Source organism: Mesorhizobium sp. WSM4307, from assembly GCF_007003945.1.
Classification (GTDB): Bacteria; Pseudomonadota; Alphaproteobacteria; order Rhizobiales; family Rhizobiaceae; genus Mesorhizobium.
This window is the reverse complement of record NZ_VFTB01000003.1, coordinates 1-112405: the sequence shown is the minus strand read 5'-3', so window position 1 is coordinate 112405 and position 112405 is coordinate 1. Positions and strand designations below refer to the sequence as shown.

General features: G+C 63.4%; 109 protein-coding genes, 1 tRNA gene and 3 pseudogenes (1 of these 113 cut by a window edge). 68 read left to right on the top strand and 45 right to left on the bottom strand.

The window, feature by feature from the left end:
* Positions 1-392, bottom strand: the 5' portion of a protein-coding gene (locus FJV83_RS07555; protein WP_095773535.1) for an alpha/beta hydrolase. Its footprint begins 466 nt before the window's first position; 392 of the gene's 858 nt are visible here — the first part of the coding sequence; its start codon is at positions 390-392; the stop codon falls past the left edge of the window.
* Positions 393-541: 149 nt separating this feature from the next.
* On the opposite strand from FJV83_RS07555, the gene FJV83_RS07550 reads away from it, so the two are divergent.
* The 8 genes from FJV83_RS07550 to FJV83_RS07510 all read left to right on the top strand — a co-directional run bounded on the left by FJV83_RS07550 (position 542) and on the right by FJV83_RS07510 (position 7439).
* Positions 542-970: a MarR family transcriptional regulator gene (locus FJV83_RS07550; RefSeq protein ID WP_095789063.1), complete on the top strand. Its 429-nt coding sequence runs from the start codon at positions 542-544 to the stop codon at positions 968-970.
* A 310-nt stretch (positions 971-1280) separates the two neighbouring features.
* Entirely contained in the window at positions 1281-2195 is a 915-nt protein-coding gene (locus FJV83_RS07545) for a hypothetical protein (RefSeq protein ID WP_142886056.1), read from the top strand.
* A gap of 317 nt (positions 2196-2512) precedes the next feature.
* Positions 2513-3154 carry a 50S ribosomal protein L25/general stress protein Ctc gene (locus FJV83_RS07540; protein WP_095773532.1) on the top strand — a complete coding sequence of 214 codons (642 nt, stop codon included), beginning with the start codon at positions 2513-2515 and terminating at the stop codon, positions 3152-3154.
* Between the two features lie 23 nt (positions 3155-3177).
* Complete coding sequence (pth, locus tag FJV83_RS07535; protein ID WP_095789061.1) at positions 3178-3900, top strand: aminoacyl-tRNA hydrolase; 723 nt, start codon at positions 3178-3180, stop codon at positions 3898-3900.
* A 97-nt stretch (positions 3901-3997) separates the two neighbouring features.
* The gene (gene ychF, locus FJV83_RS07530; protein WP_095789060.1) at positions 3998-5101 is read left to right on the top strand and encodes a redox-regulated ATPase YchF; all 1104 of its coding nucleotides are present in this window, start codon (positions 3998-4000) and stop codon (positions 5099-5101) included.
* 311 nt (positions 5102-5412) lie between these two features.
* Positions 5413-6387 (top strand): magnesium/cobalt transporter CorA, encoded by a 975-nt coding sequence (corA, locus tag FJV83_RS07520; RefSeq protein WP_095773530.1) that lies wholly within the window; start codon positions 5413-5415, stop codon positions 6385-6387.
* A 114-nt stretch (positions 6388-6501) separates the two neighbouring features.
* The gene (locus tag FJV83_RS07515) at positions 6502-6972 is read left to right on the top strand and encodes a MaoC family dehydratase (RefSeq protein ID WP_142877365.1); all 471 of its coding nucleotides are present in this window, start codon (positions 6502-6504) and stop codon (positions 6970-6972) included.
* Positions 6969-7439, top strand: coding sequence for a MaoC family dehydratase (locus FJV83_RS07510; protein ID WP_095789059.1), 471 nt, complete (start codon positions 6969-6971; stop codon positions 7437-7439). Before FJV83_RS07515 ends, FJV83_RS07510 begins: the two co-directional genes overlap by 4 nt.
* A 170-nt stretch (positions 7440-7609) precedes the next feature.
* Here FJV83_RS07510 and FJV83_RS07505 read toward each other — a convergent pair whose 3' ends face one another.
* From FJV83_RS07505 to petA, 6 genes are all read right to left on the bottom strand, one after another.
* On the bottom strand, positions 7610-8155 hold the full coding sequence (locus FJV83_RS07505) for an adenine phosphoribosyltransferase (RefSeq protein ID WP_027047299.1): 546 nt from the start codon (positions 8153-8155) through the stop codon (positions 7610-7612).
* Between the two features lie 167 nt (positions 8156-8322).
* On the bottom strand, positions 8323-9468 hold the full coding sequence (locus tag FJV83_RS07500; RefSeq protein WP_185973394.1) for an alpha-hydroxy acid oxidase: 1146 nt from the start codon (positions 9466-9468) through the stop codon (positions 8323-8325).
* Between the two features lie 174 nt (positions 9469-9642).
* Entirely contained in the window at positions 9643-10338 is a 696-nt protein-coding gene (locus FJV83_RS07495; RefSeq protein WP_095773526.1) for a phosphatase PAP2 family protein, read from the bottom strand.
* Between the two features lie 128 nt (positions 10339-10466).
* Positions 10467-11324, bottom strand: a complete 858-nt coding sequence (locus tag FJV83_RS07490) for a cytochrome c1 (protein ID WP_095773525.1) — start codon at positions 11322-11324, stop codon at positions 10467-10469.
* 27 nt (positions 11325-11351) lie between these two features.
* Positions 11352-12653, bottom strand: coding sequence for a cytochrome b N-terminal domain-containing protein (locus FJV83_RS07485; protein WP_095773524.1), 1302 nt, complete (start codon positions 12651-12653; stop codon positions 11352-11354).
* Positions 12654-12669: 16 nt separating this feature from the next.
* On the bottom strand, positions 12670-13230 hold the full coding sequence (gene petA / locus FJV83_RS07480; RefSeq protein ID WP_010911121.1) for a ubiquinol-cytochrome c reductase iron-sulfur subunit: 561 nt from the start codon (positions 13228-13230) through the stop codon (positions 12670-12672).
* 315 nt (positions 13231-13545) lie between these two features.
* On the opposite strand from petA, the gene FJV83_RS07475 reads away from it, so the two are divergent.
* On the top strand, positions 13546-13890 hold the full coding sequence (locus FJV83_RS07475) for a cupin domain-containing protein (protein WP_095773523.1): 345 nt from the start codon (positions 13546-13548) through the stop codon (positions 13888-13890).
* A gap of 71 nt (positions 13891-13961) precedes the next feature.
* Positions 13962-14846, top strand: a complete 885-nt coding sequence (locus FJV83_RS07470; protein ID WP_142886058.1) for an alpha/beta hydrolase — start codon at positions 13962-13964, stop codon at positions 14844-14846.
* Here FJV83_RS07470 and FJV83_RS07465 read toward each other — a convergent pair.
* From FJV83_RS07465 to FJV83_RS07445, 5 genes are read right to left on the bottom strand one after another with little or no spacing between them, the layout of a single operon-like run.
* Entirely contained in the window at positions 14827-15138 is a 312-nt protein-coding gene (locus FJV83_RS07465; protein ID WP_095773521.1) for a DUF6665 family protein, read from the bottom strand. The genes FJV83_RS07470 and FJV83_RS07465 overlap by 20 nt on opposite strands.
* A 1-nt stretch (position 15139) precedes the next feature.
* Positions 15140-15607, bottom strand: a complete 468-nt coding sequence (locus FJV83_RS07460; protein WP_142886059.1) for a GNAT family N-acetyltransferase — start codon at positions 15605-15607, stop codon at positions 15140-15142.
* Positions 15608-15611: 4 nt separating this feature from the next.
* Entirely contained in the window at positions 15612-17495 is a 1884-nt protein-coding gene (locus FJV83_RS07455) for an ABC transporter ATP-binding protein (protein ID WP_142886060.1), read from the bottom strand.
* A 10-nt stretch (positions 17496-17505) separates the two neighbouring features.
* The gene (locus FJV83_RS07450; protein ID WP_142886061.1) at positions 17506-19392 is read right to left on the bottom strand and encodes an ABC transporter ATP-binding protein; all 1887 of its coding nucleotides are present in this window, start codon (positions 19390-19392) and stop codon (positions 17506-17508) included.
* A 30-nt stretch (positions 19393-19422) separates the two neighbouring features.
* Positions 19423-19818 carry a hypothetical protein gene (locus FJV83_RS07445; protein WP_142887452.1) on the bottom strand — a complete coding sequence of 132 codons (396 nt, stop codon included), beginning with the start codon at positions 19816-19818 and terminating at the stop codon, positions 19423-19425.
* A gap of 491 nt (positions 19819-20309) precedes the next feature.
* On the opposite strand from FJV83_RS07445, the gene FJV83_RS07440 reads away from it, so the two are divergent.
* Together FJV83_RS07440 and soxR are read left to right on the top strand one after the other, a co-directional pair.
* Positions 20310-20768 (top strand): tRNA (cytidine(34)-2'-O)-methyltransferase, encoded by a 459-nt coding sequence (locus tag FJV83_RS07440; RefSeq protein ID WP_095773517.1) that lies wholly within the window; start codon positions 20310-20312, stop codon positions 20766-20768.
* Between the two features lie 155 nt (positions 20769-20923).
* The gene (soxR, locus tag FJV83_RS07435; RefSeq protein WP_095773516.1) at positions 20924-21370 is read left to right on the top strand and encodes a redox-sensitive transcriptional activator SoxR; all 447 of its coding nucleotides are present in this window, start codon (positions 20924-20926) and stop codon (positions 21368-21370) included.
* Here the strand turns inward: soxR and FJV83_RS07430 are convergent.
* Positions 21367-21624 carry a hypothetical protein gene (locus FJV83_RS07430; protein WP_032933697.1) on the bottom strand — a complete coding sequence of 86 codons (258 nt, stop codon included), beginning with the start codon at positions 21622-21624 and terminating at the stop codon, positions 21367-21369. The genes soxR and FJV83_RS07430 overlap by 4 nt on opposite strands.
* 151 nt (positions 21625-21775) lie before the next feature.
* Between FJV83_RS07430 and hemF the strand changes: the two genes are divergently transcribed.
* The 4 genes from hemF (at position 21776) to FJV83_RS07410 (ending at position 24965) form a co-directional block, all read left to right on the top strand.
* Positions 21776-22690, top strand: a complete 915-nt coding sequence (gene hemF, locus FJV83_RS07425; protein ID WP_142884411.1) for an oxygen-dependent coproporphyrinogen oxidase — start codon at positions 21776-21778, stop codon at positions 22688-22690.
* A 193-nt stretch (positions 22691-22883) separates the two neighbouring features.
* Complete coding sequence (locus FJV83_RS07420) at positions 22884-23069, top strand: DUF1059 domain-containing protein (RefSeq protein ID WP_027047304.1); 186 nt, start codon at positions 22884-22886, stop codon at positions 23067-23069.
* Positions 23070-23321: 252 nt separating this feature from the next.
* Positions 23322-23900 (top strand): hypothetical protein, encoded by a 579-nt coding sequence (locus FJV83_RS07415; RefSeq protein WP_095773513.1) that lies wholly within the window; start codon positions 23322-23324, stop codon positions 23898-23900.
* Positions 23901-23984: 84 nt separating this feature from the next.
* The gene (locus tag FJV83_RS07410; protein ID WP_142884412.1) at positions 23985-24965 is read left to right on the top strand and encodes a S8 family serine peptidase; all 981 of its coding nucleotides are present in this window, start codon (positions 23985-23987) and stop codon (positions 24963-24965) included.
* 79 nt (positions 24966-25044) lie between these two features.
* On the opposite strand, the gene FJV83_RS07405 is transcribed toward FJV83_RS07410, so the two are convergent.
* The 3 genes from FJV83_RS07405 to FJV83_RS07395 are packed head-to-tail and all read right to left on the bottom strand — an operon-like array spanning position 25045 to position 27565.
* Positions 25045-26307, bottom strand: a complete 1263-nt coding sequence (locus FJV83_RS07405) for a CCA tRNA nucleotidyltransferase (RefSeq protein WP_142884413.1) — start codon at positions 26305-26307, stop codon at positions 25045-25047.
* Complete coding sequence (locus FJV83_RS07400; protein ID WP_142884609.1) at positions 26304-26936, bottom strand: CoA pyrophosphatase; 633 nt, start codon at positions 26934-26936, stop codon at positions 26304-26306. Before FJV83_RS07400 ends, FJV83_RS07405 begins: the two co-directional genes overlap by 4 nt.
* Positions 26936-27565, bottom strand: coding sequence for a DUF1285 domain-containing protein (locus FJV83_RS07395; RefSeq protein WP_142884610.1), 630 nt, complete (start codon positions 27563-27565; stop codon positions 26936-26938). The genes FJV83_RS07400 and FJV83_RS07395 overlap by 1 nt, the downstream gene beginning before the upstream one ends.
* 141 nt (positions 27566-27706) lie before the next feature.
* Here FJV83_RS07395 and FJV83_RS07390 point away from each other — a divergent pair, with 141 nt between their 5' ends.
* From FJV83_RS07390 to FJV83_RS07375, 4 genes are read left to right on the top strand one after another with little or no spacing between them, the layout of a single operon-like run.
* On the top strand, positions 27707-28711 hold the full coding sequence (locus FJV83_RS07390) for a MoxR family ATPase (RefSeq protein ID WP_095773508.1): 1005 nt from the start codon (positions 27707-27709) through the stop codon (positions 28709-28711).
* On the top strand, positions 28711-29649 hold the full coding sequence (locus FJV83_RS07385) for a DUF58 domain-containing protein (protein ID WP_095773507.1): 939 nt from the start codon (positions 28711-28713) through the stop codon (positions 29647-29649). Before FJV83_RS07390 ends, FJV83_RS07385 begins: the two co-directional genes overlap by 1 nt.
* Complete coding sequence (locus FJV83_RS07380) at positions 29646-32465, top strand: DUF4159 domain-containing protein (protein ID WP_095792775.1); 2820 nt, start codon at positions 29646-29648, stop codon at positions 32463-32465. The genes FJV83_RS07385 and FJV83_RS07380 overlap by 4 nt, the downstream gene beginning before the upstream one ends.
* Before the next feature lie 3 nt (positions 32466-32468).
* Positions 32469-34547, top strand: coding sequence for a hypothetical protein (locus FJV83_RS07375; RefSeq protein ID WP_095790110.1), 2079 nt, complete (start codon positions 32469-32471; stop codon positions 34545-34547).
* Between the two features lie 218 nt (positions 34548-34765).
* Here FJV83_RS07375 and clpS read toward each other — a convergent pair whose 3' ends face one another.
* The 4 genes from clpS to FJV83_RS07355 all read right to left on the bottom strand — a co-directional run bounded on the left by clpS (position 34766) and on the right by FJV83_RS07355 (position 36328).
* The gene (gene clpS, locus FJV83_RS07370) at positions 34766-35071 is read right to left on the bottom strand and encodes an ATP-dependent Clp protease adapter ClpS (protein WP_010911143.1); all 306 of its coding nucleotides are present in this window, start codon (positions 35069-35071) and stop codon (positions 34766-34768) included.
* Between the two features lie 139 nt (positions 35072-35210).
* Positions 35211-35525, bottom strand: a complete 315-nt coding sequence (locus FJV83_RS07365; RefSeq protein WP_142884414.1) for a hypothetical protein — start codon at positions 35523-35525, stop codon at positions 35211-35213.
* A 160-nt stretch (positions 35526-35685) separates the two neighbouring features.
* On the bottom strand, positions 35686-35991 hold the full coding sequence (locus tag FJV83_RS07360) for a hypothetical protein (RefSeq protein ID WP_142884415.1): 306 nt from the start codon (positions 35989-35991) through the stop codon (positions 35686-35688).
* Between the two features lie 37 nt (positions 35992-36028).
* Positions 36029-36328 (bottom strand): hypothetical protein, encoded by a 300-nt coding sequence (locus FJV83_RS07355; RefSeq protein ID WP_095773502.1) that lies wholly within the window; start codon positions 36326-36328, stop codon positions 36029-36031.
* A 344-nt stretch (positions 36329-36672) separates the two neighbouring features.
* Between FJV83_RS07355 and FJV83_RS07350 the strand changes: the two genes are divergently transcribed.
* Together FJV83_RS07350 and FJV83_RS07345 are read left to right on the top strand one after the other, a co-directional pair.
* Positions 36673-37389 carry a response regulator transcription factor gene (locus FJV83_RS07350; protein ID WP_142884416.1) on the top strand — a complete coding sequence of 239 codons (717 nt, stop codon included), beginning with the start codon at positions 36673-36675 and terminating at the stop codon, positions 37387-37389.
* Positions 37386-38795, top strand: a complete 1410-nt coding sequence (locus FJV83_RS07345; protein ID WP_142884417.1) for an ATP-binding protein — start codon at positions 37386-37388, stop codon at positions 38793-38795. Before FJV83_RS07350 ends, FJV83_RS07345 begins: the two co-directional genes overlap by 4 nt.
* Positions 38796-38833: 38 nt before the next feature.
* Here FJV83_RS07345 and FJV83_RS07340 read toward each other — a convergent pair whose 3' ends face one another.
* The 4 genes from FJV83_RS07340 to FJV83_RS07325 all read right to left on the bottom strand — a co-directional run bounded on the left by FJV83_RS07340 (position 38834) and on the right by FJV83_RS07325 (position 42277).
* On the bottom strand, positions 38834-39124 hold the full coding sequence (locus tag FJV83_RS07340; RefSeq protein WP_095804196.1) for a hypothetical protein: 291 nt from the start codon (positions 39122-39124) through the stop codon (positions 38834-38836).
* Between the two features lie 47 nt (positions 39125-39171).
* A complete protein-coding gene (choV, locus tag FJV83_RS07335; protein ID WP_095773499.1) occupies positions 39172-40353 on the bottom strand; it encodes a choline ABC transporter ATP-binding protein in 1182 nt (393 codons plus the stop codon).
* Entirely contained in the window at positions 40350-41204 is an 855-nt protein-coding gene (gene choW, locus FJV83_RS07330; RefSeq protein WP_095790115.1) for a choline ABC transporter permease subunit, read from the bottom strand. Before choW ends, choV begins: the two co-directional genes overlap by 4 nt.
* Positions 41205-41341: 137 nt before the next feature.
* Positions 41342-42277, bottom strand: coding sequence for a choline ABC transporter substrate-binding protein (locus FJV83_RS07325; RefSeq protein ID WP_095790116.1), 936 nt, complete (start codon positions 42275-42277; stop codon positions 41342-41344).
* 426 nt (positions 42278-42703) lie between these two features.
* Between FJV83_RS07325 and FJV83_RS07320 the strand changes: the two genes are divergently transcribed.
* Positions 42704-43315: a thymidine kinase gene (locus tag FJV83_RS07320; protein WP_095790117.1), complete on the top strand. Its 612-nt coding sequence runs from the start codon at positions 42704-42706 to the stop codon at positions 43313-43315.
* A 90-nt stretch (positions 43316-43405) separates the two neighbouring features.
* On the opposite strand, the gene FJV83_RS36885 is transcribed toward FJV83_RS07320, so the two are convergent.
* Positions 43406-43579 carry a hypothetical protein gene (locus FJV83_RS36885; protein ID WP_246691814.1) on the bottom strand — a complete coding sequence of 58 codons (174 nt, stop codon included), beginning with the start codon at positions 43577-43579 and terminating at the stop codon, positions 43406-43408.
* A gap of 153 nt (positions 43580-43732) precedes the next feature.
* Between FJV83_RS36885 and FJV83_RS07310 the strand changes: the two genes are divergently transcribed.
* The 8 genes from FJV83_RS07310 (at position 43733) to FJV83_RS07270 (ending at position 53774) form a co-directional block, all read left to right on the top strand.
* Positions 43733-44122 carry a cytochrome c family protein gene (locus tag FJV83_RS07310; RefSeq protein WP_095790118.1) on the top strand — a complete coding sequence of 130 codons (390 nt, stop codon included), beginning with the start codon at positions 43733-43735 and terminating at the stop codon, positions 44120-44122.
* A 308-nt stretch (positions 44123-44430) separates the two neighbouring features.
* The gene (locus tag FJV83_RS07305) at positions 44431-45519 is read left to right on the top strand and encodes a hypothetical protein (protein ID WP_095773710.1); all 1089 of its coding nucleotides are present in this window, start codon (positions 44431-44433) and stop codon (positions 45517-45519) included.
* A 40-nt stretch (positions 45520-45559) separates the two neighbouring features.
* A complete protein-coding gene (locus FJV83_RS07300; RefSeq protein ID WP_095792768.1) occupies positions 45560-46705 on the top strand; it encodes a hypothetical protein in 1146 nt (381 codons plus the stop codon).
* Positions 46706-46729: 24 nt separating this feature from the next.
* Positions 46730-48634, top strand: a complete 1905-nt coding sequence (locus tag FJV83_RS07295) for an ATP-binding protein (protein WP_142884418.1) — start codon at positions 46730-46732, stop codon at positions 48632-48634.
* A gap of 61 nt (positions 48635-48695) precedes the next feature.
* The gene (locus tag FJV83_RS07290) at positions 48696-49106 is read left to right on the top strand and encodes a DUF559 domain-containing protein (protein WP_095792970.1); all 411 of its coding nucleotides are present in this window, start codon (positions 48696-48698) and stop codon (positions 49104-49106) included.
* A 67-nt stretch (positions 49107-49173) separates the two neighbouring features.
* Positions 49174-50472 carry a DUF6638 family protein gene (locus FJV83_RS07285; protein ID WP_142884419.1) on the top strand — a complete coding sequence of 433 codons (1299 nt, stop codon included), beginning with the start codon at positions 49174-49176 and terminating at the stop codon, positions 50470-50472.
* A gap of 105 nt (positions 50473-50577) precedes the next feature.
* Positions 50578-51702, top strand: coding sequence for a DUF2333 family protein (locus tag FJV83_RS07280; RefSeq protein ID WP_010911160.1), 1125 nt, complete (start codon positions 50578-50580; stop codon positions 51700-51702).
* A 392-nt stretch (positions 51703-52094) separates the two neighbouring features.
* Entirely contained in the window at positions 52095-53774 is a 1680-nt protein-coding gene (locus tag FJV83_RS07270; RefSeq protein WP_095773491.1) for a formate--tetrahydrofolate ligase, read from the top strand.
* 5 nt (positions 53775-53779) lie between these two features.
* Here the strand turns inward: FJV83_RS07270 and FJV83_RS07265 are convergent, their stop codons facing one another.
* Positions 53780-54487 (bottom strand): cysteine hydrolase family protein, encoded by a 708-nt coding sequence (locus tag FJV83_RS07265; RefSeq protein ID WP_246691813.1) that lies wholly within the window; start codon positions 54485-54487, stop codon positions 53780-53782.
* Between the two features lie 125 nt (positions 54488-54612).
* On the opposite strand from FJV83_RS07265, the gene FJV83_RS07260 reads away from it, so the two are divergent.
* A complete protein-coding gene (locus FJV83_RS07260) occupies positions 54613-55599 on the top strand; it encodes a helix-turn-helix domain-containing protein (RefSeq protein WP_095773709.1) in 987 nt (328 codons plus the stop codon).
* Between the two features lie 17 nt (positions 55600-55616).
* Here the strand turns inward: FJV83_RS07260 and FJV83_RS07255 are convergent, their stop codons facing one another.
* Positions 55617-56174, bottom strand: coding sequence for a sugar O-acetyltransferase (locus tag FJV83_RS07255; RefSeq protein ID WP_095773489.1), 558 nt, complete (start codon positions 56172-56174; stop codon positions 55617-55619).
* 145 nt (positions 56175-56319) lie between these two features.
* Here FJV83_RS07255 and FJV83_RS07250 point away from each other — a divergent pair, with 145 nt between their 5' ends.
* The 4 genes from FJV83_RS07250 (at position 56320) to FJV83_RS07235 (ending at position 60607) form a co-directional block, all read left to right on the top strand.
* Positions 56320-56781 carry a DUF4126 domain-containing protein gene (locus tag FJV83_RS07250; RefSeq protein ID WP_095790150.1) on the top strand — a complete coding sequence of 154 codons (462 nt, stop codon included), beginning with the start codon at positions 56320-56322 and terminating at the stop codon, positions 56779-56781.
* Positions 56778-58154, top strand: coding sequence for an FAD-containing oxidoreductase (locus FJV83_RS07245; protein ID WP_142884420.1), 1377 nt, complete (start codon positions 56778-56780; stop codon positions 58152-58154). The genes FJV83_RS07250 and FJV83_RS07245 overlap by 4 nt, the downstream gene beginning before the upstream one ends.
* A 111-nt stretch (positions 58155-58265) precedes the next feature.
* On the top strand, positions 58266-59441 hold the full coding sequence (locus FJV83_RS07240) for an MFS transporter (protein ID WP_142884421.1): 1176 nt from the start codon (positions 58266-58268) through the stop codon (positions 59439-59441).
* A gap of 110 nt (positions 59442-59551) precedes the next feature.
* On the top strand, positions 59552-60607 hold the full coding sequence (locus tag FJV83_RS07235; protein ID WP_142884422.1) for a succinylglutamate desuccinylase/aspartoacylase family protein: 1056 nt from the start codon (positions 59552-59554) through the stop codon (positions 60605-60607).
* 1 nt (position 60608) lies between these two features.
* On the opposite strand, the gene FJV83_RS07230 is transcribed toward FJV83_RS07235, so the two are convergent.
* Complete coding sequence (locus FJV83_RS07230) at positions 60609-61379, bottom strand: isocitrate lyase/phosphoenolpyruvate mutase family protein (RefSeq protein WP_142884423.1); 771 nt, start codon at positions 61377-61379, stop codon at positions 60609-60611.
* A 319-nt stretch (positions 61380-61698) separates the two neighbouring features.
* Here FJV83_RS07230 and FJV83_RS07225 point away from each other — a divergent pair, with 319 nt between their 5' ends.
* Together FJV83_RS07225 and FJV83_RS07220 are read left to right on the top strand one after the other, a co-directional pair.
* Positions 61699-63888 (top strand): anthranilate synthase, encoded by a 2190-nt coding sequence (locus FJV83_RS07225; protein WP_142884424.1) that lies wholly within the window; start codon positions 61699-61701, stop codon positions 63886-63888.
* A gap of 5 nt (positions 63889-63893) precedes the next feature.
* The gene (locus tag FJV83_RS07220; protein ID WP_095773484.1) at positions 63894-64841 is read left to right on the top strand and encodes a cation diffusion facilitator family transporter; all 948 of its coding nucleotides are present in this window, start codon (positions 63894-63896) and stop codon (positions 64839-64841) included.
* Between the two features lie 11 nt (positions 64842-64852).
* Here FJV83_RS07220 and FJV83_RS07215 read toward each other — a convergent pair whose 3' ends face one another.
* Entirely contained in the window at positions 64853-65956 is a 1104-nt protein-coding gene (locus FJV83_RS07215) for a hypothetical protein (protein WP_142884425.1), read from the bottom strand.
* A 94-nt stretch (positions 65957-66050) separates the two neighbouring features.
* Here FJV83_RS07215 and FJV83_RS07210 point away from each other — a divergent pair, with 94 nt between their 5' ends.
* The 4 genes from FJV83_RS07210 to FJV83_RS07195 all read left to right on the top strand — a co-directional run bounded on the left by FJV83_RS07210 (position 66051) and on the right by FJV83_RS07195 (position 68869).
* Positions 66051-66488, top strand: coding sequence for a DsrE family protein (locus FJV83_RS07210; protein WP_095790128.1), 438 nt, complete (start codon positions 66051-66053; stop codon positions 66486-66488).
* Between the two features lie 61 nt (positions 66489-66549).
* Positions 66550-67332: an SDR family oxidoreductase gene (locus tag FJV83_RS07205; protein WP_142884426.1), complete on the top strand. Its 783-nt coding sequence runs from the start codon at positions 66550-66552 to the stop codon at positions 67330-67332.
* Positions 67333-67395: 63 nt separating this feature from the next.
* Positions 67396-67704, top strand: coding sequence for a putative quinol monooxygenase (locus tag FJV83_RS07200; protein ID WP_095773480.1), 309 nt, complete (start codon positions 67396-67398; stop codon positions 67702-67704).
* Between the two features lie 67 nt (positions 67705-67771).
* Positions 67772-68869 carry an AbrB family transcriptional regulator gene (locus tag FJV83_RS07195; RefSeq protein WP_142884427.1) on the top strand — a complete coding sequence of 366 codons (1098 nt, stop codon included), beginning with the start codon at positions 67772-67774 and terminating at the stop codon, positions 68867-68869.
* Between the two features lie 25 nt (positions 68870-68894).
* Here the strand turns inward: FJV83_RS07195 and FJV83_RS07190 are convergent, their stop codons facing one another.
* Positions 68895-69779 carry a LysR family transcriptional regulator gene (locus FJV83_RS07190; protein WP_142877390.1) on the bottom strand — a complete coding sequence of 295 codons (885 nt, stop codon included), beginning with the start codon at positions 69777-69779 and terminating at the stop codon, positions 68895-68897.
* A gap of 147 nt (positions 69780-69926) precedes the next feature.
* Here FJV83_RS07190 and FJV83_RS07185 point away from each other — a divergent pair, with 147 nt between their 5' ends.
* The 3 genes from FJV83_RS07185 (at position 69927) to FJV83_RS07175 (ending at position 74901) form a co-directional block, all read left to right on the top strand.
* On the top strand, positions 69927-71462 hold the full coding sequence (locus FJV83_RS07185; RefSeq protein ID WP_142884428.1) for an MFS transporter: 1536 nt from the start codon (positions 69927-69929) through the stop codon (positions 71460-71462).
* Between the two features lie 110 nt (positions 71463-71572).
* Positions 71573-73684 (top strand): TonB-dependent siderophore receptor, encoded by a 2112-nt coding sequence (locus FJV83_RS07180; protein ID WP_142884429.1) that lies wholly within the window; start codon positions 71573-71575, stop codon positions 73682-73684.
* A complete protein-coding gene (locus tag FJV83_RS07175; RefSeq protein ID WP_142884430.1) occupies positions 73684-74901 on the top strand; it encodes an MFS transporter in 1218 nt (405 codons plus the stop codon). The genes FJV83_RS07180 and FJV83_RS07175 overlap by 1 nt, the downstream gene beginning before the upstream one ends.
* A gap of 8 nt (positions 74902-74909) precedes the next feature.
* On the opposite strand, the gene FJV83_RS07170 is transcribed toward FJV83_RS07175, so the two are convergent.
* Entirely contained in the window at positions 74910-75983 is a 1074-nt protein-coding gene (locus tag FJV83_RS07170) for a siderophore-interacting protein (RefSeq protein ID WP_142884431.1), read from the bottom strand.
* A 165-nt stretch (positions 75984-76148) separates the two neighbouring features.
* Here FJV83_RS07170 and FJV83_RS36360 point away from each other — a divergent pair, with 165 nt between their 5' ends.
* Complete coding sequence (locus tag FJV83_RS36360) at positions 76149-76391, top strand: hypothetical protein (RefSeq protein ID WP_185973262.1); 243 nt, start codon at positions 76149-76151, stop codon at positions 76389-76391.
* Positions 76392-76455: 64 nt separating this feature from the next.
* On the opposite strand, the gene FJV83_RS07160 is transcribed toward FJV83_RS36360, so the two are convergent.
* Positions 76456-77232 (bottom strand): alpha/beta hydrolase-fold protein, encoded by a 777-nt coding sequence (locus tag FJV83_RS07160; protein WP_095773474.1) that lies wholly within the window; start codon positions 77230-77232, stop codon positions 76456-76458.
* Positions 77233-77236: 4 nt separating this feature from the next.
* Positions 77237-78403 carry an ATP-grasp domain-containing protein gene (locus FJV83_RS07155; protein ID WP_095773473.1) on the bottom strand — a complete coding sequence of 389 codons (1167 nt, stop codon included), beginning with the start codon at positions 78401-78403 and terminating at the stop codon, positions 77237-77239.
* 426 nt (positions 78404-78829) lie between these two features.
* Here FJV83_RS07155 and leuA point away from each other — a divergent pair, with 426 nt between their 5' ends.
* From leuA to FJV83_RS07130, 4 genes and pseudogenes are all read left to right on the top strand, one after another.
* Positions 78830-80575 (top strand): 2-isopropylmalate synthase, encoded by a 1746-nt coding sequence (leuA, locus tag FJV83_RS07145; protein ID WP_142884432.1) that lies wholly within the window; start codon positions 78830-78832, stop codon positions 80573-80575.
* A gap of 242 nt (positions 80576-80817) precedes the next feature.
* Positions 80818-82584 carry a hypothetical protein gene (locus FJV83_RS07140; RefSeq protein WP_142884433.1) on the top strand — a complete coding sequence of 589 codons (1767 nt, stop codon included), beginning with the start codon at positions 80818-80820 and terminating at the stop codon, positions 82582-82584.
* 201 nt (positions 82585-82785) lie between these two features.
* Positions 82786-83581 (top strand): annotated as a pseudogene (locus FJV83_RS07135) (alpha/beta fold hydrolase).
* A gap of 200 nt (positions 83582-83781) precedes the next feature.
* A complete protein-coding gene (locus tag FJV83_RS07130) occupies positions 83782-84396 on the top strand; it encodes a hypothetical protein (RefSeq protein ID WP_095773704.1) in 615 nt (204 codons plus the stop codon).
* On the opposite strand, the gene FJV83_RS07125 is transcribed toward FJV83_RS07130, so the two are convergent.
* Complete coding sequence (locus tag FJV83_RS07125) at positions 84380-85309, bottom strand: metallophosphoesterase (protein ID WP_095773703.1); 930 nt, start codon at positions 85307-85309, stop codon at positions 84380-84382. The two genes, FJV83_RS07130 and FJV83_RS07125, sit on opposite strands and share 17 nt — an antisense overlap.
* A gap of 65 nt (positions 85310-85374) precedes the next feature.
* Between FJV83_RS07125 and FJV83_RS07120 the strand changes: the two genes are divergently transcribed.
* Together FJV83_RS07120 and FJV83_RS36880 are read left to right on the top strand one after the other, a co-directional pair.
* Positions 85375-85869: an NUDIX domain-containing protein gene (locus FJV83_RS07120; RefSeq protein WP_095773469.1), complete on the top strand. Its 495-nt coding sequence runs from the start codon at positions 85375-85377 to the stop codon at positions 85867-85869.
* 25 nt (positions 85870-85894) lie between these two features.
* A pseudogene (locus tag FJV83_RS36880) lies at positions 85895-86112 on the top strand (IS5/IS1182 family transposase); the annotation flags it as partial.
* Between the two features lie 16 nt (positions 86113-86128).
* On the opposite strand, the gene FJV83_RS07110 reads toward FJV83_RS36880, so the two are convergent.
* Positions 86129-87112, bottom strand: coding sequence for a glutathione S-transferase family protein (locus FJV83_RS07110; protein WP_095792751.1), 984 nt, complete (start codon positions 87110-87112; stop codon positions 86129-86131).
* A gap of 273 nt (positions 87113-87385) precedes the next feature.
* On the opposite strand from FJV83_RS07110, the gene FJV83_RS07105 reads away from it, so the two are divergent.
* From FJV83_RS07105 to FJV83_RS07085, 5 genes are all read left to right on the top strand, one after another.
* A complete protein-coding gene (locus FJV83_RS07105) occupies positions 87386-87910 on the top strand; it encodes an N-acetyltransferase (protein WP_027047317.1) in 525 nt (174 codons plus the stop codon).
* Between the two features lie 129 nt (positions 87911-88039).
* A complete protein-coding gene (locus FJV83_RS07100; protein WP_142884434.1) occupies positions 88040-88801 on the top strand; it encodes a 3-hydroxyacyl-CoA dehydrogenase in 762 nt (253 codons plus the stop codon).
* 113 nt (positions 88802-88914) lie between these two features.
* Positions 88915-89694 carry a HugZ family protein gene (locus FJV83_RS07095; RefSeq protein ID WP_142884435.1) on the top strand — a complete coding sequence of 260 codons (780 nt, stop codon included), beginning with the start codon at positions 88915-88917 and terminating at the stop codon, positions 89692-89694.
* A gap of 155 nt (positions 89695-89849) precedes the next feature.
* On the top strand, positions 89850-90194 hold the full coding sequence (locus tag FJV83_RS07090) for a metalloregulator ArsR/SmtB family transcription factor (protein ID WP_027047319.1): 345 nt from the start codon (positions 89850-89852) through the stop codon (positions 90192-90194).
* 102 nt (positions 90195-90296) lie between these two features.
* On the top strand, positions 90297-91094 hold the full coding sequence (locus tag FJV83_RS07085) for an RNA methyltransferase (protein WP_095792749.1): 798 nt from the start codon (positions 90297-90299) through the stop codon (positions 91092-91094).
* 31 nt (positions 91095-91125) lie between these two features.
* Here the strand turns inward: FJV83_RS07085 and FJV83_RS07080 are convergent, their stop codons facing one another.
* Both FJV83_RS07080 and FJV83_RS07075 read right to left on the bottom strand, forming a co-directional pair.
* Complete coding sequence (locus FJV83_RS07080) at positions 91126-92277, bottom strand: hypothetical protein (protein ID WP_095790137.1); 1152 nt, start codon at positions 92275-92277, stop codon at positions 91126-91128.
* 160 nt (positions 92278-92437) lie between these two features.
* Positions 92438-92974, bottom strand: a complete 537-nt coding sequence (locus FJV83_RS07075; protein WP_244277619.1) for a DUF1134 domain-containing protein — start codon at positions 92972-92974, stop codon at positions 92438-92440.
* Positions 92975-93389: 415 nt separating this feature from the next.
* On the opposite strand from FJV83_RS07075, the gene FJV83_RS07070 reads away from it, so the two are divergent.
* Together FJV83_RS07070 and FJV83_RS07065 are read left to right on the top strand one after the other, a co-directional pair.
* Entirely contained in the window at positions 93390-94019 is a 630-nt protein-coding gene (locus FJV83_RS07070) for a histidine phosphotransferase family protein (protein ID WP_019860754.1), read from the top strand.
* 226 nt (positions 94020-94245) lie between these two features.
* A complete protein-coding gene (locus tag FJV83_RS07065) occupies positions 94246-94614 on the top strand; it encodes a response regulator (RefSeq protein ID WP_019860755.1) in 369 nt (122 codons plus the stop codon).
* Between the two features lie 98 nt (positions 94615-94712).
* On the opposite strand, the gene ctrA is transcribed toward FJV83_RS07065, so the two are convergent.
* Positions 94713-95408 carry a cell cycle two-component system response regulator CtrA gene (gene ctrA, locus FJV83_RS07060; RefSeq protein ID WP_006203583.1) on the bottom strand — a complete coding sequence of 232 codons (696 nt, stop codon included), beginning with the start codon at positions 95406-95408 and terminating at the stop codon, positions 94713-94715.
* Between the two features lie 451 nt (positions 95409-95859).
* Between ctrA and FJV83_RS07055 the strand changes: the two genes are divergently transcribed.
* Entirely contained in the window at positions 95860-96237 is a 378-nt protein-coding gene (locus FJV83_RS07055) for a flagellar export protein FliJ (RefSeq protein ID WP_027047321.1), read from the top strand.
* Positions 96238-96319: 82 nt separating this feature from the next.
* Here the strand turns inward: FJV83_RS07055 and FJV83_RS07050 are convergent, their stop codons facing one another.
* Positions 96320-96718, bottom strand: a complete 399-nt coding sequence (locus FJV83_RS07050; RefSeq protein WP_095773462.1) for a helix-turn-helix domain-containing protein — start codon at positions 96716-96718, stop codon at positions 96320-96322.
* 89 nt (positions 96719-96807) lie between these two features.
* Here FJV83_RS07050 and FJV83_RS07045 point away from each other — a divergent pair, with 89 nt between their 5' ends.
* Positions 96808-97734 (top strand): NADP-dependent oxidoreductase, encoded by a 927-nt coding sequence (locus FJV83_RS07045; RefSeq protein ID WP_142884436.1) that lies wholly within the window; start codon positions 96808-96810, stop codon positions 97732-97734.
* A gap of 68 nt (positions 97735-97802) precedes the next feature.
* On the opposite strand, the gene FJV83_RS07040 is transcribed toward FJV83_RS07045, so the two are convergent.
* Together FJV83_RS07040 and FJV83_RS07035 are read right to left on the bottom strand one after the other, a co-directional pair.
* Positions 97803-98078 (bottom strand): DUF1153 domain-containing protein, encoded by a 276-nt coding sequence (locus tag FJV83_RS07040; protein ID WP_006203587.1) that lies wholly within the window; start codon positions 98076-98078, stop codon positions 97803-97805.
* A gap of 85 nt (positions 98079-98163) precedes the next feature.
* A complete protein-coding gene (locus FJV83_RS07035) occupies positions 98164-98367 on the bottom strand; it encodes a hypothetical protein (protein WP_142884437.1) in 204 nt (67 codons plus the stop codon).
* On the opposite strand from FJV83_RS07035, the gene mnmA reads away from it, so the two are divergent.
* Positions 98366-99556, top strand: coding sequence for a tRNA 2-thiouridine(34) synthase MnmA (gene mnmA, locus FJV83_RS07030; RefSeq protein ID WP_032933708.1), 1191 nt, complete (start codon positions 98366-98368; stop codon positions 99554-99556). The two genes, FJV83_RS07035 and mnmA, sit on opposite strands and share 2 nt — an antisense overlap.
* A gap of 178 nt (positions 99557-99734) precedes the next feature.
* Here the strand turns inward: mnmA and FJV83_RS07025 are convergent, their stop codons facing one another.
* The gene (locus tag FJV83_RS07025; RefSeq protein ID WP_142884438.1) at positions 99735-100694 is read right to left on the bottom strand and encodes a Gfo/Idh/MocA family oxidoreductase; all 960 of its coding nucleotides are present in this window, start codon (positions 100692-100694) and stop codon (positions 99735-99737) included.
* A gap of 240 nt (positions 100695-100934) precedes the next feature.
* Between FJV83_RS07025 and FJV83_RS07020 the strand changes: the two genes are divergently transcribed.
* Positions 100935-101011 (top strand) — tRNA-Met (locus tag FJV83_RS07020).
* Between the two features lie 266 nt (positions 101012-101277).
* On the opposite strand, the gene FJV83_RS07015 is transcribed toward FJV83_RS07020, so the two are convergent.
* The 3 genes from FJV83_RS07015 to FJV83_RS07005 all read right to left on the bottom strand — a co-directional run bounded on the left by FJV83_RS07015 (position 101278) and on the right by FJV83_RS07005 (position 106254).
* The gene (locus FJV83_RS07015; RefSeq protein WP_142884439.1) at positions 101278-101853 is read right to left on the bottom strand and encodes a TetR/AcrR family transcriptional regulator; all 576 of its coding nucleotides are present in this window, start codon (positions 101851-101853) and stop codon (positions 101278-101280) included.
* 184 nt (positions 101854-102037) lie between these two features.
* Positions 102038-105148: an efflux RND transporter permease subunit gene (locus FJV83_RS07010; protein ID WP_142884440.1), complete on the bottom strand. Its 3111-nt coding sequence runs from the start codon at positions 105146-105148 to the stop codon at positions 102038-102040.
* Positions 105148-106254 (bottom strand): efflux RND transporter periplasmic adaptor subunit, encoded by a 1107-nt coding sequence (locus FJV83_RS07005; RefSeq protein ID WP_142884441.1) that lies wholly within the window; start codon positions 106252-106254, stop codon positions 105148-105150. The genes FJV83_RS07010 and FJV83_RS07005 overlap by 1 nt, the downstream gene beginning before the upstream one ends.
* An 84-nt stretch (positions 106255-106338) precedes the next feature.
* On the opposite strand from FJV83_RS07005, the gene FJV83_RS07000 reads away from it, so the two are divergent.
* From FJV83_RS07000 to FJV83_RS06980, 5 genes and pseudogenes are all read left to right on the top strand, one after another.
* Entirely contained in the window at positions 106339-106917 is a 579-nt protein-coding gene (locus FJV83_RS07000) for a TetR/AcrR family transcriptional regulator (RefSeq protein WP_095773701.1), read from the top strand.
* A gap of 46 nt (positions 106918-106963) precedes the next feature.
* Positions 106964-108241: a beta-ketoacyl-ACP synthase II gene (gene fabF / locus FJV83_RS06995; RefSeq protein ID WP_142884442.1), complete on the top strand. Its 1278-nt coding sequence runs from the start codon at positions 106964-106966 to the stop codon at positions 108239-108241.
* Positions 108242-108291: 50 nt separating this feature from the next.
* The gene (locus FJV83_RS06990; RefSeq protein WP_142884443.1) at positions 108292-109140 is read left to right on the top strand and encodes an alpha/beta hydrolase; all 849 of its coding nucleotides are present in this window, start codon (positions 108292-108294) and stop codon (positions 109138-109140) included.
* A gap of 976 nt (positions 109141-110116) precedes the next feature.
* Positions 110117-110764, top strand: a complete 648-nt coding sequence (locus FJV83_RS06985; RefSeq protein WP_095773455.1) for a response regulator transcription factor — start codon at positions 110117-110119, stop codon at positions 110762-110764.
* Positions 110765-111083: 319 nt separating this feature from the next.
* Positions 111084-112405: pseudogene (locus FJV83_RS06980) on the top strand (hypothetical protein); the annotation flags it as partial.

The following is a 112405-nucleotide window of genomic DNA, read 5'->3' as shown; positions in this document are numbered from 1 at the left end:
CCGATCAGCACCGCCTTGGCGACGCGGCCACCTGAGCCGTACTTCGCGACATAGCGCGCCACCTCGCCGCCTCCGGTCGAATGGCCGACATGGATAGCGTTCTTGAGGCCGAGATGCGCGGCGAGTTCAGCGACATCGGCGGCGTAGGTGTCCATCTCGTTGCCGGTGTCCGTCTGCGTCGAGCGGCCATGGCCACGCCGGTCATGGGCGATGACGCGGTAGCCTTGTGCCAGGAAGAACAGCATCTGTGCGTCCCAGTCGTCGCTGCTCAACGGCCAGCCATGATGGAAGACGACGGGCTGACCGGTTCCCCAGTCCTTGTAGAAAATCTGCGTGCCGTCCTTGGTGGTGATCGTGCCGCTGCCGGAACCGGATTTCGTCTGCGAGGCCATCTCAATCTCCTTTAATTGTTTTTCACGATAAACAATATCGCGACATTTATATCGCTAACGCAACCCTAAAGCCTTGTCCATAGAAATATGTATCGCGATATCATTTTTCGTGGTATTGAATTCCTACGTCGGCAAACAAGGAACGCGTCGTGCCACTCCCTTTGGACAATCAGCTCTGCTTCACGCTCTACGCCACCTCGATGGCGATCAACCGCACTTACAAGCCGATGCTGGACGAGATGGGGATCACCTATCCGCAATATCTCGTGCTCAACGCGCTGGGCGAGGCCGACGGCATGTCGGTCGGCAGGGTCGCTCATCGGCTTGCTTTGGAATCGAGCACCGTCACCCCCCTGGTAAAGCGCATGGAACAGGCCGGGTTGGTCACCCGCCAGCGCAGCCAGGCGGACGAGCGCCAGGTCCAGGTCGACCTGACATCGGCCGGGCGCGCGCTGCTCGTCCAATGCACCTGCCTCAACGAGACCTTGATCGAGCGCTCGGGCATGACGCTGGCGGAGCTCGATGCGCTGAACCGGCAAATCCAGGCGCTGCGCGATGCGTTGAGCGGCGATCGGTAGCCACCGGCTGAAGCTTGAGTGCCTCGGTGCGGCTTGAACTGCGCTCGCACGGCATCGAAATGCTCCTTGGTTCGCCTCTCGTGCCTAGGCTGGCACGAAACGAAATTTCGAGCATGAGGAGTTGCGGGGAATTGACCCACAGGCTCTCGATTCTGCTATAGGGCTCTCGATTCTGCTGTAGGGAATGCCGCGGCGAAGATGAGCTGAATGGGTGTCAGCAGCCCCAGGATAAATGGCTTCGTCATGACCTCCGGCTGTGGAGAAATTCCCAAGACTTGCTTGCGTTCTCTGCGCTTTTTCTGGATTCGCCATGCACGCCCAACCGCTTCGTGTTCTGACCCTTCTGGTGCGTCACGGGACCGAGAAGTATCCGACCGCGTGGCAGGACTTGCGAGCTATGTTCGCCCACCAGATGCCGGACGTTGTGCATCGCATGCTCGTGATCGACAATTCGCTGCCGGTCGGTCATGGCTCTGATTTGGACCTCGGCGTCGAACTGATCGGCGCGTCGAACGAAGATTGGGAATTCTCCGCGTGGGACCGCGGCATCAATCATACCGGCGCCAAACTTCATCACTATGATCTGGTCCACTTGGCCACTTCGGCTTTCGCGGTATCCGCATCTGACCATCTCAAATTGATCGATGGTGGCTCGTTGCGGTCGTTGCTTGGTTTTCAGGGAGCGCTGGGTTGCATTGATTCTCGCCGTGAGGCTTTCTCGATTTTCGGAATCGGTTCGCAGGCTTGGCTCCGCAGCTCGTTCATCCTGATGACCCCGCGGCAACTCAGCAGCCTGGGATCCCTGGTAAGCGTCGGCAGGGACGCGCCGATTTTTAGCGGCAACCCTCGACAGCCCTTCCGTGAAGACGCACCGATCTCGCAAGCATATCAGCAGTTTTTGCTGCATTGGCTCACCGGCGACGGCGACGGCGAAGAGGTAATCTGGCATTCAAGGTTCGATCTCACACCTGAAACGCTGCCGTTTTTCGAAAGCAAGGCGCGGGCTATTCTCAATGAGCTGATGCTCACCAACCGGTTGCTGGCCAATGGATGCGAGCTCGTTGACATGACATGGTTGGCGCAAAAGGTCCGTGCGGCGAGTTCGGAATCCGAGATTGATATTCCGGACTGGCGCGTGCAAATCAGCTCCCGAGCGCGAGTCAAACGCACTTTGATCCAAAAGCTTCGCCGCTGGTTGTCTAAACATATGCCGCGGCAAAGATGACTGCCATCGCTGGTTGCCCACCGCAGACATGGCAACTGCTGGCGGACTGTCAGACGAAGATCGGTCCTCGATCTGCCCTTCATGCCTTCCAGCCCGACCGCTTGCGCCTCTCGCCACCTTCCGCTATAGAGCCGCCACCCGCGTAGACACCCTTGGAGGCAACGCGGCGGAAGGCTGCCTTCCCTTGTGATCCCGAACAAAGCTCCGTCTCAAAGCGGACGCCCTCATTCGGACATCGAGGTCTGGCGGCTTTCGACGTTTTCGGCTTGGGCAATCTGCCCTCCGCAAACGCTCCATAACACGCGAAAGGAAAAGCCATGAGCCACGATACTTACGAGCTCAAGGCCGAAGCGCGCGAACAGGTCGGTAAGGGGTCCGCCCGTGCAGTTCGCCGCAACGGTAAAGTGCCTGCAGTAATCTATGGTGACAAGCAGCCTCCCCTGGCGATCGCTCTCACCTACAAGGACATCTACTACAAGATCCACGGCGGCGGGTTCCTGACCACGGTCGCCACGATCGATGTCGACGGCAAGAAGATCCAGGTCCTGCCCAAGGACTTCCAGCTCGACCCGGTCAAGGATTTCCCTGTCCATGTCGACTTCCTGCGCATCGGCAAGGACACCGAAGTCAATGTCGACGTGCCTGTCCACTTCATCAATGAGGACAAGTCTCCCGGCATCAAGCGCGGCGGCGTGCTCAACATCGTGCGTCACGAAGTCGAGTTCCACTGCCCGGCCAATGCCATCCCGGAATTCATCACCATCGATCTCACCGGCACCAACATCGGCGACTCGATCCACATCTCGGCGGTGAAGCTGCCGGCCGGCGTCAAGCCGGTCATCTCCGACCGCGACTTCACCATCGCGACCATTGCCGGTTCGTCGGCGATGAAGCCGGAGGTCGAAGAGACGGCCGAGGTGGCTGCACCTGAAGCGGCACCTGTCGCCGAAGAGAAGTAACTCTTTCCCGCCCGGAGCAGACGATGCTTGTCTTTGCAGGCCTCGGCAATCCGGGCGCGAAATACGCAGATAACCGGCACAATGTGGGCTTCATGGCGGCGGACGCAATTGCCCGCCGCCATTCCTTTTCGCCCTGGTCGAAGAAATTCCAGGGCCTGATCGCCGAGGGCACGATTGCCGGCGAAAAGATCATCCTGATCAAGCCGCAGACCTTCATGAACCTGTCCGGCCAGTCGGTCGGCGAGGCGCTGCGCTTCTACAAGCTCGAGCTTTCCGCGCTCACTGTCTTCTATGACGAGATCGACCTTGCCGAAGGCAAGCTGCGCATCAAGACCGGCGGCGGCGCCGGCGGCCACAACGGCATCCGCTCGATCGACGGCCATGTCGGCAACACCTATCGTCGCGTGCGCATCGGCGTCGGCCATCCCGGCGTCAAGGAAATGGTCCAGCACCATGTGCTCGGCGATTTCGCCAAGGCCGACCGCGAATGGCTCGATCCCTTGCTCGAGGCGATCGCCGACAACGCCGCCATGATCGTCAAGGGCGACGAATCCGGCTTCATGAACAAGGCCGCCCTGGCCGTCCAGGGCAAGACGGTTCTGGAACTCGATAAGCCCGCGTCGAAGCAAGCCCCCAAGCAACAGAGCCACATCCGCCAGGCACGCCCGCAGCAGGCGCCCGCCAAACTGCCGGAGACCGGCCCGATGGCTGCCATGCTGAAGAAACTCTTCGGCAACAAGGACTGAACGCGTAGGCATGCGGCCTTACGGGGCTTGACGTTGATCACCCCTATCGCCCATAGCCCTCATCAAATTTCGCTTTTCCCGATAGGACTGGACAAAAATGGGTTTCAAATGCGGCATCGTTGGCTTGCCCAACGTCGGCAAGTCGACGCTCTTCAACGCGCTGACCAGGACGGCGGCGGCGCAGGCCGCCAACTATCCGTTCTGCACCATCGAACCGAACACCGGCGAGGTGGCGGTGCCCGACCCGCGCCTGCAGAAGATCGCGGCCATCGGCAAGTCCAAGGAGATCATCCCGACCCGCATCTCCTTCGTCGACATTGCCGGCCTGGTGCGCGGCGCCTCGAAGGGCGAAGGGCTGGGCAACCAGTTCCTCGCCAACATCCGCGAGGTCGACGCCATCGTGCATGTCCTGCGCTGCTTCGAGGATGACGACATCACCCATGTCGAGGGCCGCATCGACCCTGTCGCCGACGCCGAGACAGTCGAGACCGAGCTGATGCTCGCCGACCTCGACAGCCTCGAGCGCCGCATCGTCCAGATCCGTAAGCGCGCCGGCAGCAAGGACAAGGAAGCAACGACCGTGCTGCCGATGATGGAGGCAGCGCTCGAGCTGCTGCAGGCCGGCAAGCCGACCCGTATATTGCTCAAGGGCATCTCGGCGGAAGATTTGCGCATCCTGCAGGGCCTGAACCTGCTGACCTCGCACCCCGTGCTCTATGTCTGCAATGTCGCGGAGGCCGATGCCGCGACCGGCAACGAGCACACCAGGGCCGTGGAAAAGATGGCTGCCGCGCAGGGCGCCGGCACGGTGGTGATCTCGGCCGCGATCGAGGCCGAAGTCGCCCAGCTCTCCGACGAGGAAGAGATGGAATTCCTGTCCTCGCTCGGCCTCGACGAGCCCGGCCTCAACAAGGTCATCCGCGCCGGTTATGAGCTTTTGCATCTCATCACCTATTTCACCGTCGGGCCGAAGGAGACGCGCGCCTGGACCATCCACAAGGGCGACAAGGCCCCGCAGGCCGCCGGCGTCATCCACACCGACTTCGAACGCGGCTTCATTCGCGCCCAGACCATCGCCTATAACGACTTCATCACGCTGGGCGGCGAAGTGGCGGCCAAGGAAGCCGGCAAGGCGCGGGACGAAGGCAAGGAATATGTCGTCCAGGACGGCGACATCATGCTGTTCAAGTTCAATACCTGACGCCTGGCGGGTCGCCACCAGGATCTGGTGCTCGCCTGCCGGAGCATCCGCTACAATCTCGGCTCGGGCTGGATAGAGCCTTTTATCGAACGGTACGGGCCGCCGGAAACCGAGCCGGCGAAGCTTTCCTGGTATCGGCTGCTCGACGAGTTCTTATGAGCGGCCCGATCCCGGCCCGGCTCCCGACGCTTGTCTTGATTTTGTCATGGCACGGGTCTAAGCGGCTGGCACACGGTCGCGCACGCGACGAAGAGCCGTGCAATCCGACACGACGCGCAATCCGAACGAACCTTCGCAGGGGAGATCTGGCGATGATCAAGGCATTTGTCGTGGACAATGATCGCCTGCGCGTCGTCGACGACCTGCTGGCCGATGGCGACAGGGTCGTCTGGGCCGACCTGATCAGTCCGACCAAGGAAGAAGAGGCCACCATCGAGAACTGGCTCGGCGTCGCCGTCCCTACCCGCGAGGAGATGGAGGAGATCGAGATTTCCAGCCGCCTCTACATAGAGGATGGCGCCTACTTCATGACCGCCACCTTGCCTGCCCAGACCGAGGTCGACGATCCCCTGATGTCGCCCGTCACCTTCGCGCTCGCCGGCAACAGGCTGATCACCATTCGCTATCATGAACCCAAGGCCTTCAAGACCTTCCCGCTGCGCGCCGAGAAGGTGGCGACCGGCTGCACCAGCGGCGACACCATCCTGATCGGCCTCCTGGAAGCGATCGTCGACCGTCTGGCCGACATCCTCGAACGCGCCGGCCGCGATATCGAGACGATTTCACGCGACATTTTCCAAGCGCGCTCGACCAAGGTGTCGAAGCGCAACCGCGACTTCCAGGAGCTCTTGAAAGCCATCGGCCGCAAGGAAGATATCGCTTCGTCCGTGCGCGACAGCCTGATCTCGCTGCAGCGCCTTGCCGGCTTCCTCGCCCATGTCGCGACCCAGACCAAGATGAGCAAGGATGTCCGCGCCCGCATCAAGACCTTGTCGCGCGATGTGCTGTCGCTCGCCGACCACGCCACCTTCCTGTCGCAGAAGATCTCCTTCCTGCTCGACGCCACGCTCGGCATGATCTCGATCGAGCAGAACGCCATCATCAAGATCTTCTCGGTCGCCGCCGTCATCTTCCTGCCGCCGACACTGGTCGCCTCGATCTACGGCATGAACTTCGACGTCATTCCCGAGCTGAAATGGGAGTTTGGCTATCCCTTCGCCATCGGCATGATGATCCTGTCGGCGATCCTGCCCTTCTGGTATTTCCGCCGCCGCGGCTGGCTCTGACCGCTGCCGCCGGCGCCGGCTGCCTCAGGCTGGCTCACCAGAAAGGACTTGACCAAATCGCTGCCGGCCTGCATCCGGGTTGCCCGATCCTTGGGATTTGACCGGATTGCCGACATGAGCGCAAAGACATGGGCCTATGAGGATTTCGTCGAGGGCGCCTCGTTCGACCTCGGCACCAAACAGGTGAGCGCGGCCGAGATCATCGAGTTCGCCAGTGAATTCGATGCCCAGCCGATGCATCTCGACGAGGAAGCCGGCAAGGCCAGCATCCTCGGCGGCCTCTCGGCCTCGGGCTGGCACACCTGCGCCATGTTCATGCGCATGCTGTGCGATGCCTTCCTTTTGGACTCCACCTGCCAGGGCGCGCCCGGCGTCGACCAGGTCAAATGGAAGAAGCCGGTCCTGGCTGGCGATACGCTCAGAGGCAATTTGGTTGTCCTGGCCAAACGCCTGTCGCGATCGAAGCCGCAACTCGGCCTCATCACCATGCGCAGCGAACTGGTCAACCAGCGCGGCGAAAGCGTCTTCGAGCTTGAGAATTCCGTCATGTTCCTGACGCGCGATGCCGCGGGGTGTCAGGCATGACCCTGGATGAATTCTTCCGCATCGGCACCACGATGACGCTGGGCTCGCACACATTCGAGCCCGAGGCGATCAAGGCGTTCGCCCGCAAATACGACCCGCAGATCTTCCATATCGACGAGGCGGCCGCCAGGAAGAGCGTGCTCGGCGGGCTTTGCGCCTCCGGCTGGCACACCGCCGCCACCTGGATGAAGCTCAACCTCGAAGCGAGCATGGATGCCGAGGGGGCCAGTTGGAAGGGCCCCGGCCCGGCCCCGGAATTCGGCCCCTCGCCCGGCTTCAAGAACCTGAAGTGGCTGAAGCCGGTCCATGCCGGCGAGACCGTCACCTTCAGCCGCACCGCGCTGTCCCATCGCGCCATCGCCTCGCGCCCCGGCTGGCGAATGCTGTCGCTGCGCGCGGAAGCTTTCGATTCGACCGGCGACAAGGTGCTGGAGTTTGAAAGCGCTGTGCTGGTGAAGGTAGAGTAGCCGCAACGCCCCTTCCTTCTCCCCTTGTGGGAGAAGGTGGATCGGCGCGCAGCGCCGAGACGGTTGAGGGGTGTTCCAGCGGAGTGAGGCGTTGGCGTTCCCTGGAACACCCCTCATCCGTCGCCTTCGGCGACACCTTCTCCCACAAGGGGAGAAGGAAGAACCGCCTCTCAATGTCCCTCGAACCCGATCAGCGTCCTTACCGGCACGCCAAGCGCCTCGAGCTTGGCGCGGCCGCCGAGATCGGGCAGGTCGATGACGAAGCAGGCGGCAAGAATATCGGCGCCGATCTGGCGCAGCAGCTTGACCGCCGCTTCCGCCGTGCCGCCGGTGGCGATCAGGTCGTCGACCAGGATCACCTTTTCGCCTGGGGAAATGCCGTCCTTGTGCATTTCCATTTCGTCCAGCCCGTATTCCAGGCTGTAGGCGACGCGCACCGTCTCGAAAGGCAGCTTGCCCTTCTTGCGGATCGGCACGAAGCCGGCCGAAAGCTGGTGGGCGACGGCCCCACCCAGGATGAAGCCGCGTGCCTCGATGCCGGCGATCTTGTCGACCTTCTGGCCGGCATAGGGATGCACCAGTTCGTCGATGGCGCGGCGGAAAGCGCGCGCATTGCCAAGCAGCGTGGTGATGTCGCGAAACAGGATGCCGGGCTTGGGATAATCCGGGATGGTGCGGATCGCCGCCAGCAGCGTGTCTTCGAGCGAAGGTTTCATGAGGCGGCTCCGGATGATCCAGCTGACAGGTTTGGAACGCGCGGGAGGCTGATCGTAGCCCGACGCGACCGACAACGGCTAGCGCGATGTGGCGGCCGAGACAAGCGCGTCCGGCAAAGGATTGGCCTGGCCAGGCGCAGTGACCGTCCGCGCCGATCCTCTGCTGGTCACCGGAAGCGCAGGTTCTCGCGCGACAATTGTCCGATCGAACTGCAGCCCATCAGCTTCATGCCGCGTTCGATCTCGACCCGCATCTGTTCAAGCGCCCGTTCGACACCCAGCTGGCCGGCCGCCGCCAGCGGAAACAGATAGTAACGGCCGATGCCGACGGCCTTGGCGCCGAGCGACAGCGCCTTCAGCACATGCGTGCCGCGCTCTACGCCGCCATCCATGATGACGTCGATCCGGTCGCCGACGGCATCGACGATCTCGGCCAACTGGTCGAATGCCGCCCGCGAGCCGTCCAGCTGCCGGCCGCCATGATTGGAAAGCACAATGCCGCTGCAGCCGATCTCGACGGCGCGTTTGGCGTCCTCGACCGACATGACGCCCTTGAGGCAGAACGGGCCCGACCACTGCCTGACCATCTCGGCGACATCGTCCCAGGTCATCGACGGGTCGAGCATTTCGGTGAAATAGCGGCTGATCGACATCGTGCCTCCGCCCATGTCGACATGTTCGTCGAGCTGCGGCAGCTTGAACCCCTCATGGGTGAAATAATTGATCGCCCAGGCCGGCTTGAGCGCGAACTGCGCCATCCCCGCGAGGTTGAGCTTGAAGGGAATGGCAAAGCCGGTGCGCTTGTCGCGCTCGCGGTTTCCCCCGGTGATGCTGTCGACGGTCAGCATCATCACCTCGACGCCAACTTGCTTCGCCCGCTGCATCATCGCCCGGTTGAGGCCGCGATCCCGGTGGAAGTAGAACTGGTAGACCTGCGGACTGGCACTGATCCCGCGCGCCTCCTCGAGGCTGACCGTGCCAAGCGAAGAGACACCGAACATGGTGCCGTATTTGGCGGCGGCCTTGGCCACCGCGCGCTCGCCCTGATGATGGAACAACCGCTGCAGGGCGGTCGGCGAGCAATAGAACGGCATCGCCAGCTTCTGCCCCATCACCGTCACCGACATGTCGATCTCGCTTACCCCGCGCAGCACGTTGGGAACGAGGTCGCAGGTCTCGAAGCTTTCGGCGTTGCGGCGATAGGTAACCTCGTCGTCGGCCGCGCCATCGATGTAGTCGAAGATCGGTCCCGGCAGCTTTCGCTGCGCCATGCGGCGGAAATCGGAAAAGTTATGACAGTCGCGAAGCCGCATCATCGTTTCCCAGGCCCATGGAAGGCCAGCATTCGCCCGCCCTTCGATGCCTCGAATATCAATCCGGTGCAGTCCTGCCAACGGGCTAATTGCGGAACTCGCGCCGAGCATGGCCGTGAACAGAAAAGGGGCGCCTGGAGCGCCCCTCGCGTCGAAGCCGACTGCTGACGGAATTTACATGCCGAGATCGGAACGAAGCTCTGCCCTGGCCACTTCGTATTCGGCCTTGAAGTCGTCCCGGTTGAGCAGGACAGCGGCAATGACGCTGCCGGAAATCCTGCCCATCTCGACGTCGGACGCATAGTGGATACCGCCAACCTCACGGTTGTGGGCGTATTCGGCCGCCCGCGCCATGATCTCGGCGCGCTTCTCCGGAACCATGTCGGCCAGGATGATGCCCATCATGGTTCCGACGGTGGCGTGGCCGGATGGCCAGGAGCCGGAGCTCGACAACTTGACCACAGGCTTGACGAGGTCGCTGAGCTGATGCGGACGCGGGCGCTTCCAGACATCCTTGGCCGGATCGACGACAGCGCCTTCGGTCTCGACCACGCGATCGAAGAAGGCGCTGAATTTCGGCAGCTTGTCCTTGTTGAAATTCGGCCCCATCACATTGGCAAAGCGCCAGACATTCTCCTCGGAGTCGGCAACGGCGCTGGCCACCATCTCGGGCGTGCGTGTCACCTGCAGCGTCAGCACCTCGCCGAGTTCGGCCTTGGTCTGCGCCGAATCGTTTGCCGGTGGCGGCGGCAGGATCATCGTCAGGTCGATGTCCTTGTACGTGACGAAGGGTTTTGCGTCTTCGGCCCGGGCGGCAGAGCCGATAACCAGCAACAGCAGACCGGCTGTCAGCGATGCGTATTTCTTCATGGGTGCGATCCTTTTGTGCGAATGGCGCAGGATCGCTGTTGGCGGTGACGGTCATGTGACACAGCCTGTCGCCGGACATGCAAAAAAGGCGCCTTTCGGCGCCTTTCTTGGTCGTTGGCTACGCCGGCTTAGTGGGCCACGCCTTCCCACACCTTGCGCTTGGTAAGGTAGACCAGCGCGCCGAAGAGCAGCAGGAACACCAGCACGCGGAAGCCCATCTTCTTGCGGTCTTCCATGTGCGGCTCGGCGGCCCACGTCAGGAAGGCCGATACGTCGCGGGCATACTGGTCGACTGTCTGCGGCGAACCGTCATCATAGGTCACCTGGCCGTCGGAGAGCGGCTTGGGCATCTTCAGCGACACGCCGGACATGAAGTACGGGTTGTAGTGCGTGCCCTCGGGAATGACCATTCCGGCCGGCGGCGTCTGGTCGTAGCCGGTCAGCAGCGAATGGATATAGTCGGGGCCGCCCGCGTCATACTGGGTGAAGATATCGAAGACGAACTGCGGAAAGCCGCGCTCGACGCCGCGCGCCTTGGCCAGCAGCGACATGTCGGGCGGGGCAGCGCCACCATTGGAGGCAGCCGCGGCTTCCTCATTGGCGAACGGCGCCGGGAAATGGTCGGACGGCTTGCCGGGACGGTCGAACATGTCGCCGGCGTCGTTGGGGCCGTCATGGATAGTGTATCCGGCGGCCAGCGTCTTGACCTGGGCTTCGTTGTAGCCGAGGTCCGACAGCGTGCGGAACGCCACCAGGTTCATCGAATGGCAGGCCGAGCAGACTTCCTTGTAGACCTTCAGGCCGCGCTGCAGCTGCGCCTTGTCATAGGTGCCGAACGGGCCGGTGAAGCTCCAGCTCATTTCCTTCGGCTCGTCGATCGGGAAATGCGTGGGTGCCGCGGCGTTGTGCGCCTCTTCGGCCGCGAACGCTGCGGTGCCGGCGGCCACAAGGCCGACCAGCGCCAGCGAGGTGAGAATCTTTTTCATGCCAAATCCCCTTAGATTCTCTACCGCTCAGCCCTTGGTCTCTGGCGCGGCCGTGGCGCCCGCCGGATGCCCGCTGCCACCCTTGTTCTTTTCGAGCACCGCCTCGGTGATCGAGTTCGGCAGCCTGCGCGGCGTCTCGATCAGGCCAAGCACCGGCAGCGCGACCAGGAAGAAGGCGAAGTAGAAAAGCGTCGCCATCTGCGCCATGAAGACATAGCTGCCTTCCGCCGGCTGCGAGCCCAGCCAGCCGAGCAGGATGGCATCGGCCACGAACAGCCAGAAGAACAGCTTGTACCAGGGCCGGTAGACCGCCGAGCGCACCTTGGAAGTGTCGAGCCAGGGCACCAGGAACAGCATGACGATGGCGCCGAACATGCACAGCACGCCGCCGAGCTTGGAATTGATCGGCCCGATGTTGAAAGTGATGGCGCGCAGGATCGCGTAGAACGGCAGGAAGTACCATTCCGGAACGATATGGGCCGGGGTCTTCAGCGGGTTGGCGACCGTGTAATTGTCAGGATGGCCGAGATAGTTCGGCAGGTAGAAGACGAAATAGGCGAAGACGAACAGGAACACGATCATGCCGAACGCGTCCTTGATGGTCGCGTAGGGCGTGAAGGCCACGGTATCGGTCTTCGACTTGACCTCGATGCCGGTCGGGTTCGACTGGCCCACGACATGCAGTGCCCAGACGTGCAGCACGACAACGCCGGCAATCATGAACGGCAAGAGGTAGTGCAGCGCGAAGAAGCGGTTCAGCGTCGGATTGTCGACGGCAAAGCCGCCGAGCAGCAGCTGCTGGATCCAGTCGCCGACCAGCGGAATGGCGCTGAAGAAGCCGGTGATGACGGTGGCGCCCCAGAAGCTCATCTGCCCCCATGGCAGCACATAACCCATGAAGCCGGTCGCCATCATCAGCAGATAGATGATGCAGCCCAGGATCCACAGCAGCTCGCGCGGCGCCTTGTAGGAGCCGTAATAGAGGCCACGGAAAATATGGATGTAGACGGCGACGAAGAAGAACGAGGCGCCGTTGGCATGCAGGTAGCGCAACAGCCAGCCGGAATTGACGTCGCGCATGATCTTTTCGACGGAGCCGAAGGCGAGATTGGTGTCGGCCGTGTAGTGCATGGCCAGCACGATGCCGGTCAGGATCTGCGCCGCCAGCATGATCGACAGGATGCCGCCGAAGGTCCAGGCATAGTTGAGGTTGCGCGGCACCGGATAGGCGACGAAGCTGTCATAGACCAGCCGGGGCAGCGGCATGCGGGCGTCGAACCAGCGTCCGAGACCGGTTTTGGGCGTATAGGTCGAGTGTCCCTCGCTCATCGAAATATCCCCTGCCTCAACCGATAAGGATCTTGGTATCGGAAATGAATTTGAATACCGGCACAGCCATGTTTTCCGGTGCCGGGCCTTTGCGGATGCGGCCGGCGGTGTCGTATTGCGAACCATGGCACGGGCAGAACCAGCCGCCGAAATCGCCTTCCTGGCCGAGCGGGATGCAGCCCAGATGCGTGCAGACCTGAACCATCACCATCCAGGCTTCCTTGCCGGGCGTGGTGCGGTTGGCGTCGGTCGCCGGCGCATCGGCCGGCAGATTGGCGTTGCGGGCGATCGGATCCTTGAGATCGGAGAGGTTGACGGCCTCGCCGTCCTTCATTTCCTTTTCGGTGCGGTTGCGCACCACGACCGGCTTGCCGCGCCACTTGACGATCAGCGACATGCCAGGCGTCAGCGAGGCGACATCGACTTCCACCGAGGCGAGCGCCAGCGTCGAGGCATCGGGGCGCATCTGGTCGATGAAAGGCCAGGCGACGGCGCCAGCTCCGACCACGGCAGCCATGCCCGTGGCGACATAAAGAAAATCTCGACGATTGGGATCGTGGATGTCGGTTGCGCTCACGGGTGCCTGATCCTTTCGCCTCTTCCGCGCCGGTGGCCGAGCCTTGTTCCCCGCTCAATCACGCCAACCCGACAGCGCATGGCGAACAGGCTAGCGAATTCCTCCGGCATTTGGACTTCGGTTTATGCGTGAAGCCCGTTTTTGTCCAGACGGCTCAAGGCACAAGGGCAGATTGTCGCGGGGACAAAATCCCCTATTGTCCGGTGGAACGGCAGAGGGCCGCAAAAGGCTGCTAAACAACCGGGAAATATTAGCAAAATCCAAGGCTCAAGCTTGCCTCGACACGGGGCGCCGGTGTGATCTATCCTCCATCGCATGGCGCACGTCATAGACCGCGACGAATGGGCAGTTCGCTCCGACCATTGGAAGGGCGAGTTGCAAGGCGGCGCCTACGGCTCCAGCTCCTGCCTGATTTTCAACTACCTGCCCGATGTCGGCGGCGGCCCACGGCTGCATTCCCACCCTTATGCGGAGATCTTCATCATCCGCCAGGGCACCGGGCTGTTTACCGTGGGCGACAAGGAAATCGAGGCTTCCGCCGGCCAGATCGTCATCGTGCCACCCCACACGCCGCACAAATTCACCAATCTCGGTCCGGGCCCGCTGGAAACGACCGACATTCACGAGAACGGCACGTTCATCACAAAGTGGCTCGAGTGACGGTTCAAGGCCCTGTCGAATTCCCGATTGCCGCCTAGATCTATGGCAGAGGCAGTCGGCAGGATCAGGTCATGCAAGTCTCGACCGTCGAAATCGAAGGGCTGAGCATTGCCATCCGCGAGGCGGGTCCGGCCGAAGCGCCGGCATTCCTCCTGCTGCACGGATGGCCGCAAAGCTCCTACGCGTTCGAACGGGTGATCGGCCGGCTGGCAGCCGACTACCGGGTCGTCGCCCCCGATCTGCCCTGCATCGGCGGCTCACAAGGCATGCCCCGGGCTGGCGACAAGCGGACCCTGGCAAGGCTGATGAGAGGCGTCGCCGAGGCTTGCGAGCTGCGGCACCTCGTGGTCGCCGGCCATGATGTCGGCGGCCAGATCGTATTTGCCCTGTTGCGCGACCATCCGGAGATTCTCAGCGGCGCGGTGATCATGGATGTCGTCATTCCAGGCGTGGCGCCGTGGGAGAAGGTCATTCGCAATCCGCAGATCTGGCACTTTGCATTCCATGCCGTTCCGGCCTTGCCGGAAACGCTGGTGAGCGGCCATCAGAGCGCCTATTTCGACTTCTTCTTCAATGTGCTTTCGCAGGATCGGGCCGCGATCCCCGACGATGCCAGGGAAATCTACGCAAAGGCCTATTCCCGGCCCGAAAGCCTCCAGGCCGGTTTCGCCTGGTATCGCGCCTTCCCCGAGGATGCCAAGGCCAATGCCGCGCGGCCCGCCACGCCGATCGCGGTTCCGGTGCTGTATCTCAGGGGTGCGGCCGAGCCCGGCGAGATCGGCGACTATGTCGATGGCCTGCGGGCTGCCGGGCTCTCGAATGTCATCGGCGACGTCATAGCCGACAGCGGGCACTTCGTCGCCGACGAGAACCCCGAAGCGCTCGCCATCCGCCTGGCGCGATTCCATAGGGAAATCAGCGCTGCAAGCGCCGAGCCTAGCGGGCGCCGAGCCTGACCAGCACGGCCCTGGGGATGTCGTATTCGCGGATGACGCCATCGTGCTTGCGCAAGCCGCACAGCTCGCGCTGGATGAAATAGCCGTGCACCGCCTCGGCGGCCTGCTTGAGAAGCTTGGGGCGCAACTCCTCATCGGCATTGTCGCGCAACATGGCCAGCGTTTCCTCGACCTTTTGGCCGGCGCGGCCGAGTGCGGCCGCCTTTTCGGCCAGGACTTCGTGGCCAAGCGCGTCGAAGGCCGCTTCAGCGGCCGAAGAGCCGGCAAGACGGGACGGCGGACGCAAGGACATTTCAGTTCCCCTTCCCCAAAAGCATGCGGTGGGTGACGAATTCTTCGCCTTCCACGCGCCGAAAGCCAAGCCTTTCATAAAAGCCGAAGGCGTCCTGCGGCGCGCGGGTGTTCAACGCGGTGAAATGGCGGCGTGCCCGATCGATGACAGTCTCGACCAGCATGCGGCCGAGGCCGGCGCGGCGGTGAGGCGCGCTGACGAACAGGTGCCGGACCCGCCCCTGGTCCCTGCCCCCGGCATAGGGATCGATGTTCAGCCCGCATACACCGGCAAGTTCGGCGCCATGCCACGCCCCGAACAACGCCTCGCCCCGCTTGAGGAACTTGTTGCGGCCACTTGCCCAGCCATCTGCCAGGCGCACCAGCATCCAGTAGCCTTCCAGCCGGCTCTCATCCTTCAGCCTGTCGAAGGCCGGCGTGGTCGGCCGGAGCCGCTTGAGCACATAACCGACTTCCGGCGTCCCGCCCATGCCTTCACTCCGCCGGCCGCGTCTCTTCGAGCACGCTGTCCTCGTGAGAGAGGAAGCCGCCGGACTGCCGCCTCCACAGCCGCGCATAGAGCCCGCCGAGCGCCACCAGTTCGTCATGCGTGCCTTGCTCGACGATGCGGCCGCCGTCCAGCACCACAAGACGGTCGAGTGCGGCGATGGTCGACAGCCGGTGGGCGATGGCGATGACCGTCTTGTTCTCCATCAGCCGGGCGAGATTCTCCTGGATCGCCGCCTCGATGTCGGAATCGAGCGCCGAGGTCGCCTCGTCGAGGATCAGGATCGGCGCGTCCTTGAGGAAGACGCGGGCAATCGCCACGCGCTGGCGCTGGCCGCCCGACAATTTGACGCCGCGCTCGCCGACATAGGCCTCGTAGCCGGCGCGGTCCCGGTTGTCGCGCAGGTCGAGGATGAAGTCATGCGCCTCGGCCTTCTTGGCCGCCGCGATCACCTCGGCGTCGGTTGCATCCGGCATGCCGAGCTTGATGTTGTCACGCAGTGAACGGTGGAAGAGCGCCGTATCCTGACTGACGACGCCGATATTGGCGCGCAGCGAATTCTGCGTGACTTTGGCGACGTTCTGGCCATCGACAGTGATCGACCCGCCTTCCAGGTCGTAGAGCCGCAGGATCAGGTTGGCGAGCGTGGTCTTGCCGGCACCCGATGGCCCGACCAGCCCGACCTTTTCGCTGGGCTTGACGACAAGGTCGATGCCGTTCAGCACGCCGAACCCCTTGCCATAGTGGAACTCGACCCCCTTCACGTCGATGCGTCCGCCGGCAACGACAAGCTCCCTGGCATCGGGCGCATCGACGAGCCCCAGCGGCTGCGAGATCAGCGCCTTGGAATTCTCCAGCACACCGAGATTCCGCAATATGCCGTTGAGCTGCATCATCACCCGGCCGAGCAGCATGTTGAGCCGCAGCACCAGCGACAGCGTGAAGGCGACCGCGCCGACGGTGATCGAGCCTTCGACCCAGAGATAGACGGCAAAGCAACCGATCGTCGTGATCATGACGCCCGACAGTGTCGTCAGCGCCATACGCACGCCGGTCAACCGGCGGGTAAAGGGGCGCAGCGCGTCGAGATAGATGTCGAAGCCGTTCTTGATATAGCGGTCGTCGCCGTCGGCCGAGAACAGTTTCAGCGTCTGCACGTTGGAATAGGAATCGACGATGCGGCCATTGATCATCGAGCCGGCCTCGGCTGTCGCCTCGGCATGCTTGCGGATCGCCGGCAGATAAAGTTTCGCCAGCCAGCCGAAGGCGGAAATCCAGATCACCACCAGCACCGCCAGTCGGAGATCCAGTCCGGCGACCAGCGCCAGCGTCGTCACCGTGTAGACGACCATGAACCAGATGACCTCGATGAAGCTCTCCATCAGGTCGCCGGTCGCTTGCCCCGCCTGCCAGACTTTCGTCGCGATGCGGCCGGCGAAATCGTTCTGGAAGAAGGCGTAGGACTGGCGCGACACATGCCGATGCGCCTGCCAGCGCACCAGATTGTAGAAGCCGGGCGTGATCGTCTGCTCGTCGACCAGCGCCGACAGGCCGACGACGATGGTGCGGATGACCAGCACCACCGCGATCATGAACACCAGCTCGGGGCCGGCGGCGGCCCACAGCGCGTGCCAGCTGCGCCCGCCGGGAAGCTGGTCGAGGATGTCGACCAGCCGCCCGACGAAGTAGAACAGGCCGGCCTCGACCAGCGGCGCGATGCCGCCGATGACCAGCATGGCGAAGAAGGCGAACTTCGCCTGGCCGACATAGTGCCACAGAAAGCCGCCGACACTCGACGGCGGCCGAAGATTCGCCGGCTCCCTGAACGGATAGACCCAGTTCTCGAACCAGCGATAGATGGCTGTCATCATGCGGCGGCCATCATTCTGCGGCTTGCCCTTTCGCGATCACGTCATTGGCGACATCGGCCGGTATGTCCTCGAGCAGGAACCCGCCCGACTGGCGCTGCCACAGCTGCGCGTAGAGTCCGCCCTTGGCGACCAGTTCCTCGTGCGAACCTTCCTCGATGACACGGCCTTGATCCATCACCACAAGCCTGTCCATCGCCGCGATTGTCGACAGCCGATGGGCGATGGCGATGACGGTCTTGCCCTGCATGAGCTTGTAGAGGTTCTCCTGGATGGCCGCTTCCGCCTCGGAATCCAGCGCCGATGTCGCCTCGTCAAGGATAAGTATAGGTGCATCCTTCAACATAACGCGAGCAATGGCGATGCGTTGCCGCTGGCCGCCGGACAATTTGACGCCGCGGTCACCGACATAGGCGTCGAACCCCTTGCGGCCCTTGTGATCCGCGAGCCCGCCAATGAAGTCCAGCGCCTCGGCCCGCCGCGCCGCCTCGACAAGCATCTCGTCCGAAGCATCGGGCCGGCCGTAGAGGATGTTCTCGCGCACCGAACGGTGCAGCAGCGAGGTGTCCTGCGTGACCATGCCGATCTGGGCGCGCAGCGAATCCTGCTTCACGCCGGCGATCTCCTGGCCGTCGATCAGGATCCGGCCGCTTTCCAGATCGTAGAAGCGCAACAGCAGATTGACCAGCGTCGACTTGCCGGCGCCCGAGCGGCCGACAATGCCGACCTTCTCGCCCGGCTTCACCGTCAACGACAGGTTTTCGATCACGCCTTTCTGCTTGCCATAGTGGAAGCGGATATCCTCGAAGCGGATCTCGCCCCTGGAAACGGCGATCGCCTTCGCATCCGGCCTGTCCTCGACAAGGCGCGGCAGCGAGATCGAGGCGATGCCGTCCTGCACGGTGCCGATGTTCTCGAACAGGCCCGACATCTCCCACATGATCCACTGCGACATGCCCCACATCCGCAGCACCAGGCCGATGACCACGGCGACCGCGCCGATCGTCACCACTTGCCCCATCCACAGCCACAGCGAGATGGCGGTGACCGAGAACAGCAGCAGGGCGTTCAGGATGTAAAGTGTGCCGAAAAGCACCGTCACCAGCCGCATCGACCGGTAGACCGTGTCGAGGAAGCCCATCATGCCTTCCCTGGCGAAGGTCGCCTCGCGCTTGGCATGACTGAACAGCTTGACCGTCTGGATGTTGGAGTAGCTGTCGACGACGCGGCCGGTCATGACCGAGCGCGCATTGGCCTGCTCCTCGCCGACCTTGCCCAGCCGGGGAATGAAGTAGCGCAGCAACAGCACGTAGCCGACCAGCCAGACCGCCAGGGGCGCGGCCAGCCGCCAGTCGGCGGAGCCGACGATCAACAGCATGCCGAGGAAATAGACGATGACGTAGTTGAGCACGTCGATCACCTTGATGACGCATTCGCGCACGGCGAGCGCGGTCTGCATCAGCTTGGTGGCGATGCGGCCGGCGAACTCGTCCTGGTAGAAGCTCATCGACTGGTTGAGCAGGTAGCGGTGCACCTGCCAACGGATGCGCATGGGATAGTTGCCCATCAGCGTCTGCTGGTTGAGCAGCGAATGCACCCATACCGTGCCCGGCAGTGCGAACAGCACGATGAAGGCCATTCCGGCGAGCTTCCAGCCTTCCGTCTGCAGGAAGGTTTCGCGATTCTGCCCCGACAGCCAGTCGACGATGCGGCCAAGGAAGCCGAACATCCAGACTTCCGCGATGGCGATGGCCGCCACCAGCACCGCGTCGACAAGGATATAGGGCCAGGCGCCGCGCGTATAATGCAGGCAGAAGGCTACCAGCGTCTTCGGCGGCTCGACCGGTTCCGCCGTGGGGAACGGATCGAGCCTTCTTTCAAACCAACTAAACAACAACATAGGTCATGCCTGTGAAAGTCTGTTTTCCGCTTACGCGGCGCGTGAACGTACGAAGTCCCCGGACCGTGTGGCGCCGAGGGCCGACGGTCCGGAATCGTCCGGACCGTCGGCCCCGCTTCGCCCAATATAGGGGCTCGCGGGCTTTTCGCCGACAGGCTCGTTCGCCGATCCTGTCGACGCGGTGTCGACAAGCCGGATTTTCGCGCCCGGCCGGATCAGCCGGATGATCCGGCGCACCAGCGAAGGTCGGCTGGGATCCGGAACAGCGTGCGAGAAATCGACATCCGGCAGCATGCCGCGATGCGGCCGGCGCCGGACTTCGGCATGGACCGCGGACGAATAGGTCTCGCCGATCAACAGCGCCCAGGTCGGCAGTCGGTGGATATGCAGGCTCCTCGAGCCCGGTATTCTGTAGGGATCGAACATCGGTCCGTCCTCCGTATGAAAATAAAGATGAAAAGGCCAAGCAACATCGTCCGCCGGCATTCGGCCGGAGGCGCGGATTGCCTCGGTCCGCAACCGACGCTCGGCATCGGTCTGGACACGATAAGCGTCGGTCCGGACACGACTGAACGAGTCGGTCTGGACATGTTCAGCTGGGGCGTTCAGCCCTTTTGACTTTTTGAAAAACATCGCAGGATTCCTTCAAGAGCCGAAAAATCGTCTCGGCGGGAATCGGTGCGATCAAGTCTTAGAGAGTCAGGTGAATCGTCGTACCGAAGCCGCCGGCAGGCGTACAAGCCCACGAGAGGGGCGCTGGATGTGCATGGTCATCATGAGTGTCCCCTCCATCGGTTCGGGTTGACAATGCGACTGACATACCCGACTTCGCAGAAAATGGCCACCCGCAGGTCCAGGAATTTCCAAAACCGGAAAGCTCCTGTGGCCGATCTGCCACTTATTAGAAGGATGCGGAAATGAACCGTCGTCTCCGCATCGCGCTCTACCAGCCGGATATTGCCGGCAACACCGGGACAATCCTGCGCTTCGCCGCTTGCCTCGGCCTTGGCGTCGACATCATCGAGCCGGCCGGCTTTCCGCTGTCCGACAAGGCGCTCAAGCGTGCCGGCATGGACTACCTCGAAATGGCTGCCCTCACCCGGCATGTCGACTGGAACGCCTTCGAGGACTGGCGCAACAAGGACGGGCGCCGGTTGGTGCTTCTGTCGACCAAAGCTGCGACCCCCTACACCAGCTTCAGCTTTGCGGACGGCGACATCCTTCTGTTCGGCCGCGAATCCGCGGGCGTGCCGGATCCTGTCCATCAGGCGGCGGATGCGCGGCTGACTATCCCCATGCAGGGCATCGCGCGCAGCATCAATGTCGCGCTGTCCGTCGCCATGGTGGCGGGCGAGGCCGTCCGGCAGCTCGGATAGGATCGGCGGCCCATCGACAGCCTTGCCGTCGCCGACGACAGCGGTTTCTCTGGCCATTCTCACCCAGGCGCACATCGCCTTCTCCTGTCATTTGCCCAATCAGCATTTCTTCGCTACAAGCTCAACTTAACTTGAGGTCAAGCGGAAAATCGGAAATGGCTCCAGCATCGGAATTGACGGTCGGCCAGGTGGCCATGCGCAGCGGCGTAGCGGTGTCGGCACTGCATTTTTATGAGACGCGCGGGCTGATCCGCAGCCACCGCACGTCAGGCAACCAGCGCCGTTACGGCCGCGACGTGCTGCGGCGAGTGGCAATCATCAAGGTCGCGCAGGAGGTCGGCATCTCGCTCGCCGAAATCGGCGAAGCCCTTGCGTCGCTGCCCGAAAGCCGCACGCCGACGCGCGACGACTGGGGATTGCTGTCGACCGCATGGCGCGACGCGCTCGACCACAAGATCGCCCAGTTGAAGAAACTGCGCGACGGGCTGAGCGACTGCATCGGCTGCGGCTGCATGTCGATCGACAAATGCCCGCTCAGGAACAAGGGGGACCGGCTGGCAAATGAGGGAGCGGGCGCGCGGAGGCTGTTGGTCGGACCCTAATCGGCCGCCGGCAGCCGCCTGATGGTGAACTCGATCAAATCCCCCGGCCGCTCGAACCAGCTTTCGATCTCCGTCCAGTAGGCTTGCTTGGGAAAGCGCTCGAACCATTCCTTGGCCTTGAGCCGCGCATCGGAGCGCGGCAGGACGAAGGTCTCGCGCAGAAAGCCGTCGCGCGGCATGCGTGCGCGCTCGGTCCGGCTCTGATCGAGCCTTTTCTTCAGGCCATCCAGCGGCGGTCTTGCCGGGGTGCGCACGAAACAACTCCCTGCACCTGGCACATGCCCCCGAAAGGATCATGCGCAAAAGCAAAGTGACTTGACCCTGTCCCCTAAGAGATTAGGGATCGCGCCGGCAAAAGACGAGTCATTTGTAGGGGCGGGCCACCCCGCAACCGGAGACGGCACTTTGGAACGACCTGAAATACCCGCTGGCCTGCCCGCCGACATTGAAGAGAAGAAGATGAAGGCGCGCCTGTGGTTCGAGGCGCTGCGCGAACGCATTTGCGGCGCTTTCGAGCAGATCGAGCAGGATCTCCAGGGCCCCCTCGCCTCATGGTCGCCGGGCCGTTTCGAAAAGACGCCGTGGGAGCGTGACCAGGGCAAGGGTGGCGGCGGCACCATGTCGATGATGCATGGCCGCGTCTTCGAGAAGGTCGGCGTCCATACGTCGACCGTCTACGGCGAGTTCTCGCCCGAATTCAGGAAGGAAATGCCCGGCGCCGAGGAAGACCCGCGCTTCTGGGCCTCCGGCATCTCGCTGATCGCGCACCCCTGGAATCCCAACGTTCCTGCCGTGCACATGAACACGCGCATGGTCGTCACCTCGAGGCAATGGTTCGGCGGCGGCGCCGATCTGACGCCGGTGCTCGACCACCGCCGTACCCAGGACGACCCCGACACTGTCGCCTTCCACCGCGCCATGCAGTTCGCTTGCGAAAAGAACGCCGCCGTCGCCGACCACTCGAAATTCAAGGCCTGGTGCGACGAGTATTTCTTCCTGCCCCACCGCAACGAGCCGCGCGGCGTTGGCGGCATTTTCTTCGACTGGCTGCATTCTGGCGACGACAGAGGCGGTTGGAACGCCGATTTCAACTTCGTCCAGGACGTCGGACGCTCCTTCCTCGTCGTCTACGGCCACCTCGTGCGCGCCAATTTCAACGAGAACTGGACGGACGGCGACCGCGACGAACAGCTCATCCGCCGCGGCCGCTATGTCGAGTTCAACCTGCTTCACGATCGCGGCACCATCTTCGGTCTGAAGACCGGCGGCAATGTCGCCTCGATCCTGTCCAGCCTGCCGCCGGAGGTGCGCTGGCCGTAGGATCAGCCGGAGCAATTCCATTCTGGAATCGCGTCAAGTCGAGGAGACAGGGCGGGCGGTGCACGATGCTTTGATGCAACCAGACCGCTCCTCCCGTGTTATAGCTCTCGCCCCGCCCACGTCCGGGAATGGACCGTGGGCTAAAAAAGTCGCGGAGCCTCGACAGGCTCCCTGGAGGAAAAGGAGAAATCCGATGAAGCAATTCCACTGCGGCTCGCTTGTTCCCGGCTGTGAGTGGCACACCCGTGCCGACGAGGAAGCCGAAGTGATGCGCCGTGCCGTCGAGCATATGCGCGAGACGCATGGCGAGACGACCATCCGCGAAACCATGATCGAGGCGATCCGCTCGCGCATTGAAAAAGTCCGCGACGCCGCCTAGGCTTTGGCCGGCCTGCTTTCGCCAGCGTTAGCAACCAGCCGCGTTGGCGCTTCGAGATCGGGGCGCCGCCGCGGGCGCCTCGGAGCCGGACCCTACGGGGTCAAAAAATCACATTTGCATCAGCTAAAATAAACCACGCGGTAACCGAACCCGTGCCACCGTCCCGAGGATAATCCGGCCACAGTGGGCTGCCAGAGGAGCCCGTCGCCACCAGGCGCTGATCCGGAATCAGGTGGGCGAGGTGTTTCGCGCATGCGCGAAAAGTCCGGCAGTCGAGTGAGGTTCCGCACGATGGCGCTCCTGCTGTGCGCGCTCATCGGGGCGTCGCCGGCAGCCGCCCAGGACATGACGACATCGTTGGTCGACATACATCAGGGCTCGCCGCTCAGCGACCGCGCGAGGAGCCTTGGCAATGGCGGCTACGAACTGCAGAACGGGACCTTTGTCTCGTTCAACCAATGGTACCGGGCAAACTGGGTCGACATGCATGTGGACCTGCTCACCCAGATCACGGAGGATACCGGCATCCTTTGGGGCTTTGGGACCGGAGAAGAGGGCGTGAAGTATCGGATCGAGCCAAGCCTCAAGCTTGGGTTCCTCACCCAGATGCATCCGAACCCGAACAGCACTCTTTCCCTTTCGCTCACCACGACCATCGGCGGCAAGCTTACCGAAAAGTCCTGCGAAGCCGATTACGGCGATTTTGGCACCTACAGCGTCAATTGCCGGCTCGCGGCCAGCCGGATGGCGCCTGAGGAAACCTTGAAATATCTGGTTAACGCTAAACCGGAGAGCCAGCACATCTGGCTGAATTACCGTGTAACTTTCTGATCGCCGGGAGGATGCAAATGAAAATCATCTCGCCCCGAAACTCGCGATCATCCGTCTTGGTTCTTGTTTGAACGGAGTAACAGCATGTCAGGGAGTTGCTTCAAATTCGGCATCGCCACGGCTCTCGCCATCCTGTCGGCGCCGATGGCATCGGCACAGGAGGCCGTCAATGCGGACGAGATGGCCGCGCTGTGCCACGGCGGCGGCCTGTCCACATGCGTGAGTGCAACGATCCCGGTCGCGGGCACGCAAGCAGTGCAGCGGTGGATGAGCCCCGAAATTGGCGCGGCTTGGGCCGCCGGATACAGGGGCAAGGGCGTCACGATAACGATCGTCGACGATTTCTCCAGTACATCGCGGTTCTCCGGCAATTTCGGTGTTGGGGTTCAAACCCAGCGCCACGGTGAATGGACGCGTGAGGAAGCCGGCATGATCGCGCCCTTGGCGACCATCAGGTCGAAGGACTTCTCAACCGGTTCGGCCGTCGGCCTTGCGCCCGGCCTGAACGTGCTCAATCTGAGCTACGGCATGTACGCCAGGGCGGGCTACAGCTCGAACCAGATCGGCTGGGCCCCGGAGGAAGCCTCCATCATCTCCTACGCCACCAGGGGGACGGCTGTCGTTTCGAAGGCCGCGGGCAACGATTCGGTCGCCGTGGGCGGGGTCACGAACGGCCAGCAGGACTATCTCGACCTTGCCCTGATCGGAAAACCATCCGCGATCTTCGTCGGCGCGCTGTCCACCAACGGCACGACGTCCAGCAAGGCCCAGCTTGCCTGGTATTCGAATACCGCCGGCTCCAATGCGCTGGTGCAAAGCCACTTCCTCGTGGTTGGTGTCGATGGAAGCAAGACAGGCCTTTATGGCACCTCCTTCGCCGCGCCGATCATTTCAGGATATGCGGCGATCATCGGCAGCAAGTTCACCACGGCCACGGCGACCCAGATCACCAACGATCTGCTCAACACGGCTCGTACCGACACGCTGGTCAACTACAGGGCCTCGGTCTACGGCAAGGGCGAGGCAAGCCTTTCGCGCGCCCTGGCTCCCACGGCGATCAGGTAGGAGAGCGACCTTTCGCCCGGTCAAATCGTCGCCTCGGCTATGCCTTTTGATCGGCACGGTCGTCCGGGCAAGCTCCAGTCTAAGTTTCAAGCGCCTTCGCGGCGCGGTCCAGCAGCGTGCCGCGATCGGCGGCAAATCCCGCCTCGATCCATTCCGTTTCGAGGTTCTTGAGGATTTCGCCCAGCTTCGGCCCTGGCGTGGCGCCGAGCGCCGTCAGATCGGCGCCTTTCAGCGGAAACACCGGTTTTTCCCATTTGAGCGCGAAGGCCAGCAGGCGCGAAAAGCCGCCGGCTTCGAGCAGCGCGTCATTGTCCTCGACGGCGCGCACCCGGGCTCCGGCAAGCGATAGCCGCAGGCGGTCGACAACCCCTTGCCGGTCGCCGCGATAGAGCCTTTTCGCCAGTTCGCCCTCGGTCGTCTTCGGCTCGACCGCCGTCGAGAGCGCCCAGTAGCGCAAACGGTCCAATTCCGCGGTCGAAAACCTCAGCCGCTCGGCCAGCGTCTTCATGCGCGCGGCATCCGGCGGCACGATCGCCTCCAGCCGCAGCATCGGATCGGCCGCCCAACCCAGATCCTTCTCGGCCTTGGTCAGCCCGTGGATGGCGTCGATGCCCCATTTCTCGCTTTCCGGCAGCGCGGCGGTCAAGACGCCGGCCTGCCGCATCCACAGCAGCGCCCGCGACGGATCAGGCGCCGAAAGCAGTTTCTTCAACTCGGACCAGACGCGCTCCGCCGAGAGTTGGGCCAGGCCCTCCTTCAGCCGGGCGCAGGCCTTCAGCCCCTCGGCATCCGGCCGGCCTTCGCCATACCAGGCGAAGAAGCGGAAGAAGCGCAGGATGCGCAGATAATCCTCACGAATCCGCGCTTCCGCATCACCAATGAAGCGCAGCCGCCGCGCCTCGATATCGGCGATGCCGCCGACCAGGTCGACGATGGAACCATCCGCGTCGGCGTAGAGGGCGTTGATCGTGAAGTCGCGCCGCTCGGCATCGAGTTTCCAATCGCGCCCGAACGACACTTTGGCGCGGCGGCCGTCGGTCTCGACATCGGCGCGCAAAGTGGTGATTTCATAGGGCTTGCCGCCGGCGACCACCGTGATGGTGCCGTGCTCGATGCCGGTCGGCACCGGCTTGAAACCCTCCGTCTCGGCGCGGCGGATGATTTCCTGCGGCAAACAGGTGGTGGCGATGTCGACATCGGCGACCGGCTGGCCCATCAGCGTGTTGCGCACGGCGCCGCCGGCGACACGCGCCTCTTCGCCGCCTTCAGCCAGGGCGGCAAGCAGGCGCTGCAAATGCTTGTCGGCGAGCCAGTCGGCCCTGCCCGCGATCGAAACACTCACGCATAGAGCCTTTCATAGAGCGTGCGGATGATGCCGGCGGTGACGCCCCAGATACGCTGGTCGCCATAGGGCATGTCGTAGAAGAACCATTCGAGATCGTTCCACATGCGGCTGTCACGCTTGTGATTCACCGGGTCCATCAGGAAGCGCAGCGGCACTTCGAAGGCTGCATCGACTTCGTCGGCATTCAAGGCCAGCTGGAAGCCGGCCCGCACGATGCCCAGTACGGGAGCGATGCGGTAGCCGCTGCCGGCGACATAGTCGGGCATGCGGCCGATGATCTCGATGCGGTCCTGGTCAAGGCCGATCTCCTCGAAGGTTTCGCGCAGCGCCGCCGCCTCCGGGCTGGCATCGGTCGCATCGATGGTGCCGCCGGGAAAGGCCACCTGCCCCGAATGGTTGCGCAGCTTTTCGGCCCGTTTGGTCAGCAAAACCGTCGCCTCGTCTTCGTGATCGACCACCGGGATCAGCACCGCTGCATTGCGCAGCACCTTGCCCTGGTAGAGGCGCGGATGACCCGGATTGAAGCGATGGTCGCCATAGTCGTCGCCGGCATGCGCCTCTGGCTGCGCGGCGAAGCGCGCGCGAAAATCCGCCGACGAAAACGGCATCAGTGACAGGCGATCCATCATGCGCTCAGCCGCTTCAACTGGTCCGCCGGCATGATCGGAAACACCGCGCCCTTCGAGCGCACGGCAAACATCGCCTTGCCGCCGATCTCGATCTCCTCGCCATGTCCGACCAGCTCGTACATGACGGGCCGCCCCACCAGCGCTTCCAGCCTGCCGCGCACCAGCACATAGGGCTTCAGGCCCCCGGTCTCGTTCTCGTCGACGAAACGCAGCGGCCGTTCCGGTCCAGCCTCGACCACGTCGCCGACATTGGTGCGGAAGGTGATGATCTGTTCGTCGCCACTGCCCGAAACATCCATTTCGACGGCGACGAACGGCGCATCGGCGACGCGGATGCCGACCTTTTCCACAGGCGTCACCAGATAGGTCCTGCCATCCGCGTCCTTGCGCAGCACGGAGGAGAAGAGCTGCACCAGCGGCATGCGACCGATCGGCGTGCCGAGATAGAACCAGGTGCCGTCGGCCTTGATCTCCATGTCGAGATCGCCGCAAAAGTCGGGATTCCAGCGCTCCACGGGCGCCGCGCCCTTGCCGGCGCGCGCCGCGCGCGAGATCAGCGCCTCCAGGCCGCGCGCCTCGGTTGCCTGCGTAAGGCTTTGTTGGCGATGTTCGTCGTGTTCCGTCATCGTCACGAAATAGTCACTGTTGTTCCGCTTGTCAGCCTAAGTCTGTGATTTAAGTTCGGCCATAGGCGCCACGCGAGGCCGAATCGCGGCAACCTATGATATGGTGCGGGCCGGTATTTCCAAGCGAAGGGATCGAGCCGAATGAGCGTGATGGTCAAGGAAAGCCCGATCAGCGAAACGGACATGATCGCCGAGGCCGAAAAGGCACTGGCAGACATTTCCAGGATCCGCGACGGGGTCGGCCGGGTGATCTTCGGCCAGGAGAATGTCGTCGAACGCACGCTCGTGGCGCTGCTGGCCGGTGGCCATGCGCTGCTGGTCGGTGTTCCCGGCCTTGCCAAGACCAAGCTGGTCGAAACGCTGGGAATCGTGCTCGGCCTCGATTCGCGCCGCATCCAGTTCACGCCCGACCTGATGCCGTCCGACATCCTCGGCTCCGAGGTGATGGAACAGGACGAGACCGGCAAGCGCTCCTTCCGCTTCATCTCCGGCCCGATCTTCGCCCAGTTGCTGATGGCCGACGAGATCAACCGCGCCTCGCCGCGTACCCAGTCGGCGCTGCTGCAGGCCATGCAGGAATACCATGTCACCATCGCCGGCGCCCGCTATGACCTGCCCGCACCGTTCCATGTGCTGGCGACCCAGAACCCGCTGGAGCAGGAAGGCACCTATCCGCTGCCGGAAGCCCAGCTTGACCGCTTCCTGATGCAGGTCGACATCCTCTATCCCGAAATCGAGGCCGAGCGCCGCATCCTCCTGGAAACCACCGGCATCGAGGATGCCAAGGCGCAGAATGTGCTGCAGCCGGCTCGATTGAAGGAAATCCAGACGCTGATCCGCCGCATGCCGGTGCCCGAAAGCGTCGTCGAGGCGATCCTCACTCTGGTGCGCTCGGCCCGTCCAGGCCAGGGCAATGCCGATACCGACAAGCATGTCGCCTGGGGCCCCGGCCCGCGCGCCAGCCAGGCGCTGATGCTGTGCACGAGGGCGCGGGCGCTCTATGACGGGCGCCTGGCGCCCTCGGTCGACGATGTGCGGGCGCTGGCCGAGCCGGTGTTGCAGCACCGCATGGCGCTGACTTTCGCCGCCCGCGCAGAAGGCACCAGCGTGCGCGACGTGGTGGCGAAGCTTGTGAAAGGGATTTGATGGCGCGCATCGGCGAGGTCCAGGCCCCGGCAGCAACGCGCGACGCGCTCGCCCGTGGCCGGTTGCGGGCTTCGCTGGTGCCCGACCTGCTGGTCGAGGCGCGCCGCATCGTCAACACCGTGATCGCCGGCTGGCATGGCCGCCGCAAGCGCGGCATCGGTGAGAATTTCTGGCAGTTCCGGCCCTATGTCGAGGGCGATTCCTCGCGTATCGACTGGCGTCGCTCGGCCCGCGACGACCACACCTATGTGCGCGACCGCGAATGGGAAGCGGCCCATACGGTGTGGCTGTGGGCCGACCCTTCGCCGTCCATGCTCTACAAATCGACCGGCGCCAGCGTCTCCAAGCAGTCGCGCGCGCTGGTGCTGGCGCTGGCCATGGCCGAACTGTTGTCGCGCAGCGGCGAACGCATCGCCTGGCCGGGCCTGACCGATCCATTCACCGCCCGCAACGGCGCCGAGCGCATCGCCGCCCAGCTGATGCATGCCGGCGACTTGCCGGCCAAGCCTGACCTCACCGACATCAGGCGCTTCTGCGACATCGTCATCGCCAGCGATTTCCTCGACCCGGTCGAGGAGACGATGGAATGGCTCGACGTGCTCGCCCGCCACGGCGTGCGCGCCCATCTGATCGAGGTTGCCGACCCGGCCGAGGAAACCTTCCCCTATGCCGGCCGCACCGAATTCACCGATCCCGAGACCGGCGAAAAGCTGACCGCCGGACGCGCCGAGATGCTCGGCGACGAATACCGCCTGCTCTACACCGCCCGCCGCCAGGAGCTGGCCGGCTGGTGCAAGCGGCTCGGCTGGAGCTTTACCGTCAACCACACCGATCGGCTGGCGTCCGACGCGCTGGTGCGCCTGCACATGGCGATGACAGCCGATGGCGGCTATGCCGGTAGCGGTCGTACCGGTCAGCCTGGAAAGGCGGTCGCATGAGCTGGCTGCCGCTCTCCTTTGGCGCGCCCATGGTGCTGTGGGGTCTGCTGGCGCTCCCGGTGATCTGGTGGCTGCTCAGGCTGACGCCGCCCAAGCCGCAGGCCGAGATTTTCCCGCCGCTGAAGATCCTGGCACGCGTCTTGAAGCGCGAGGAAACGCCGCATCAAAGCCCTTGGTGGCTGACGCTGCTCAGGCTGCTGATGGCGGGCCTCATCGTCGCGGCCCTGGCCGAACCGGTCTTCAACCCGCGCGAAAAGCTGCCGGCCGAGGGCGCGGCCCTTGCTCTGGTCATCGACAATGACTGGGCGAGTGCCGCCGACTGGAACAAGCGCGTCGCCACCGCCGAGCGGCTAATCAAGGATGCCGGCTCGAACGGCGTGCCGGTCATCATCGCGTTTACCGCCGAAAAGGCCAATGCGGAGATCGGCCCCTTCGATGCCGCCGCCGCGCTCGACCGGCTGCGCGCCGCCAAGCCGCGGCCGATCCCGACCGATCGGCCCGCCGTCTATGCCCGCGTCGCCGGCGTGCTGGAGACCTTGCCCGGCGCCAGCGTCGCCGTGCTGGCCGACGGCCTCGCGGCCAAGGGCGACGAGGCCGCCTTCAACACGCTGTTGTCGAAGAATGCGGCACGCGTGGTTTGGGCAACGGCCGATCGGCTTTCGCTGACAGGCCTCACCGCCGCCGACAACCAGGTCGACGGTTTTGCGCTCACCGCCATCCGCGCGCCGGGTGACCCGGCACCGGCGCAGGTCACCGCCGGCGCCTTCGACGACAAGGGCCGCCGCATCGCCGATGCGACGCTGACCTTCGCGCCCGGCGAAGCCACCGCCACCGGCACCATGGCGGTGCCGTTCGAGCTGCGCAACGACTTCGCTTCGATCGCCCTCGACGGCGAGCGCCAGGCGGGTGCGGTGCGCGTGCTCGACGAAAGCTCCAAGCGCCGCCGCGTCGGGCTGTTATCGCAGGCCGAGGCCGACCAGGCGCAGCCGCTTCTGTCACCGCTCTATTACATCAGGCGCGCGCTGCAGCCCTTCGCCGATCTGGTCGAACCCTCCAGCGCCGATCTCGCCGACGCCATCCCGCAGATCCTCGACCAGAAGCCGGCGATGATCATCATGGCCGATATCGGCACCATTCCGGCGCAGGTCCGGCAGCGATTGGTCGACTGGGTCGACAATGGCGGGACGCTGGTGCGTTTCGCCGGCTCGCGGCTGGCCGCCGCAGGCAATGACGACGATCTGCTGCCGGTCCGCCTGCGCACCGGCGAGCGTTCGCTGGGCGGCGCACTGTCCTGGACCTCGCCGCAGCCGGTCACCGAATTTCCCAAGGCCGGTCCTTTCGCCGATCTTGCGCCGCCTACGGAAGTCACCGTGAGCAGGCAGGTGCTGGCCGAACCGACACCCGATATCGTCGAGCGCACCTGGGCCGCTCTTGCCGACGGCACGCCGCTGGTCACCGGGCTGAAGAGAGGCAAGGGCACGCTGGTGCTGTTCCACGTTACGCCCGAGGCGACATGGTCGAACCTGCCGATCTCGGGCAGCTTCGTCGAGATGCTGCGTCGCATCGTGCAGCTGTCGCGCAACCAGGGCGCGGCGATCGCCAATGCCGAAGCCGCCGCCACATCGCTGGCACCCTACCGCATGATCGCGGCCGACGGCTCGCTGGTGCCGCCGACGCCGGATGCACGGCCGCTGGTGCCGAGCGCCGGCGCGCGGGTGACCTTGGAGAACCCGCCCGGCCTCTACGGCTCGGAAACCGGCGTCTTCGCCCACAATTTGCTCGATGCCGCAAGCACCTTCGTGCCGCTGGCGCGCCCGCAACTCACGGTTCCGGTCACATCAATCCAGTACGCCTTCGATGAATCCCGCAATCTGAAAGGTTCGCTGGTCACCGCCGCCCTGTTGCTGATGCTGCTCGACACGCTGGCGGTGTTCTGGATGGGCGGGCTGTTCTCGCGCCGGCGGCGCCGTGCCGGCGCTGTGGCCACCACCGCTGCGATCCTGATCGCACTTGGCGCATTGTTCGGCCATGCCGATTTCGCCCGCGCCGACGACGCCAAGCCGGGCGACGAGGCGGCCATCACGGCGATTTCGAAAACCCGCATCGCCTATGTGCTGACCGGCGTGCCGGGCGACGATTCGATCAGCCGTGCCGGGCTCGAGGGCCTGACCCGCTTCCTGATCGAGAAGACCGCGCTGGAACCCGGCGCACCGGCCGGCGTCGACATTGCGAAGGACGAACTGTCCTTCTATCCGCTGATCTACTGGCCGATCGATCCGGCCGCCCCCATGCCGAGCCAGGCCGCGATCGCCCGTATCGACGCTTATATGCAACAGGGCGGCACGGTGCTGTTCGACACGCGCGACCAGTTCGCCAACGGCATCGGCGCCGATTCGACCAGCCCGGCGACAGAGCGGCTGCGCGACATCCTCGGCAACCTCAACGTGCCGCCGCTGGAGCCGGTGCCGTCGGACCACGTGCTGACCAAGTCCTTCTTCATCCTGCCGGAGTTCCCTGGTCGCTTCGCCGGCAGCCCGCTCTGGGTCGAGGCATCGCTCGACGCCAGCAACGCCGACAACCGGCCGGTGCGCACCGGCGATGGTGTCTCGCCGATCATGATCACCGCCAATGATTTCGCCGGCGCCTGGGCCGTCGACGAGAACGGCGACCCGCTGCTGCCGACGGTGCCGGCCGACCCGATGCAGCGCATCTATGCGCTGCGCGCCGGCGTCAACATCATGATGTATATGCTGACCGGCAACTACAAATCCGACCAGGTGCATGTCCCCATTCTGCTTGAACGGCTGGGGCAGTAACCAATGAACTGGTCGATCTCCTTCGAACCGCTGATCTCCTGGCCATTGCTGGCCCTCGTGCTGGTACCGCTGGCGCTGCTGGCGCTTGTCGGCCTGTGGTTTCGCCAGCGCGGCGGTGTCCTGCGCTTCATCGCCCTGCTGGCGCTGGCCGCCGCCCTGTTCAACCCGGTGTTCCTCAACGAGGAGCGCGAGCCCCTGAAAAGCGTCGTCGCGCTGATTGTCGACCGCAGCCAGAGCCAGGACATCGGCGACCGCACCAGGCAGACCGATGAAGCGCTCGCCGGACTGCAGCAGCGTCTAGGCCGCTTCAAGCAGTTCGACGTCCGCGTCGTCGAGGCCGGCAAGTCCGATGCCGCCGAGGAGCGTACCGAAACACGGCTGTTCGGCGCGCTGGAAGGCGCCTTGCGCGACGTGCCGCCGTCGCGCATCGGCGGCGCCATCATGATCACCGATGGCGAGGTGCACGACGCGCCCCCGGGCGCGCCCGACTTCAACGCCCCGCTGCACGCCTTGATCACCGGCAACGACCACGAAAAGGATCGCCGCATCCGCTTCGAGAACGCGCCGCGTTTCGGCATCGTCGGCAAGCCGCTCGACATGACCTACCGCGTCATCTCGACGGAAAACGAAGCCGGCCCGGTCGATGTGCGCGTCTCGGTCAATGGCGAGCAGGTCGCGGTCGAGCATGCCACCGTCGGCCAGGCCATGCCGCTGCAGGTGACCATCCCCGGCGCCGGGCGCAACATCATCGAACTCGCCATCGACCGCGAACCCGGCGAACTCACCGACACCAACAACCGCGCCATCGCGCTGGTCGACGGCATCCGCGAGAATTTGCGCGTGCTGCTCGTTTCGGGCGAACCGCATGCGGGCGAGCGCACCTGGCGCAATCTGTTGAAATCGGACGCCTCGGTCGATCTCGTCCATTTCACCATTCTGCGGCCGCCCGAGAAGCAGGACGGCACGCCGATCAACGAATTGTCGCTGATCGCCTTCCCGACGCGCGAACTGTTCGTCGAGAAGATCAAGGATTTCGACCTCATCATCTTCGACCGCTACCAGCACCGCGACGTGCTGCCGATCCTCTATTACGACTACATCTCCGAATATGTCGAAAAGGGCGGCGCGCTGCTGATCGCCGCCGGCCCCGAATATGCCGGCGAGTCTTCGATCGCACGCACGCCGCTGATGTCGGCTTTGCCCGCCATGCCGACCGGCGAAGTGCTCGAAAAGGCCTTCTATCCGCGCCTCACCGACCTCGGCCAGCGTCATCCGGTGACGCGCGGCCTCGACGGTTCGGCCACCGAGCCGCCGCACTGGAGCCGCTGGTTCCGCACCATTGGCGTGCAGAACCCGCAAGGCGAGGTGGTGATGAAGGGCGCCGACAACCGGCCCCTGCTGCTGCTCGATCGCAAGGGCGAAGGCCGTGTCGGCATGCTTTTGTCCGACCAGGGCTGGCTGTGGGCGCGCGGCTTCGAGGGCGGCGGTCCGCACGTCCAGCTCTATAGGCGCATCGCCCACTGGCTGATGAAGGAACCCGAGCTCGAGGAAGAGCGGCTGACCGCCGAGGGACGCGGCATGGTGCTGGAGATCCGCCGCCAGACCATGGCCGACGATCCAGGCTCCGCGCAGATCATCACGCCCTCGGGCAAGACGGTGACCGTCAAGCTCGATAAATCCGAGCCCGGCGTCTTCCTCGGCAGCGTCCAGACCAACGAGATCGGCCTCTTCCAGGTCGCCAATGGCGATCTCACCGCGCTCGCCCATGTCGGGCCGGTCAATGCGCCGGAATTCGCCGATGTCATCTCCACCGAAAACCGGCTGAAGGCACCGGCGGAAGCCACCGGCGGCAGCGTGCGCCGGCTGGCGTCATCGACGGCCCTCGGCAGCGACGTGACCCTGCCGTCCATCGTGCCGGTTCGCTCGGCCGGCGATGCCTCCGGCAGCGACTGGATCGGCCTGCGCACCACCGACGACAGCGTCTTGAAGGCCGTCTCGCGCGTGCCGCTGTTCGGCGGCTTCCTCGGCCTCGGCCTGCTGCTCCTGGCGATGGGATCGATGTGGTATCGCGAGGGACGGTAAGCTTCCCTTCTCCGCGCTTCACGGGTGCACCAAGGGCGGATGAGGGGCGGCGCTGGCCTCTGAAGCATTGATGCTAATCAGGCGTTGGCGCCAAAGCTGTCCGCGCTTTATGTCAAACGGCACCTGCCGGGGCCCCGTTGCCTGCGGCAACTCCCCAGCGTTCGTGACCTTTCATCGTGCCACTGGCACGATGAATTCGCCTGTGGCGAACCGATCACTCACTCCTCCGGCTCGGTCGTGAACAGCAGCGGGTAGCCCTTGGCCTTGCCGGCGTCGGTGGCTCGCGTCGCCTTGGTCTCGGCGACATCCTTGGTGAAGACCGCGACCACGCAGACGCCGCGCCGGTGCGCGGTGATCATGATGCGGTGCGCCTGATCCTCGCTGAGCTTGAACTCGCCCTTCAGCACCGTCACCACGAATTCGCGCGGCGTGAAATCGTCATTGATGAGGATGACCTTGTAGAGCTTCGGCCGCTCGGTCTGCGGCTTGACCTTGGTTCGCGGTTTTGTGGTGATTTCTGGCATCGGAACCGACAGTTTCGCGATCGGGCTTTACCCGGTATTTTGCCACGGGCGGCAGCGATCGTCCATTTTGAGTGGCATGCGGGCGGCCGGCGGGCCGGCCCGGTCATTTGCAATCATGTGGGAAATTGTCGGGCGCCGTTCAACGGCCCTGGCGGCCGAAGATACGGCGGTTCGCGCCGGCATCCGCCCGGCGCTCCATCCAGGCCGCGATCGGCCATCCGACGACGCAGACCAGCGTCACGGCAAGCAGCACGATCAGCAGCCACGCCTGGACAGGCGTAATGTAGTCCCAGTTGCTGGAAATTATCGGCGCGAACAGCGAGGGCTCGGTGCGGCCACTGGCAGGATCGGGCACGGGGCTGGCGGTGAGCAGAATCAGCCCCCTGGCGACACCGGTGGCAACCAGGCCGCCGATCACCATCGAACGCAAAATGGACGAAAGCCGCTTCTTCATGCGGATTGTCCTACACGACCGGCGTTGCAAACGGGTTAAGCACGATCGAAATGCTCGGCTGGAAGCCGCCGGTGTTCAGCTCATCGACCATGCATTCGGCGCAAGGCCGCCCCAGCCGGTTGCGGCGGGGCGGCCTTGCTAGAACTGACCTCGAAACTGATCAGGGCTTCTTCGGTGCAGCCTTCGGGGCCGCCATGGCGGGGGCTGCCTTCGCGGCGGCCGCCTTGGCAGGGGCCTTCTTGACCGGGCACTTGTGCTTCTTGGTCACCTTGCAGGCGCCCTTCTTGGCAACCTTCTTCGGAGCAGCCTTGGCCGGTGCGGTGGTCGTCGCGGCAGCGGCCGGAGCTGTGGTCGTGGTCGCGGCAGCCGGGGCAGCGGTCGTGGTGGCGGCAGCGTTGCCAAGAGCCGGCATCGAGAAGGCAAGAGCAACGGAGAGACCGAGGGCCGACAGGAGGGACTTTTTCATGGCTTCATTTCCTTTTTATGCGGGTCGATTTTGAGCGTCACTGGACTGGGTCGTTCGGTGTCACTCCAAGCAGCTTCAAAGCGTTGGCGAGCATCCGGATGCCCTGTGCCTGTTTCTTGGCAGCACAATACCGGTTGCCCTTTCTCTGAAGTGCCTTTGCCGCGGTGACCTGCGTTGCCGTGGCATGGGTTTCGAGGGCTTCATCAAATTGGTGGCTGAGATTGGCGCACCGTTCGCTCCGGGTGAGCGGCGCCTTTGCGTCCGATTGTCCAGCAGCGGCGGTGACCAGGCCAAGGCCCAGCAACGCACCCAACAAACTGATCGACAAGCTTGGCATTGGTTTTTCCGTGAGCCCGGAGATTTTGCGTCGCAGCCGGTAATCTGACCGCCACGGCACCGTTATGCCGCCCTACCTTTTCAGGAGTTTTTCCCAATTGTAGAATTTTGTTTCTGGATTGTGTCTGTCCCGCCCGCCTCATGCGTATCGTCCAAATCGGTCCCGGTTTTGGGAACCGCACGCATGGAAACAGAGAGCTTCAACACGGCCATCGCTTTCCATGTGGAGAAGGCTGAATTCGTTCTCCCTTGAAAAGCAAGGCACTGGCCAACATATGGCCCGAATTCTATCGTGTGGCTCACCTGCCAGGAATGACTTGGCCGGCAATCGAGACAGGGCACCTCGTGAAATCCGACGCACACATATTGATCGTCGACGACGACAAGGGCATCCGCGACCTGCTTCAGGAATTCTTCCAGAAGCGGGGCCTGCACACTTCAGTTGCCGCCGACGGTACCGAGATGGAGGCCATCCTGCGCCGCGCGCAGGTGGACCTCATCGTGCTCGACGTGATGTTGCCCGGCAAGAGCGGGCTGGAACTGTGCCGCGACCTGCGCGCCCAGTATACGACACCGATCATCATGCTGACCGCCGTCACCGAGACCACCGACCGCGTCGTCGGCCTGGAGATGGGTGCCGACGACTATGTGCCCAAGCCCTTCGATCCGCGCGAACTCCTGGCGCGTATCCGTGCCGTGCTGCGGCGCAATGGTACTTCCGAACCGAAACGCGCCACCACCAAGCAGATCTACCGTTTCGCCGGCTGGACGATGGACTGTTCGCGGCGCCGGCTGACCGCGCCCGACGATGTCAGGGTCGAGCTGACCATGGCCGAATTCAACCTGCTGCAGACCTTCGTCAAGAGCGCCCAGCGCGTGCTGACCCGCGACCAGCTCATCGAGCTCTCCGGCGGCGACAGCGACTATTCCTTCGACCGCAGCATCGACATCCTGGTCAGCCGGCTGCGGCGCAAGATGGAAGATGACCCGAAAACGCCGAAACTGATCCTGACAGTGCGCAGCGGCGGCTACCAGTTCCTGCCCGAGACGACCTCCGAATGAGACGTTTCCTGCCGCAGACGTTGCCTGTCTGGGTGCTGCTGATCGTCATTGCCGGCCTTCTGATCAGCCAGGTCGCGACCCTCTATATCGTGTCGCGCGACCGCGCCGCCGCCAATGACGTGGTCGACCTCTACCGGCTCAACGACCGAGCCTTCTCCTTGGTGCAGCTGATGAGCGGCGCCACGCCCGAGGAGCGCAAGGCAACCGCGGCGGGCCTGTTCAACTCGACTTACGCCCTTACCGTCTCGGACACGCCCGCCGTCACCTCCTCGATCGCCGGCGACGACGAACTAGCCGAACTCGAGGACATTCTCGTCGGCCGGCTGTCGAAGTTCGGCATCACCGATGCGCGCGTGCGGCGCGATCCGGCAACGCGTGAGGCCGACGACGCCAGCGGCACTGCATCCGGCCCCGAAATCGGCCAGGTCGAGCGCGACCTTCTGGTGCTCGCCGCCGATTTCGCCCAGAGCGACAAGCTGACGGCCTCCTTGCGCTTCGCCGACGGCCAGTGGCTGAACTTCACCGAGCCGATCACGCCCGTCGGCCCGATCCTGAGCTTCGACAGCCTGCCGCTCTATTCGCTGATCGCCGGCCTGGTGGTGATCATGTCGATCTGGTCGCTGCGCCGGCTGACCGCGCCCTACCGGATGATGGAAACCGCCGTGAACCGGATCGGCAAGGACCTGAAAAGCCCGCCGATCGCCGAGTCGGGCAGCCGAGAGGTGCGGGCCGCCGCCAGGGCGATCAACGCCATGCAGAAGAGGCTGCGCGAATATGTCGAGGACCGCGAACATCTCGCCGCGGCACTCGCGCATGATTTGCGCACGCCGATGACACGCATGCGGCTGCGGCTCGAACTGTTGCGCAAATCGGCGGTTCGCGAGGCGCTGGCGCATGATCTCGCCGATGTCGAGAGCATCGCCAGTTCAGTGATCGACTTCGCCACTTTCGAGGTGAACGAGGAAAAGGCCGAGCGCATCGACTTCTGGTCGCTCGTGGAATCGATCGCCGACCCCTATCCGGAAGTCTCGTTCGACAATGACGACACCCGTTCTCGCGGCCTGATCTGCATCGCGCGGCCGGTGGCACTCAAACGCTGCGTCACCAATCTGGTGCAGAACGCCGTCACTTACGGCAAGAAGGCGCATCTCAGCCTGCACCGCTCGGACGGCACGATCACGCTCACCATCCGCGACGAAGGGCCTGGCATACCGCAGGCACAGATCGATGCCGTCTTCGGCTCCTTCGTGCGCCTCGAACAGTCCCGCAACCGCCAGACCGGCGGCCTTGGGCTGGGCCTCACCATCGCCCGCAACATCGCGCGCGCCGCCGGCGGCGAGATCCGCCTGTCCAACCATCCGGACGGCGGGCTGCTGACCGAGCTGCGCCTGCCGCTGGCGGCCTGACGCAGGTCGCCTCGGATGTGTTCCCGTTTTGCCGTTTTTCAACGGATGACGGCGACCTTCCATGCCAGCAGGGCAACTATCGCTGCGCCGCTGAAGAGGGTCGCCCAACCATGCCGCCCGAATGCATGCAGGACAAGGACTGCCAATGCGGCAATGATGGCTGCGAGCGTCCCTTCGATATAAAAGAGCTGATTTGCACTCAGTTGCGTGCCGCTCGCACCGCCGATCCTGAAAAACTCCAGGATCGATCGCATCGCAATCACGAGCAGTACCCCGAGCGCAGTTTGCGCGGTCCGCGGTTTAGACAGCCAACCCAAAATCCGCTCCAAAGCGCCTTTTCCTGATAGTTGAAGGAGGTCTCGCCGCTCCTCTATTGCTAGCGCCGCAGCACCGCGCTCAGCACGTCGCGGATGCCGATGGCGCCGACAAAGCGGGACTGGTCATCGAACAGTGCCACGGGTGCTGTCTGCGAACGGTGCATGGCCAGCATGACGGTTTTCAGCGACGTGCCGGGATTGGCCCAGAACACTTGCGCCACTTCCTCCGGCTGGCCCTCGACATCGGCGCAGGACACCCACACCGCCGGCTTGCCATCGCGTTCGGCCGCCGCCACCAGGCCGTGATCGTCGATCTTGAAGCGCGTCGTCTTGCGCCGGTCTAGCCACACCCAGCCATTGTCGCCGTGCTCGAGGTCGCGGCGATCGCGCATGACGTTCCAGGCGGTCAGCACCGAGAGCGGGTTCACATTGGCGATGAAGTCGCGGACATAGTCGTTGGCGGGGCGCAGCACGATGTCTTCCGGCGCGCCGGTCTGGACGATGCGCCCGCCCTCCATGATGGTGATATGGCTGCCGATCTTCAGCGCCTCTTCCAGGTCATGGCTGACGAAGATGATGGTTTTCTTCAGCTCGGCCTGCAGCTGCAGCAGTTCGTCCTGCAGCTTGGTGCGGATCAGCGGGTCGAGTGCCGAGAACGGCTCGTCCATCAACAGGATCGGCGCTTCGGTGGCGAAGGCACGGGCCAGGCCGACGCGCTGCTGCATGCCGCCCGACAGCTCGTGCGCGTATTTCTTCGACCACTGGTCGAGATTGACCAGCTTGAGCTGCCTGTGCACGCGCTCCTTGCGTTCGGCGTCCGGCACGCCGGCAAGTTCGAGGCCGAGGCCGACATTTTCCTCGACCGTGCGCCACGGCAGCAGGCCGAACTGCTGGAACACCATCGCAACCTGCTTCTGGCGCAAGCGCCGCAAGGTCGGCTCGTCGCAGGTGACGACGTCGACGATCTTGTCGCCGTCCTTGACCAGAACCTGGCCGCGCGACACCACGTTGAGCCTATTGACGGCCCGAAGCAGGGTCGACTTGCCGGAGCCCGACAGACCCATCAGCACGGAGATCTCGCCCTCATGCACGGTAAGGCTGGCGCCGGCGCAGCCCAGCACATTGCCGGTTTTCTCCAGGATTTCGGCGCGTGTGGCGCCCTTGTCGATCATCGCAAGCGAACCGGCCTGGTCGGCGCCGAAGACGATATCGACGTTCTTGAAATCGACGGCGACGGTCATTTCTTGCCTCCAACGCCAATGCGGGTCATTCGGTCGAGCACGATGGCCAGCACGACGATGGCGAGGCCCGCCTCAAGCCCGAGATCGATGCGGCGCGAGCCGAGCGCGCGGTTGATCTCGGTGCCCAGCCCACCGGCGCCGATGAGAGCCGCGAACACCACCATCGACAGCGACAGCATGATCGATTGCGTCAGACCCGCCATGATGGTGGGCAGCGCCGACGGCAGTTCCACCTTCCACAACAGCTGGCTCTTGGTGGCGCCGAACGCCTCGCCGGCCTCGATGATCGACTTTGGCACCGAGACGACGCCGAGGTGAGTGAGCCTGACCGCTGTCGGGATGACGAAGATGATGGTGACGATGAGGCCGGGCGCGTTGCCGAGGCCGAACAGCGTCAAGACCGGGATCAGGTAGACGAAGGTCGGCAGGGTCTGCATCAGATCGAGCACCGGCAGCATGACGCGGTAGACCTTCGGCTTGTGCGCCGCCCAGATGCCGAGCGGCACGCCGATGGCCATCGCCATGGCGGCGGCGGCGACGACCAGCACGAGCGTCTGCACGGTCTGCTTCCACAGGTTCTGGTTGATGATGAAGATCAGGCCGAGAAAGACGCCGATGGCGAGCGGCCGCGAGCGCTGCAGCAACCAGGCAATACCAACGATGACCAGCGCCAGCAGCACCGGCGGCACCATCAGCAGGAGGTCGACTAGCCCGTCGAGAATGAAATTCAGACCGTTGGAGAAGGCTCTGAAGATGGTGTCGAAATTATCGGTCAGGAACCCGAAAAAGGACTTTCCCCAAGCGCCGATCGGGATCTTGTGATCGACCATGAATTTGGAAATCGGATCCATCTCACCCCTCTTCCACCAGGGCTCTGACTTCGGCCCCGCGCTGTCGCAACGTCATCTTGTCACAGGATGTGAAAAAGGGCAGCCCTTTGTCAAACGGCTGCCCATCTTCATCCGGTCATGCCGGATGCGAAGTCGGCTCAGCTTCCGAGCGCGGTCTTGACCGCCGCTGCGGCGTCGCCGCCGTCGAAGGTGGTCACGCCGGCGATCCACGGCTTGACCGCGTCCGGGTTCTTCTTCAGCCAGTCGGTGGCGACCGTCTGGGCGTCACCGCCCTTCAGGATCGCGTCCATCATCTGGCCTTCCATATCCAGATTGAACTTCAGGTTGGTGATGAACTTGCCGACATTCGGGCATTCGGTCGTGTAGCCCTTGCGCACATTGGTCGACACGGTGGCAGCGCCGAAGCCGCTGTCGCCCATGCCGTCGAGATAGGTGATCTTCATGGCGCCCATCACCGGATGCGGCGTCCAGCCGAGGAAGGCGATCCATTCATTGTTCTTCATCGACTGCTCGGCCTGCGTCAGCATGCCGGCCTCCGAGGACTCGACCAGTTCGAAGCCCTCGAGATTGTCCTTCGGGTTCTTGATCATGTCGAGGATGATGCGGTTGCCGTCATTGCCGGCCTCGATGCCATAGATCTTGCCGTTGAACTTGTCCTTGAACTTGCCAAGATCGGTCAGCGTCTTGACGCCGGCGTCCGCGACATAGGTCGGCACGACGATGCCATAGCCGGCGCCCGAGAGGTTCTGGCTGACGGTCTCGACCGAACCGTCGGCGGTATAGTCCTTGATGTCGTTGGTCATCGACGGCATCCAGTTCCCCAGGAACACGTCGAGGTCCTTGTTCTTCAGCGACGCATAGGTCACCGGAACCGAGAGCTGGATCACCTGCGGCTCATAGCCGAGCGCGGTGAGCAGCACCGAAGCGAGCCCCGTGGTGGCCTGGATGTCGGTCCAGCCGACATCGGAAAGACGCACCGCCTTGCAGCTCGCCGGATCGCCGGCAAAGGCGGCACTCGTGGACAGGAACGCCGCCAGGCCGAGGCCGGCGACGAAGGAATTCATACGCGACATAGACAGTCTCCCATTGTGATTCTTTGGCGAAGCGTCGTAACGGTTTCTCTGCCCGCCTTGTTTCGTCAGCCAAACACCATTCTGGTGTAGTTTCAAGCGCTAAGGCAATCACGATCAACGGCGCGGAATGGCCAATCAGCGACACGGCTGACGCTTTTGTCACGCCGCTCATCTTTTTCAGCGGCGAGCCGGCTTTTTCAGGGGAATGCGCCAGCGGCCCCTCCCCGCGCAGAGGCAACTCGGCTTAAGGTCTGTTTGGATTCAGGTCAGGCTGAGACGAAAATGGTGGGGCCCGAGAACCGGAGCGGAGCGTACTTTTGGGCATGTGAGCACAGATCTACTGCGACGCAGTAGAACGGGGAAGCGCAGGGGACGGCCATTTGCAGGCCGGCATCGCCTGAATATCGACGGACCGTAAAGGACGGCATGGCCAAGCTCTACTTCAACTACGCAACGATGAATGCCGGCAAGACGACGATGCTCTTGCAGGCCTCGTACAATTATCGCGAACGCGGCATGACGACGATGCTGTTCGTCGCCGGCCATTACCGCAAGGGGGACAGCGGCCTGATCTCGTCGCGCATCGGGCTGGAGACCGAAGCCGAGATGTTCCGCGACGGCGACGACCTGTTCGCCCGCGTCGCCGAACATCACGACCATACGACGGTGCACTGCGTCTTCGTCGACGAGGCGCAGTTTCTCGAGGAAGAGCAGGTCTGGCAATTGGCCCGCATCGCCGACCGGCTGAACATCCCGGTCATGTGCTACGGCCTGCGCACCGATTTCCAGGGCAAGCTGTTTTCCGGCTCGCGCGCGCTGCTGGCGATCGCCGACGACCTGCGCGAGGTGCGCACCATTTGCCGCTGTGGCCGTAAGGCGACGATGGTCGTGCGCCTCGGCCCGGACGGCAAGGTGGCCCACCAGGGTGAACAGGTGGCGATCGGCAAGGATGTCTATGTCTCGCTCTGCCGCCGTCACTGGGAAGAAGAAATGGGCCGCGCCGCGCCCGACGATTTCATCGGCTTCATGAAATCTTGACCCAGCTTCCCTGCGACCCGCGTCAGGCCGCAGAGACACGCCACAGCGGAAACCGCCAGCCCAGCCGGACACCGAGCGTCGCCACGGCGATCAGCGCCATGCCGGCGGCCTGCGCCGGCCCGAGCGGATGCCCGTAACCGCCCAGTCGATGATGATGATGATGGCAACGACCGGATAGGTGAAGGTGATGATGCCGATCACCGGCGTCGTCAGGCGCGGAAAGGCCGAGTCCATCAGCACATAGGCAATGCCGGTGTGCAGCACGCCGATGCTGACCAGCCAGCCGCTGCATGCGCGGGAACATGCTGGCCGATGCCGGGGACGCGAGCAGGTACGACCGGCCCACTCGCCACGGTGCAGCGTTTGTTAAGGCCTCGGTCCTATAAGGCCGTCAGCCAGAGCTCTCCGGGGTCAGCCATGCTTCGAGCCGTTTCCTCAGCCAGCCTTCTTCTCATTGCCACCTCCATTGCCGCCCATGCCGGCGGCGACCCGGTGCAGGGCAAGCACGTCTTCAACCGCTGCATGGCCTGCCATGAGGCGGCCACCGACCGCGACAAGGTTGGCCCGCATCTCAAGGGTGTCGTCGGCCGCGCCGCAGGCAGCGCGGAAAGCTTCCTTGGCCATTATTCCGACGCCATGAAGAGTGCGGGCGCTGCCGGTCTCGTCTGGGACGAGGCAAATCTCACCGAGTATCTCAGGGCCCCTAAGCTCAAAGTTCCCGGCAACAAAATGGCTTTTGGTGGCCTGACGAATGATGACGACATCGCCAATGTCATCGCCTATCTGAAGGCCGATCCGAAGCCCTGAGTGGCGTCTGTGCGGTGCGGCCGCACTGATGTGTTTGGCTGCAACCGGTTCAATCCCCTGACGAATTCAGCATTTCCGCGTCGGCGGGGGCTGACTGTCTTGCCGGCATGAAAGTTCAATGACAGCTGAACTAGTCCCGACTGACCGGCTAATCACGCCATGACCCCACCTGCATTGTCTTTCAAGGCCTTGGCGGATTCTTTTGTTTTCACGCGGCCCTTGTCTTCACGTCTTTCAATCCCCGGATGCCCCACATATATTCGCCGCTGTTCGCAACCAGCGACCGGAAGCCGAAGCGGGAGGCCCCTATGGCGACATTGCAGAATTTCGATGCCGAAATTGCCAAGACCAAGCAGGTCGTCCAGGACATGCGCACCAAGATCGAGCAGTCCGGCACCGTGCTCGACACGCTTGCCACCGCTGACAAGAAGATCGGCGACGCCAATTTCGACATCGAGAACGCCCGCATCGAGGACGTGCTGAAGCAGCAGAAGGTGATGGAAGGCAACATTGCCGACCTGATCATCGGCCTCGAGGACGCCACCAACGTCTTCGGCGCCGAGTTCGAGAGCATGAAGAACTACACCGGCTGGGAGAACTTCGTCGGTGTCTTCTCCAGCCAGCGCAAGCAGCGCATGCGCACCGACCGCGTCCGCAACATGTCGCTGGCCGGCAATCTGCAGGAACTTCTGGCCAAGTCCGACACCATCGTCGGCATCCTGAAGGCGCAGAAGGAGGTTCTCGACCAGCGCTACAAGACCTCCGAGGCCAGCCTGTCGCAGGTGATCGAGCGCCGCAAGACCACCATGTCGAACCTCGAAGCCGTGCAGAAACGCATCGAGGAACTCAACCCCATGCTGCTCGACATCGAAAACAAGATCGCCGCCTCGACAAGCCAGAAGGACCGCACCCAGCTTGAGGGCGAACGCTCCAAGCTCGCCACCGAATACAACGAGAAGCAGGCCAAGGAGCAGGAACTGCTGGCCGAAAGCCAGACGCTCGAGCGCTACACCTCGATGTTCCAGACCTTCGTCGATTCGCTCAACAACCAGATCGCCGCGCAGTCGACGCTGATCAACAAGCTGACCATCGATACCGAGCAGCGCATCGTGCTCTACAAGGCGCTGGAAGATTCCTTGAAGACCGCCGCGCAGCAGGACGTCGCCCACAAGATCAACACGCTGGGCAGCCAGGTCGACAACACGGCGGAAGAAACCATGGCCGGCATCGGCGCCGCTTCGCAGAAGCACATTGGCGACCTGCTCGAAATGCACGAGAAGAACATGGTGGCCAGCGCCGATATCCAGCGCCGCAAGAAGCTCGCCGACGATGCCTTTGCCCGGCGCTTCGACGAGGTGCTGAAGAAGCACAATTCGGCCAACTACGTGCAGTCATAATTGCCGCGCGCACCGGTGCGACAATCCCAGGGCTGACAGAATGACCCCCGAAAACGACGCGGCGGCGCGGTATTTCTCGGCAATCACGGCCGCGCTCAGCGGCCTTGAAGTGTTCATGCGCGACGACCGCTCGCCGCTTTACCGGCACGGCATCGTCGCCAAGATCGTTGCCGAATACATCGCCCGGCTCGACAAGTCCTTTGGCTGCTGGCGCAACCGGCTGGGCTTCATGGACACGTTCCGCATTTCGCGCGCCGAAAGCGGCTTCCCGGTGTTCCAGAACCTGCTCGAACTGGAAAACGACCGCCGCCAGGCCGATGCGCGCCTTGCCAACATCCCGCTGGCCGGCGAGCTGCGCGAGGAGATGGCCGACTTCATCCTGCGCCACAAGGAATTCCCCGAGGCGCTGCAGAAGTCGATGGCCGAGCGGCTCTATCTCGAGGACGTCAGGAGCGAGCAGACTTTTGGGCCGTTCACGCTGGCGCAGACGGCCAAGGTGTCGGTCAATCCGAAGACGGCATTGCCCTACTATCTCGTCCATTGGGCGACCTTCGACGGCAGCGCCAACCTGCCGCTGGTCTACATGGTGACGGTGGAGGATTCCTCCGAGAACATGGTCCGCCAGCTCGTCGACCGGAACGGCAAGCTCAACGACAAGGTCGACATCCCACTGCCGGTCGACGGCCTGCTCAATCCCGAGCTCGCCCACCGTTTCGACGATTTCACCGAGAAGAACTCCGCCTACACGCTGTCGCCGGCGACGATTGCCGTAAACCTCGACAAGGATTTCGAGCCGCTGCACCCCAAGCAGTTGCGCCGCGTCGTGCTTGGCCCCTTCTATTCAGCGGGCATTACCGACAACAATTCGACGGTGACCGAAGTGCTGGCCAAGGTGCGCAAGCCGGAAAATGCCTGGCTGCTGACCTGGACCATCCAGGAGGTCTATTCCAAGGGCGAGAAGCCCGGCCGCAAGGGGCTGTTTTCCAGCGAGAAGACGACGCAGGAATTCTTCATCAACACCGACGATTTGGAAGCCGCGCGCCAGGGCGTGTCCAGCTACGAGAACCACGCGCTGATCCCGCACGAGGCCTACCAGGCGCTCTACGCCGCCGGCGAAGCACAGAAGATCTTTGGCGGCTACAAGGTCCACATCCTGTCGAATGGGCAGGTCATTTCAGACGTCTGACCGTAACACCACGGAGCACACTTCATGGACACCGGCCTGACCACCATCCCGGAAGCGGCGATCGAGAAGCACCGCGCCACAGCGCAGAGCTTCATCACCCGCATCGTCGTGCTGGAAGACCCGTCGCGTGAGTCCGGCACGGCACTGGCCGGCACCAATCGCCGCTTCGTCTCCACCGTCTCGGTCGGCTCGGTGCGTCGCACGCGCGAGGTCGAGCTGTCGAAGACCGTCGGCGCCGTCCATCCCGACGACCAGTTGCTCACCATTCCGCAGCACACGCTTCTGTGTCGCGCGCGGCGCGGCACGGCGATCGCGCTGGCCATATCGGATGTCTTCGCCGAAGGCTCGGACCTCGAAAGCCTGCAGGCGAAGAACACCCGCGCCCCGCTCGAGGGCGACGAGGCGTCGGCCTTCAAGAAGCTCCTGTCGGCCTCGGCCTATATCTCGGCCTTCAGCCTGGCATCCTATCTGTTCCAGCTGATCGACAGCGACGGCGAGGCACCCAACGACATCCCCGAACCCGACTTCCTTTTCGACACGCCGCAGGATGCGGTGAAGTCGATCCTCGCCGGCCTCGACAAGGCGATAGCGGGCTCGAAGGACGATGCCGACCTGGCGACACGGGCACGCGCCTTCGCCCGCGTCGCCATCGATGGGCTGCTGGCCAGAAAAGGCCGCTTCGACGGCATCGGCCCGTTCGAGAACGCCCATATCCGAATCGATGCCGATGACTTCACCCTGGACGGCTTCGACGTCGCCCCCGGCAAGCGCTCCAAACCGCTGGTGATGACTTTCAAGAAGCCGGAAGAGGTCGTCGGCAACCACATCGCCAAATTCCAGTCGGTCAGGCTGGCCAAGATGCTGATGGCCTACGACTTCGAGCGCGAGCTGAACCCCTTCGTCGAGCTCGGCGGCTTTCTGTTCACCTTCATCGGCGACGGCGCGCCGGGCACCGGCAAGACGACGCTGATCCAGATGATCGCCGGCCTCGTCAACGGCTATTGCCAGGTCGCCGGCTATCCTTTTGCCTATGAGAATTTCGGCGTCGACCAGATTTCGTCCTATCAGGGCAAATCGGGCCAGAACTGCCGCCAGTTCATCAACAATGTCTTGAACCCGCGCGTCATCGGCTTCGGCACCATAGACGATATCGACCAGGTGGCGGCGCGCCGCTCCGACGACCGCGCCTCGGCCGGCCAGCAGGAGATCACCGGCGTCCTGATGGATGCCTTCGCCGGCGCGTCAACCGTGGTGCGCGGCAACTGCTCCTTCGGCATGTTCTCCAACTATCCCGAAAATGTCGACGACGCGCTGCGCCAGCGCGCCGGTGCCCGCTGGCTGGTCGACGGCCCGCAGACCCGCGACGACTATATCGACATCTTCGTGCTGCTCGCCGGCAAGAACCACGAAATCCCTCTGGGCAAGCACGAGCTTTACGCCGCACAGGAAATCCAGCGCGCTGTCGAGGAGGCTTATGAGGAGCACGAAAAGCCGCAGGAGGACGGCCTGATGAAGGTCTATGAGCGCTACATGAAGGAGAATGGCGCGCCCAAGACCATGGCCGATATCGGCACCTACCTGCACCTGATCAAGGACGCCGAGCCGCGCTTCACCGGCCGCGCCATCAAGAACGTCACCGACGCCATCAAGATGCGCGCCATGGACATCGAGCTTCCCGACGACTGGTTCGAGAAGCCGGAAGCCTTCATGCACAAGGGCTATGACGAGAAGAAAGCCATGATCGAGGAACTGCGCGGTCCGTTCTCTCTGGACATTGTCATGCAGGAGATCAACCGCTACGCCGATTCCGAATTCCGCTACTCCGACAAGTCCGACGACGCCGCCGTGGAAAAGCTGCTGCGCGACGCGCGGCTGCGCGAGCGGGCGGCGCGCGAGATGGAAGAGATGAAGAAGAAGGGGCTGTGGTGATCTTTTCCTTCTCCCCGTTTACGGGGAGAAGGTGCCCGAAGGGCGGATGAGGGGCAGCGCCATGCGTGGAAGAAATGAGCCAAAGATTGTGAGAGCCCGCGAGTTGCGGAGAGTTGAGAACGATGCCGAGGAAAGGCTTTGGCATGAATTGCGCGGACGGCGATTGAATGGTCACAAGTTTGTTCGCCAACTATCGATCGGCCCCTATTTCGCGGACTTTGCCTGCCGCGAGGCGAATCTGGTTGTGGAAGTCGATGGAAGCCACCATGCCAGTCAATTCAGTGATCGGTACAGGGACGAGACGATGAACGACAACGGCTGGTCGGTATTGAGGGTCTGGCACGCGGATGTTTTAGCCAATCTTTCGAGCGTGCTGGATACGATTGTCGCGGCGCTGGATGGTCGACTCGATCGCAAGATGATCGGTGTCGGTGCGAAATTTCTGCCGGCCACGGCGTTGGAGCAAGAATAATGAGCGCTTGCGCCGCCCCTCATCCGCCCTTCGGGCACCTTCTCCCCGTGAACGGGGAGAAGGAAAGGTGAGCAAAAAACCCGACCTCTTGCGCGACAACGAACTCATCTACGGCCGTCTGCTCACCGTCGACGAGCCGCATCTCGTCCAGCGTTACAACAAGGCGCTGGCCGCGTTTGGCCTGCCTCCGACCAAGCTGAAGAGCTTCCAGGTCGACCGCACCGGCTTCTCGCCCGAGATCGCCGACGAGTGCGGCGACCCTGACTATCTCGACCCCAACGAGGTCAATCGCCGCTTCATCATCCTGACGCCGTCGCAGATCGACCTGCCGGTGGTGCACACGGCCTTCTCCAACACCTCGCAGCTGATGTTCGAGTTCATGTCCAAGAATCAGCGCGCCATCGACGCGCTGACCATCAAGGACGTCATCTACGGCGAGATCGAGGATTCCGTTCCCAAGGTCAACGACATCGAGGACCTGCTGTCGATCAACCAGGTCGAGTTCAAGGTTCTGTCGGCCGAGGATGTGCTGGGCAAGGCCGCTGAACTCGGCAAGCTCGTCGACCGGCTGAAGCAGGAGCCCGATGCCTGGCGCGACAACGCCATGCTGACGCGCATGGTGGAATTGGCGAAAATCTGCGGCGACATCCGCGAGAACGCGCTGGTGCCAGACCAGGTTATCTTCCGCCACAATGCCTACTGGACCAGCCATTTCGGCGGGCTCTACGTGTTCGTCGATCCCGACATGACGACGGTGATCAGCGATCCGGCGGCCCCGGGCTTTCGCCGCTCGCGGCCGTGGCAGGTGAGCTATCTCTCGATCAACGACGCCGACAAGGTCTTCAAGTTCCTGGCCAGCACCGGCCGCATCGAACTGCCCCGCGCCTCATGGATAGAAACGTCCGGCTATCTCGAGCACCGCGCCGAGATGGTGGTGCGCGCGCTGATCCGTGACGCCGAGCCCAACCGCAATCTGACCGATGTCGACAAGGTCTGGCTGCAGACCTGGATCCAGAGCCATGCCGACCTGATTACCAAGGACGGCAATTTCCCCTTCCTCAACGCCGCCAAGCGCGAGATCGCCCAGCTTGGCCATCTCAAGATCGAGGATGTGTTCCCGCAGCAGCGCTTCCTGGTGGTGCGCGCCAAGCCGGACCATCCCGACGCCTGGCTGACCAACCGACTGATCTCGGATTTCGTGCCGACCGACTTTGTCTCGCGCTACATCTTCAACAAGCAGGGCTTCTACAAGGACTATGACGGCTTCAGCGACGCCTGGAGATCGCATGTTGTGGACGTTCTGAAAACCACATATTTGAAGGACAAGGTGGCGTTTCGCACACGCCTCTACGGCCTGACCGACTAGAACGAAACGAGCTGTCATTTTGTTCTAACTTATTGTTTTAGCACATGATGTTATCCAAAAAGTCTGCAACTTTTTGGCATCATGCTTTGAGGGGGTGACACAGCCATGCTCGATCCGATCGTGAACTTCTTCGTCAGGATTTTCCAGTGGATCGGCCGCGGCATCGGCCTTCTGATCGGCGCCATCCTGTGGCCGTTCCTATGGGCCGGCCGCTGGTACACGCAGCGCGGCTGGATCCTCAAGGCCGTGCTCGGCCTGGCCCTGCTGGTGCTGATCGGCCTCTACGCCAACTTCTTCTATGCCACCCAGTGGTGGAACAATTTCAACCCGAACTATCCTGACACCTACACTTTCGAGAAGCGCAATGTTTCCGCCGGCGAGCAGGTGGCCGCCGGCACTGGCACCGACACGGCAAAGACCTGCGGCAATTCCGGCATTGCCCAGATCGCGGCGGACCTGACCGACTTCAACGTCAACCAGAATGCCTGGATCTCGTCGATGATCCTCTACAAGCTCGGCCTGTTCGGCATCGACTGGGACAACACGCCGTGGATGGACAACAAGGCGTCCTTCCAGCGCGGCATCAACCAGGCTGTGCGGCGCACGGCGACTGAGCTCGCCGACAATCTCGGCCGCGTGCGCACGACTTCGCAGATCGATGCCGATCTGCAGGATGCGCGCGGCAATCTGCAGTTCGACGAATACACCTGGTATTTCGGCGTCAGCCCGTTCGGCCCGAAGACACCGACCCCGAGCTATTATCGCGACGCGGTGCGCAAGCTGCGCTCGTTCAATGCCCGCCTCGCCACCTGCCAGGCCACTTTCGATGCCCGCGCCGACAATCTGAAGCAGTATATCGACCGCATCGCATCGGACATCGGCTCGACTTCCGCCATCCTCAAGGAACGCGCCGAGAACCACAACAATGGCTGGTTCGACACCCGCGCCGACGACCGCTACTGGTTCGCCTATGGCCAGCTCTATGCCTATTACGGCCTGATGAAGGGCGCGCAGGCCGACTTCGAGGACGTCATCAAGGAAAAGCACCTGCAGAGCCTGTGGGACACGATGGACGCGCAATTCGTCTCGGCCCTGCGTATCCAGCCCTTCATCATCGCCAATGGCCGCGAGGATGGCTGGCTGCTGCCGACGCACCTGACGACGATGGGCTTCTACATCCTGCGCGTGCGCTCCAACATGGTCGAAATCAGCAACGTGCTGACGCAATAGCGTTCGCCGGTCGCAATGCATGTCGCCCAAAAGTGGCCCCGGTTTTGGGCGAACGACATGCATAAGAACAAAAGGCTAAAGCGCGATGCGCTTTAGCCTGGCGATGGCGAATTTGCGCCGTCGCCTCTGTCGCATTCCGTGCATTGTGCGGCTGTTTTGAGACGGCGGAACGGCGCGTCCTCTGGCTTCTATACGGCGCGGCAACGGAGCCGGAAAGAACCCGAGAACAGGTCGGCCGGTCCGCAGAGGAATTTTCTTCATAGGAAACATAGTTGCATGCAAGTTGACGCCGCGGCAGCGACAGGGTTAAAACAGCCCGCGCCCGGTTCCAACCTGCCTGCTAGTGAGATCAAACCCGTCCCCTCCACAGTCCAATCCAGAGGAAAGCCGTCATGGCCGAAGTGAAGTCCGACATCGAGATCGCGCGCGGCGCCAAGAAGAAGCAGATCCAGGAGATCGGCCAGAAGATCGGTATTCCGACCGAACACCTTTTGCCCTACGGCCACGACAAAGCCAAGATTTCCGCCGAGTTTATCAAGTCCGTGAAGGGCAACAAGGACGGCAGGCTGATCCTCGTCACCGCCATCAACCCGACGCCCGCGGGCGAAGGCAAGACCACCACCACGGTTGGTCTCGGCGACGGCCTGAACCGCATCGGCAAGAAGGCGATCGTCTGCATCCGCGAAGCCTCGCTCGGCCCGAATTTCGGCGTCAAGGGCGGTGCAGCCGGCGGCGGCTACGCACAGGTCGTGCCGATGGAGGACATGAACCTCCACTTCACCGGCGACTTCCACGCCATCACCACGGCGCACAACCTTTTGTCGGCGCTGATCGACAACCACATCTACTGGGGCAATGAGCTCGGCATCGACACCCGCCGCGTCGTCTGGCGCCGCGTCATGGACATGAACGACCGCGCGCTGCGCGAGATGATCTGTTCGCTCGGCGGCGTCGCCAACGGCTTTCCGCGCGAGGGCGGCTTCGACATCACCGTCGCCTCGGAAGTCATGGCCATCCTGTGCCTGTCGACCGACCTCAAGGACCTCGAGAAGCGCCTCGGCGACATCATCGTCGCCTATCGCCGTGACAAGTCGCCGGTCTATGCCCGCGACCTCAAGGCCGACGGCGCCATGGCCGTGCTGCTCAAGGACGCCATGCAGCCGAACCTGGTGCAGACTCTGGAAAACAACCCGGCCTTCGTGCATGGCGGCCCGTTCGCCAACATCGCGCATGGCTGCAACTCGGTCGTCGCCACCACGACGGCGCTCAAGCTTGCCGACTATGTCGTCACCGAAGCCGGCTTCGGCGCCGATCTCGGCGCGGAAAAGTTCTTCGACATCAAGTGCCGCAAGGCCGGCCTGAAGCCGGCGGCGGCCGTCATCGTCGCCACCGTGCGCGCCATGAAGATGAACGGCGGCGTCAAGAAGGAAGACCTCGGCAAGGAAAACATCGAGGCGGTGAAGAAGGGCTGCGCCAACCTTGGCCGCCACATCGAGAACATCCGCCAGTTCGGCGTGCCGGCGGTGGTTGCCATCAACCACTTCTATTCCGACACCGACGCCGAAATCCAGGCGATGAAGGACTATGTCGCTTCGATGGGCGAAGAGGCGATCCTGTGCAAGCACTGGGCCAACGGCTCGGCCGGCATCGAGGAACTCGCCAACAAGGTGGTGGCGCTGGCCGAATCCGGCGCCTCGCAATTCGCGCCGCTCTATCCCGACGCCATGCCGCTGTTCGAGAAGATCAACACCATCGTCCAGCGCATCTATCGCGGCTCGGAAGCGATCGCCGACAAGTCGGTGCGCGACCAGTTGCACGCCTGGGAGCAGGCCGGCTACGGCAACCTGCCGGTCTGCATGGCCAAGACCCAGTACTCCTTCTCGACCGACCCGAACCTGCGCGGCGCGCCGACCGGCCACACCGTGCCGGTGCGCGAGGTCAGGCTTTCGGCGGGCGCAGGCTTCGTCGTCATCATCTGCGGCGAGGTCATGACCATGCCCGGCCTGCCCAAGGCGCCGTCCTCGGAAAAGATCTTCCTTAACGAGGTCGGCCAGATCGAAGGCCTGTTCTAGAATCTTCAAATCCCAAACGGAAAGGGGGCCGCAGCGATGCGGCCCCCTTTCCGTTTGCGGAGTGGTCCTAGGCCGCGTTGCGCGCCAGCGCCCGCTGGTTGGAGGCGTAAATCGTGTCGCGTTCCGGCAAGGCGCCGGTCTTCAGGCACTCGACCCATTCGGCGGTCTTCAGTACGGCCGCGAAACGTGACTGCAGGATGATCGTGACGACGCGGTGGATCTCCTCGGCCCGAGGCATAGCCGGCGCTGTTGGCATAGGGCACCGAGCCGGTGGCATCCGACAGGAACTCGACGGCGAAGCCCATATGCACCGCATGGATGATGGTCGACAGGTCGCAATTATGCGTCATGTAGCCGACCACCGTGAGCGTATCGATGGCATTGGCGCGCAGCCACGCTTCGAGGTCGGTACCGGTGAAGGCCGATGGAAGGGTCTTCTCGACATAGTGGTCGCGGCCGCGCCTGGCGATTTCGGGATGCAGTTCGCCGCCGTGGCTACTCTTGGCGAAGATCGGCGAGCTCTCGGGCGCCATCTGCTTGATAACAACCACCTTGATGCCGGCGGCAGCAGCCGCATCCATGGCGCGCGCCACATTGACGACGCTGTCGCGGAACGGCGGATGCTGGATGGCCAGATTGCCGCCATCATAGTCGTTCTGGACGTCGATGACGATGAGCGCGCGGCGTGGCGTGATGTTGGCTGGGGCAGACATGGTGTTTTCCTTCCGGCTTGGATGCGATGGGCCGAAAATAAGCGGCTTCGGGAGTGATCGAAAGTGGCCCGATTGACATCATTCGAAAGAATTGGGACAATCCAGCTTCCGAACCGGAAGCGCCCATGACCGCCCCGATCATTGCCGCCCTCGCCTTCGACGGCATCAGCCCGTTCCACCTCTCCGTGCCTTGCCTGGTGTTCGGCGCCGACCGCACGAGGCTCGGCCTGCCGCGCTTCGACTTCCGCGTCTGCGGGGTCGAGCAAGGCATGATCCGGACCGATGCCGGGCTGAGCATCCTTGTCCCGCACGGTCTGTCCGCGCTCGACGATGCCGACATCATCATCATCCCGAGCTGGAAGGATCTCGAAGCCCCGCTGGCCGGGCCGCTCGACGAAGCGCTCGGTCGCGCGCACCGGCGCGGCGCGCTGATCGTCGGCCTGTGCCTCGGCACCTTTGCCATTGCCGCCGCCGGCCTGCTTTCAGGCCGGAAGGCGACCACGCACTGGGCCTATACGGACCAGCTGCGCGCCCTGCACCCCGACATCTCGGTCGATGCCGACGTGCTCTATGTCGACGATGGCGACATCGTCACCTCCGCCGGTGTCGCCGCCGGGCTGGATTGCTGCCTGCATATCGTGCGCGCCCGCTATGGCGCGGAAGCGGCACTGCGGCTCGCCCGGCACGTCGTGCTCTCGCCGCACAGGCAGGGCGGGCAGGCGCAGTTCATCGAACGCCCCGTGGCAAAGAGCGCGAATGCCGATCGCTTCACCCAGGCGCTTGACGCGGTGCGCGCCACGCTCGGCGAGGCGCACAGCCTCGACAGCGTCGCCGAGGCCGCCGGTCTGACGCGGCGTACCTTCACCCGCCGCTTCCAGAAATCGATCGGCACCAGCTTTGGCGATTGGCTGACCAGCCAGCGCATCGAACTGGCGCAGCGGCTGCTGGAAGCGACGGAAAAATCGATGGACATCGTGGCCTTCGAGGCCGGCTTCGGCAGCGCCACCTCGCTGCGCCAGCATTTCGCCGCAAGGCTGAGGACATCGCCGGCGCAGTATCGGCGCGAATTCTCCCAGCGGATTGACCAGGAAGAACGGATGGCGCAGGCCTGATTGCTTGCGGCGGAAATTCAGCCGCGCTTGACCGGCCGCGCCGGATTGCCGACTACCGTCTCGTTTGCAGGCACATCACGCGTCACCACCGCGCCGGCGCCGACGATGGCGCCCTCGCCGATGCTGACGCCGCCAAGGATGACCGCGCTGCCGCCGATCCAGGCATGGGCGCCGATCTCGACCGGCCTGGCGATCTCCAGCCCAGCTTGCCGCCCAGTGGCTTCCTTGTGGTGTTCGGCGCAATAGATCTGCACATTGGGGCCAAGCAGCGTTCCCTTGCCGATGCGCACGCTTGCCGTGTCGAGAACGGTGCAGCCGGCGTTGAGGAACACGCCATCGCCGAGAACGATGTTGAAGCCGTAGGCGCAGTGGAACGGCGCCTCGATGCGGGCGCCCTCGCCCACGCCGCCGAGCAATGCCTTGAGGTCCGGCCCGAGATTGCCGCGCTGCCTTGGCGGCAGGCAATTGTGCTCGAACACCGCGTCGCGCGCGAGGGCACGCAGCGCCTCCAGCTCGTCATCGAGGCAAGAGTACCATTCGCCGGCCGCCATCTTCGCGCGCTCGCTTCCAGCCATGGCGGGTCCCCAATTGACGTCCTTGCGTCCTTGCAAAGCATAGTTGCGACCAGCAGAAAAGCGCCAATCCAAGTACTGGTCAAATATCGGACCTATGGTAGCCTGCCGTTCAGGCCGTCCTGGCCTGGTGATCGAGGGGATCAACATGCTCTATCTTCTTGCACTTCTGATCGGCGTCATCGCCGGCCTGCGCGCCATGACCGCGCCGGCCGCGGTCGCCTGGGGCGCCTATCTCGGCTGGCTGCCGGTTGCCGGCACCTGGGCAAGCTTCATGAGCCATTGGGCCGCTGTCGGCATCTTCACCATCCTCGCCATCGTCGAGCTGGTCACCGACCAGCTGCCGTCGACGCCGAGCCGTAAAGTGCCGCAACAGTTCGGCGCCCGCATCATCATGGGCGCCTTCACCGGCGCGGTGATCGGCGCGACCGCCGGCGCCACCATCGTCTGCCTGATCGCCGGCGCCATCGGTGCCGTCATCGGCACGCTGGGCGGCGCCGAAGCGCGCGGCCGGCTTGCGGCTGCTTTCGGCAAGGACCCGCCCGCCGCCTTCATCGAGGACGCGGTGGCGATCATCGGCGGCCTGCTGATCGTGGCGGCGGTGGCATGACGGCAAAAACTTTCGACGCCATCATCATCGGCGCCGGCCAGGCCGGCACACCGCTCGCCGGCAGGCTGAACGCAGCCGGCATGAGCGTGGCGCTGATCGAGCGCAAGCTGGTCGGCGGCACCTGCGTCAACACTGGTTGCATCCCGACCAAGACGATGGTGGCGAGCGCCTATGCCGCGCATCTGGCGCGGCGCGCCGCCGACTATGGCGTGACGCTCAGTGGCCCTGTCGGCGTCGACTATGCCAAGATCAAGGCGCGCAAGGACAAGGTTTCGGGCGCCTCCCGCACCGGACTGGAAACGTGGATCGCCGGCATGGACAAATGCACGCTCTATCGCGGCCATGCGCGCTTCGAATCCGCCAATGCGGTGCGCGTCGGCGACGACCTTCTGACCGCCGACAGGATCTTCCTCAACACCGGAGGCCGCGCTTCCGTGCCCGATTTGCCCGGCGTCCACGACATCGACTATCTGACCAATTCCTCGATGATGGATCTCGAGGTCCTGCCGCGCCATCTGGTCGTCGTCGGCGGCAGCTACATCTCGCTCGAATTCGCGCAGATGTTCCGCCGTTTCGGCAGCGAAGTCACCGTCATCGAGAAGAGCCCGCGCCTGACCGGCCGCGAGGACGAGGACGTCTCGGCCACCATCCTGTCCATCCTCGAAAACGAAGGCATCACGGTCCATGTCGGCGCCGACGACATCGGTTTCGCCAAACAGGGCGACGATATCGCCGTGGCCTTCTCGGCCGGCAAGCCGCCGGCCGTCGGTTCTCATGTGCTGCTGGCGCTTGGCCGAACGCTCAACACCGACGATCTCGGCCTCGACCGAGCCGGCGTCGCCGTCGACAAGCGTGGCGCCGTTATCGTGGACGACCAGCTGCGCACCAGCGTCCCAGGCATCTGGGCGATGGGCGACTGCAACGGCAGGGGCGCTTTCACCCACACTTCCTACAATGACTACGAGATCGTCGCCGCCAACCTGCTCGACAACGACCCACGCAAGGTCAGCGACCGCATCGAGGCCTATGCGCTTTACATCGACCCGCCGCTCGGCCGCTGCGGCATGACCGAGGCGGCGGTGAAGAAATCCGGACGTCGCGCGCTGGTCGGCCAGCGGCCGATGACCCGCGTCGGCCGCGCCGTTGAAAAAGGCGAGACGCAAGGCTTCATGAAGATCTTCGTCGACGCCGACACGCGGCAGATCCTCGGCTGTTGCGTGCTCGGTCCCGGCGGCGACGAGGCGGTGCATTGCGTGCTCGATCTGATGTACGCCAAGGCGCCGGTCGACACGCTGGCGCGCGCGACGCACATCCACCCCACTGTCTCGGAACTGCTGCCCACGATTGCCCAGGAGCTGAAGCCGCTGGCCTGAGGCACCTAAAGCTCCAGACATTCTGCATTGGTGCATTGCAGCAATGTGCATTGCGCATAGCTCAACTCCTCGCGCAATCTCTGGATTGAACCGATTCAGTCTGGACGCTCCATGCCTCTGCCGATCCTTGCGCTTGCCATCGCGTCCTTCTGCATCGGCACCACCGAATTCGTCATCATGGGCCTGCTGCCGGAGGTCGCCGCCGACCTTCGCGTGTCGATCCCTTCGGCCGGCCTGCTGGTCACTGGCTATGCGCTCGGCGTCGTCTTCGGCGCCCCGATCGTCGCCATGGCCACCGCGCATCTGCCGCGCAAGCCGGTGCTGGTGGGGCTGGCCGCGTCGTTCGTCGTCGGCAATCTGTTCTGCGCCATCGCGCCTGACTACTGGACACTGATGGCGGCGCGTGTCTTCACCGCTTTTGGGCACGGCGCTTTCTTCGGCATCGGCTCGGTGGTTGCCGCCAGCCTGGTGCCGCGCAACAAACGCGCCAGCGCCATGGCGCTGATGTTTGCCGGCCTGACGCTTTCCAACATTCTGGGCGTTCCTGCCGGCACAGCACTTGGCGAAGCTTTCGGCTGGCGCTCCACATTCATCGCCGTGGTCGGCATCGGCCTGATCTCGGTCGCCGCCATCGCCTGGCTGGTGCCGTCGGATGTCACGGAGCCGAGCGGCGGCGGCCTGCGCGGCGAGTTGCGGGTGCTGGGCAGGCTGCAGGTCTGGCTGGCGATGCTGATCGCCTCGCTGGCCTCGGCCAGCCTGTTTGCCGTCTTCACCTACATAAAACCCTACCTCACCGACGTGTCCGGCCTGTCGACCTCGGCGGTCACCTGGGTGCTCCTGCTGTTCGGCGCCGGCATGACCATCGGCAACATCATTGGTGGGCGGCTGGCGGACTGGAAGCTGATGCCGACCGTCATCGGCACGCTGCTGTCGATGGCAGCGCTGTTCGTCGCTTTCACACAGTTCGGCGCGATTGCCAGCGTCGCCATCGGCATCGTCTTCCTTTGGGGACTGCTCATCTTCGTCGTCGTGCCGCCGCTGCAGATCCGCGTCGTCGAGGCCGCTTCCGAAGGGCCGAACCTTGCCGCCACGCTGAACCAGGGCGCCTTCAATGTCGGCAATGCCAGCGGCGCCTGGATTGGCGGCGTGGCGCTTTCGGCGGGCGTCTCCTACGCCCACCTGCCGCTGGTCGGCACGGTGCTCGCCTTGCTGGCGGTCACCGTCGCGGTGCTGTCGCAGGCGCTGGACCGGCGCGCGTCTGTCCCGCTCCAGGCTGCAGCCGAATAGGCATCCATTCGCCAAAGCGACGGAAATCTTGCGCCCATAGCGCGGCCGACTGGACCAATCGACAGCGATACCTCAAATGGGCATGTCTTCTCGCTCCAATGGAGGAAGTCATGCAGAAATCGATCGAACGCATCGCCGGCGACAGCGAGGGCGTTTCCTACGAATTCCCGGTGTTCCGCTTCACAGGTAGCGACAAGGCGGCGCCCTCGGCCTATCTGCAGGCCGCCCTCCATGCCGGCGAACTGCCGGGCGTCGTCGCCATCGACGCGCTGATGCCGGCGCTGAACAAGGCCGCTGCCGAAGGCCGCATCAAGGGCGACATCACCATCGTGCCCTGGGCCAACCCGATCGGCCGCGCGCAATATCATTTCGGCGAGCATCAGGGCCGCTTTCACCTGGGCACCCGCACCAATTTCAACCGCGCCTTTCCGCTGCTTGCCGCGCCCGACGCCAGGCTCTTGCCCGACACCAGCTTTGGCGGCGCCGACCAGCGGCTGAAGTCCCGCCTGGTGCAGCTGTCGCTCGGCCACGACATCGTTCTCGACCTGCACTGCGACGACGAGGGCCTTGCCTATCTTTACATCCACACCAGCCTGTGGCCGGCCATGGCCGATTGCGCCGCCGCCATGGGCGTCGACGCAGTGGTACTGTGGAGCGAGGACACTGACGGCACCTTCGAGGGCGCCTCGATCATGCCCTACCAGAACGTTCCCGCCGAAATGGCGAAGTTCGACCGGCGCGTCGCCGCCACGGTCGAATATCGCGGCATACTCGACGTCGATGGCGCGCTCGCCGCGACGGACGCCGACGGGCTTTACCGGTTGCTGGTGGCACGCGGTGTGATCGTCGACAGCGCGCTGCCCGCGCCCGGTCCATTCAAGGGCGTCGTCGCGCCATTGGAAAATATCGACATGATGCCGGCGCCACGGGCCGGCGCTGTGCTCTATGACGTGAAGCCCGGCGATCGCGTCATCAGGGGCGATCGTCTCGCCACCATCGTCCACGCGCCGGGCGAAACCGATGGCCGCGCGGAAGTGTTCGCGCCGCAGGACGGCATCATCCTGACGCGTCGCTCGCGTCGCATCACCCGCGCCGGCGAGGATCTGCTGAAGCTGGTCGGCGACAGGAAGAGCGTCGATGCCAGGTCGGGTACGCTGGAGGACTGACCTAGCCCGAGATCGCCAGCCGCGCCTTGGCTTCCAGCCATTCCGCCATTTGCCGGTATGGCACCGGACCGTGGCTGACGCGGGCGACGCCGAGTTCGGCCAGCCGCTGGCGCGGCGGCACATGCGCCAATGCGATGATGTTGACCGGCAGTGCTGTCGCCCTGCACAGCGCCTCGATGAGACCCTCGTCGCCAAGGCCCGGCGCAAAGAAACCGCTCGCTCCGGCCCTTTCATAGGCATGCGCCCGCTCGATCGCCTGGTCGAGCAGCGTCTTGTCATGCGCATCGGGCTTGGCCTTGAGGAAGATGTCGGTGCGGGCGTTGAGGAAGGCCGGGATACCCGAGGCCTTGACGGCGGCCGCGGCCGCTTCGACCCGCTTCACCTGGACAGCAATGTCGTGCAGGCCGGTGCCGCCAACGATCTGGTCCTCGAAGTTGAAGCCGAAAGCGCCGGCCTGCAAGGCGCGTGTCACCGTCCGGGCGACGACTTCCGGCTCGACGCCGTAGCCGCCTTCGAGATCCATGGTCACCGGCAGATCGACCGCCTGCACGATGCGCCTGATGTTGTCGAGCGCCAGTTCCAGCGGGATTTTCTCGCCATCGGCATAGCCGAAGGCGGCCGCAACCGGCCAGCTTCCGGTGGCGATGGCCTTGGCTCCTGCTTTCTCGACGATCTTGGCCGAGCCCGGATCCCAGGCATTGTAGAGAACGATCGGGTTGCCCTTGACGTGAAGGGAATGGAACGTCCGCGCGCGCTGGGCCTGGTCGGTCATGGGTGTTTCCCGTCTTGGTATCGTTGGAAGTCCAGCCTAGCCGGGACCGCCGGCCCTGGCGATGTGCCATGAGCCCTTGAAGCGGCGGCCACCGGACGGACCTTTCAAACCTGTTGCGCATCCGGTTTTTCGCCGCTATGGATTTCGCCATGAACATGCGTTCGACCAAGACCATTTGGTGGTGGGCCTGCTGACAGCGGCCTGTTCGAACGCGCGTGCGTGAAAAGAGAGGGTGGCCGCAACGGAAAGTCCGGGCGGCCATTTGTTTTTTAAAAGCCAGTCCCGGGTCCGTTGCCCCAACAAGCTGATGGAGACGGCAATGACGATGAAGGTTCTGGAAAACGGCGCTGAAAGTTTCGTGACCGCGGGTGGCATCACCATTGCGCGTGAGCGCCACGACCGGCCCTATGCGGGGGCGATCGACGCCTATGTCGATGGCTTGAACTCGCGCCGGGGCGCGGTGTTTTCCTCCAACTACGAATATCCCGGCCGCTACACACGCTGGGACACCGCCATCATCGACCCTCCTTTGGTCATCTCCGCGCGCGGCCGCGCCATGCGCATCGAAGCGCTGAACCGCCGTGGCCAGGCGCTGCTGCCGGTCATCGGCAAGACGCTGGGCAGCCTTGCCGACATCACCATCGCGGAGACGACGAAGACGCTGATCCGCCTCGACGTCACCAAGCCCGGCCGCGTCTTCACCGAGGAGGAGCGCAGCCGCGTGCCTTCGGTCTTTACCGTGTTGCGCGCCATCACCGCTTTGTTCAAGACCGACGAAGACGCCAATCTCGGCCTCTATGGCGCCTTCGGTTACGACCTCGCCTTCCAGTTCGACCCGGTCGACTACAAGCTCGTGCGCAAGCCGAGCCAGCGCGACCTGGTGCTGTTCCTGCCCGACGAGATCCTGGTGGTCGACCACTATTCGGCCAAGGCCTGGACCGACCGCTACGACTATTCAGGCGAGGGATTTTCGACCGAAGGCCTGCCGCGCGACGCAATCGCCGAGCTGTTCAAAACCGCCGACCGCATCCCGCCGCGCGGCGACCATGAGCCGGGCGAATATGCCAGCCTTGTGCGGCGCGCCATGGACTCGTTCAAGCGCGGCGACCTGTTCGAGGTCGTGCCCGGCCAGATGTTCTACGAGCGCTGCGAAACCCAGCCCTCCGAGATTTCGCGCAAGCTGAAATCGATCAACCCCTCGCCCTATTCCTTCTTCATCAATCTGGGCGAAAACGAATATCTGATCGGCGCCTCGCCCGAAATGTTCGTGCGCGTCAACGGCCGCCGCGTCGAAACCTGCCCGATCTCCGGCACCATCAAGCGCGGCGACGATGCGATCTCGGATAGCGAGCAGATCCTGAAACTGCTCAATTCGAAGAAGGACGAGTCCGAGCTCACAATGTGCTCGGACGTCGACCGCAACGACAAGTCGCGGGTCTGCGAGCCGGGTTCGGTGCGCGTCATCGGCCGCCGCCAGATCGAGATGTATTCGCGCCTGATCCACACCGTCGACCACATAGAGGGCCGCCTGCGCGAAGGCATGGACGCCTTCGACGCCTTCCTGTCGCATGCCTGGGCAGTCACCGTCACCGGCGCGCCGAAACTGTGGGCCATGCGCTTCATCGAGCAGAACGAGAAGAGCCCGCGCGCCTGGTATGGCGGAGCGATCGGCATGGTCAATTTCAACGGCGACATGAACACCGGCCTCACGCTGCGCACCATCCGCATCAAGGACGGCATCGCCGAGGTGCGCGCCGGCGCCACATTGCTGTTCGACAGCATTCCCGAGGAAGAAGAAGCCGAAACCGAACTGAAGGCATCCGCCATGCTCTCCGCCATCCGCGACGCCAAGATGGGTAATTCCGCCAGCACCGAGCGCACCACCGCGCGCGTCGGCGACGGCGTCAACATCCTGCTCGTCGACCACGAGGACTCTTTCGTCCACACGCTGGCCAACTACTTCCGCCAGACCGGCGCCAATGTCTCGACCGTGCGCACGCCGGTGCCGGAAGAAGTCTTCGAGCGGCTGAAGCCGGACCTCGTCGTGCTCTCACCCGGACCAGGCACGCCGAAGGATTTCGATTGCGCCGCGACCATCAGACGAGCGCGCGCCCGCGACCTGCCGATCTTCGGCGTCTGCCTGGGCCTGCAGGCGCTGGCCGAAGCCTATGGCGGGGAACTGCGCCAGTTGCACATTCCCATGCACGGCAAGCCCTCGCGCATCCGCGTCTCCAAGCCCGGCATCATCTTCTCCGGCCTGCCCAAGGAGGTCACCGTCGGTCGCTACCACTCCATCTTCGCCGATCCGGTGCGCCTGCCCGATGATTTCATTGTCACGGCCGAGACGGAGGACGGCATCATCATGGCTTTCGAGCACCGCAAGGAGCCGATTGCCGCCGTGCAGTTCCATCCGGAATCGATCATGACGCTCGGCCACAATGCCGGCATGCGCATCATCGAGAACATCGTCGCTCATTTGCCGCGCAAGGCGAAGGAAAAGGCAGCCTGACCTCGATGGCCGAAGCCGAGAACACGATGGCGATCGCAGCCAGGGAGGCCGCGAAGCGCAAGGTCGCCAACCTTGCCTTCTGGTCGATCGTGGTCGCCTTTGTCGTGCTCGCGCTGAAGCTGGCCGCCTGGTACATTACCGGCTCCGTCGCGCTCTATTCGGACGCTCTGGAATCGATCGTCAACGTCATTGCCTCGGTCGCCGCCTTCTGGGCGATCCAGGTCAGTTACAAGCCGGCCGACCAGGATCATCCGTTCGGCCATCACAAGGCGGAATATTTCTCGGCGGTGCTCGAAGGCGTGCTGATCGTCGTCGCCGCGCTTTTGATCCTCAACGAGGTCTGGCGCTCCTGGCAAGCGCCAGCGCCCCTGGAACGGCCCTGGAATGGCCTTGCCGTCAACGGTATCGCCACGCTGATCAACGCCTTCTGGGCCTGGACGCTGATCCGCGCCGGCCGGGCCGAAAAGTCGCCGGCGCTGGTCGCCGACGGCAATCACATCATGACCGACGTCGTCACCTCGGTGGGCGTCTTCGGCGGCCTGGTCGGGGCAATCCTGACCGGCTGGCAGATCCTCGATCCGGCGCTCGCCGTCATCGTCGCGCTCAACATCCTGTGGCAGGGTTGGCATGTCATCGGCTCGTCGATGAATGGCCTGATGGACCGTGCCGTCGACACGCAGGAAAACATGCGCATCCGCGACGTCATCTCGGCCAATTGCAAGGGCGCGCTGGAGGTGCATGACCTGAAAACCCGCATCGCCGGCCGCGCCACTTTCATCGAGTTCCATCTGGTCGTCGACGCCGACATGTCGGTCGGCGCCAGCCACGTCATCTGCGACCGGATCGAAGACGCGCTGAAAGCCGAAATCCCCTCGGTGCGCGTCACCATCCATGTCGAGCCCGACGACGAGGCCAAGCTGCCCAAGGGCACGACGGCCGTGCCGTTTGCGTGATGCCCTTCAGCTTATGGTGCGCAGGCCGATTGCGGCATTGGCTCCAGCCGATAGACCTTGTCGTCCGACTTCGTCTTGCCGTCGGCTGCCTTCGAGCAGAGATCGACGATCGGCAGGCTGCTGTTGGGGTTGGCCAGCATCATCGTGCCGTTGGCGCCGCGCTTGAGGAAGATTTCCTTCTGCGCGATGTCGCAGGAGAAATCGCTCATCTTCGAGCTTGCCGCGCAGCGCCACTGGTCGGCCTCGCCCTGGCAGGAATAAGTCTGCGTGATCTTGCCGGACTTCAGCCGCGCCGTGACCGAGACGGCGATGTCGGCGCCGTCAGGCCAGTTGGCGATGTCGCCGCCCGAAGCGAAGGACGCCAGTTCCACCGGCCCGCGGAAAACCCGGATCGACTGCGTCAGTTGCTCGGGATGCGAAGCCAGATGCGCCGCGTCATAGTCGCGGCCGTAGCAGAAGGGCTGGTCAGGCTTCAGCCGCTCGCGCAGCGGCGGGCCGAGCGCCGGATCGATCGGGTCGATGCGCGCGAACTCGGCCTTGCAGGTCGCGGCCGGCATCGGGTCGAGGCGGAAATTGTCATCTTCTGAGCCCAGCGCCTGCCTGTCATATTCGGCCTTGCCGAGTTCCTCTTCTGATCCGGCATCGAGATAGAGGTCGGCCGAGACATCGGTGACAATCAGGCGGCCTTTGTCATCGACCTTCAGCGAGGCCATGGTGCGGTCGCAGTCCATGCCGCAACGGATCGGCCCTGATGTGCCATCCTCGGATTCATGATTGCACCAGCCGCCGGCCCATTGCGGCGCCTTGGCGCCACGCACCGTCGTGGTGAGAAAGCCATTGTAGGACGTGTCGGCATTTGCCGTGGGCTCTTCGTTCGGCCGGCTGACCGGGTCATGGCCATAGTAGAAGAAGATCCGTGCCACCTTCTGCTTCGGATGCGCCTTGAGATGGGCCGCGTCATAGACCCGGCCGAAACAGACGTCCGCCCCGTTCGGGCTGAGTTCCTTAAGCTTGAGTGCGTCGGCGGCGACGGCCGTGCTCGTCAGCAAGCCAAGCAGCACGACGCCAAATCCGGCGCCCGCGACTGTCTTCCATACCCCTGCCCTGAACGTCATGTGACCTCTCCTCGCATCGACAGACGCAGCGTCAATTTATGCTAGTATTGCGGCCGCAGCCACGCAAATCGCGGCAGGATCTGAGGAGGATGCCATGCGCCGACGCGACATGTTCCGCGCGGTTCTTGCCGGGACCGCAACGTTTCTCGGCCTGCGGGCCGCGCAGGCCGCGGCCACGGAGCCCGCCAGGCTGAAGGTCGCCTATCACCTGAGCGATGTGGACAAGGTCAACTTCGTGCTCGGCAACATCAAGAACCACTATGAGGGCACCGGCGGCAATGTCGACATCGCGCTGGTCGTGCATGGCCCGGCCCTGGCGAGCTTCAAGTCGAAGGGCATATCGGCTGCTATCTCCGGCCGCTTCGCCGGCCTGGTGCAGCAGGGCCTCGAGCCGCAAGCCTGCGGCAACACCATGCGGGGCATGGATATTTCGCTCGCCGACCTGCTCGATGGTTTTCATGCCGCCGACAAGGGCGGCGTCGTCAAGCTCGCGGAACTGCAAAGCCAGGGCTATGCCTATCTACGCCCCTGAGGCTTGAACACCGGGGTGGCAAAGGCCTACGAAGGGCGGCAGACATCCCGGAGGAACAACAGTGCCAGCCACCAACACGCTCAGCATTCCCGATCTCGCCGGCAAGGCGGTGCTGGTCACCGGCGCCTCGACCGGCATCGGCGCGGCACTCGCGCTGGCCTACGCCGCGCAGAAATCCAGGGTGGCGCTGCATTACAATTCGAGCCGCCAGGCCGCCGAGAAACTCGCCAAGACCATTGCCGACAGCGGCGGCGAGGTGTTCCTCGTCCAGGGCGATTTTTCCGTCCCCGCCGACGTCGAGCGCGTCGTCGAGGACAGCGCCCAGCATTTCGGCCGCCTCGACGGGCTGGTCAACAATGCCGGCGGCATGCTCGGCCGCGTACCCTACGCCGACCAGACCGAAGCGCATTACGACGCAGTGATGGACCTCAATGCGCGTTCGGTGCTGACCGCTTCGCGCAAGGCGATGCCGTGGCTGAAGAAGCAGGGCGGCTTCATCGTCAACACCTCGTCGATCGCCGCGCGCAATGGTGCCGGCGGCGGCGCCGGCCTCTACGGCTCGGCCAAGGCCTTCGTTTCCAATGTGACGCGCGGCATGGCCAAGGAGCTGATCGGCTTCGGCATCCGCGTCAACGCCGTGGCGCCCGGCACGATCCTGACACCCTTCCATGAGCGCTATTCGACCGAAGAGCAGATCAAGGGCATGGTGGCCAACATTCCGCAGGGCCGCGCCGGCACGGCGGAAGACTGCGTCGGCGCCTATCTGTTCCTCTCCTCGGACCTGCTGAGCGGCTACATCACCGGCCAGGTGATCGAGGTGAATGGCGGCCAGTTGATGCCGTGACCGGCTATCTGCATACTGACGGTCCGCGTACTCTTGTCGAAAATTTTGAAGGGAGACAGCTGAATGTACGGACTGATCGGCAAGATGCGGGCGGCGCGCGGCCAGCGCGACGCGGTCATGGACGTGCTGCGCGCCAGCACCGGCGCCCTGCCGGGCTGCCTGAGCTATATCGTCGCCACCGACCCGGCCGATGCCGACGCGATCTGGGTGACCGAAGTGTGGACCGACCAGGCAAGTCACAAGGCCTCGCTGCAGCTTCCGGAAGTCCAGGCGGCAATCGCCAAGGCGCGACCCTTCATTGCCGGCTTCGAGTTCCAGGTGGAGACCAATCCCGTTGGCGGCTTCGGGTTGCCTGACGGCAAGACAGGCTGAGGCCTTCGGGCAGCTTTTTCAGCACGGCGGGGTTCGCATCGCCGTGCTTCGGGTCTAAGACCGACACATGGATTCCTCGGTGCAGCCTCGCGACCAGCCCGCCACCGAGCGCATGGCGCGGATGGGCACGCCCTGGCAATGGATGGTCCTGCTCACCATCTCGGCCCTGTTTGCCGGCGCGCTCGAATTCGCCGCCCTGCCGGCGGCGTTGCTGATCGGGCCAATGCTGGCAGCCATCGTCGCCGGCACCAATGGCGCCACGGTGCGGGTGCCGCGCCTGCTGTTCGGCTCCGCCCAGGCCATTGTCGGCTGTCTCGTCGCCGCGTCGATCTCGGCCGACATCTTTCCCGTCTTCCATGCCGAGTGGCCGCTGTTCCTGGGCGTCGTGATTGCGACAGTCGCGGCCTCCAGCCTGCTTGGCTGGCTGATCAGCCGCTGGCGCATCCTGCCCGGCACCACCGCCGTCTGGGGCTCCTCGCCGGGTGCGGCTACCGCCATGGTGCTGATGGCCGGCGCTTTTGGCGCCGACCAGCGCCTTGTCGCCTTCATGCAGTATCTGCGCGTCATCTTCGTTTCGATGACGGCGGCAATCGTCGCCAAAATGTGGGTCGACACATCGGGCATCGAAATCCCGCCAATCATCTGGTTTCCGCCGATCGATGTCCAAGCCTTCGCCGCCACGTCAGGCATCGCGCTGGTCGGCGGCCTGGCGGGAAAGCTGTGCCGGCTGCCCTCGCCCTTCTTCCTCGGCACCTTCATCTTCGGCGCCGTCATCCATCTCGGCCTTGATGTCGAGATGCAGCTGCCGCCCTGGCTGCTGGCAATCAGCTACGCCATGGTCGGCTGGTCGATCGGACTGAACTTCACCAGGCCGATCCTGCGCCATGCGACGCGTGCGCTGCCGCAGATCATCGCCTCGATCGTAGCGCTGATCGCCTTTTGCGGCGGGCTCGCCTTCCTGATCAGCCATCTCCTTGGCATCGATCCGCTCACCGCCTATCTGGCGACCAGCCCCGGCGGCATGGACAGCGTGGCCATCATCGCCGCCGCGGCGCAGCACGTCGACATCTCTTTCGTCATGGCGCTGCAATCGGCGCGCTTCCTGATCGTGCTGCTCGTCGGCCCGAGCGTCGCCCGGCTGGTTGCCAGAAGCATCAGGGACTGACAGGCCACTCTTCACCGCCGGCTACCTATCGCGCCGCAAGCCGCTCGGGAAGGAAATCGACGAAGACGCGCACCTTTGGCGACAGATGGCGATTGGAGGGCCACAGCATCCGGAACTGACCACGACCGTCGATATGATCGTCCAGCACGGTGCGCAGCCTTCCGTCCAGCAACGCCTCGCGGACCAGGAAATCGGGCATGCAGGCGATGCCGAGCCCCGCGATCGTGGCACCCTTCAAGGCCTCCATATTGTTGCAGGTCAGCTTCGAGCGGATCTGCGGTTCGGCGCTTCCGGTCATGAATGGCCACTCCAGCAGCCTGCCGCTGTTGAGAAAGCGGAAGTTGATGCCGAAATGCCGGATGAGATCCGCCGGCTCCCCGGGCGTGCCGTGGCGGTCGAGATAGGCGGGCGCCGCGCACAAAAGCATGCGAAAGGGTGCGACGGGTCTCGACACCAATCGTGAATCGGGCAGCTCGCCGCTGCGGATCGCGACGTCGATGCCTTCCTCGATGACGTCGACAATGCGGTCGTTGAAATCGATGTCGAGTTCGATCTCGGGATAGCGGGCCATGAACTCCGACAGCACCGGCAAAAGCAGATGGTAGGTGACGATTGGCGTCGAGACGCGCAGCCGTCCGTGCGGCGTTTCCCGTGTCCGCGACAGCATCGCCTCGGCATCGTCGATATCGTCGAGGATGCGCCGCACCCGCTCGTTGAACAGCCTGCCCTCTTCCGTCAGGCCGACGCGCCGCGTGCTGCGCTGCAGGAGCCGCACGCCGAGCTCCTGCTCGAGCCTTGCGACGCTCTTGCCGACGGCGGAGGCCGAAATGCCGAGCGCCCGGCCGGCGGCGATGAAACTGCCAAGCTCGGCGGTGCGGGCGAACGCCAGGAGGCCACTGAGACGATCCATCGTAGTCTTCCATTCGAGCGCTTCAGTCCGGTATGTCTGGAGATATAATACCATTTTTCCGGAAAGGCCGCCGACCTATCTTGTCGTTGCGACCGGCGCTGCGACCCACGCCCATGCCGGCGGATGCTGCTTCAGATAGGAAAATCCATGACCTCGAAGACCACAACCGGCCCGGCCGAGCGATGGCTCGTGCTCTTGTCGGTATGCCTTGCCGCGATGACCATGCCCTTGACCTTCACCGGCCCGGCCGTCGCGCTCTCCCGCATCGCGGCCGATCTCGGCGGCAGCCCGATCGCGCTCAACTGGGTGACGAACGCCTTCATGCTGACCTTTGGCGCCAGCCTGATGGCGGCTGGAGCGCTGGCCGACAACCACGGCCGCAAGCGCATCTTCCTCGCAGGCCTCTGCCTCTATGTCCTGGCGTCGCTCGGCGCGATGCTGGCGCCCGGCATCGTCTGGTTCGACATGTTCAGGGCAGCGCAAGGCATCGGCAGTGCCCTGGCTTTCGCCGGCGGCGCCTCCGCACTTGCGCAGGAATTCGAAGGGCAGCTGCGGCTGCGCGCCTTCTCCTTCCTCGGCACCAGTTTCGGCATCGGTCTCGCCTTCGGTCCGATCGCCTCCGGCCTGCTCATCTCCGCATTCGGCTGGCGGTCGATCTTTGTTCTGGTGGCAGTGCTGGCGATCGCCTCGGCGCTGCTGGGCCTGCGCACCATCCGGGAATCGCGCGACCCGGATGCGACCGGCCTCGACTGGGCGGGAGCCGGCACTTTCACGATCGCACTGGCTTTGCTGACCTATGGCGTCCTGCAGGCGCCGCAGAGCGGTTGGGCCGACCCCATCGTCATCGCCCTGCTTGCGGCGGCCGCCCTGTTCTTCGCTGCGTTCGTTATCGTCGAGCGGCGCGTGCGCAGGCCGATGCTCGACCTCACGCTGTTTCGCTTTCCCCGCTTCGTCGGCGTCCAGTTCCTGGCAGCGGCGCCCGCCTATGGCTTCGTCGTCCTGCTGGTGCTTTTGCCGATCCGCTTCATCGGCATTGAAGGGATGAGCGAGATCCAGGCCGGGCAGTTGATGATCTGCCTGTCGGGGCCGCTGCTGATCCTGCCCTTGCTTGCCGGCCAGCTGGCGCGCTGGGTCGCTCCCGCCACGATCTGCGGCGCGGGCCTGCTCATCGCCGCCGCCGGGCTCGTCTGGCTGAGCCTGACACCGCCGGTCGCCGTCGCACTGGTGGCGCCGCTGGTGCTGATCGGCGTCGGCATCGCCTTGCCCTGGGGGTTGATGGACGGGCTTGCCGTCAGCGTCGTGCCCAGGGAGCGCGCCGGCATGGCGGTCGGCATCTTCAACACCACCCGCGTCGCTTGCGAGGGCGTGGCGGTGGCGATCGTCATGGCGACGCTGTCTGGTTTCACGGCCAAGCAACTCGGCGCTCAAGGGCTGGCCTCGCCCGCCGAAGCGGCCGCGGCAGCGCAACTGCTGGCAACCGGCAACATCGGCGAAACAGCGCAGCGCCTGCCAATGGCCGACGCCAGTGCCTTGGTCCATGCTTACGAAACGGCTTTCGATAGGCTGCTGGTCGTGCTGGCGACAATCACCGTGCTTACCGCCATCGTCGTCTTCCTCGGTCTGCGCCGCGGTTCGGCGCCGGAACAAGACGCCGCTCCTGTCCCGGCCTGCCAGGAAGGCTGACGCCACGTGACGCCATCAAGTCCGGCAAGGCGTCAAAAAATACTTGACTCTTATACTCATATTTGAGAGCGCGGAAGCGCAACCAAAACATGAGAGTTGGAGACAGGTTAATGTCGAAGCAGTCGAGGACATGGCGCCGGGAATTATCATTGCTGGCGGGCAGCGCCATCCTCTGCCATGCTTGGCCGGCAATTGCCCAGGATGGCGGCGACGCCACCATTCTCGACCGGATCGAGGTGACAGCCGAGAGCAATGAGATCCTGAAACAGGACGGCTACGTCGCCAAGAAGGACCGCATCGGCACCAAGACCGACACCCCGATTGCCAGGATCCCGCAGGCGGTCTCGGTCGTCACGCAAAAACAGATCGAGGACCAGAAGCCGCGCACGCTGAACGACGCGCTGGGCTACACGGCCAGCGCCAACCCCAACAGCTTCGGTTTCGATACGCGCTACGACGCCTTCTTCCTGCGCGGCTTCCAGGCCTTCTACAACGGCATGTTCCGCGACGGGCTGCGCCAGTACAACGGCCCCTCCGCCTGGTTCAAGACCGAGCCCTACGGCATCGAGGGCGTCACCGTCCTCAAGGGTCCGGCCTCCTCGCTTTACGGCGTCAGTGGTCCGGGTGGCATCGTCAATGTCGTCACCAAGCGGCCCAAGGACGGGCCGTTCCACGAGATCGAGTTGCTGGCCGGCGAACACAACCGCTTCCAGGCGGCACTCGACGCCTCCGGCCCGGTCAACGACGACGGCAGCATCCTCTACCGCTTCACCAGCCTTGGCCGCCTGAGCGAGACCGGCCTGCCCGACTATCCCGACGACAAGCTCTATCTGGCGCCGGCCGTCACCTTCAAGCCGGACGAGGACACCAAACTCACCATCCTCGGCGAATATTCCAAGTCCGTCACCGGCGGCACCGCGGCCTTCTACAATTCGGCCTATGGCGTCCTGTCGAATGTCTATGAGGGCGACGCGGCCTGGAACGACTTCACCCAGGACCAGGGGCGCATCGGCTACGAGTTCGAGCATCGCTTCAACGACTGGCTGACGGTGCGCCAGAACCTGCGCTACAGCGCCGTCGATTCAGACATCGAATACAGCGGCCACTATTCGGTCGGCGCCGACCAGCCGCTGCAGCGCTATTGGGGCCACTACACCGAGGCGATGAAGAACTTCGTCGTCGACAACATGGCGCAACTCGAATTCGATACCGGCTCGGTCAGGCACACCGCGATTGCCGGCATCGACTATGCCTGGTCGGACTATGACGCCGGCAGCGGGCTTTCCTACGTCTCGGTCGACGACATCGAGGCCGCCCCCGTCCCGCATTCCGGCGGGCAGGAGATGAACCAGCTCGGCGTCTACCTGCACGACCAGATGGAGTGGAACGATCTCACCCTGTTCACCAGCGGTCGTTACGACTGGGTCGACACCACCTCAACGGCGGCCGATTTCAGCCAGTCGAAACAGAAGGACAGCGCCTTCTCCGGCCGCGTCGGCCTGTCTTACCGGACCGAATGGGGCATCATTCCCTATGTCAATTATTCGACCTCGTTCTCGCCGAACATCGGCCTTGTCTATGACGACGTCTCGAGTTCTGTCGGCCGCGTCGCCCGCCCGACCATTGCCACGCAGAAGGAGATCGGCGTCAAATACGAGATCCCCGACCATAACGCGACGATCAGCGCCGCGCTGTTCGACATCGACCAGAAGGACGGCGTCGTCTTCGACGCCTCGACCGGCATCAACAAGCAGCGCCAGCTCGACCTGAACTCGCGCGGCGTCGAGCTGGAAGCCAATGCCTCGTTGGACAACGGTTTCAGCGTCATCGCCTCCTACACCTATCTGCGCGTGAAGATCGAACGCGGCGCCGAGGGCACCGACGGCAAGGAATTGTCGGCGACGCCGAACCACATCCTGTCGCTCTGGGGCCATTATCAATTCGAGAACGGCACGCTGGAAGGGCTCGGGCTCGGCGCCGGCGTACGCTTCGCCGGCGCGAGCTACGGCGACGACGCCAACACTTTCGAGAACGACGCGCGCGCCTTCGTCGACACCTCGCTGTCCTACGACTTCGGCTACCGCAGTCCGAAGCTCGAAGGGGTCAAGCTGCAGATCAACGCCAAGAACCTGTTCGACAACCAGCAGACGATTTGCTCGGCCGGCTATTGCTACCGCGACGAAGGCCGCTCGCTGTTCGGCAGCCTGCGCTATCGCTTCTGATGTCGGTCTCGGTCCCAAACCAGGCCGCGTCGTCGCCGGCCGCCGTCGTCGCGGCGATCGGCGGCCTCTATGTCGCGCAGAGCGTGATCGGCGGCATCACCTGGACCGGCCTGCCGGCCGTGATGCGCGACCAGGGCCTGCCGCTCGACCGCATCGGCCTGCTCACCCTGATCGCCCTGCCATGGGCGCTGAAGTTCCTGTGGTCACCGGCGGTGGAGCGCCACCGCCTTCCGCCGACCGGCGAAAACCGCACGGGCGCGATCGTCCTTGTCGGCGGCCTGGTTTCCATCGCCGGATTGCTGGCCGTTGCCCAGCTCGGCCCCACCGCCTTCTGGCCCGTGATTGCCTGCCTGACAGTCGTTGCCTTTGCGGCCTCTACCGTCGACATCGCCTGCGACGGTTTTGCGGTGCAGAACCTTGCAGGGGAAAATCTCGGCTGGGGCAATGCCGCCCAGGTCGGCGGTGCTTATCTCGGCTCGGCGATCGGCGCCGGCCTTTTCCTCTATCTGGTCGAAATCCATGGCTGGCGCGCGGCGGTTTCGGCCATGGCCTCGCTGCTGGTGTTGCTCGGCCTTCCCTTCCTGCTCGGCATCGCCAGCCGATCGCGCGAGGAAATGCGCGAACACGTTCCTGCGCTCGCCGCGGCGTTGCGGCGCCCGCAGATACGCCGCGGCCTTGCGGCATCGGCGATCTACGTTCTGGCGCAGAAGGCGGCGCTGGCCATGCTCGGTCCGTTTCTGATCGATGCCGGGCTCAGCCTTGCCACCATCGGGCTGGTCAACGGCGCCGGCAGCATGATCCTCGGCGTCGCGGCCGCGCTTGCCGGCGGTGCTCTCGTGCGATGGCTGGGCACGCGCAGTGTGCTTGTCCTGGCGCTCGTCCTGCAGGCCGGATCGCTATTCACCCTCTCGGCCTTCGCGCTTTCGGGCACTTTCCCGGCGGGTCCGCTGATGGCGATAGCGATGCTGAGTTCTTCGGGCATCATGGCGCTCGGCTTCGTGGCGCTTTATGCGCAGTTCATGCGCTGGTCGGACCCGAGGCAGGCGGGCGTCGATTTCACGCTTTTCCAATGCATGGACGCATTGGTCAGCATGGCGGGCGGCGTCCTGGCCGGCTATGTGGCGCAACATCTCGGCTATGGCGCGCTGTTCGGCGGCGCCGGCGTGGTCGCGCTGCTGGCGGCGCCGGCGATCGCCATGGTCAGCGACCGCGACTGAAGACAGCGCTATTCCTCGCCGGCCCCGTCCTTGCCTTGCGCGTCTCGGCGCCAATAGGCGGTGACCAGGTGCCGGTCGCGCGGCAGGCCCCATCCCTTGCGCACGATGCTGCGGATTTCTCGGAAGTCCGCGAACTCGCACCCGGCCCAGACATAGAGATCGTCGGCCGCGGGACCGCGCTCACGCAGCGCCGCGGGCAGCAGGCCGGCGCCGCCCGCTTCGCGGCCATGCCGGTAAAGCCAGCGGACGGCGATGTTGTTGCCCGCCGCCAGCGCCATCCGGTCTCGCGGACCATCGACCTCGATGATGGCTTCGGCGCGAGCGGACGGCGCAAGCTCTTCCAGCATCCGGCCGATCGCCGGAAGCGCGGTATCGTCGCCCAGCAGAAGCAGGTTCGATGCCTCGGGCAAGCCGCCGCCGCCGGGGCCGATCATGCCGATGACGTCGCCGCCCCGCGCATCCAGCGCGAAGGCCGCGGCCGGCGTCTCGGCACCAGGATGCAGCACGAAGTCGATGTCGAGCCAGCCCTCGGCCACGTCCAGCGCGCGAATCGTGTAGACCCGCACGGTCAGCGCATCCTCGCCGGACGGCCAGACGATCAGGCCGTCGGCACCCATGGTCGGCCAGACCGCTTGCCGTCCGGTCGGCGGCAGCAGAAGCCGGACATGAAATCCGCCATGGCTGAAGCGGTCGAGGTCGCGGCCTGAGAAACGCAGGCGCTGCATATGCGGCGACAATCGCGTCGAGGACAGAACCGAAATCTCGCGGAAGAACACCGGCGTGCCGGCATCCGCGCCGTCGCCATGCCAGCGCAACCCTTCGGTCGTGCGCAGATGCGCGGCGATGTGGCCAGCAAAGATCATCTTCATGTAGGAGAGGCAGGTCTCGTCCTCCGCCGCGACGCGGATCAGCACGCCACCGTCCTCGAACGAGGCATTCAACGAGCCGTAATGCGTGCGCAATTCCCATTGGCCGACAACGCCGGTGTCGATCTCATAGTCGCTATGCTCAGCGCACAGCCTGTCCATCACCGCGCAGATGCCTTCGCTTTGGATACGAGTTTGCGCGCTCAAGGGCTTCATCGTCGGCCTTTCCATACCCAGTGCGGCGACACCGGCTGAAGCTCGGTGTCGACAAGCGTCGGCATGCCACAGCGCCGGCGGCATTGCCACTAAAACATGATTATGACAGTCATATTTTTGGACGAAACCGCGGGAAGGCGCCTTGACGCATCCGGTCTTCAGCTGATGACCGGGCTTGCGATCCGATCGCCGTCCAGCGTCAAGGGCATGTCGCCCTCGCTGTTTGAAGCCGTTGCCCGTCACGGCGACGCGGGCATGATAGACGCCGTCGCGTTGCGCGACGCGTACGATGCGAAGGTTGGACTGGACGCCGATATTGTCCGACAGGTTCCACCGAGCGATCCCGTCGCGGCCACGGAAATCGCGACCCCAGTCGCTCAGGAAAGCATCGTCGCTAGATGCGGCTAGAAGGCTTCGGTATCGCCGGCATTGGTGGCTTGGACAAGGCGGCGGATCGCGTCGCGCGTGCTCATCAGTCCAACCTGTGCATCAGATCATCATCCAGCCAGCGGCCGAAGAAATAGACCAGTTGCTTGTGCCACCACGGCCAGTCATGGCTGACGTCGCCGCCCCAATAGTCGACCCAGGCGGGAATGGATTTGTCGCGCAGGATCTGTTCCAGCTGGCGCGTCTCGACCAGCATGCGTTCTTCCCAGGCGCCCTGCCCGCAGCAAAAGATCAGCCGCAGCGCCTTCAGCCGGGCCAAAAGCTTCGGATCGACGATGCCGGGCAGGTAATCGAGCGGCGAGTTGTAGAAGATGTCGCCCTCCAGCGCCTTGCCGAAGAAATCGCGGGCCGAATAGACCCCCGACAGCGAAATGACGCCGCTTGCCAGCTCCGGAAAGCGGAAGACGAAGTTCGACGAATGGTAGCCGCCCATCGAACAGCCTGAAAACAAGGGCTTCAGCCTGCGCCCGCCATTGGCGGCCGATGCGGTGGAGAGGATTTCCGGCAGCGCCTCCTCGCGCACATAGCGGAAATAGGCCTCGTGGCGGCCGATGCGATGCGCGGCGTCGGCATGCTTGTCGAAGAAGGATTCCGAATCGATGCCGTCGACCGTGAACAGCTGGATACGGCCGGTGTCGATGAACTCGGCCAATGCGCCGACGCCACCGGAATCCTCGAACTGGTAGAACCGCCCCTGCGAGGTCGGGAACACCACCACAGGCCGGCCGGCATGCCCGTAGCGCTTGTATTCCATGTCGCGGCCGAGCTTGCCGGAGAAATGCTTGTGATAGGAGATGTCCATCGCCTCAGGCCTTTTCCGCGTGGATATAGGCAACCGCCTCGCGCAGCGCCGCCTGATCCTTCGAGCGCATCTGGTAGGCGTAATTTCCCATGGCGCGGCTGAAAACCTCTTCGATGGCCTGATGGTGGACGATCTTGTCGCGGTGCGCCGCTAGCACGTCCTCGTGGCTGTGCAAATAGTGGAGGTGCCGCTTGCGGCTGGCATAGGCGGTGAAATACTTGCCCTCATAGGGTCCGCCGGCGGCATCCTTGACCACCATGTCGGCCCATGCCGCGTAGACGTCGATGTCGAACGTGTAGTTGATGGCGTCGGTCATCCAGGCGCCGGGCGGCCGCATGTTGACCTCCAGCGCGATGATCCGGTCGTCCCTGGTCTCGAACAGCTCGATGTGGAAGAAGCGCTCGCGCACGTCGAACGCCTTCAGGATCTTGCGGCCGGCCTCCTCGACCGCTGGCCTGATATGGGGAAAGCAGGTGTAGCTCATATGGCGGTCCTTGTTGACCACCTCCATGACGCTCTGGTCGTAGCGGTGGCTGGCCGCCAGCACCACCTCGCCGTCGCGGTTGACCAGCCCGTCATAGGTCACCACCAGCCCCTCGATGAACTGCTCCATGACGAAGGTCACGTCCTCGGGCTTGTCCCGGAAGAACTGGTCGAGCTCCCCTGTGTTGGAGATCTTGAAGGTATTCGAGGCGCCTGAGCCGCTATCGGGCTTCACCACCACCGGGTAGCCGACGCGCCGGATGAAGGTCATCGCGCCGGCGCGGTCGGAGCATTTGCGCTGCGCGATGGTCTCGACGCCGCTCTTGCGGAAGAAGGCGCGCATGCGGCTCTTGCGCTTCAGGTTCTTCACGAAATCGAGCTTGGTGCCGTAGATGTTGAAGTCGGTGCGGATGTTGGCCTCCAGCTCCAGCCAGTGTTCGTTGAGCGATTCGAACCGGTCGATGCGGCCCCATTTGTGGATGAAATGCCCCATCGCCCGGAACACCGGATCGTAGTCCTCCATGTCGGCGACGCGGTAATATTCCGAAAGCGCTGCCTTCAGCCTGCCGTCCAGCACGTCATAGGGCGCATCGCCAATGCCGAGCACGGTGGCACCGGCCTTCTTCAGCCGGTCGCAGAAATCGGCGCCGTTGGTTGGAAAATGCGGCGAGAAGAACACGAAATTCATGGACACCCCCTCATGGCGGCGGCGCACCGCAGCCCCGCCGGCGCGCAAGTCTGGCGCATTTGCGCCGCCTGGGGAAGAGCACCCGCATTGGGATAATGTTCAACGGATTCAGCCCCCGCTTGCCTCTGCGGGGGCGCTCCTGTATGAGAACCGGCATGAACACACGCGCCACCATCGCTTCCCGTCAGACCGGCTTTGCCGGCGAGACCGTGCGCGCGCTTGCCTCGACCCTGCTTCTTCTCGGCCTTATCGGCGATCGCCGGGTTCGCTGAAGGAGCGCCCGGCGGTCGAACCGCCGCGCAAGCGCATGCTCCTTGGCCAGTCTCAAAATTGGCAGTCACATCAAGCGAACGAAAATCTGGTAGAGGCGCCACTCGCCAGCCATCCGTCCGAGACGGATCCGAGGGCCGCCGGGAGAACAAGACGATGAACGCACGAGAACAAATCCGCCCTGACGCCGCGGTCGCCGGCGAGCATGTGGAACCAGCCCGCGGCATGCCCGACGCGGCCCGCAAATATCAACCCTATCCGACGGTTGGCCTCACCGACCGCACCTGGCCCTCGAAGGTCATCGACAAGGCGCCGATCTGGTGTTCGGTCGACCTGCGCGACGGCAACCAGGCGCTGATCGATCCGATGGGCCATGAGCGCAAGGCGCGCATGTTCGGCCTGCTGCTCGACATGGGCTTCAAGGAGATCGAGATCGGCTTCCCCTCGGCCTCGCAGACCGACTTCGACTTTGCCCGCTGGTGCATCGAGGAAGGCAACGTGCCCGCCGATGTGTCGCTGCAGGTGCTGGTGCAGTGCCGGCCCGAGCTGATCACGCGCACCTTCGAGGCGCTGAAGGGCGCCACCAACCCGATCGTGCATTTCTACAATTCGACCAGCGAATTGCAGCGCCGCGTCGTCTTCGAAAAGGATGTGGGCGGCATCAAGCGCATCGCCACCGATGCGGCCAAGATGATCACCGACATGGCGGCCAAGGCCGGCGGCGGCTATCGCTTCGAATACTCGCCGGAAAGCTTTACCGGCACCGAGCTCGAAGTCGCGCTGGAGATCTGCAACGCCGTCACCGAGATCGTCAGGCCGACATCGGACAACAAGCTGATCATCAACCTGCCGTCGACGGTCGAGATGTCGACGCCCAACATCTATGCCGACCGCATCGAGTGGATGTGCCGCAATCTGGACAACCGCGAGAACCTGATCATCTCGCTGCATCCGCACAATGACCGCGGCACCGGCATCGCCACCACCGAGCTCGGCTTGATGGCGGGCGCGGACCGCGTCGAAGGCACGCTGTTCGGCAATGGCGAGCGCACCGGCAATGTCGACATCGTCACGCTGGCGCTCAACATGTACACGCAAGGCGTCGATCCGGGCATCGACTGCTCCGACATCAACCGCCTGAAGGACGTCTACGAATACTCGAACCAGTTGAAGATCCCCGAGCGTCACCCCTATGTCGGCGAGCTCGTCTACACCGCCTTTTCCGGCTCGCACCAGGACGCCATCAACAAGGGCATGAAGGCGCTGAAAAAGGCCAACACCGGCCTGTGGGAGGTGCCCTATCTGCCAATCGACCCGGCCGATGTCGGCCGCAGCTACGAGGCGATCATCCGCATCAACTCGCAGTCCGGCAAGGGCGGCATCGCCTATGTGCTGCAGGCCGATTACGGCCTCAATCTGCCGCGCAACCTGCAGATCGAATTCAGCCAGGCGATCCAGGCGATCACCGATGCCGAGGGCAAGGAAGTGCCGGCCAAGCGCATCCATGAGCGCTTCCTCGAAACCTATGTCGACCAGCCGGGCGCGCGCCTGAAATTCCTCGACCACCACACCTATCCCGATACAGTGGTCAAGGGCCGGCGCGTGATCGAGGCAGTGATCCTCGACAAGGGCAAGGAAGTGACCATTACCGGCACCGGCACAGGCCCGATAGACGGCTTCGTCGATGCGCTGTCGCGCCATGTCGGCATCGAGATGTCGGTGCTCGATTATTCCGAACACTCGATGCAGCGTGGCTCCAATGCATCCGCCATTTCCTATGTCGAAATGGAATATCCCGGCGGCAAGCTGTTCGGCGCCGGCATCAACACCAACATCGTCGCCGCCTCGCTGGAAGCGGTGACGTCGGCCGCCAACCGCATCGTCGGCCGCAAGCCGCGGTAGCGTCTACCGACGATTGGCGCGAGAGATCACAACCGCTCTCGCGCCAGCCGTTTTTTCGGCCTTGGCCTCAAACGGCTGACACCGGCGACCCACCAATCCTGTAGCCGGCATCGGCCGCGTCATTAACCACCGGAAAATTATCCGGTGAGGTACGCGATCGCATAAGGGGTGTATACTTGTGTGGTGATGCGAGCCCTATATGATCGCGCCTCAACCTGTGCCGACTTCGAGAGGATCGACACTTGCAGCATGCCACGCCTGCCGCCCCCGCAGTGCGCGAGACACTGGAGCGACTGCTTGCCAGCGAAACGTTCGGACGGTCCGAGCGCGCGCGCAAACTGATCCGTTATCTCGTCGAACGCGAACAGGCCGGCGAAGCCGACAGGCTCAAGGGCTTTTCCATCGCCATGGACGTCTTCGGCAAGGACGGCGATTTCGATCCATCGACCGATGCCGTGGTGCGGGTGCAGGCAGGCCGGCTGCGCGAATTGCTGCAGCAGTATTTCGCCAACGAAGGCATCGCCGACCCCGTCCGCATCGCCATCCCACGCGGCGGCTACGTCCCCGCCTATGAGCTCAACGCCATTCGTCTGCCGGAAGCAGCCAAACCCGCCGAGCAGACGCCGGCGGCGGCTCCGGCCGAGCACCCCAGTGCTGCCGAGGAGGCCGTGGCACCCGCCGCATTGCTGGCGCCGGCGGCAGCTCCCGTGCCTTCGGTGGCGCGCCACCTCCGCTTCTTCTGGATGGCGATCGCCGTGGTCATCGCCATGCTCGGCGTCCTGATCCTGCGTCAGGGCGGCGGCGCGCTGCTCGCCGGCGGCGATCTGCCGGCGACGTTCGAGAACGCCGGCAGCAGCATCGGGCCGTCCCCGGTCAGCGAGGCCCTGCCGCTCGTCTACATCGCCGTCAAGGCCAGCGGCGCGGACGCCGCCCGCGTCGCCGCGTCGTTGCGCGCCGGCCTGAGCGGCTTCGATACGATCGATTTCATCGGTCGCGACACTGTCGACAAGACCGATCCGGTCGCCGGTGCAACGAGCTTCATGTTCGATGTCCTGCCTGGACCGGGCGCTGGCGAGATCACCATCGAACTGCAAAGCGTGGCGACCGGACGTGTGCTTTTGTCGCGCAAGCTGACCGTCGCCGACAGCGCGCCATCGGCCGTCGAGGACCGTGTCGCCGGCATCCTGAGTTCGGCGCTGCCCGCGTCCGGCACGATCTACAACTACATCGAGCAGAGCGGCATTCAGAACGGCCTGACGCAGTGCCTGCTGCTCAATGGGAAATACTATCTCGACCAGAACGCCAGAACCCACGAGGCCGCCTATCGCTGCCTCGAAACCCTTGCCGAGAACGGCGCAAGATCGTCGCTTGTTTATTCCGAGCTCGCCTCGTTACACCTCGAGGCCGTGAACGACCACTACGCCTATCCGCCGGATGCGACGATCGAGAAGGCGATGACATTCGCCCATCGCGCCGTGCAGATCGGTCCGACCAGTCCCTATGCGCATCGTTCCTACGGCTACATCAATTCGCGTCTTGGCAACGCCGACGAAGCGCTGCGCTGGATGCGCAAGGCCTATGACCTCAACCCCTATGACGTCGCCATGGCGGCCGCCTATGGTTATGGGTTGGTTTTCGCCGGCCGCTACGCCGAGGGAACCCCCCTTCTGGCCCATGCCGTGGATGCCTCCAGCGGCCATCCGACATGGTGGGATTTCGGGCTTTTCGCCGGGGAATTCATGCTTGGCGACACGAACAAGGCCGCGATCGCCAGCTCTGCCCTGAGAACCACCGCAACAAAGTCACACTATCTTGCAGCCCGGCTGATCGGCGCCAGGATCTCCGGTCAGGACAGCCTGGCACGTAAGCTGCTCGATGAACTCACCACCAAATTCCCCAAATTCGCCGCCAACCCTCGCGCGACCTTCATTGACCGAAAATATCCGGCCGACCTGACCGAGCGGCTGATCGGCGCCTTGCGCGCCGCCGGGCTCGGCAACGCCAGCTGACCTCGTTTGGACCAATGGAATTGTTGGGCGTTCGCGCCCACAGGACGAAGCGCCGATCCGGCTGATTTCCCGGCTTTTGCCGGACGAACCCTTGGATGACATGCCAGCGCTCGCGAAAATCGCGAAAGGTTTACTGGCCATGGACAAAGAGCAATCCAGTCGCATTTCAAGCGTTCCCGCAATTTGATACCGTCCGCTTTCATGATCTCATCGCTCCACGCTGCCGAAAAGGGTGCCGGGTCCAAGACCATCGTCTTGCTGCACGGTTTCGGCGGTTGCGCTGACGTCTGGCGCGACGTGATCGTCCCGCTGGCGCCCTCCGCGCGCACGCTTGCTTATGACCTGCCGGGACATGGCCTATCGCTCGACTTTCCCGATGCCGGGCCTGCAAAGGTGGCGGCAAGGGCCGTTCTTGCCGACCTTGCGGCCCGCAGGGCCAAACGCATCCATCTCGTTGGCCATTCGATGGGCGGAGCGGTGGCGACCTTGATGGCTCTGGCCGAGCCGGAGAGGGTGGCCTCGCTGACGCTTCTGGCGCCTGGCGGCTTCGGCCCGGAGATCAACGGGCCGCTGTTGCGTCGTTATGCCGGCGCACAGAGTCTGTCCGAGATCCTCGCCTGCCATGTCGGGTCCACGGGCGCCGCCTTTTGATCACACCGCCGATACGCTCCGCGAAATGCGCCAGCGACCCGGACAATCGGAAAAACTCGTCGCGATCGCCGCCGCCATGACCAGGGACGACCGGCAAGGCGTCATCCCGCGTGGGCATCTGGACAGGCTGACCATGCCGGTGATGGTGGTATGGGGCAGTGATGACGCGGTGCTGCCCTTCACCCAAGCCGACGACCTGCCGGCGCGCTTTCATGTGCATCAAGTGCTGGAGGCCGGCCATATGCTGATCGAGGAAGCGCCCGATCTGATCGCCAGCATCATCCGGCGCAATATGAACCGTCGGGCCAGACCCGTTCGCCCCAAACTCGCCGCCGCGGCCAGTTGAGTTGCTTAATGCATGTCGCCCAAAAATGACCTCGCTTTTGGGAGCACGACATGCATGAAACAAAGATCTGAAGCGCGTCGCGTAACGCGACGCGCGTCGGCGCAACATCCCACAGCGCGTCGGTCCGCTTCATCTCGCCAGTGCATTTTGCCGGCGTCTGTGTTAACCCCGTGTTAACCAAACCCGCGAGGCAGACGCCGATGAAGGACGCAGGCGAAAAGATCGATCCGTCAAGCAAACTGTCCGATGCCGTCCGTGATGTGAAGAACGCCTTCGCCGACCGCGACGATGTCGTCGTCGACATGCGCGAGGCGCATCGCATGCGCCTTGATCTCCTGGCCGCCGAACTCGCACCCGTCTTTGCCGATGTGCCCGCCGACATGGACAATTTCGACTTCGTCGTTTCGTCAGGGCTGCAGCCGCGTCTGTGGATCGATGCCGTCAGCCATGTCGCCATGGGGCGCGACCGCCGCACCTACCGCTTCCTCAAGGACACCCGCATCGGCCGTGTGGTGCTTGCCGAATCGACCGAGATGAAGCCGGTTGCCGATTCGGTGACCCGGTATGTCGCCGAGCGCATCGTCGAGCGCCAGAGGATGATGGAGGGCGGGGTCGAGCCGGCCGTCGCCAGCATGAGACGCGCCGAGGTGGCGGAGGCGGAGCCGCCGCTGCGGTCGCCGCAACGCGGCAAGGGCTGGTCGGCCTTCCTGTCAGGCCTTGGCCTGGTCGCCGCAGGCGCACTGGTCGGCCTGGCGGTGTCGGTCGCCCTGTTCTGGGACCGCCTCGTGGCGATGGTGTTCAGCCTGCGGCCATAGAAGCGCTGGCCTCCACACCCAGTTCCAAGGTCTGCAGATCGGCAGGCGGTATTGCCGGCCCGGTCAGGCCGCGCCGCGTCAGCCGGATGCGCCAATTGCCCTTTTCGCCATCGATATCGAACAGATTGTACTGTGCGGCCGGATGCTTGCCACCCGGCGCCTGGCCGGCGGCGGCGACCCCGACCACTGGAACCTTGGTGCCGCGCAGCCCGATCTGGAACAACGACGGCAGATGCGAATGACCGTGCAGGACAAGTTCCGCACCGTTCTTGCGAATGACCTTGTGGAAGCGGGCGATGCCGAACAGCCGCTTGTGCTGCGAGACGGCGCCGCGCACCGGCGGATGGTGGATCATGATCGCGCGAAACAGGCCTTGCCCGGCCGCATCGCGCAGGATCTTGCCGAGCCGCTCCGCCTGCCCTTCCATGAAGAAGCCGTTGGCCATGAAGGGTGCCGTGGCGCGCGCCGTCGAGACGCCGATCAGCGCGACATTGCCGCGCACGCGCAGATACGGGAACGCGTTGCGGTCGACCGGCGTGTTGACGCCGTCGCCGCTCATCCAGGCCGCCCATGCGCGGCAGACCTTGTCGAAGGCGCCGGGCACATAGGCGTCGTGGTTTCCGGGAACCACGGAAACGTCGTTCGGCGATCCCAACGTCTCCAGCCAGTGCTTGGCCATCTCGATCTCGCCGTCGAGCGCCAGATTGACGAGGTCGCCGGTGACGGCGAGGTGGTCGGGGTTCTGCGCCTTGATGTCGGCGGTGATGGCGTCGATGACGGCGTCATGCATGTGGCGCCGGCGATTGCGTTGCCAGTTGACGTAGCCGAGCACGCGCTTGGAGGCGAGATCGCGATAGGATACATCGGGGAGCGGCCCCAGATGGACATCGGAAATATGCGCGAGCCTGAACATCCATCCCTCATAGGCGACCAGCGCCGCGCTTTCCACTCAAGGTTTTCTTACCGGTTTCGCACCTGATGGCAAATCCGGACGACATCTTCCGACAGACCGGCTGGCCGGGTTTGCGGGCCAGGCTGTTCCATCTATATTTCGTGCTGCGGCGGCCAATGACGCTCGGCGTGCGCGGGCTCGTCCATGATACCGCGACGAATTCCGTTTTCCTGATCCGCCATACCTATGTGCCCGGCTGGCAGCTTCCCGGCGGCGGCGTCGAGGTCGGAGAAACGCTAGCTGAGGCGCTGGTGCGCGAACTCGCCGAGGAAGGCAACATCGCGCTGAACGCGCCGGCGGTGCTGAAGTCGATGCATTTCAACTGCCGCTCCAGCCGCCGCGACCATGTCGGCTTTTACGTCATCGAGCATTTCAGTCAGACGATACCGAAGCTGCCGGACCACGAGATCGCCGAGGCCGGCTTCTTCCCGCTCGATGGTTTGCCGGAGGGAACGACGCCGGCAACGCTGCGACGGATCGCCGAAGTTTTTGGGGAGGAACCCGCGTCGCCCTATTGGTAAGCTTGCCTTAGCCGTTAAGTCGCAAACTGCGACGCTCGTCGATGTCGAGATTGTCCGCAAACCGAAGTATCAGATTGGGTTCGCCGTTCATCCCAAGCGGTGGGTTGTTGAACGCTTCTTAGCGTGGATCAGCCGAAAGCGGCGGCTCTGGAAAGATCCGCAAGCGACATCAAGTCCGCAAAAGTCTTCCTTTGCGCGGCATGCATCATGACCCTCGTCAGACGCATTGCCCGTGCATCATGAATTCTCGCACGGGCTCTCAGATCGCGAACCTTGCCCGGTCATGCGGCGCGCCATAGTCGAGCTCCGGCCCCACCGGCACGATTCGTGTCGGATTGATCGTTTCGTGGCTGCCGTAGTAGTGCGCCTTGATGTGATGCAGGTTCACAGTCGCGGCGACACCAGGCACCTGATAGAGATCGCGCAAATAGTTCGACAGGTTCGGATAGTCGGCGATGCGCCGCAAATTGCATTTGAAATGGCCGACATAGACCGGGTCGAAGCGCACCAGCGTGGTGAACAGCCGCCAGTCGGCCTCGGTGATGCGGTCGCCGACGAGATAGCGCTGCTTTGACAACCGCTCCTCCAACGTATCCAGCGCCGCGAACAATTCGCCGAACGCCTCCTCATAGGCACGCTGCGTGGTGGCGAAGCCGGCGCGGTAGACGCCGTTGTTGACCGCGGGATAGACCAGCGCGTTGACGCGGTCGATCTCATTGCGCAGGTCCTGGGGATAGAAGTCGAGGCTTGCATCGCCCCATGCGTCGAACGCCGAATTGAGCATCCGGATGATCTCGGAAGACTCGTTGGAGACGATGGTCTGCTCCTTCTTGTCCCACAGCACCGGCACGGTCACCCGGCCGGAATAGGCGGGATCGGCCTTGGCATAGATCTGGTGCAGGAAATCGAGACCGTAGAGCGTGTCGCCCGTGGCGCCGTCCTCGGCCAGGAATGTCCAGCCGTTGGCGCCCATGAAATGATGCACGACCGAGACGGAGATGATGCCTTCGAGCCTCTTCAGCGCGCGAAAAATCAGCGTCCGATGCGCCCACGGGCAAGCGAGCGAGACATAGAGATGGTAGCGCCCCGGCTCGGCCTTGAAGCCGCGCCTCCGGCCTTCGGCCGGCGCCCCGTCGACGGTGATCCAGTCACGCCATTGCGACTGCGTTCGCACGAACCTGCCGCCATTGTCAGCCGTATCGTACCAGCGATCCTGCCACCTGCCCTCGACCAGCAATCCCATGCGAATCTCCTTGCATCCTTCCGCATTATCTAGGCGCAAGTTTGCCCCGCCGAAGACGTCAGGCGCTGAACAGACCGTCACTTGACGGAGACGGCGAACACATCAGGCCAATTGCGGCGGCCGAAAATTGATGCTAGCGGACACTCCGCATGTTCGACTTTGCTTTGATCCGGTTTGACCGACGACGAAAGGGCGCCCGCGCTTGATGAAGCGCTGACTGGCGAACGCTGCCGTTTGCAGCAACCTTTCCTCCTCTACCGGAACGCAAAGACCATGAGCCTTGCCGACGTGAAATACCTGCCGGAAACTCCGGCGCACGACCCCGAAATCGAAGCCATCAATGACGAGGCCTTCGGGCCCGGCCGCTTCGTGCTGGCCGCCTACAAGATCCGCGAAGCCGGCGGCCACGAGCGTGCACTGTCCTTTGTGGCGGTCGATGGCGATCTCGTCGTCGCCTCGGTGCGCATGACCCGCATCGCCGCCGGTGCCGGCCGCGCGCTGATGCTCGGGCCGCTCGCGGTGCGGCCGGCCTTCAAGAATCTCGGCATCGGTCGCCGGCTGGTGGCGATCGCGCTCGAAGCGGCTGCAAAGGCCGGCGCACCCGCCGTCATACTGGTCGGCGACGAGCCCTATTACGGGCCGCTCGGCTTCAAGCGTATCCCGCGCGGCCAGATTTCGATGCCGCGCCCTGTCGATCTCGACCGCCTTTTGTCGCACGAGATCACGCCGGGCGCGGTCGCCAGGCTCACCGGCGAGGTCGGTCATGCCAGCCAGGCCAGGGTCGCCGAGCACGTCTAGGCGATGGCTTGACCTTGGCCGTCGATCCAGGCCTGATCCATCCCTGTTTTCTGGGAGCAATTCCAGGAAGATGTGAAACGGTTCGGCGCTTTTGTGAAATAATGAATTTCTCCGGGAAAGGATGACGCCATGAACCCGAACGGCCAGACCGCGATCGTCACCGGCGGCGGCTCCGGCCTTGGCGAGGCGACGGCGCGCGCGCTTGCCGCCAAGGGTGCCCGCGTCGCCATCTTCGATGTCGGCATCGATCGCGCCGCCAAGGTCGCCGCCGAAATCGGCGGCATTGCCGTCCAATGCGACGTCAGCAACGCCGACAGCGGTGCGGCCGCCGTCGCCGAGACGGCGAGCAAGCTGGGCGAGCCGCGCCTCCTGGTCAATTGCGCCGGCATCGCCATTGGCGTGAAGACGATCGGCAAGGACGGGCCGCATCCGCTCGATCAATACCGCAAGGTGATCGAGGTCAATCTGATCGGCACCTTCAACATGATCCGCCTGGTCGCCGACCGCGCCGCCAGGCTCGAGCCGCTGCAGGGCGGCGAACGTGGCGTCATCGTCAACACCGCTTCGGTCGCCGCCTATGACGGCCAGATCGGCCAGGCCGCCTATTCCGCTTCGAAGGGCGGCGTGGTCGGCATGACCCTGCCGGTGGCGCGCGACCTTGCCCGTTCCGGCATCCGCGTCTGCACCATCGCACCCGGCATCTTCAAGACACCGATGATGGCCGGCATGCCGCAGGAGGTGCAGGATTCGCTCGGCGCCGCCGTGCCCTTCCCGTCCCGCCTCGGCGAACCGTCCGAATATGCCGCACTTGCCCTGCACATCATCGAAAACCAGATGCTGAACGGCGAAACCATCCGCCTCGACGGCGCCATCCGCATGGCGCCGAAGTAGTATAAGTCCAGAAGTGCGATGCGGTTTTGGCCGACTTGCATGGAACGCTTGCCAGGACCGGCATCATCGTCTGATAAGTGGAATAGGAAAATCAACTTAGCAGGACGAGACCCTTGGCCGATCGAAAGAAGGACGTGATCCGCCAGACCGACGCCGAGGCGATCCGCTTGGCGAAGACGCTTCTGCGCAGCGCCCGCTTCGGCGCCCTGGCGGTGCTGGAGCCGCAGACCGGGTCGCCGCTGGCGAGCCGGGTCGGCGTCGCCACCGATATCGACGGCGCACCGCTGATCCTGGTCTCGATGCTCTCGGCCCACACGCCCGCCATGCTTGCCGATCCACGCTGTTCCCTGCTGCTCGGCGAGCCCGGCAAGGGCGACCCGCTGGCGCATCCGCGCCTGACGCTGATCTGCCAGGCGTCGCGGCTTGAGCGTGGCTCTGACGCACACGCCCGCGCCGAGCGCCGCTATCTCAACCGCAATCCCAAGGCCCGCCTCTATGCCGGGCTCGGTGACTTCTCGATCTTTCGCCTCGAGCCGCAGCGCGCCAGCCTCAATGGCGGTTTCGGCAAGGCCTATGTGCTCGATCGCTCCGATCTCGTCACCGTCGGCCCCATCGTCGAAGAACTTGCGGTAAGCGAACAATCCGCCATCGAGCACATGAACGCGGACCATCTGGACGCGGTCGCCATTTACGCGCATCATTACGCCGGGGTATCTGCCGACGGCTGGGGCATCGCCGGTTTGGATGCCGATGGCATGGATCTGGTGTCGGGAGACGATGTTTGCCGGGTATTCTTCCCACAACCTCTGGTAGCGACGAGGGAATTGCGACCCGTTCTGGTCGAAATGGCCAGGGGCGGCCAGGCGGCCGGACGGGCAGATGATGAAACTTAATTGCATTTGATCAAAAGCAACACTTGAGATTTGAAGGAAATGTTCTACCCTTCACAGGTGGCACTGACTCGTCAGTGGCCTTTCGCAAGTGAATTTATGGATTCAGGCACCATTGCCCCCATGGCGCCTTGATGAGCAAACAGCATGGGGCATTCATGGTCTCGACAAAGCTAATCGCCAACGCCGAATCTGCTGCCGAATTTTTGATGCTCATGGGCAACGAAAAGCGGCTCTTGATTATGAGCTATCTGATCGACGGTGAAATGTCGGTCGGCGCCATCGCCGACAAGGTGATGCTCAGCCAATCCGCGCTCTCGCAGCATCTGGCCAAGCTGCGGGCGCTTGACCTCGTGGAAACCCGCCGCGACCGTCAGATGATCTACTACTCCTGCAAATCCGACGCGGTGCGCGAGCTGCTTGTCGTGCTGGATGGTATTTTCGGTACCGGCAAGGAGGACCTGTCCCAGATGGCACAGAGATTGCGCCGCGCCGGGACTTGACCGGACGCTGCTGCGGCCGCTTACCTCGCTGACGATTTTCGGAGCGTGGCTTGTGCGTCTCTCCAACGCACGAACCACGCTCTCGATGTTTGAGCGCAGGACATGGACCCAATTCGCATCGACGACCCACGGGATTCACGCGTCGCCGCCTATCTCGATATCCGCGAACGCGATCTTGCAGGCCGACAAGGCCGTTTCGTCGCCGAAGGCAAAGTGGTCCTCGATCTGCTTCTGTCGTCCGGCCGCTTCGGCGCCGAATCCATTCTTGTCCTGGAAAACCGGCTCGGCGGCCTGGAGGACATCCTGCACAAGGCGCCGGCGGACCTGCCGGTCTACGTCGTCACCAGCGCGGTGATGGATGCGATCGCTGGCTTCCACATGCATCGCGGCATCCTGGCCATCGGCCGCAAGGAGGCGCCGCAAGCGGCCGGGCCGTTGCTGGATGCGTTGCCCGACCAGGCCTTGGTGGTGGTGCTCGTCGGCATCGCCAACCACGACAATATGGGCTCGATCTTCCGCAACGCCGCCGCCTTCGGTGCCGATGCGGTGCTGATGGATGCGACATGCTGCGATCCGCTGTACCGCAAGGCGATCCGCGTTTCCGTCGGCGCCGCGCTCAAGATCCCGTTTGCATCCTTCACCGACACATCAGGCTTTACGGCGATGCTCGCCGAACGGGATTTTGAACAATTCGCCCTATCACCGCGTGGACGAACCGACCTACGCGATGCTAGGCAGGCCGAACGCTTGGCGCTCTATCTCGGCACCGAGGGCGAAGGCCTGCCAGAAAGCCTGCTTGCGCGCCTGCAAACCGTGCGGATCACCATGTCGAAAGGCTTCGACAGCCTGAACGTCGCCGCCGCGTCAGCCATCGCGCTGCATCACTTCTCGCATCGTTGAGCAGCATGGGCGACGGCGGCGCACCGCCGTTTCAGTTCGCGTCCGCCTTCTGCAAGGCCCGCACGCGGTCGGCGAGGCTACGATCGCCGCCGTTGGATCGGCTGTCCTGTGGTGCCGCCAGGGCCTTGGCGATCGGGGAGTCAGGCCCCTCGAGCTTGGCCGTCAGGTGGACGACTTCAGCCGCAAGCTCGTTCATCTGCTCGCGCAGCGCGGCACTGGCATTCGCCGTGCCCGACGATGCCGCGGCGCCGAGATCCGCCTTGAGCCGCTTGTTCTCGCGCGCCAGCGCCGTCAGCCTGGCCTCCAGCCGCTCGCGGTCGCTGTCGAGCTTGGCGATCGCCTGGTCCAGATCGTCGCGCTGTTTGGCCTCGTCAGGCCTGCCCGCTTCATCCGGCTTGCCGACCAGCCGCAAGGCCGGTCCGCCGTCCTCGGCCTTCGCCTTTTCGCGCAGGCGCGCCAGCTCCCTTTCGCGGCGGTCGAGCTTGTCCTCGCGATCGGCTAGCGTCGCCAGCAGCCGTTCGACCTTCTTGTCGAGTTCGGCCACCCTTTTCTTCTCCGCCTTGAGCGCATCGCGTGCGGCCTTGCTTTCGGCCGCGATCTCCTGCTGGCGCCGGTCCGCTTCCTTGCGCTGGCCGCGCAGCAGCGCGATATCGCTGGCTAGCTTCTGCAATTCGGACTCCCGCGCCACGAGCTCGATCTGCCGGCTGGAGGAGGAAAAACTGGCATCGTCATACATCTGCTCCAGCTTTTCCAGCTCGAGCGCCCGCTTCTCCAGCTTGCGTTCGGTTTCCTTGAGCCGCTCCGAAAGCCGGTGCAGTTCCTCTTCGCGCTGCCGCAGCGCCTCGTTCTTGGCGCCGAGTTCGGCGAGCGCGTTGTTCTTGTCCGTGCGTTCGATCGCCAACCCCTTCAACGCCTCATGGCCACGATTGATCTCGACGAGCTGTTCGGCCGCTTTCTCGCGCAGCGCCTTGACGTTCATTTCGAGGCGGCGCGTCGCCATGGCGTATTCCGCCCGGATGCGGTCCTTGTCTGCCTGGATTTCGGTCTGTGTCAGCGGGATGGAGGCCTCGATGCGCCTGCGGGTCAACGCGACGGCCCGGCGCCAGACGGCCGGAGCCACCATCAGCGCCAGAAAGCCGGCGCAGAGAAAGCCGAGGGCAAAGAACAGGACCGACTGAACCAAAGGACTACCCGCTATCGGCGGCAACCGCCGGAACTGGACCGCATCACACTGGCATGGCGGAAATCCGGCGCTGCGGCAAGAGCTTGCCGCAGCACGCGCAGGGTCACAGGCCTACAATTCCCATCGAAAACTTGGCATTGCGGTCATGACCGGTCGGACTTTAGAACGGATTCCAGGTCGCCCGCTCGGTCAGTTTCAGATAGCCGAGATTGACGCCGAGCCGGGCGCCGACGCCGGTGCGGATCGGCACCAGGAGCACATTGTTGTTCTTCAGCACATTGAAGCCGACGCCTGCCACCACATAGGCCGACCCCGCGACGCCGCCATACCGGTTGTAGAGGTTGCTGACATCGTCGAGATTGTAGACCAGCATCATCACCCGGGACCCCTCGCCGCCGAAATCCCAGCCCAGCGACGGGCCTTGCCAGAACACTTTGTGGTCGCCGGCATTCTTGGTGTAGAGCGTGCCTTCGCCGTAGGTCAGGCCGCCGATCAGCGCGCCCGACCCCTCCTCACCGAGCAGATAGCCATTGGGCAGACCGTAGGAGGCGAAGATCTTCTCGACGACGGTGGCGAGCCCACCCGAGGTCGCGCCGAAGAACTTGTGACCGGAATCGATAATCTCCTGAGCGGTGTACTCCTGGGCCCGCAGGGCTGAAGTCGAGAAGACGAGGACGCCCATGAGCGTGATCGCCATTGAGCAGACACGGAGAAACTTCCGGCCTGAGGTGACGCGGAGGAAACTCCGGTCGTAGAATCGGGAAAACATGCTTCCAATCTCCGTCATGGAGCACTTTCGCCGACGCCTCGCATCCGGTCCGGCTCTTTAGGCGGCCGTTAAGGATGACTGTTAGGGGCAAACTATGCCGTAATCCTTTTTCAACCATTAACTCCCACAGGAAGATGGCGGTTCGAAGGCTGGCTTTTGGGGTCGCGCGGCTCTCAAAGCCTGCGCAAAGGCGCCATTTGCCGGACGACAATTTTGGATTTGTTGCTGTACGTAGAGCTGCTGTGTATTCAGAAAGCCTCGGGTTGAGGCGTGATTCGTATGGGCAGGCGCGACGATCGATCGCTCGGCCAGGAATTGTGGAATTTTGCAGGGATTTTCACCGATGGCCGATCTGTTCACCCTTTCCGCGCCCGACCTCGCGGCGCTTCTGTGCAGCCGTGTCTGCCACGACATCATCTCGCCGGTCGGCGCGATCAACAACGGGCTTGAACTGCTTGACGAGGGCGGCGCCGACGAGGACGCCATGCGGCTCATCCGCCAGAGCGCCAAGAACGCCTCGGCCCGGTTGCAGTTCGCCCGCATTGCCTTCGGCGCGGCAGGCTCCGCCGGCATGCTGATCGACACCGGCGACGCCGAAGCGGTGGCGATCGCCTTCCTCAAGAACGAAAAGCCGGAACTGACCTGGAACGGGGCGCGCGCGCTGCTGCCCAAGAACAAGGTCAAGCTGCTGCTCAACCTGATCCTGGTCGCCAACGCCGCCATTCCGCGTGGCGGCAAGCTGGTCGTCACCCTCGAGAATCTCGAGACCGAGCCGCGCATTTCCCTTTCGGCAAGCGGCCCGATGCTGCGCGTGCCGCCGAAATTCCTCGAACTGCATTCCGGCCACAAGCCGGAAGAGCCGATCGACGCGCATTCGGTGCAACCCTACTACACGCTGCTGCTGGCCCGCGAGGCCGGCATGACGATATCGATCCATGCGACGGCGGAAGAAATCGTGCTTTCGGCAGCCTGAGCGTCCGGCCGGCTTGCGGCGAGAACAAAGTATTTCAACTGCGTAATATTGCCGTGACGGCTCAATCCGCGGCGGCAGCGAAGCATTCGCGAAGAAAAGCCTGCCCGGCGTCATCTTTCCAAAAATTTTACCTAAAGACTTTTCGGGTTCTTTACCAGATCGGCCTAGGGTGCTTGTCAGATGCCCCGCACGACCGGATTGCCCCAAGGCAAAGAGGACCCGGAAAATGAAACGCTGCATGTTCGTCGACGATTCAAGCGTCATCAGGAAGGTTGCAAAACGCATCCTGGGCGGTTCCGACATGGTGGTCATCGAAGCAGCCAGCGGGCTTGATGCACTGGAGATGTGCGCCGCCGACATGCCCGACATCATCGTCGTCGACGGTGCCCTGCCGGACGTGCAGGCGGTTGACCTCATCCGCCGCGTGCGCGCCATGGAAAGCCCGATAAGACCGCAGATCCTGATCTCGCTGGTCGAGCTCGACATCGCCTCGATCATGCGGGCCAAGCGCGCCGGCGCCCAGGGCTATCTCCTGAAGCCGTTCAATCGCCCGCAATTGCTCGAGCGCTTTCGCAACCTGAAAATCGCAGCTTGAGGCGGCAGAGGCCTCTCATCGCTGATCCATGACGCAAAAACCCGGCCGAAGCCGGGTTTTTTGTCGATGATGGCAATGATTCGGGCGGCGCGCGCCGCTCAGGCGCTGACGCGGATGTCTTCGGGTTCGCGCAGCACGTAGCCGCGACCCCAGACGGTCTCGATGTAGTTCTGGCCACCGGATGCGGCGTCGAGCTTCTTTCGCAGCTTGCAGATGAAGACGTCGATGATCTTCAATTCCGGCTCGTCCATGCCGCCATAGAGGTGGTTGAGGAACATTTCCTTGGTCAGCGTGGTGCCCTTGCGCAGCGAGAGCAGCTCCAGCATCTGGTATTCCTTGCCGGTAAGGTGCACGCGCTGGCCGCCGACCTCGACGGTCTTGGCGTCGAGGTTGACCACTAGGTCACCGGTGGTGATGACCGACTGGGCGTGGCCCTTGGAGCGCCGCACGATGGCATGGATGCGCGCAACCAGCTCGTCCTTGTGGAACGGCTTGGTCATGTAGTCGTCAGCGCCGAAACCGAGGCCGCGCACCTTGTCCTCGATGCCGGCCATGCCGGAAAGGATCAGGATCGGCGTCTTTACCTTGGAGAGGCGAAGCGTTCTCAAGACCTCGTAGCCGGACATGTCGGGCAGGTTGAGATCGAGAAGGATGATATCGTAGTCGTAGAGCTTGCCCAGATCGACACCCTCTTCACCGAGGTCCGTCGTATAGACATTGAAACTTTCCGATTTCAGCATCAGTTCGATGCTTTGTGCGGTTGCACTGTCATCTTCTATCAGCAGAACACGCATTTCATTCCCCTTTTCTGCTGCCGGACCATTTCACGACCCGTCCTGCCCCGGAGCAGTGGTTGCCTTGTGCAGAGGCTGCCATTGAATGGTTAACAAAACCTAATTTCCCGTCCATGACGGTATCAGATTTTTTAACCCCTTTCTACACCCTCTTGAATCTAATAACGAATCTCATACCCAAATTCCTAATGCAACACATTAACAACCTGGACTAAGCGACTCCAGGGACTCATCGACGCGCCTTCGCTTCGGCGGCCGGAATTTTTACCCGGCCTTAAGTCCTGACCCGTATGATTAACAATGCCCGTAAACGAATGGTTACCGCCGGCAAAAAACTTTAGGGTTTTGTTTCCCATAGTATGGGAGATGCCGGTGGACACGGGCAAAGCCTGGGCCTTTCCAGGTGGTTTGGACGATATGTGCGGGTGTGCGTTTCCGGGAGTACCGAATCATGAAGTCACGTGAAAACCTCGTTCGGCTGAAACAGTTTCAGGTGAATGAGAAGCGGCGCCAGCTTCTGCAGCTCGACATGATGATCGCCGAGTTCGAACGCATGGCCGTCGAACTGGAGCTTCAGATCACCGCCGAGGAAAAGAAAGCCGGCATCACCGACATCAATCATTTCGCCTATCCGACCTTCGCCAAGGCGGCCCGCTTGCGCCGCGACAACCTCAGAAATTCGCAAAGCGACCTCGCCCAACAGCGAAGCACTGCCGAATCATTACTCGGCGAAGCTGAAGCGGAGCTTTCCAAGGCTGAAATGCTGGAATCGCGCGACACCAAGGTCCGCGAAGCCGAAACCGGCGGCCGCAGCGCCATGATCGGCTGAACCGGCGAGATCGGCACCGGCGCGGGCGGGGAGCTCATCGGGCCATCGGCCCGAACCACCCCCTTGCCGCGAGATCCCCGCTCTAGGCTGCCCAATCCCCTTCACTTACGGCAATCGCCCTGGCCCGGGCATCCTTGATGTCAGGCGCGTGCTGCTCCGCCCATGCCCTGATCTGGGTAAGCAGCCCTCCCAGATTCTGGCCAAGCTCGGTCAATTCATATTCGACGCGCGGCGGAATGACCGGAAAGATCTCACGCCGCACCAGGCCATCGCGCTCGAGCACGCGCAATGTCTGCGCCAGCATCTTGGGCGTGATCCCTTCGAGTTTGCGGGCCAGCTCGCCATTGCGCAGCCGGCCTTTGCGCAGCGCGCAAACCACCAGATAGACCCATTTGCTGGCCAGCATCTCGAGCACGGTGTGGGAAGGACACGTCCGCCGGAACGCATCATAGCCGAAGGGAGAGTCGTTATCACTATCCATGAGGTGAGTATATATCAAAAAGGTACATACTGGACAAGGGAATATTACTATCCAAATGATAGCGGCACCAACCAAGCAGGAGAGATACCATGCGTGCCGTTATCCAGAATTCCTTCGGCGGACCCGAAGTTCTTGTCATCGCCAACCAAATCGATCCCTCTCCCAAGCCCGGCGAAGTGCTGGTCCGGGTCAAGGCAGCCGGCATCAATCCGGTCGACGGCGCCGTCCGCTCTGGTCACTACAAGCTTCTCGGAGAGCCGCCCTTCATCGTCGGGTGGGATATTTCGGGAACCGTCGAGGCGCTCGGCGCCGGCGTCACCGGCCTCAAGGTCGCAGACGAGGTGTTCGGCATGCCACGCTTCCCCAAGCAGGCGGCGGCTTACGCCGAGCGAGCAGCAGTGCCGACCGACGAGGTCGCGCTGAAGCCGAAGGCGGCGGACCATATCCAGGCAGGCGCGTTGCCGCTGGCCGGCCTGACCGCCTGGCAGGGCCTTGTCCGCCATGGCGCCTTGAAGTCGGGCCAGCGCGTGCTGGTGCATGCGGCGGCCGGCGGTGTCGGCCATCTGGCAGTGCAGATCGCCAAGGCGCGCGGCGCCTACGTCATCGCCACTGCCAGCTCCAACAAGCTCGATTTCGTCCGCAAGCTCGGCGCCGACGAGGTCATCGACTACACTCAAGGCGATTTTGCCGGCCGGATCAGCAACATCGATCTTGTGCTGGACCCAATCGGCGGCGACCATGCGGAACGCTCGCTGAAGGTCATCAGGAACGGCGGCGTGCTGGTGTCCTTGCTGGACCTGAACGACACCACCAGGGCGCTCGCCGGCGCGCGTGACATCCGCGTCGAGCGCATGTCCGTCGTGCCTGACCGCGAAGGCCTGGTGGAGCTTGGCCGGTTGATCGACGCGGACAAGCTCACCGTTCATGTGGCGAAGAGCTTCCCGCTCGAAGAGGCCGGGGCTGCTCACGCCTTTCTCGCCACCAAGCCAATCGGCAAGGTGGCGCTGACGATCTGACCGGCAAAGACACGACCCAAAAGCAAAAGGGCGCGGCATGCCGCGCCCTTTTGTATCTTCAGCCCGGCCTAGTGCCGGTATTGCTGGATGCGCGTGGTGCGCAGCCCGGCAAGGCCATATTCGTCGATCGACGCCTGCCAGGACAGGAATTCCTCGGTGGTGAGCTTGTAGCGCTGGCATGCCTCTTCGAGGCTCAAAAGCCCGCCGCGCACCGCCGCAACCACTTCCGCCTTGCGCCGGATAACCCAGCGACGCGTGTTGGTCGGCGGCAGATCGGCAATCGTGAGAGGGCTGCCGTCAGGCCCGATAACATACTTAACTCTAGGTCTAACCAGATCGGTCATCGTACTCTCTACAAAAAACTCAAAGACCCAATCCCCGCCACGTTACCGCCACAGCTTTAAAAATTGCCTAAGCAGACCCTAATGACTAGGTAAGGATCGTGAACGCCGCGTTAGTGTTTTCGCAGGCATTTGAAATATCCGGCTGGAAGCCTTGAATTGGTTGGAAAAAATCCGGCTGATCGCGGATCACGCGCAATCGGTCGATCGCCTTGCAAGCTGGCGCCGGCGGAAAGCTTGACCTATATTCTCGACATTGGCATTCAGACGCCGCGCAGAATGAAAGCATCATGAACAGTCTCGACCTTCCCGGACGTCCCGAAAACACCCGCATTGTCGTCGCCATGTCGGGCGGCGTGGATTCGTCCGTGGTCGCCGGCCTGTTGAAACGCGAAGGTTATGATGTCGTCGGCGTCACCCTGCAGCTTTACGATCACGGCGCGGCCACGCACCGGGCCGGTTCATGCTGCGCGGGACAGGACATTGACGATGCCCGCCGTGTTTCCGAGACGCTGGGCATTCCCCACTATGTGCTCGACTATGAAGAGCGCTTCCGCAAGGCGGTCATCGACCCCTTCGCCGAGAGCTATGTCGCCGGCGAGACCCCGATCCCATGCGTCTCCTGCAACCAGACTGTGAAGTTCGCCGATCTGCTGGCCACCGCCAAGGAACTGGGCGCCGATGCGCTCGCCACCGGCCACTACATTCGCTCCGGCGCCAATGGCGCCCACCGCGCGCTCTACCGGCCGGTCGATGCCGATCGCGACCAGAGCTATTTCCTGTTCGCCACCACGCAGGCGCAGATCGACTATCTGCGCTTTCCCCTGGGCGGCCTGTCGAAGCCGCAGGTTCGCGCCATTGCCGAGGAGATGGGGCTGACGGTGGCCGCCAAGCAGGACAGCCAGGACATCTGCTTCGTGCCGCAAGGCAAATATTCCGACATCATCGCCAAGCTGAAGCCAGCCGCCGCCAATCCGGGCGACATCGTCCATATCGACGGCCGCGTGCTCGGCCGCCACGAGGGCATATTGCGCTACACGATCGGCCAGCGCCGCGGCATCGGCATCGCGTCGGGCGAGCCGCTCTATGTCGTCCATCTCGATGCCGAACGGGCCCGCGTCGTCGTCGGCCCGCGCGAGGCACTGGAGACGCACAAGATCTATCTGCGCAACATGAACTGGCTTGGCGACGGGCCGCTCGGCGATATTCCCGAAGGCGGCCTCGAACTGTTCGCCAAGGTGCGCTCGACCAGGCCGCCGCGTCCGGCGGTGCTGCGCCACGTCGCGGGCGTGACGTCGGTCGAACTGGCCGACGGCGAGTCCGGTATCGCGCCCGGCCAGGCCTGCGTGCTCTATTCCGACGACGGCAACGAAGCGCGCGTCTTCGGCGGCGGCTTCATCGAGCGCTCCGAGCGCGGCGCCGAGGCCGAGGCCATGCTGACGAAGCTTGCGGCAAGGCCGGCGCAAATTCCCGCCGAATAGACACTCCCCTCAGAGACCGTTTCGAAATTCGCTCTGGCGAGTCATATGGTGGTGGTTTCGAGAACCGGAGCGCAGCGGACATTCGGGTCCGTGAGCTCAGTTCTACTGCGACGCAGTAGAACGGGGAAGCGCAGAAAACGCCATCAGATGGCCGCCAGAGTAGAATTTCCAAACGGTCTCAGGACTTGGTGTGGGTGACCGTGCCCGCCGTCAGGATGCGCAGCACCCTGATTGCTTCCTCGCCGCTGGTGCGCGGCTCGGCCCGCGTCTCGATGCAGTGGATGAAATGCTCAAGCTCGCGCGTCAGCGGCATGCCTTGCGCGACCGCGACATAGGACGGCTCGTTGGTGGTGAAGGCCCATTGGCCGCTGTCCTGCCAGACCGCATGGCGGTAGACGGCAAGCTTGCGCTCCCACGGCTCGACATCGTCGAACACCGCCATCGCCTTGGTCCCGACCACGGTCAGCCGCCTTTCGCGATAGGGATTGAGCCGCGACGTGAAAAGATGGCTGCGCAGGCCGTTGGGAAAGCGCATGTGCAGATGCGCGAAGTCGCTGAGATTGTCGAGGAGGGCCGCACCCTCGCCGCGCACCTCGATCGGCTCGGTACCGGTGATGGCCAGGATCATCGACAGATCGTGCGGCGCCAGGTCCCACAGCGCATCGTTCTCGGTATGGAACTTGCCAAGGCCAAGCCGGTGCGAGTGGATGTAGCGGACCTCGCCAAGTTCGCCATTGTCGATCAGCCCCTTCAGCGTCTCGAAGGCGGGATGAAAACGCAGGACATGGCCGACCATGAAGACGCGGCCATTGTCCTTGGCCGCCTGCACCGAGCGCTCGGCATCCGGCACCGTCAGTGCGATCGGCTTCTCCACCAGCACGTCCTTGCCGCTCTCGACGGCGCGCACGGAGAGTTCGGCATGGTATTGAGGTGGCAAGGCCATGACGATGGCGTCGATGTCGTCCCGGCCGAACAACTGGTCCGGCTCGATCGCCAGACAATCCTGTTCGCTGGCAAAGCCTTCGGCACGCGCCCGGTTGGCGTCGGAAACCGCGTGCAGCGCGCCAAGCGCCTTGAGGGTGCGGATATGGTTGCTACCCCAGTATCCGCAACCGAGGACTGCAATGCGCGGCTTCATCTGTTTCAAACTCTAAAAACTCGTGGCCGAGACATAGCGACGTGCCCCTTCGAACTCAACCCCGGCGGTTGCAACCAAATGTCCATGCGGCAAAGCTTTTTCGGCAATGAGAATATGCGGCGATATGGAATGCTTCGAAGCTTGACAGGCTCGCCCTCCCAACCTTATATCCGCGCGACCTTGGCGAACGCCTCGAAATGCCTTTCGATTTGAGGCGGATTTCGGGCCTTTCGCCGCCCTGGCGGGGTAGCTCAGTTGGTTAGAGCACGGGAATCATAATCCTGGGGTCGGGGGTTCAAGTCCCTCTCCCGCTACCAAAATTCCTCTAAACTATTGAAATCACAACGAAATCGCGGATATATAATAGCGCCGCGCTTGAAAATCCTCAATGATTTCAAGGCCCGAGGCCATACTTATCTGCTGACATTGTGGTGCCGACCAACGTCGTGGATGCCGCCAGTTTCCGACATTGGTAGTCAGCTTCGCGCGTGTTTCAGTTCCCAAAGCGAGTGTCGGATCTATGACGCGAGGCCGCGTCGGCCTGGTTGCTGCATATTGCATGACGTTTGTTTCGGCAGGCCGCTTAGTACGACTTGCCGAGGGCTTTCAGAATGAAGCGAATCTGCTCACGTAGGCCCGCTTCGATGTCTTCGCCGTGTTGAAGGCAGTGCTCGATCAGAATCGGGTGGAAGAACGGTGTGAACGCGGTCTTGACCGCGCGCGCCGCCTCGGCGGGATCCTCGACCTTGAATTCGCCCGCTTCGATGCCTTCGCGGATGATCACCTCGAAGATTGAGATCAGCCGCTCGATATGCGCCTTGATGATCGCCCGGTTCTCCTGCATCGCGGCGACAATCATGTCGTGCATGCGCTTTTCCTTGATCAGGGTAGTCGTGCCGTGGTGGTGAATGGCGCTCAGAAGCCGGTTGAGTTTTTCGGAGGCTGGCGCGCTCGTGCGTGCGATCGCAAAGGCGATCTGGGCGACCTCGTTGACGACCCGGCCACAAATGGCCTCGATGATCGCACCCTTGGAGGGGAAGAAACGGTAGACGTTTGCCGAGCTCATGCCGAGCTCCGCGGCAATGTCGGTCACCGATGTCTTATGGTAGCCGATGCGGCGAAACTGCTCCTCCGCCATCTCCAGGATGCGTGCGCGCATCTCATCGGGATCAGTTCGCGTTCGGAGCGGACGATTCACGGATGTCTCCAGAATTGATGAAGCACGAGCCTGCGGGACAGGCCTGGACGATCAGCAGTAAGTGGTAAGTTCGAGCCGTTGGCCTTGCCTTGGTCGGGCAAAGCCAACGGCGGGAACTTGAACAGTTTCCTGCGATTGCCGGCCCCTATTCAGCCGCCATTGCTGCTGGCACTTCCGGCTCCTGCGTCGAAACCTCCTGGACCTCATCCGCGGTCGGCTTGATCCGGAACCACGCGACATAGAGCGCTGGAAGAAACAGCAGGATCAGTACCGTGCCGGCCGCCGTGCCGCCGATGAGCGTATAGGCCATTGATCCCCAGAAGACGGAGTGCGTGAGAGGAATGAAGGCCAGCACGGCGGCAAGTGCGGTCAGGATCACCGGCCTCGTGCGTTGCACCGTGGCCTCGATAACGGCTTGATAGTCGTCAAGGCCGGCGGCACGGTTCTCCTTGATCTGTTCCGTCAGGATCAGCGTGTTGCGCATCAGGATGCCGGCCAGCCCTATCAGGCCCAGAATGGCGTTGAATCCAAAGGGCTGGTTGAAGGTGAGCAACATGGGCACGACGCCGACGAGGCCGAGCGGCGCCGTCAGCATGACCATCGCCATCGTCGAAAAGGATCGCACCTGCAGTATGATGACGATCAACATGGCGGCGATCATGGCCGGGAAGACTTTACCCAGCGCTGTGTTGGCCTTGGCCGCCTCCTCGATCGATCCACCCATTTCGATGCGGTAGCCGGCCGGAAGGGATCTGATCACCGGCTGAAGGGCCGTCATGATCTGCTTGGAAACCTCTGGAGGCTGCGTCGCCTCGTTGATGTCCGAGCGGATCGTGATGACGGGTGTGCGATCGCGTCGCTTTAGGATCGGCTCTTCCAGGCGGACGTCCGAGTGACCGATCTGGTCGAGCGGAATCTGGCGGCCATCCCGGCTCATCAGCGAGAAGTCGGCCAGACGCGTCGGATCCAGCCGCTCACCGCCGGCGCTGCGTGCCACGATGGGAACATTGCGAATGTCCTCGCGGACCTGCGTGACGGGGATGCCGGTGAGGAGGAACTGGAGTTGCTGGGCCACCTCCGCCGGTGACAGGCCGATGAGGTTCAGTCGATCCTGATCCGGGATGAAGCGCAGTACCGGCGTGCGATTGCCCCAGTCGCGATTGGCCTGCCGCACATCCGGCACGCCGCGCATGATGTCGAGGGCTTTTTCGGAGATGGTGTACAATTGCCGCTGGTCTGGCCCCATGACCCGGAACTCGACCGGGAACGGTGTGTAGGGTCCGAACACGAGTTGCGTGACACGGACGTTCGCTTCGGGGGCAAGCCCTGTCGCAACCGCCACGCGGAGCCGGTGCTTCAAAGCCTCGCGCGCCTCCGCGTCCGGTGTCAGCACGACGATCTTTGCGAAGGCGGGATCGGGCAATTCGGGCGCCATGGCGAAGAAGAAGCGGGGGGCGCCCTGACCGATATAGCTCGTCACGATCTTGGCCTCGGGCTGGCTGCCAAGCCAGTGTTCCAGCTTCTCGACCGTGGCGGTCGTCGTCTCGATGCTGGTGCCTTCCGGCAGGCGAACCTCGACCAGCACTTCAGGGCGATCGGATGTCGGGAAGAACTGCTGCTTGAGACCGCCCATGCCGACAACCGAAAGCGCGAAGACGACGCCGACGGCAGCGCAGGTCACAAACTTGTGGCGCACCGCAAAGGTGATGAGCCGGCGAAGGCGCCGATAGTTCGGTGTGTCGTATATGGCGTGAGCGCCGCCTTCGACTGGTTTGATCGCGGGCAGCATCTTGATGCCCATATAAGGGGTGAAGATCACAGCGACGATCCAGGAGACGATGAGGGCGAACCCCACGACCCAGAAGATGTTGCCGGCGTATTCGCCCGCCGTCGAGCGCGCGAAGCCCACCGGCAGGAACCCGGCAATCGTCACGAGCGTGCCTGAGAGCATCGGCGCCGCGGTGTGGCTCCACGCATAGGCTGCTGCCTTGATGCGGTCCATGCCCTCCTCCATTTTCACCACCATCACCTCGATGGCGATGATGGCGTCGTCGACGAGGAGGCCAAGCGCCAGGATGAGGGCACCGAGCGTGATGCGGTCGAAGAACCGGCCGGTTTCCAGCATGATGAGAAACACGACGGCGAGCGTCAGTGGGACCGCGGCCGCCACGACGATGCCGACGCGCCAGCCAAGGCTGAGCAGGCTCACCAGGAGCACCACGCCGAGCGCCATCGCGAATTTGAGCATGAACTCGTTGACCGACGAGCCAATATTCACGGCCTGGTCGCTGACTTTGGCCAGCGTCATTCCGAGCGGCAGCGTCTGTGCGATGGAAGCGGACTTCTCCTCCAGCGCCTTGCCGAGTTCAAGACCATTCCAGCCCTCCTGCATCACTGCAGCGAGCATGATGGTCGGCTCACCCTGGTGCCTGATGATGTAGGTGGGAGGATCCTCGTAGCCGCGCCGGACCTCGGCGACGTCGGAGAGCTTCAGCGTCCGTCCCGCGGCGACGATCGGCGTGTCGGCGATCGCCTGGACACTGTCATAGGCGCCGGCGACCCGGATGAAGACCTGCGGCCCCTCTATGTCGATCGAGCCCGCCGGCGTGACGGTGTTCTGCCGCTGCAAGGCGGCAATGATGTCTTGTGCCGACACGCCGAGGGTTGCCAGCTTGGCATAGGAGAACTCGACGAATATCTGCTCGGGACGTTCGCCGAGGATGTTGATCTTCTTGACGCCGGGCACATGCAGAAGGTCCTGGCGAATGGTCTCGGCCTGCCTCGCGAGTTCCCGCATCGGCATGCCTTGGGCCTTCAATGCATAAAGCGCGAAGCTCACATCCGAATACTCGTCGTTGACGAAGGGACCGAGCACGCCGGGCGGCAGGTTGCGGGCTTCATCCCCGAGCTTCTTGCGGGCCTGGTAGAACTCCTCCTGCACGCTGGATGGCGGTGTGCTGTCCTTCAGCGTAACCGTCAAATAGGCATAGCCTGGCCGTGTCGTCGTCTCGACGCGGTCGTACCAGGTCAATTCCTGAAGCCGCTTCTCCAGCGGTTCGGCGACGAGGTCCTGCATCTCGCGCGCCGTTGCGCCCGGCCATACCGTCGTGACCGTCAGGGTCTTGATGGTGAAGTTGGGGTCTTCGGCACGTCCAAGCATGAGGAAGGCGTAGGCGCCGGCAGCGACCAGCAGAATGATGAAGAAGAGGGTTACGGCTCGCTCGCGAACGGCGATCGCGGAAAGATTGAGGTTCATCAGTTGCTCCCGCTTCCAGAGGCGGTCCTGACGCGGGTGCCCTCCTGCAGGAGATGAGCGCCGAGCGCAACAATCGAATCACCGGAACTCAACCCGGAGATCACGACGGTTTCGCCGGTCAAACGAACAAGCTTGACGGGCCGGAAATGTACGGTCGAGGTTGCGCCGTCCAGAATCCAAACGCCGGTCTTCTGGCCATCATCCAGCACGGCTCCCAGCGGCACCTGGACTTCGGGTTCACTCGCCTGGCTTGCAAGCCGAATGGTTACCGTCGCGCCAAGCGGTGCTGCCGCGGCCTCACCGTCGAGCACATAGCGGGCCTCATAGGTGCGGGTCTGGGGATCGGCAGCGTCCGACAACTGTCGCAGATGCGCCGTATAGTGCTGCCCATCGGCCCCATACATCGCCGCCTCGGCTACCGAGCCGATCTCCGGCCGGATCGTTTCGGGAAGCGCTACAACCGCTTCGCGGGGACCGGCGTCGGCGATCCGAACCACGGTCTGTCCCGCAGTGACAACCTGTCCAGGCTCACCAAGCGTTTCGATGACCGTTCCATCTGCGTTCGCGTCCAGAATGGAATAGGCCGCCTCGTTCTGCGCGACCTTCGCGTCCGCTTCCGCGGCCGCGAGCTGTGCGGTCGCGGTATCAAGTGCTGCCTTCGCCTGCTCGTAACGCTGCGGAGTTGCCGCCAATTCCTTCTGGACCAGGACGGCATAGCGCTTTTCGTCGGCGCTCGTCTGAACCAGGGCAGCGCGCGCCACAGCGACAGCGTTGCGCTTCGCGGTGAGCGCAAGGACGAGATCGGTATCATCGATCCGCAACAGCGGTTGGCCTGCCTTGACCTGTTCGCCGACGTTCACAAGTCGCTCGATGATCTTACCGGGGACGCGAAAACCAAGATTGCTCTGCACCCTCGCCGCAATTGTGCCCGTGAAGCCGCGGTCAGATCCGGTGACCCCCGCTGCCGTCACCAGTTTGACCATCGGAGGTTCCTGCCTCGGGTCAGCCGCGGCAGCGGCCATCTGCGTGCGAAGCGTAATGAATGCGGCCACCCCTAGCCCCATGACCAGGATGCTCGCCAGTCCAATAACAAGTCGCTTTTTCATGCCCATCGCCCTCTGTGAAAATAGATTGCATTCGTACTCTATAGCTGATATAGATTATGAACGCAATCAAAAAGGAGATGGATGATGCGTGTGACTCGCAGCCAAGCTGAGCAGAACCGGCAAACCGTGATCGATGTGGCGAGCCGGCTTTTTCGGGAGCGCGGATTCGATGGCATCGGCGTCAAGGATTTGATGGAGGGCGCCGGGCTGACACAAGGCGGGTTCTACAAGCAGTTCGCGTCCAAGGACGACTTGGTCGCGCAGGCGTCCAGAAGGGCATTGGAGAGTTCTGCGAACCGATGGTCGACAGCGGCCGCGGCGAGCCCTGAGGATCCGCTTGGCGCCGTGATCGACTTCTATCTCAGCACCGGGCATCGCGAGGAAAAGATGGACGGCTGCCCGGTGGTTGCGCTTGGCTCGGATGCTGCCAGGCAAGGCGCCGAGGTGAAGGCATCATTTGAGGCCGGCATCCGAGAATACCTCGAGATGCTGGGCTCATGGGTTGGCAAGACCCGCGGCGAGGAGGCCGGCGTTAAGGCCATGGCCGTTCTCTCGACAATGGTCGGTGCGGTCGTCCTCTCGCGCGCCGTCAATGATCCCGACCTCGCGAGGGCTTTTCTGGGTGCAGCGTCCGATCAAGTTCGCGAAGCAGTCGCGGCTTGAAAGCCGCACGCAGCGCTGGCGACGCACCCAAGTGATGGGAGAATAGATGCGACGGATCGTTGTTACGGGCATGGGAGCGGTCACGCCCCTTGCCGCACATGTGGAAGCCTCCTGGTCGCGTCTGCTTGCCGGTCGCTCGGGCATCCGCAGGCTGCCGGACGATGTCGTGGGAGACCTGCCGGCGAAGATCGGCGGCACGGTTCCTTCCCTGGAAGAGGATCCCGAAGCCGGCTTCGATCCCAACACCGTCCTGGCGCCAAAGGACCAGCGCAAGGTGGATCGCTTCATTCTCTTCGCACTGGCGGCAGCGGAAGAGGCGATTGCCCAGGCGAACTGGAAGCCGGTTTCGGAAAATGACAGGGTCCGCACCGCGACGATCATCGCATCGGGTATCGGAGGGTTCCCCGCCATAACCGAAGCGGTGCGAACGGTCGACCAGCGCGGTGTTCGACGTCTTTCACCGTTCACGGTGCCATCCTTCCTGGTCAACCTGGCGGCAGGACAGATTTCGATCCGTCATGGCTTCAAAGGTCCGCTCGGAGCGCCGGTGACGGCGTGCGCGGCCGGCATTCAAGCGATCGGCGACGCGGCTCGTCTTATCCGCGCCAATGAAGCTGACATCGCGGTGTGCGGCGGAACGGAAGCCTGCACAAATACGGTCAGTCTCGGTGGGTTTGCCGCGGCACGCTCTCTTTCGACGTCCTTCAATCATCGTCCTGAGGAGGCGTCCCGCCCGTTCGACATGGCGCGCGACGGCTTCGTCATGGGCGAAGGCGCCGGCATCCTGGTCATCGAGGAATTGAGCCACGCGCTTGCGCGCGGCGCCAAGCCGCTCGCCGAACTGGTCGGCTACGGCACGACGGCGGACGCCCATCATGTCACTTCCGGTCCCGAGGACGGCGATGGCGCGCGTCGAGCCATGGAGATCGCGATTGCCCAGGCCGGCATTTCGGCGCGCGAGATCAGCCACCTCAATGCGCACGCGACGTCCACGCCAGTCGGCGACCTGGGGGAAATCGCCGCGATCAAAAGCGTCTTCGGGGAAGATTACGGCATAGCGGTCAGCGGCACGAAGGCGGCCACCGGACACCTGCTTGGAGCCGCCGGCGGGCTTGGCGCGATCTTCGCGATCCTGGCGCTCAGGGATCAGATGGCACCGCCCACCCTCAATTTGAACACCGCTGATCCAGCGGGTGAAGGGATCGACTTCGTCGCAAACCGGGCCCGGCCAATGGAGATGGAGTACGCGATCTGCAACGGCTTTGGCTTCGGAGGCGTCAACGCCAGCGCGCTGTTCCGACGGTGGGATTGGCGCGCCGGTTGATTGAGATGCGCTTGCCTCATTTGCCGTCACAAACAAAGAAGAGATATGAAATGCTAACGGCCACCAAATCCCAGCCAAGCCTCTTGCAAATATCGGACGCGCTCAGCCTGCGTTATGAAAAGAGCGGCAATGGCCCGCCATTGATCCTTGTGCATACGATCCGCACACAGCTTGAATATTTTCGCGGTTTGGCCCCTCTCCTCGCCAAGTCGTTTACGGTTTATGCCATCGATCTGCCTGGACACGGCCATTCGCCGATCGACCCGCTCGCGTCCTTCGATGAGCCGTATTTCAGGCAGAGCGTCATCGGCTTCATCGAGAAGCTCAACCTCACCGGCGTCACGCTTGTTGGCGAATCGATCGGGGGTGCGTTGGCTCTCACGGTCGCTGCCGCCATTCCGCGGCGGGTCGAGCGCGTCTTCGCCAGCAATCCTTACGACTACGAAACCCGTTATGGCGATGGCCTGCGACGTGGCAACTGGTTCGCGAACCTCATCATCGGAAGTTTGCAGATCCCAATTCTTGGTCCGTTCAATGCGTGGATGGAAAACCAGATGGTACTCGGCAAGATCATGGGTGGCGGATATCACGATCCGCGCAAACTGCCTTCCGAGCTTCTGGCCGAGTTCGGCCGGGTGGCGCAACGCCCTGGATATAAGCGCATCGCGCGCAAAGTGCTGGCAGGTTGGCGATCCTGGAGCGAGGCGCGGGACCAGTATCGGCACGTCTCAACGCCCGTAACGCTCATCTATGGCGACAGCGACTGGTCGCGCCCCAACGAAAGGGAGCGGACCAGGGCACTGCTCCCTGACGCGCGCATGTTCACGCTCAAGGATACCGGACACTTTTCGGCGGTCGAGAATCCATTGGGACTGGCACGCATCATACTGGGGAGTTAGCTGCCGAATCTCAACCGCCTTATGACGGGAGATGGCGACGCCTAGGCTGGCCCAGCAGGCGACGCGGCACGTACGTACATGAGCCTTGCTGCATCATGGGATGCAAGACAATTCGAGTCCCTCCGTTGTCATGTCTGGACCGTCGCGGCGACCTTCGGGAAAGGCGGTAGCGCCCTCCCGCCACCAAATTTCATCAAATAAGAATCAGTTACCTGGATTCCCTCAACTGCATCCGGTGGATGATTTCAAGTCGCGTCCGGAGCTGGCATATGCAGAGGGCCAGCGAAGACGTCTCGGGCTGGCTGATTTCGATCGGCTGTAGGTTAACCGTTGGGGAATGGCCGGCGCGGGTGGGCTTTGGGGCGCGACAGACGCCGCACCGGCCATTGCGGTGAGTTTTCGGGTTCCTCCCCGCTCCAATGAGTTTGTCCATATATTAGCAAATTTGCAACTAAGCCTGTTGGGCTACCCAGCCGTATGAGGCTATACCGGCCGTGTGGAATTCCATCGGATAAACTCGACTTCCTCGCCGGTGACATGTCGCACGGCCTTCAGCCGGCTTTGACTTCCTTCATTCGCATGTTTCGCTGTTGCCAATTGGAGTGCATATATCCCGCCAGCCGGCGCCGCCCGTCCTCAAGGCCCTGTCGGTCAGGCCCAGCGGCCTTCCGCTGCCAGTCCCCCTAGCAACCCCAGGCGCTGGGCCGTTGCCTGAGATCGCGGCCCGCGGCCCTGCAGTTCGAGCAACCGGAGATCCTCAAAAGATCCTGATGCATCGAACCGGCTCAAGGCTCTCGCCGCGACGACGATTCCGACTGCTGCCCTGCGAGGTGCCCATGCCGGGCGCCCCAACAGCATTGGCTTGCTATTATAGCAAAATGCATATTAGCTGTTGCTTGACAAACTGCTTAAGCTCTGGTTTCCTGATTTTACGGATTTTTAGACAAGTTCGTTGCGTTTTTTACGGACGGTTCGCATGTCAACTTTGGTTGTTGCGGACCCGCGGGGGGTTTATCTCGCCGGTCTGGAATGGGTGCTGCGCAAGGCTGGACACGATGTTGTCGCCCAGTGCCGCCGCCCTGCGGACGTTCTCCCTTATGTGGCGCGCCATCGGCCCGATATCGTCATCGTCGGGCTGGACATTGCCGATCCGCAGGCAATCGGTCTTTCCTCCCGGCTGAGAGCCTGCAACGACAGTCTCGGCGTCATCTTCATCGTGCAGCCGAACGGCAGGCTCGATATCAAGGAAATACAGGCACTCGACGGCGACGGTCTGCTGCTCGACGGCATCAGCCACCGCTATCTCGCCGAATGCGTGAATGCAGTGGCGGCGGGCAAGAAGTGGATCGACAACAAGATCGTCCAGCAACTGCTGATGCCTCGATCGCAGCCCCAGCCGAAATCCAGGCTGACCGGGCGGGAGACCGAGATCGCCGATCTCGTCTCGCGCGGATTGCGCAACAAGACCATCGCGCAGCGGCTGCATCTATCCGAAGGTACGGTGAAGATGCACCTGCATCACGTCTACGAGAAGCTGCACCTCGACGGCCGGGCGGAATTGGCCTGGGTAGCGCATGGCGAAGATGACGAGCGTCCAGGAATAGGCCGAAGCGGCCTGCTCTGACCATCTCTCCCTCTTTAGCTTGGCATCGACATGATGCCCGCAACGGGCCGGAAAGCCGCCTGATGCCAATGGCCACGACAACAGCGCCTCCGCCCGCGCCGGCATGATCTATCGAAGGATATATATCGTTCGATCAGCTATGGGCATCCACCCTAATACTATCGAAGCGCAAATGGACGCGTCCTCCGCGTCGGCGGCACAATGAGGTCGGAGGGACGCAATCCATCACGCGGCCGGATGCACTCGGGTAGGGTGCATTTCTGGCATATGGGGGCTGGATCCCTTTTTCTTGAAGCGTTTTAAACTGGGGAGAATCTCCATGCTCGACATCACAACCCAAGACATCATCATCGATGAGACCACCGGTCTTCAGGACGATGATATTAACCCGTCCGTTCCGCCGCACAGCAACGACGCCACGTTGCTATATCTCCTAAGTCTCGATGATCCGGGCGGGCTGCCCTCACCGGAGGTCGCCTTCAAGACCAACTTCGTGGTGGCCTCGGCGACCGCAGGGGAAACCATCACCTCGGTCGTTCTCTCCCAGAACCTGAATGGAACCCCGTTTTCCACCACCATCGGCGTGAACAGCAACATTCGGACGGTCGATGGCAATTATGTCTGGCTGTTCCAGGACCCAACTTATCCAAACGTCGTGATCGGCGTCATCGGCACTTCCAACGCGGCCACTATGCCCGCCCCAACCGATCCGCTCGCCTTTTCGTTTGCGCTGATCAGCACCAGCAACACCAATGCGGACCTGTACACGGTTGAGTATGTGCCGTTGCTCCATCCGAACGCGACCGACCCGGACGACCGCATCGATCTGACTGATCATGTGTTCGCCTCGGTCACCGGGACCACCACGAATAATTTCTCAGGCCAGAACGCCGCGCCCGGCAATCATGATTTCTACCTGATCAATTCAGCCAACGACGCTTCCAAGCAGATTCTGGTGACAGGTTTCCTTGGGGCGAACAATGCCACCGCCAACGTGAGTACGCAGGGCTTCGGCGTCAACAACCAGAGCATCAATCCGACCGAAAAGCTGCAGGTCGATTTTGTGACCGGCGGTAACCTGGCCGCAGGCAGTGCCGCGCAAATCCAGTACGGCAGCCATATCGAAACTATCACGCAGGCCGGGTTCACGATCAACCAGATCACGCCTTCCAATCCGAATTTGCGGGTGGACATCCAAATCAGCGCCTTCAACGTTCAGGGCAACGAGCAAGGCTTGAATTTCTACGACGGCAGCCCGACCACCGCCGCGCCCATCACCAGCGTCACGTTGACGGGTCAATCAGGATTTGCGTCCCCCATCACCGTCGATGGCACCTATGGCGGCGTCCACGTTAGCGGGCTCGGCACCGGCATCGTCACCATCACCGGACTCGATAACGTCACCACTGTCGATATCACCACCAGCAGCCCAATGGATCGGCTGACGGTTACGGGGGTCGATTCAAACGAAGGCTGCGACATCACCGAGTTCCATTACTCGTCGACGAGCACCAACGCCTACACCGAACAGGTCGGCTCCTTCATCAACTTCGACGATGACGGGCCGACGCTTTCGATCACGGCCGCGCCGACGGTTGGCGCCGCCGAGGTGGTCGAGGCGAGCGGGGTTGCCGGGCACAG

Excerpts from the sequence above, each read along its gene's own strand:
- FJV83_RS07085 (WP_095792749.1), top strand. The coding sequence starts at position 90,297 with ATGGACCCAATTCGCATCGACGACCCACGGGATTCACGCGTCGCCGCC.
- FJV83_RS07465 (WP_095773521.1), bottom strand. The coding sequence starts at position 15,138 with ATGTCCTTGCGTCCGCCGTCCCGTCTTGCCGGCTCTTCGGCCGCTGAA.
- FJV83_RS07380 (WP_095792775.1), top strand. The coding sequence starts at position 29,646 with ATGAGCTGGCTGCCGCTCTCCTTTGGCGCGCCCATGGTGCTGTGGGGT.
- FJV83_RS07445 (WP_142887452.1), bottom strand. The coding sequence starts at position 19,818 with ATGTTCGATCCCTACAGAATACCGGGCTCGAGGAGCCTGCATATCCAC.
- FJV83_RS07225 (WP_142884424.1), top strand. The coding sequence starts at position 61,699 with ATGACGATGAAGGTTCTGGAAAACGGCGCTGAAAGTTTCGTGACCGCG.
- FJV83_RS07290 (WP_095792970.1), top strand. The coding sequence starts at position 48,696 with ATGCGTGGAAGAAATGAGCCAAAGATTGTGAGAGCCCGCGAGTTGCGG.
- FJV83_RS07180 (WP_142884429.1), top strand. The coding sequence starts at position 71,573 with ATGTCGAAGCAGTCGAGGACATGGCGCCGGGAATTATCATTGCTGGCG.
- FJV83_RS07105 (WP_027047317.1), top strand. The coding sequence starts at position 87,386 with ATGAGCCTTGCCGACGTGAAATACCTGCCGGAAACTCCGGCGCACGAC.
- FJV83_RS07090 (WP_027047319.1), top strand. The coding sequence starts at position 89,850 with ATGGTCTCGACAAAGCTAATCGCCAACGCCGAATCTGCTGCCGAATTT.
- FJV83_RS07295 (WP_142884418.1), top strand. The coding sequence starts at position 46,730 with ATGGACACCGGCCTGACCACCATCCCGGAAGCGGCGATCGAGAAGCAC.
- FJV83_RS07155 (WP_095773473.1), bottom strand. The coding sequence starts at position 78,403 with ATGAATTTCGTGTTCTTCTCGCCGCATTTTCCAACCAACGGCGCCGAT.
- FJV83_RS07400 (WP_142884609.1), bottom strand. The coding sequence starts at position 26,936 with ATGGATCGCCTGTCACTGATGCCGTTTTCGTCGGCGGATTTTCGCGCG.
- FJV83_RS07025 (WP_142884438.1), bottom strand. The coding sequence starts at position 100,694 with ATGAAGCCGCGCATTGCAGTCCTCGGTTGCGGATACTGGGGTAGCAAC.
- FJV83_RS07365 (WP_142884414.1), bottom strand. The coding sequence starts at position 35,525 with ATGAAGAAGCGGCTTTCGTCCATTTTGCGTTCGATGGTGATCGGCGGC.
- FJV83_RS07170 (WP_142884431.1), bottom strand. The coding sequence starts at position 75,983 with ATGAAGCCCTTGAGCGCGCAAACTCGTATCCAAAGCGAAGGCATCTGC.
- FJV83_RS07255 (WP_095773489.1), bottom strand. The coding sequence starts at position 56,174 with ATGGCTGGAAGCGAGCGCGCGAAGATGGCGGCCGGCGAATGGTACTCT.
- FJV83_RS07015 (WP_142884439.1), bottom strand. The coding sequence starts at position 101,853 with ATGCGCGCACGCATCCTGGAGATGGCGGAGGAGCAGTTTCGCCGCATC.
- FJV83_RS07050 (WP_095773462.1), bottom strand. The coding sequence starts at position 96,718 with ATGGATAGTGATAACGACTCTCCCTTCGGCTATGATGCGTTCCGGCGG.
- FJV83_RS07065 (WP_019860755.1), top strand. The coding sequence starts at position 94,246 with ATGAAACGCTGCATGTTCGTCGACGATTCAAGCGTCATCAGGAAGGTT.
- FJV83_RS07420 (WP_027047304.1), top strand. The coding sequence starts at position 22,884 with ATGAAGCAATTCCACTGCGGCTCGCTTGTTCCCGGCTGTGAGTGGCAC.
- FJV83_RS07490 (WP_095773525.1), bottom strand. The coding sequence starts at position 11,324 with ATGAAAAAGATTCTCACCTCGCTGGCGCTGGTCGGCCTTGTGGCCGCC.
- choV (WP_095773499.1), bottom strand. The coding sequence starts at position 40,353 with ATGACCGTCGCCGTCGATTTCAAGAACGTCGATATCGTCTTCGGCGCC.
- FJV83_RS07395 (WP_142884610.1), bottom strand. The coding sequence starts at position 27,565 with ATGACGGAACACGACGAACATCGCCAACAAAGCCTTACGCAGGCAACC.
- FJV83_RS07500 (WP_185973394.1), bottom strand. The coding sequence starts at position 9,468 with ATGCGGCTTCGCGACTGTCATAACTTTTCCGATTTCCGCCGCATGGCG.
- FJV83_RS07270 (WP_095773491.1), top strand. The coding sequence starts at position 52,095 with ATGGCCGAAGTGAAGTCCGACATCGAGATCGCGCGCGGCGCCAAGAAG.
- FJV83_RS07195 (WP_142884427.1), top strand. The coding sequence starts at position 67,772 with ATGGATTCCTCGGTGCAGCCTCGCGACCAGCCCGCCACCGAGCGCATG.
- corA (WP_095773530.1), top strand. The coding sequence starts at position 5,413 with ATGATCAAGGCATTTGTCGTGGACAATGATCGCCTGCGCGTCGTCGAC.
- FJV83_RS07360 (WP_142884415.1), bottom strand. The coding sequence starts at position 35,991 with ATGAAAAAGTCCCTCCTGTCGGCCCTCGGTCTCTCCGTTGCTCTTGCC.
- FJV83_RS07545 (WP_142886056.1), top strand. The coding sequence starts at position 1,281 with ATGCACGCCCAACCGCTTCGTGTTCTGACCCTTCTGGTGCGTCACGGG.
- FJV83_RS07055 (WP_027047321.1), top strand. The coding sequence starts at position 95,860 with ATGAAGTCACGTGAAAACCTCGTTCGGCTGAAACAGTTTCAGGTGAAT.
- FJV83_RS07220 (WP_095773484.1), top strand. The coding sequence starts at position 63,894 with ATGGCCGAAGCCGAGAACACGATGGCGATCGCAGCCAGGGAGGCCGCG.
- ychF (WP_095789060.1), top strand. The coding sequence starts at position 3,998 with ATGGGTTTCAAATGCGGCATCGTTGGCTTGCCCAACGTCGGCAAGTCG.
- pth (WP_095789061.1), top strand. The coding sequence starts at position 3,178 with ATGCTTGTCTTTGCAGGCCTCGGCAATCCGGGCGCGAAATACGCAGAT.
- FJV83_RS07325 (WP_095790116.1), bottom strand. The coding sequence starts at position 42,277 with ATGTCGCGTATGAATTCCTTCGTCGCCGGCCTCGGCCTGGCGGCGTTC.
- FJV83_RS07010 (WP_142884440.1), bottom strand. The coding sequence starts at position 105,148 with ATGAACCTCAATCTTTCCGCGATCGCCGTTCGCGAGCGAGCCGTAACC.
- FJV83_RS07345 (WP_142884417.1), top strand. The coding sequence starts at position 37,386 with ATGAGACGTTTCCTGCCGCAGACGTTGCCTGTCTGGGTGCTGCTGATC.
- FJV83_RS07075 (WP_244277619.1), bottom strand. The coding sequence starts at position 92,974 with ATGGCGATCACGCTCATGGGCGTCCTCGTCTTCTCGACTTCAGCCCTG.
- FJV83_RS07200 (WP_095773480.1), top strand. The coding sequence starts at position 67,396 with ATGTACGGACTGATCGGCAAGATGCGGGCGGCGCGCGGCCAGCGCGAC.
- FJV83_RS07450 (WP_142886061.1), bottom strand. The coding sequence starts at position 19,392 with ATGTTGTTGTTTAGTTGGTTTGAAAGAAGGCTCGATCCGTTCCCCACG.
- FJV83_RS07460 (WP_142886059.1), bottom strand. The coding sequence starts at position 15,607 with ATGGGCGGGACGCCGGAAGTCGGTTATGTGCTCAAGCGGCTCCGGCCG.
- FJV83_RS07440 (WP_095773517.1), top strand. The coding sequence starts at position 20,310 with ATGAACCGTCGTCTCCGCATCGCGCTCTACCAGCCGGATATTGCCGGC.
- FJV83_RS07100 (WP_142884434.1), top strand. The coding sequence starts at position 88,040 with ATGAACCCGAACGGCCAGACCGCGATCGTCACCGGCGGCGGCTCCGGC.
- soxR (WP_095773516.1), top strand. The coding sequence starts at position 20,924 with ATGGCTCCAGCATCGGAATTGACGGTCGGCCAGGTGGCCATGCGCAGC.
- FJV83_RS07310 (WP_095790118.1), top strand. The coding sequence starts at position 43,733 with ATGCTTCGAGCCGTTTCCTCAGCCAGCCTTCTTCTCATTGCCACCTCC.
- FJV83_RS07320 (WP_095790117.1), top strand. The coding sequence starts at position 42,704 with ATGGCCAAGCTCTACTTCAACTACGCAACGATGAATGCCGGCAAGACG.
- FJV83_RS07515 (WP_142877365.1), top strand. The coding sequence starts at position 6,502 with ATGAGCGCAAAGACATGGGCCTATGAGGATTTCGTCGAGGGCGCCTCG.
- FJV83_RS07245 (WP_142884420.1), top strand. The coding sequence starts at position 56,778 with ATGACGGCAAAAACTTTCGACGCCATCATCATCGGCGCCGGCCAGGCC.
- FJV83_RS07470 (WP_142886058.1), top strand. The coding sequence starts at position 13,962 with ATGCAAGTCTCGACCGTCGAAATCGAAGGGCTGAGCATTGCCATCCGC.
- FJV83_RS07280 (WP_010911160.1), top strand. The coding sequence starts at position 50,578 with ATGCTCGATCCGATCGTGAACTTCTTCGTCAGGATTTTCCAGTGGATC.
- FJV83_RS07045 (WP_142884436.1), top strand. The coding sequence starts at position 96,808 with ATGCGTGCCGTTATCCAGAATTCCTTCGGCGGACCCGAAGTTCTTGTC.
- choW (WP_095790115.1), bottom strand. The coding sequence starts at position 41,204 with ATGGATCCGATTTCCAAATTCATGGTCGATCACAAGATCCCGATCGGC.
- FJV83_RS07250 (WP_095790150.1), top strand. The coding sequence starts at position 56,320 with ATGCTCTATCTTCTTGCACTTCTGATCGGCGTCATCGCCGGCCTGCGC.
- FJV83_RS07495 (WP_095773526.1), bottom strand. The coding sequence starts at position 10,338 with ATGAAGAAATACGCATCGCTGACAGCCGGTCTGCTGTTGCTGGTTATC.
- FJV83_RS07130 (WP_095773704.1), top strand. The coding sequence starts at position 83,782 with ATGAAGGACGCAGGCGAAAAGATCGATCCGTCAAGCAAACTGTCCGAT.
- FJV83_RS07240 (WP_142884421.1), top strand. The coding sequence starts at position 58,266 with ATGCCTCTGCCGATCCTTGCGCTTGCCATCGCGTCCTTCTGCATCGGC.
- FJV83_RS07040 (WP_006203587.1), bottom strand. The coding sequence starts at position 98,078 with ATGACCGATCTGGTTAGACCTAGAGTTAAGTATGTTATCGGGCCTGAC.
- FJV83_RS07175 (WP_142884430.1), top strand. The coding sequence starts at position 73,684 with ATGTCGGTCTCGGTCCCAAACCAGGCCGCGTCGTCGCCGGCCGCCGTC.
- FJV83_RS07160 (WP_095773474.1), bottom strand. The coding sequence starts at position 77,232 with ATGGACATCTCCTATCACAAGCATTTCTCCGGCAAGCTCGGCCGCGAC.
- FJV83_RS07305 (WP_095773710.1), top strand. The coding sequence starts at position 44,431 with ATGGCGACATTGCAGAATTTCGATGCCGAAATTGCCAAGACCAAGCAG.
- FJV83_RS07260 (WP_095773709.1), top strand. The coding sequence starts at position 54,613 with ATGACCGCCCCGATCATTGCCGCCCTCGCCTTCGACGGCATCAGCCCG.
- ctrA (WP_006203583.1), bottom strand. The coding sequence starts at position 95,408 with ATGCGTGTTCTGCTGATAGAAGATGACAGTGCAACCGCACAAAGCATC.
- FJV83_RS07185 (WP_142884428.1), top strand. The coding sequence starts at position 69,927 with ATGACCTCGAAGACCACAACCGGCCCGGCCGAGCGATGGCTCGTGCTC.
- FJV83_RS06990 (WP_142884443.1), top strand. The coding sequence starts at position 108,292 with ATGCTAACGGCCACCAAATCCCAGCCAAGCCTCTTGCAAATATCGGAC.
- FJV83_RS07355 (WP_095773502.1), bottom strand. The coding sequence starts at position 36,328 with ATGCCAAGCTTGTCGATCAGTTTGTTGGGTGCGTTGCTGGGCCTTGGC.
- FJV83_RS07035 (WP_142884437.1), bottom strand. The coding sequence starts at position 98,367 with ATGATGCTTTCATTCTGCGCGGCGTCTGAATGCCAATGTCGAGAATAT.
- FJV83_RS07265 (WP_246691813.1), bottom strand. The coding sequence starts at position 54,487 with ATGTCTGCCCCAGCCAACATCACGCCACGCCGCGCGCTCATCGTCATC.
- FJV83_RS07230 (WP_142884423.1), bottom strand. The coding sequence starts at position 61,379 with ATGACCGACCAGGCCCAGCGCGCGCGGACGTTCCATTCCCTTCACGTC.
- FJV83_RS07540 (WP_095773532.1), top strand. The coding sequence starts at position 2,513 with ATGAGCCACGATACTTACGAGCTCAAGGCCGAAGCGCGCGAACAGGTC.
- fabF (WP_142884442.1), top strand. The coding sequence starts at position 106,964 with ATGCGACGGATCGTTGTTACGGGCATGGGAGCGGTCACGCCCCTTGCC.
- FJV83_RS07235 (WP_142884422.1), top strand. The coding sequence starts at position 59,552 with ATGCAGAAATCGATCGAACGCATCGCCGGCGACAGCGAGGGCGTTTCC.
- FJV83_RS07110 (WP_095792751.1), bottom strand. The coding sequence starts at position 87,112 with ATGGGATTGCTGGTCGAGGGCAGGTGGCAGGATCGCTGGTACGATACG.
- FJV83_RS07000 (WP_095773701.1), top strand. The coding sequence starts at position 106,339 with ATGCGTGTGACTCGCAGCCAAGCTGAGCAGAACCGGCAAACCGTGATC.
- FJV83_RS07505 (WP_027047299.1), bottom strand. The coding sequence starts at position 8,155 with ATGAAACCTTCGCTCGAAGACACGCTGCTGGCGGCGATCCGCACCATC.
- FJV83_RS07120 (WP_095773469.1), top strand. The coding sequence starts at position 85,375 with ATGGCAAATCCGGACGACATCTTCCGACAGACCGGCTGGCCGGGTTTG.
- FJV83_RS07070 (WP_019860754.1), top strand. The coding sequence starts at position 93,390 with ATGGCCGATCTGTTCACCCTTTCCGCGCCCGACCTCGCGGCGCTTCTG.
- clpS (WP_010911143.1), bottom strand. The coding sequence starts at position 35,071 with ATGCCAGAAATCACCACAAAACCGCGAACCAAGGTCAAGCCGCAGACC.
- FJV83_RS07005 (WP_142884441.1), bottom strand. The coding sequence starts at position 106,254 with ATGAAAAAGCGACTTGTTATTGGACTGGCGAGCATCCTGGTCATGGGG.
- leuA (WP_142884432.1), top strand. The coding sequence starts at position 78,830 with ATGAACGCACGAGAACAAATCCGCCCTGACGCCGCGGTCGCCGGCGAG.
- FJV83_RS06985 (WP_095773455.1), top strand. The coding sequence starts at position 110,117 with ATGTCAACTTTGGTTGTTGCGGACCCGCGGGGGGTTTATCTCGCCGGT.
- FJV83_RS07210 (WP_095790128.1), top strand. The coding sequence starts at position 66,051 with ATGCGCCGACGCGACATGTTCCGCGCGGTTCTTGCCGGGACCGCAACG.
- FJV83_RS07215 (WP_142884425.1), bottom strand. The coding sequence starts at position 65,956 with ATGACGTTCAGGGCAGGGGTATGGAAGACAGTCGCGGGCGCCGGATTT.
- mnmA (WP_032933708.1), top strand. The coding sequence starts at position 98,366 with ATGAACAGTCTCGACCTTCCCGGACGTCCCGAAAACACCCGCATTGTC.
- FJV83_RS07125 (WP_095773703.1), bottom strand. The coding sequence starts at position 85,309 with ATGTTCAGGCTCGCGCATATTTCCGATGTCCATCTGGGGCCGCTCCCC.
- FJV83_RS07510 (WP_095789059.1), top strand. The coding sequence starts at position 6,969 with ATGACCCTGGATGAATTCTTCCGCATCGGCACCACGATGACGCTGGGC.
- FJV83_RS07385 (WP_095773507.1), top strand. The coding sequence starts at position 28,711 with ATGGCGCGCATCGGCGAGGTCCAGGCCCCGGCAGCAACGCGCGACGCG.
- FJV83_RS07390 (WP_095773508.1), top strand. The coding sequence starts at position 27,707 with ATGAGCGTGATGGTCAAGGAAAGCCCGATCAGCGAAACGGACATGATC.
- FJV83_RS36360 (WP_185973262.1), top strand. The coding sequence starts at position 76,149 with ATGACCGGGCTTGCGATCCGATCGCCGTCCAGCGTCAAGGGCATGTCG.
- FJV83_RS07375 (WP_095790110.1), top strand. The coding sequence starts at position 32,469 with ATGAACTGGTCGATCTCCTTCGAACCGCTGATCTCCTGGCCATTGCTG.
- FJV83_RS07410 (WP_142884412.1), top strand. The coding sequence starts at position 23,985 with ATGTCAGGGAGTTGCTTCAAATTCGGCATCGCCACGGCTCTCGCCATC.
- FJV83_RS07190 (WP_142877390.1), bottom strand. The coding sequence starts at position 69,779 with ATGGATCGTCTCAGTGGCCTCCTGGCGTTCGCCCGCACCGCCGAGCTT.
- FJV83_RS07455 (WP_142886060.1), bottom strand. The coding sequence starts at position 17,495 with ATGATGACAGCCATCTATCGCTGGTTCGAGAACTGGGTCTATCCGTTC.
- FJV83_RS07485 (WP_095773524.1), bottom strand. The coding sequence starts at position 12,653 with ATGAGCGAGGGACACTCGACCTATACGCCCAAAACCGGTCTCGGACGC.
- FJV83_RS07415 (WP_095773513.1), top strand. The coding sequence starts at position 23,322 with ATGCGCGAAAAGTCCGGCAGTCGAGTGAGGTTCCGCACGATGGCGCTC.
- FJV83_RS07300 (WP_095792768.1), top strand. The coding sequence starts at position 45,560 with ATGACCCCCGAAAACGACGCGGCGGCGCGGTATTTCTCGGCAATCACG.
- FJV83_RS07475 (WP_095773523.1), top strand. The coding sequence starts at position 13,546 with ATGGCGCACGTCATAGACCGCGACGAATGGGCAGTTCGCTCCGACCAT.